The 115,343-nt window shown below is 62.3% G+C and carries 100 protein-coding genes and 2 pseudogenes (1 of these 102 only partly in view); 50 read left to right on the top strand and 52 right to left on the bottom strand.

The window, feature by feature from the left end; genetic code table 11:
* Together BRAGE_RS0104060 and BRAGE_RS0104055 are read right to left on the bottom strand one after the other, a co-directional pair.
* Positions 1 to 680: the 5' portion of an SDR family NAD(P)-dependent oxidoreductase gene (locus BRAGE_RS0104060; protein ID WP_027564624.1), read on the bottom strand. 82 nt of this gene lie to the left of the window's left edge; only the first 680 of its 762 coding nucleotides appear in the window; the start codon lies at positions 678 to 680; the stop codon falls past the left edge of the window.
* The gene (locus tag BRAGE_RS0104055) at positions 677 to 2,335 is read right to left on the bottom strand and encodes an AMP-binding protein (protein ID WP_035729360.1); all 1,659 of its coding nucleotides are present in this window, start codon (positions 2,333 to 2,335) and stop codon (positions 677 to 679) included. The genes BRAGE_RS0104060 and BRAGE_RS0104055 overlap by 4 nt, the downstream gene beginning before the upstream one ends.
* A 183-nt stretch (positions 2,336 to 2,518) precedes the next feature.
* Here BRAGE_RS0104055 and BRAGE_RS0104050 point away from each other — a divergent pair, with 183 nt between their 5' ends.
* Positions 2,519 to 3,538: a zinc-binding dehydrogenase gene (locus BRAGE_RS0104050; RefSeq protein ID WP_027564626.1), complete on the top strand. Its 1,020-nt coding sequence runs from the start codon at positions 2,519 to 2,521 to the stop codon at positions 3,536 to 3,538.
* Between the two features lie 42 nt (positions 3,539 to 3,580).
* Here BRAGE_RS0104050 and BRAGE_RS0104045 read toward each other — a convergent pair whose 3' ends face one another.
* From BRAGE_RS0104045 to BRAGE_RS0104025, 5 genes are read right to left on the bottom strand one after another with little or no spacing between them, the layout of a single operon-like run.
* Entirely contained in the window at positions 3,581 to 4,798 is a 1,218-nt protein-coding gene (locus BRAGE_RS0104045; RefSeq protein ID WP_084335036.1) for an ABC transporter substrate-binding protein, read from the bottom strand.
* Positions 4,799 to 4,830: 32 nt separating this feature from the next.
* Entirely contained in the window at positions 4,831 to 5,526 is a 696-nt protein-coding gene (locus tag BRAGE_RS47735) for an ABC transporter ATP-binding protein (protein WP_027564628.1), read from the bottom strand.
* Complete coding sequence (locus BRAGE_RS0104035; RefSeq protein WP_035729357.1) at positions 5,523 to 6,221, bottom strand: ABC transporter ATP-binding protein; 699 nt, start codon at positions 6,219 to 6,221, stop codon at positions 5,523 to 5,525. Before BRAGE_RS0104035 ends, BRAGE_RS47735 begins: the two co-directional genes overlap by 4 nt.
* 1 nt (position 6,222) lies before the next feature.
* On the bottom strand, positions 6,223 to 7,257 hold the full coding sequence (locus tag BRAGE_RS0104030) for a branched-chain amino acid ABC transporter permease (protein ID WP_027564630.1): 1,035 nt from the start codon (positions 7,255 to 7,257) through the stop codon (positions 6,223 to 6,225).
* Complete coding sequence (locus BRAGE_RS0104025) at positions 7,254 to 8,150, bottom strand: branched-chain amino acid ABC transporter permease (protein WP_051395273.1); 897 nt, start codon at positions 8,148 to 8,150, stop codon at positions 7,254 to 7,256. The genes BRAGE_RS0104030 and BRAGE_RS0104025 overlap by 4 nt, the downstream gene beginning before the upstream one ends.
* A 173-nt stretch (positions 8,151 to 8,323) precedes the next feature.
* Between BRAGE_RS0104025 and BRAGE_RS0104020 the strand changes: the two genes are divergently transcribed.
* Positions 8,324 to 9,280: a MaoC/PaaZ C-terminal domain-containing protein gene (locus tag BRAGE_RS0104020; protein ID WP_159073979.1), complete on the top strand. Its 957-nt coding sequence runs from the start codon at positions 8,324 to 8,326 to the stop codon at positions 9,278 to 9,280.
* A gap of 16 nt (positions 9,281 to 9,296) precedes the next feature.
* Here BRAGE_RS0104020 and BRAGE_RS0104015 read toward each other — a convergent pair whose 3' ends face one another.
* On the bottom strand, positions 9,297 to 10,469 hold the full coding sequence (locus BRAGE_RS0104015) for an aminoglycoside phosphotransferase family protein (RefSeq protein WP_051377683.1): 1,173 nt from the start codon (positions 10,467 to 10,469) through the stop codon (positions 9,297 to 9,299).
* A gap of 267 nt (positions 10,470 to 10,736) precedes the next feature.
* On the opposite strand from BRAGE_RS0104015, the gene BRAGE_RS0104010 reads away from it, so the two are divergent.
* From BRAGE_RS0104010 to BRAGE_RS0104000, 3 genes are all read left to right on the top strand, one after another.
* A complete protein-coding gene (locus BRAGE_RS0104010; protein ID WP_027564634.1) occupies positions 10,737 to 11,933 on the top strand; it encodes an ABC transporter substrate-binding protein in 1,197 nt (398 codons plus the stop codon).
* Positions 11,934 to 11,994: 61 nt separating this feature from the next.
* A complete protein-coding gene (locus tag BRAGE_RS0104005; RefSeq protein WP_028146199.1) occupies positions 11,995 to 13,143 on the top strand; it encodes a thiolase domain-containing protein in 1,149 nt (382 codons plus the stop codon).
* Positions 13,143 to 13,532: a Zn-ribbon domain-containing OB-fold protein gene (locus tag BRAGE_RS0104000; RefSeq protein ID WP_027564442.1), complete on the top strand. Its 390-nt coding sequence runs from the start codon at positions 13,143 to 13,145 to the stop codon at positions 13,530 to 13,532. Before BRAGE_RS0104005 ends, BRAGE_RS0104000 begins: the two co-directional genes overlap by 1 nt.
* A gap of 46 nt (positions 13,533 to 13,578) precedes the next feature.
* Here BRAGE_RS0104000 and BRAGE_RS0103995 read toward each other — a convergent pair whose 3' ends face one another.
* Together BRAGE_RS0103995 and BRAGE_RS47730 are read right to left on the bottom strand one after the other, a co-directional pair.
* Complete coding sequence (locus tag BRAGE_RS0103995; RefSeq protein ID WP_027564443.1) at positions 13,579 to 14,769, bottom strand: CaiB/BaiF CoA transferase family protein; 1,191 nt, start codon at positions 14,767 to 14,769, stop codon at positions 13,579 to 13,581.
* 24 nt (positions 14,770 to 14,793) lie between these two features.
* The gene (locus tag BRAGE_RS47730) at positions 14,794 to 16,092 is read right to left on the bottom strand and encodes an enoyl-CoA hydratase-related protein (RefSeq protein ID WP_051377681.1); all 1,299 of its coding nucleotides are present in this window, start codon (positions 16,090 to 16,092) and stop codon (positions 14,794 to 14,796) included.
* A gap of 129 nt (positions 16,093 to 16,221) precedes the next feature.
* On the opposite strand from BRAGE_RS47730, the gene BRAGE_RS0103985 reads away from it, so the two are divergent.
* The 5 genes from BRAGE_RS0103985 to BRAGE_RS0103965 all read left to right on the top strand — a co-directional run bounded on the left by BRAGE_RS0103985 (position 16,222) and on the right by BRAGE_RS0103965 (position 21,163).
* The gene (locus tag BRAGE_RS0103985; RefSeq protein WP_028146198.1) at positions 16,222 to 17,403 is read left to right on the top strand and encodes an acyl-CoA dehydrogenase family protein; all 1,182 of its coding nucleotides are present in this window, start codon (positions 16,222 to 16,224) and stop codon (positions 17,401 to 17,403) included.
* Positions 17,404 to 17,466: 63 nt separating this feature from the next.
* Complete coding sequence (locus BRAGE_RS0103980) at positions 17,467 to 18,225, top strand: SDR family oxidoreductase (RefSeq protein WP_027564444.1); 759 nt, start codon at positions 17,467 to 17,469, stop codon at positions 18,223 to 18,225.
* A gap of 18 nt (positions 18,226 to 18,243) precedes the next feature.
* On the top strand, positions 18,244 to 19,038 hold the full coding sequence (locus BRAGE_RS0103975) for an enoyl-CoA hydratase-related protein (RefSeq protein WP_027564445.1): 795 nt from the start codon (positions 18,244 to 18,246) through the stop codon (positions 19,036 to 19,038).
* Between the two features lie 9 nt (positions 19,039 to 19,047).
* Positions 19,048 to 19,977: a 3-keto-5-aminohexanoate cleavage protein gene (locus tag BRAGE_RS0103970; protein ID WP_027564446.1), complete on the top strand. Its 930-nt coding sequence runs from the start codon at positions 19,048 to 19,050 to the stop codon at positions 19,975 to 19,977.
* A gap of 40 nt (positions 19,978 to 20,017) precedes the next feature.
* Positions 20,018 to 21,163 (top strand): acyl-CoA dehydrogenase family protein, encoded by a 1,146-nt coding sequence (locus BRAGE_RS0103965; RefSeq protein WP_027564447.1) that lies wholly within the window; start codon positions 20,018 to 20,020, stop codon positions 21,161 to 21,163.
* 9 nt (positions 21,164 to 21,172) lie between these two features.
* Here BRAGE_RS0103965 and BRAGE_RS0103960 read toward each other — a convergent pair whose 3' ends face one another.
* Genes BRAGE_RS0103960 through BRAGE_RS0103950 form a run of 3 tightly spaced genes read right to left on the bottom strand, consistent with a single transcriptional unit; the run spans position 21,173 to position 23,683 of the window.
* A complete protein-coding gene (locus tag BRAGE_RS0103960; RefSeq protein WP_051377680.1) occupies positions 21,173 to 22,360 on the bottom strand; it encodes an acyl-CoA dehydrogenase family protein in 1,188 nt (395 codons plus the stop codon).
* Positions 22,353 to 23,234 carry an HpcH/HpaI aldolase/citrate lyase family protein gene (locus tag BRAGE_RS0103955; RefSeq protein WP_027564449.1) on the bottom strand — a complete coding sequence of 294 codons (882 nt, stop codon included), beginning with the start codon at positions 23,232 to 23,234 and terminating at the stop codon, positions 22,353 to 22,355. The genes BRAGE_RS0103960 and BRAGE_RS0103955 overlap by 8 nt, the downstream gene beginning before the upstream one ends.
* Positions 23,231 to 23,683 (bottom strand): MaoC family dehydratase, encoded by a 453-nt coding sequence (locus BRAGE_RS0103950; protein WP_027564450.1) that lies wholly within the window; start codon positions 23,681 to 23,683, stop codon positions 23,231 to 23,233. The genes BRAGE_RS0103955 and BRAGE_RS0103950 overlap by 4 nt, the downstream gene beginning before the upstream one ends.
* A 126-nt stretch (positions 23,684 to 23,809) precedes the next feature.
* Here BRAGE_RS0103950 and BRAGE_RS0103945 point away from each other — a divergent pair, with 126 nt between their 5' ends.
* Positions 23,810 to 24,823: an NADP-dependent oxidoreductase gene (locus tag BRAGE_RS0103945; protein ID WP_027564451.1), complete on the top strand. Its 1,014-nt coding sequence runs from the start codon at positions 23,810 to 23,812 to the stop codon at positions 24,821 to 24,823.
* Positions 24,824 to 24,935: 112 nt separating this feature from the next.
* Here the strand turns inward: BRAGE_RS0103945 and BRAGE_RS0103940 are convergent, their stop codons facing one another.
* Positions 24,936 to 25,811, bottom strand: coding sequence for an SDR family oxidoreductase (locus BRAGE_RS0103940; RefSeq protein WP_027564452.1), 876 nt, complete (start codon positions 25,809 to 25,811; stop codon positions 24,936 to 24,938).
* A gap of 123 nt (positions 25,812 to 25,934) precedes the next feature.
* Here BRAGE_RS0103940 and BRAGE_RS0103935 point away from each other — a divergent pair, with 123 nt between their 5' ends.
* The gene (locus BRAGE_RS0103935; RefSeq protein ID WP_027564453.1) at positions 25,935 to 26,738 is read left to right on the top strand and encodes an enoyl-CoA hydratase/isomerase family protein; all 804 of its coding nucleotides are present in this window, start codon (positions 25,935 to 25,937) and stop codon (positions 26,736 to 26,738) included.
* A gap of 1 nt (position 26,739) precedes the next feature.
* Here the strand turns inward: BRAGE_RS0103935 and BRAGE_RS0103930 are convergent, their stop codons facing one another.
* The 3 genes from BRAGE_RS0103930 to BRAGE_RS0103920 all read right to left on the bottom strand — a co-directional run bounded on the left by BRAGE_RS0103930 (position 26,740) and on the right by BRAGE_RS0103920 (position 30,205).
* Positions 26,740 to 28,365 (bottom strand): AMP-binding protein, encoded by a 1,626-nt coding sequence (locus BRAGE_RS0103930; protein ID WP_027564454.1) that lies wholly within the window; start codon positions 28,363 to 28,365, stop codon positions 26,740 to 26,742.
* A 114-nt stretch (positions 28,366 to 28,479) separates the two neighbouring features.
* Positions 28,480 to 29,280, bottom strand: coding sequence for an enoyl-CoA hydratase/isomerase family protein (locus tag BRAGE_RS0103925; RefSeq protein ID WP_027564455.1), 801 nt, complete (start codon positions 29,278 to 29,280; stop codon positions 28,480 to 28,482).
* 43 nt (positions 29,281 to 29,323) lie between these two features.
* Entirely contained in the window at positions 29,324 to 30,205 is an 882-nt protein-coding gene (locus BRAGE_RS0103920) for an SDR family oxidoreductase (protein ID WP_027564456.1), read from the bottom strand.
* A 225-nt stretch (positions 30,206 to 30,430) separates the two neighbouring features.
* On the opposite strand from BRAGE_RS0103920, the gene BRAGE_RS47725 reads away from it, so the two are divergent.
* Positions 30,431 to 30,955 (top strand): MarR family winged helix-turn-helix transcriptional regulator, encoded by a 525-nt coding sequence (locus BRAGE_RS47725; RefSeq protein WP_063617235.1) that lies wholly within the window; start codon positions 30,431 to 30,433, stop codon positions 30,953 to 30,955.
* A 46-nt stretch (positions 30,956 to 31,001) separates the two neighbouring features.
* Here BRAGE_RS47725 and BRAGE_RS0103910 read toward each other — a convergent pair whose 3' ends face one another.
* Together BRAGE_RS0103910 and BRAGE_RS0103905 are read right to left on the bottom strand one after the other, a co-directional pair.
* Positions 31,002 to 31,904: an SDR family oxidoreductase gene (locus tag BRAGE_RS0103910; protein WP_027564457.1), complete on the bottom strand. Its 903-nt coding sequence runs from the start codon at positions 31,902 to 31,904 to the stop codon at positions 31,002 to 31,004.
* A gap of 15 nt (positions 31,905 to 31,919) precedes the next feature.
* Positions 31,920 to 33,110, bottom strand: coding sequence for an ABC transporter substrate-binding protein (locus BRAGE_RS0103905; protein WP_027564458.1), 1,191 nt, complete (start codon positions 33,108 to 33,110; stop codon positions 31,920 to 31,922).
* A 242-nt stretch (positions 33,111 to 33,352) separates the two neighbouring features.
* On the opposite strand from BRAGE_RS0103905, the gene BRAGE_RS0103900 reads away from it, so the two are divergent.
* Complete coding sequence (locus BRAGE_RS0103900) at positions 33,353 to 34,207, top strand: MaoC/PaaZ C-terminal domain-containing protein (RefSeq protein WP_027564459.1); 855 nt, start codon at positions 33,353 to 33,355, stop codon at positions 34,205 to 34,207.
* A 1-nt stretch (position 34,208) separates the two neighbouring features.
* Here the strand turns inward: BRAGE_RS0103900 and BRAGE_RS47720 are convergent, their stop codons facing one another.
* The 3 genes from BRAGE_RS47720 to BRAGE_RS47715 form a co-directional block, all read right to left on the bottom strand.
* Positions 34,209 to 35,039 (bottom strand): Bug family tripartite tricarboxylate transporter substrate binding protein, encoded by an 831-nt coding sequence (locus BRAGE_RS47720; RefSeq protein ID WP_283808079.1) that lies wholly within the window; start codon positions 35,037 to 35,039, stop codon positions 34,209 to 34,211.
* Positions 35,040 to 35,337: 298 nt separating this feature from the next.
* Positions 35,338 to 35,817 carry a hypothetical protein gene (locus BRAGE_RS0103890; RefSeq protein WP_027564460.1) on the bottom strand — a complete coding sequence of 160 codons (480 nt, stop codon included), beginning with the start codon at positions 35,815 to 35,817 and terminating at the stop codon, positions 35,338 to 35,340.
* A 10-nt stretch (positions 35,818 to 35,827) separates the two neighbouring features.
* Positions 35,828 to 36,805: an amidohydrolase family protein gene (locus BRAGE_RS47715; protein WP_051377677.1), complete on the bottom strand. Its 978-nt coding sequence runs from the start codon at positions 36,803 to 36,805 to the stop codon at positions 35,828 to 35,830.
* A 179-nt stretch (positions 36,806 to 36,984) separates the two neighbouring features.
* On the opposite strand from BRAGE_RS47715, the gene BRAGE_RS0103880 reads away from it, so the two are divergent.
* From BRAGE_RS0103880 to qhpG, 14 genes are all read left to right on the top strand, one after another.
* The gene (locus tag BRAGE_RS0103880) at positions 36,985 to 38,202 is read left to right on the top strand and encodes an NAD(P)/FAD-dependent oxidoreductase (protein ID WP_141263370.1); all 1,218 of its coding nucleotides are present in this window, start codon (positions 36,985 to 36,987) and stop codon (positions 38,200 to 38,202) included.
* A gap of 22 nt (positions 38,203 to 38,224) precedes the next feature.
* Positions 38,225 to 39,496 carry an aromatic ring-hydroxylating oxygenase subunit alpha gene (locus tag BRAGE_RS0103875; protein ID WP_035729352.1) on the top strand — a complete coding sequence of 424 codons (1,272 nt, stop codon included), beginning with the start codon at positions 38,225 to 38,227 and terminating at the stop codon, positions 39,494 to 39,496.
* Between the two features lie 14 nt (positions 39,497 to 39,510).
* Positions 39,511 to 39,996 (top strand): aromatic-ring-hydroxylating dioxygenase subunit beta, encoded by a 486-nt coding sequence (locus BRAGE_RS0103870; RefSeq protein WP_051377676.1) that lies wholly within the window; start codon positions 39,511 to 39,513, stop codon positions 39,994 to 39,996.
* 12 nt (positions 39,997 to 40,008) lie between these two features.
* The gene (locus tag BRAGE_RS0103865) at positions 40,009 to 40,770 is read left to right on the top strand and encodes an SDR family oxidoreductase (protein WP_027564463.1); all 762 of its coding nucleotides are present in this window, start codon (positions 40,009 to 40,011) and stop codon (positions 40,768 to 40,770) included.
* 9 nt (positions 40,771 to 40,779) lie between these two features.
* Positions 40,780 to 41,094, top strand: coding sequence for a non-heme iron oxygenase ferredoxin subunit (locus BRAGE_RS0103860; protein WP_027564464.1), 315 nt, complete (start codon positions 40,780 to 40,782; stop codon positions 41,092 to 41,094).
* A gap of 1 nt (position 41,095) precedes the next feature.
* A complete protein-coding gene (locus BRAGE_RS47710) occupies positions 41,096 to 41,779 on the top strand; it encodes a TetR/AcrR family transcriptional regulator (RefSeq protein WP_051377675.1) in 684 nt (227 codons plus the stop codon).
* A complete protein-coding gene (locus tag BRAGE_RS47705) occupies positions 41,776 to 42,660 on the top strand; it encodes a VOC family protein (protein ID WP_051377674.1) in 885 nt (294 codons plus the stop codon). The genes BRAGE_RS47710 and BRAGE_RS47705 overlap by 4 nt, the downstream gene beginning before the upstream one ends.
* A 14-nt stretch (positions 42,661 to 42,674) precedes the next feature.
* On the top strand, positions 42,675 to 43,535 hold the full coding sequence (locus BRAGE_RS0103845; protein ID WP_027564466.1) for a VOC family protein: 861 nt from the start codon (positions 42,675 to 42,677) through the stop codon (positions 43,533 to 43,535).
* Between the two features lie 40 nt (positions 43,536 to 43,575).
* Positions 43,576 to 44,355 carry an SDR family oxidoreductase gene (locus tag BRAGE_RS0103840; RefSeq protein ID WP_027564467.1) on the top strand — a complete coding sequence of 260 codons (780 nt, stop codon included), beginning with the start codon at positions 43,576 to 43,578 and terminating at the stop codon, positions 44,353 to 44,355.
* Between the two features lie 623 nt (positions 44,356 to 44,978).
* Positions 44,979 to 46,577 (top strand): FAD-dependent oxidoreductase, encoded by a 1,599-nt coding sequence (locus tag BRAGE_RS47700; protein ID WP_051377673.1) that lies wholly within the window; start codon positions 44,979 to 44,981, stop codon positions 46,575 to 46,577.
* 38 nt (positions 46,578 to 46,615) lie between these two features.
* Positions 46,616 to 48,289 carry a hypothetical protein gene (locus BRAGE_RS47695; protein WP_051377672.1) on the top strand — a complete coding sequence of 558 codons (1,674 nt, stop codon included), beginning with the start codon at positions 46,616 to 46,618 and terminating at the stop codon, positions 48,287 to 48,289.
* Positions 48,290 to 48,299: 10 nt separating this feature from the next.
* Complete coding sequence (locus BRAGE_RS0103825; protein WP_027564468.1) at positions 48,300 to 50,051, top strand: ferritin-like domain-containing protein; 1,752 nt, start codon at positions 48,300 to 48,302, stop codon at positions 50,049 to 50,051.
* Complete coding sequence (locus tag BRAGE_RS0103820; RefSeq protein ID WP_027564469.1) at positions 50,044 to 51,360, top strand: radical SAM/SPASM domain-containing protein; 1,317 nt, start codon at positions 50,044 to 50,046, stop codon at positions 51,358 to 51,360. Before BRAGE_RS0103825 ends, BRAGE_RS0103820 begins: the two co-directional genes overlap by 8 nt.
* A gap of 23 nt (positions 51,361 to 51,383) precedes the next feature.
* Entirely contained in the window at positions 51,384 to 52,742 is a 1,359-nt protein-coding gene (gene qhpG, locus BRAGE_RS0103815) for a flavin-dependent monooxygenase QhpG (RefSeq protein WP_159073975.1), read from the top strand.
* Here qhpG and BRAGE_RS0103810 read toward each other — a convergent pair.
* The 9 genes from BRAGE_RS0103810 to BRAGE_RS47685 form a co-directional block, all read right to left on the bottom strand.
* Positions 52,728 to 56,045 carry an AAA family ATPase gene (locus BRAGE_RS0103810; protein WP_027564471.1) on the bottom strand — a complete coding sequence of 1,106 codons (3,318 nt, stop codon included), beginning with the start codon at positions 56,043 to 56,045 and terminating at the stop codon, positions 52,728 to 52,730. The genes qhpG and BRAGE_RS0103810 overlap by 15 nt on opposite strands.
* A gap of 253 nt (positions 56,046 to 56,298) precedes the next feature.
* On the bottom strand, positions 56,299 to 57,708 hold the full coding sequence (locus BRAGE_RS0103805; protein ID WP_028146196.1) for an FAD-binding oxidoreductase: 1,410 nt from the start codon (positions 57,706 to 57,708) through the stop codon (positions 56,299 to 56,301).
* Positions 57,709 to 57,755: 47 nt separating this feature from the next.
* Positions 57,756 to 58,361, bottom strand: a complete 606-nt coding sequence (locus BRAGE_RS0103800) for a DAK2 domain-containing protein (RefSeq protein ID WP_027564473.1) — start codon at positions 58,359 to 58,361, stop codon at positions 57,756 to 57,758.
* Position 58,362: 1 nt separating this feature from the next.
* Entirely contained in the window at positions 58,363 to 59,349 is a 987-nt protein-coding gene (locus tag BRAGE_RS0103795; protein WP_027564474.1) for a dihydroxyacetone kinase subunit DhaK, read from the bottom strand.
* Positions 59,350 to 59,440: 91 nt separating this feature from the next.
* On the bottom strand, positions 59,441 to 60,937 hold the full coding sequence (locus tag BRAGE_RS52390; RefSeq protein WP_027564475.1) for an ATP-binding cassette domain-containing protein: 1,497 nt from the start codon (positions 60,935 to 60,937) through the stop codon (positions 59,441 to 59,443).
* Complete coding sequence (locus tag BRAGE_RS52385; RefSeq protein ID WP_027564476.1) at positions 60,921 to 61,919, bottom strand: branched-chain amino acid ABC transporter permease; 999 nt, start codon at positions 61,917 to 61,919, stop codon at positions 60,921 to 60,923. The genes BRAGE_RS52390 and BRAGE_RS52385 overlap by 17 nt, the downstream gene beginning before the upstream one ends.
* The gene (locus BRAGE_RS0103780) at positions 61,919 to 62,800 is read right to left on the bottom strand and encodes a branched-chain amino acid ABC transporter permease (protein WP_027564477.1); all 882 of its coding nucleotides are present in this window, start codon (positions 62,798 to 62,800) and stop codon (positions 61,919 to 61,921) included. Before BRAGE_RS0103780 ends, BRAGE_RS52385 begins: the two co-directional genes overlap by 1 nt.
* A gap of 52 nt (positions 62,801 to 62,852) precedes the next feature.
* A complete protein-coding gene (locus BRAGE_RS0103775) occupies positions 62,853 to 64,010 on the bottom strand; it encodes an ABC transporter substrate-binding protein (protein ID WP_027564478.1) in 1,158 nt (385 codons plus the stop codon).
* A 71-nt stretch (positions 64,011 to 64,081) separates the two neighbouring features.
* The gene (locus BRAGE_RS47685) at positions 64,082 to 65,419 is read right to left on the bottom strand and encodes an MFS transporter (RefSeq protein WP_063617236.1); all 1,338 of its coding nucleotides are present in this window, start codon (positions 65,417 to 65,419) and stop codon (positions 64,082 to 64,084) included.
* Positions 65,420 to 65,649: 230 nt separating this feature from the next.
* On the opposite strand from BRAGE_RS47685, the gene BRAGE_RS0103765 reads away from it, so the two are divergent.
* The 7 genes from BRAGE_RS0103765 to BRAGE_RS47680 all read left to right on the top strand — a co-directional run bounded on the left by BRAGE_RS0103765 (position 65,650) and on the right by BRAGE_RS47680 (position 71,590).
* Positions 65,650 to 66,564, top strand: coding sequence for a dihydrodipicolinate synthase family protein (locus BRAGE_RS0103765; protein ID WP_027564479.1), 915 nt, complete (start codon positions 65,650 to 65,652; stop codon positions 66,562 to 66,564).
* A gap of 110 nt (positions 66,565 to 66,674) precedes the next feature.
* Positions 66,675 to 67,544, top strand: coding sequence for an IclR family transcriptional regulator (locus tag BRAGE_RS0103760; protein ID WP_028146195.1), 870 nt, complete (start codon positions 66,675 to 66,677; stop codon positions 67,542 to 67,544).
* A gap of 800 nt (positions 67,545 to 68,344) precedes the next feature.
* On the top strand, positions 68,345 to 69,379 hold the full coding sequence (locus BRAGE_RS0103755; RefSeq protein ID WP_027564480.1) for a Cj0069 family protein: 1,035 nt from the start codon (positions 68,345 to 68,347) through the stop codon (positions 69,377 to 69,379).
* 3 nt (positions 69,380 to 69,382) lie between these two features.
* Positions 69,383 to 69,979 carry an ABC transporter ATP-binding protein gene (locus BRAGE_RS0103750; protein ID WP_027564481.1) on the top strand — a complete coding sequence of 199 codons (597 nt, stop codon included), beginning with the start codon at positions 69,383 to 69,385 and terminating at the stop codon, positions 69,977 to 69,979.
* A complete protein-coding gene (locus BRAGE_RS0103745) occupies positions 69,976 to 70,770 on the top strand; it encodes an ABC transporter permease (RefSeq protein ID WP_027564482.1) in 795 nt (264 codons plus the stop codon). Before BRAGE_RS0103750 ends, BRAGE_RS0103745 begins: the two co-directional genes overlap by 4 nt.
* A 256-nt stretch (positions 70,771 to 71,026) precedes the next feature.
* Positions 71,027 to 71,200: a hypothetical protein gene (locus tag BRAGE_RS55685; RefSeq protein ID WP_167336480.1), complete on the top strand. Its 174-nt coding sequence runs from the start codon at positions 71,027 to 71,029 to the stop codon at positions 71,198 to 71,200.
* A gap of 9 nt (positions 71,201 to 71,209) precedes the next feature.
* Positions 71,210 to 71,590, top strand: coding sequence for a hypothetical protein (locus BRAGE_RS47680; protein ID WP_231164099.1), 381 nt, complete (start codon positions 71,210 to 71,212; stop codon positions 71,588 to 71,590).
* A gap of 280 nt (positions 71,591 to 71,870) precedes the next feature.
* Here the strand turns inward: BRAGE_RS47680 and BRAGE_RS0103740 are convergent, their stop codons facing one another.
* From BRAGE_RS0103740 to BRAGE_RS0103690, 11 genes are all read right to left on the bottom strand, one after another.
* The gene (locus BRAGE_RS0103740; RefSeq protein WP_027564483.1) at positions 71,871 to 72,572 is read right to left on the bottom strand and encodes an SDR family NAD(P)-dependent oxidoreductase; all 702 of its coding nucleotides are present in this window, start codon (positions 72,570 to 72,572) and stop codon (positions 71,871 to 71,873) included.
* A gap of 30 nt (positions 72,573 to 72,602) precedes the next feature.
* Positions 72,603 to 73,409, bottom strand: coding sequence for a glutathione S-transferase (locus tag BRAGE_RS0103735; protein ID WP_027564484.1), 807 nt, complete (start codon positions 73,407 to 73,409; stop codon positions 72,603 to 72,605).
* Positions 73,410 to 73,484: 75 nt separating this feature from the next.
* A complete protein-coding gene (locus BRAGE_RS0103730; RefSeq protein ID WP_027564485.1) occupies positions 73,485 to 74,684 on the bottom strand; it encodes an ABC transporter substrate-binding protein in 1,200 nt (399 codons plus the stop codon).
* Positions 74,685 to 74,757: 73 nt separating this feature from the next.
* Complete coding sequence (locus BRAGE_RS0103725) at positions 74,758 to 75,918, bottom strand: iron-containing alcohol dehydrogenase (protein ID WP_027564486.1); 1,161 nt, start codon at positions 75,916 to 75,918, stop codon at positions 74,758 to 74,760.
* Between the two features lie 78 nt (positions 75,919 to 75,996).
* Positions 75,997 to 77,007, bottom strand: coding sequence for an NAD(P)H-dependent flavin oxidoreductase (locus BRAGE_RS0103720; RefSeq protein WP_027564487.1), 1,011 nt, complete (start codon positions 77,005 to 77,007; stop codon positions 75,997 to 75,999).
* Between the two features lie 19 nt (positions 77,008 to 77,026).
* Positions 77,027 to 78,214, bottom strand: coding sequence for an acetyl-CoA C-acyltransferase (locus BRAGE_RS0103715; protein WP_027564488.1), 1,188 nt, complete (start codon positions 78,212 to 78,214; stop codon positions 77,027 to 77,029).
* A gap of 13 nt (positions 78,215 to 78,227) precedes the next feature.
* A complete protein-coding gene (locus BRAGE_RS0103710; RefSeq protein ID WP_027564489.1) occupies positions 78,228 to 79,358 on the bottom strand; it encodes an acyl-CoA dehydrogenase family protein in 1,131 nt (376 codons plus the stop codon).
* 23 nt (positions 79,359 to 79,381) lie between these two features.
* Complete coding sequence (locus BRAGE_RS0103705; protein ID WP_028146194.1) at positions 79,382 to 80,563, bottom strand: acyl-CoA dehydrogenase family protein; 1,182 nt, start codon at positions 80,561 to 80,563, stop codon at positions 79,382 to 79,384.
* Positions 80,564 to 80,574: 11 nt separating this feature from the next.
* Positions 80,575 to 81,312 carry an SDR family oxidoreductase gene (locus BRAGE_RS0103700; RefSeq protein ID WP_027564491.1) on the bottom strand — a complete coding sequence of 246 codons (738 nt, stop codon included), beginning with the start codon at positions 81,310 to 81,312 and terminating at the stop codon, positions 80,575 to 80,577.
* A 44-nt stretch (positions 81,313 to 81,356) separates the two neighbouring features.
* Positions 81,357 to 82,910, bottom strand: a complete 1,554-nt coding sequence (locus BRAGE_RS0103695; protein ID WP_027564492.1) for a class I adenylate-forming enzyme family protein — start codon at positions 82,908 to 82,910, stop codon at positions 81,357 to 81,359.
* 55 nt (positions 82,911 to 82,965) lie between these two features.
* Complete coding sequence (locus tag BRAGE_RS0103690; protein WP_027564493.1) at positions 82,966 to 83,604, bottom strand: 2-hydroxychromene-2-carboxylate isomerase; 639 nt, start codon at positions 83,602 to 83,604, stop codon at positions 82,966 to 82,968.
* 202 nt (positions 83,605 to 83,806) lie between these two features.
* On the opposite strand from BRAGE_RS0103690, the gene BRAGE_RS0103685 reads away from it, so the two are divergent.
* On the top strand, positions 83,807 to 84,304 hold the full coding sequence (locus BRAGE_RS0103685) for a winged helix-turn-helix transcriptional regulator (protein ID WP_027564494.1): 498 nt from the start codon (positions 83,807 to 83,809) through the stop codon (positions 84,302 to 84,304).
* 326 nt (positions 84,305 to 84,630) lie between these two features.
* Here BRAGE_RS0103685 and BRAGE_RS0103680 read toward each other — a convergent pair whose 3' ends face one another.
* Positions 84,631 to 85,095: a HEAT repeat domain-containing protein gene (locus tag BRAGE_RS0103680; RefSeq protein WP_027564495.1), complete on the bottom strand. Its 465-nt coding sequence runs from the start codon at positions 85,093 to 85,095 to the stop codon at positions 84,631 to 84,633.
* A gap of 14 nt (positions 85,096 to 85,109) precedes the next feature.
* On the bottom strand, positions 85,110 to 86,930 hold the full coding sequence (locus tag BRAGE_RS0103675; RefSeq protein ID WP_027564496.1) for a glycoside hydrolase family 15 protein: 1,821 nt from the start codon (positions 86,928 to 86,930) through the stop codon (positions 85,110 to 85,112).
* Between the two features lie 327 nt (positions 86,931 to 87,257).
* Here BRAGE_RS0103675 and BRAGE_RS0103670 point away from each other — a divergent pair, with 327 nt between their 5' ends.
* The 11 genes and pseudogenes from BRAGE_RS0103670 to BRAGE_RS56615 all read left to right on the top strand — a co-directional run.
* Positions 87,258 to 87,878 carry a histidine phosphatase family protein gene (locus BRAGE_RS0103670; protein WP_027564497.1) on the top strand — a complete coding sequence of 207 codons (621 nt, stop codon included), beginning with the start codon at positions 87,258 to 87,260 and terminating at the stop codon, positions 87,876 to 87,878.
* A 92-nt stretch (positions 87,879 to 87,970) separates the two neighbouring features.
* Positions 87,971 to 88,669, top strand: a complete 699-nt coding sequence (locus tag BRAGE_RS0103665) for an HAD family hydrolase (protein ID WP_035729342.1) — start codon at positions 87,971 to 87,973, stop codon at positions 88,667 to 88,669.
* The gene (gene tal, locus BRAGE_RS0103660; protein WP_027564498.1) at positions 88,666 to 89,751 is read left to right on the top strand and encodes a transaldolase; all 1,086 of its coding nucleotides are present in this window, start codon (positions 88,666 to 88,668) and stop codon (positions 89,749 to 89,751) included. Before BRAGE_RS0103665 ends, tal begins: the two co-directional genes overlap by 4 nt.
* A 25-nt stretch (positions 89,752 to 89,776) precedes the next feature.
* Positions 89,777 to 90,496, top strand: a complete 720-nt coding sequence (locus tag BRAGE_RS47675; RefSeq protein ID WP_051377669.1) for an ROK family protein — start codon at positions 89,777 to 89,779, stop codon at positions 90,494 to 90,496.
* On the top strand, positions 90,496 to 92,142 hold the full coding sequence (gene pgi / locus BRAGE_RS0103650; protein WP_027564499.1) for a glucose-6-phosphate isomerase: 1,647 nt from the start codon (positions 90,496 to 90,498) through the stop codon (positions 92,140 to 92,142). Before BRAGE_RS47675 ends, pgi begins: the two co-directional genes overlap by 1 nt.
* Before the next feature lie 75 nt (positions 92,143 to 92,217).
* The gene (gene gnd, locus BRAGE_RS0103645; protein WP_027564500.1) at positions 92,218 to 93,237 is read left to right on the top strand and encodes a phosphogluconate dehydrogenase (NAD(+)-dependent, decarboxylating); all 1,020 of its coding nucleotides are present in this window, start codon (positions 92,218 to 92,220) and stop codon (positions 93,235 to 93,237) included.
* 15 nt (positions 93,238 to 93,252) lie between these two features.
* Positions 93,253 to 94,626 carry a glucose-6-phosphate dehydrogenase gene (zwf, locus tag BRAGE_RS0103640; RefSeq protein WP_027564501.1) on the top strand — a complete coding sequence of 458 codons (1,374 nt, stop codon included), beginning with the start codon at positions 93,253 to 93,255 and terminating at the stop codon, positions 94,624 to 94,626.
* Between the two features lie 143 nt (positions 94,627 to 94,769).
* Positions 94,770 to 96,836, top strand: coding sequence for a transketolase (tkt, locus tag BRAGE_RS0103635; RefSeq protein WP_027564502.1), 2,067 nt, complete (start codon positions 94,770 to 94,772; stop codon positions 96,834 to 96,836).
* A gap of 1 nt (position 96,837) precedes the next feature.
* A complete protein-coding gene (locus BRAGE_RS0103630) occupies positions 96,838 to 99,495 on the top strand; it encodes an MGH1-like glycoside hydrolase domain-containing protein (RefSeq protein ID WP_027564503.1) in 2,658 nt (885 codons plus the stop codon).
* A 327-nt stretch (positions 99,496 to 99,822) separates the two neighbouring features.
* Entirely contained in the window at positions 99,823 to 101,268 is a 1,446-nt protein-coding gene (locus BRAGE_RS47670; protein WP_084334980.1) for a tyrosine-type recombinase/integrase, read from the top strand.
* Positions 101,269 to 101,434: 166 nt separating this feature from the next.
* Positions 101,435 to 101,516 (top strand): annotated as a pseudogene (locus tag BRAGE_RS56615) (ABC transporter permease); the annotation flags it as partial.
* Between the two features lie 67 nt (positions 101,517 to 101,583).
* Here the strand turns inward: BRAGE_RS56615 and BRAGE_RS0103620 are convergent.
* The 4 genes from BRAGE_RS0103620 to BRAGE_RS0103605 all read right to left on the bottom strand — a co-directional run bounded on the left by BRAGE_RS0103620 (position 101,584) and on the right by BRAGE_RS0103605 (position 106,116).
* Entirely contained in the window at positions 101,584 to 102,600 is a 1,017-nt protein-coding gene (locus BRAGE_RS0103620; RefSeq protein ID WP_027564504.1) for a patatin-like phospholipase family protein, read from the bottom strand.
* 566 nt (positions 102,601 to 103,166) lie between these two features.
* Positions 103,167 to 103,364: a hypothetical protein gene (locus BRAGE_RS0103615; RefSeq protein ID WP_028146192.1), complete on the bottom strand. Its 198-nt coding sequence runs from the start codon at positions 103,362 to 103,364 to the stop codon at positions 103,167 to 103,169.
* A 1,380-nt stretch (positions 103,365 to 104,744) separates the two neighbouring features.
* A complete protein-coding gene (locus BRAGE_RS0103610; RefSeq protein WP_027564505.1) occupies positions 104,745 to 105,221 on the bottom strand; it encodes a Crp/Fnr family transcriptional regulator in 477 nt (158 codons plus the stop codon).
* Between the two features lie 367 nt (positions 105,222 to 105,588).
* Positions 105,589 to 106,116 (bottom strand): hypothetical protein, encoded by a 528-nt coding sequence (locus BRAGE_RS0103605; RefSeq protein WP_027564506.1) that lies wholly within the window; start codon positions 106,114 to 106,116, stop codon positions 105,589 to 105,591.
* 149 nt (positions 106,117 to 106,265) lie between these two features.
* Between BRAGE_RS0103605 and BRAGE_RS0103600 the strand changes: the two genes are divergently transcribed.
* Genes BRAGE_RS0103600 through BRAGE_RS0103590 form a run of 3 tightly spaced genes read left to right on the top strand, consistent with a single transcriptional unit; the run spans position 106,266 to position 112,649 of the window.
* Positions 106,266 to 107,534, top strand: coding sequence for an NHLP bacteriocin system secretion protein (locus tag BRAGE_RS0103600; RefSeq protein ID WP_027564507.1), 1,269 nt, complete (start codon positions 106,266 to 106,268; stop codon positions 107,532 to 107,534).
* Positions 107,527 to 109,749, top strand: coding sequence for an NHLP family bacteriocin export ABC transporter peptidase/permease/ATPase subunit (locus BRAGE_RS0103595; RefSeq protein WP_051377668.1), 2,223 nt, complete (start codon positions 107,527 to 107,529; stop codon positions 109,747 to 109,749). The genes BRAGE_RS0103600 and BRAGE_RS0103595 overlap by 8 nt, the downstream gene beginning before the upstream one ends.
* Positions 109,746 to 112,649 (top strand): NHLP bacteriocin export ABC transporter permease/ATPase subunit, encoded by a 2,904-nt coding sequence (locus BRAGE_RS0103590; protein WP_027564509.1) that lies wholly within the window; start codon positions 109,746 to 109,748, stop codon positions 112,647 to 112,649. Before BRAGE_RS0103595 ends, BRAGE_RS0103590 begins: the two co-directional genes overlap by 4 nt.
* 214 nt (positions 112,650 to 112,863) lie before the next feature.
* Here the strand turns inward: BRAGE_RS0103590 and BRAGE_RS0103585 are convergent, their stop codons facing one another.
* The 4 genes and pseudogenes from BRAGE_RS0103585 to BRAGE_RS0103575 all read right to left on the bottom strand — a co-directional run bounded on the left by BRAGE_RS0103585 (position 112,864) and on the right by BRAGE_RS0103575 (position 115,202).
* The gene (locus tag BRAGE_RS0103585) at positions 112,864 to 113,076 is read right to left on the bottom strand and encodes a hypothetical protein (protein WP_028146191.1); all 213 of its coding nucleotides are present in this window, start codon (positions 113,074 to 113,076) and stop codon (positions 112,864 to 112,866) included.
* A gap of 26 nt (positions 113,077 to 113,102) precedes the next feature.
* On the bottom strand, positions 113,103 to 113,315 hold the full coding sequence (locus tag BRAGE_RS0103580; RefSeq protein ID WP_028146191.1) for a hypothetical protein: 213 nt from the start codon (positions 113,313 to 113,315) through the stop codon (positions 113,103 to 113,105).
* Between the two features lie 215 nt (positions 113,316 to 113,530).
* Positions 113,531 to 113,650 (bottom strand): annotated as a pseudogene (locus BRAGE_RS57865) (IS5/IS1182 family transposase); the annotation flags it as partial.
* A 1,339-nt stretch (positions 113,651 to 114,989) separates the two neighbouring features.
* Positions 114,990 to 115,202: a hypothetical protein gene (locus tag BRAGE_RS0103575; protein ID WP_156950831.1), complete on the bottom strand. Its 213-nt coding sequence runs from the start codon at positions 115,200 to 115,202 to the stop codon at positions 114,990 to 114,992.
* Positions 115,203 to 115,343: the final 141 nt, after the last annotated feature.

Raw genomic sequence — 115,343 nt, 5'->3', positions numbered from 1 at the left:
GCGGCGAGCGAAGCGATCTCCTCGGGCTGGCCGAAACGCCCTGCCGGCATCTCGGCCTGACGTGCCGCGATCGTTGCCTCGTCGAACTGCGCGATCGAGGCCGGCGTTCCGATCATCCCTGGCGCGATCACGTTGACGCGGATCTTCCTGGCGGAAAGCTCGATAGCGGAAGCCCGCGAGAGGCCGACGACGCCGGCCTTCAGCGCGGAATAGGCGATCGAATCCTTGGCCGGATGAAACGCCGACACCGAGCTGAGATTCACGATCGCACCGCCGCCGCGCCGCTCCATCTGCGGCACCACCGCCTGCGTAGCCCAGATCAGGCCATGCACACCGACGGCAAACATCCGCTCCACCGTATCGACAGTGATCTCCGCCAGCGGCTCGAAGCGCGCGAACACGGCGTTGTTGACGAGCACCGCGACCGGCGCATCGAATTCGCGCTCGACGCGGGCAAACAGCGCATGAACGTCATCGCGACGGCCGACATCGACCTCGTATCCCCTGGTCTCGAACCCCATGTCCGTCAGCCGGCTGACCGCGGGCTCCAGCCGCTTTGCGCTGATATCGACACAGGCGAGGCGGCCACCCTCGCGGCCGAAGCGCTCCGCAATGGAAAAGCCGATGCCGCGCGCCGCGCCCGTGACGACGCAGACCCGATCCTTGAGACGGGCACTCATGCGCTGGCCTTGCGAGACGGCTCGGCGAACGCCTTGGCAATCTCGCGGAGCTGATATTTCTGCACCTTGCCGGCCGGCGTCTTCGGCAGGTCGGCAACGATTTCAAGACGCTCGGGCCAATATTGCTTGGCGACCTTGTGCTCGGCCATGTGGGCCTGCACCGCGGCGAGATCGAGCGTCGTGCCGGGACGCAGTACGACGAAGGCGCAAGCCCGCTCTCCCAGCCGCGGGTCCGGATAGCCGACGATCGCCACGGACAGCACGGCGGGAAGCTTGAACATCAGGTTTTCGATGTCGAAGACGGGGACGTTTTCCCCGCCGCGAATGATGATGTCCTTGATGCGGCCGTCGATGCGGATGTAGCCCTCGTCGTCCATATAGGCCATGTCGCCGGTATCGAACCAACCCTCGGCATCGAACGGCTCTATGTCCTCGCGCTTGTAGTAGCCGAGGAACATCTGCGCGCCGCGGACCTTGAGCAGACCGCGCTCGCCGGCCGCGGCCGGAGAGCCGTCCATGCGCAAGACCTTCACCGCGACGCCCTCGACCGGACGTCCGTCGGTCTTGGAGGATTTTTCCAGCGCACGCTCCGGCTCGGTCAACGTGCTCGCGAGCGACTCGGTCATGCCCCAGAGCGAGCAGACCTTGAGATCGAGCTCCCGATAGGCGCGATCGATCAGCGCAGGCGGGATCGGGGCGCCCGCGCAAAGGAACTTGCGCAGCTCGGCTGGCTTCGCCGCGCCGGCTGCAACGGCCTCGCACATGTCGGCCAGGAACGTCGCCGCGCCGGCGGAATAGGTGACGCCCTCCTTGGCCATGATCGAGACACCGCGTTTCGGCTCCCAGACGTCCTGGAAGATCACGGTCGCACCGATCTTCAAGCCTAGCAGCATGCCGGCGGCAAAGCCGGTCATGTGGCCGAGCGGCGAGCAGACCAGCATGGTATCGCCGGCGTCGAGGCCGAAGCGCCCGGCAAGTCCGATGCAGCAGCCCATCAGCGTGTTGAGGCAGTGCATGACGCCCTTCGGCGAGCCGGTCGTTCCCGACGTGAACATCAGCACGGCCATCCGGTCCGCCGGCAGCGCGCCGATCTCACCGACCGGCGGCGGCCCAAGGCGCTCGCTGCCGGACAACAAGGCCTGCTCGAAGCCATTGGGCCCCTCGCCGTCGACGACGATGACATGCGCAAGCTTGGGCAAGGCCGGCTGCAGCGAGCGCGCCATCGCTTCATGATCGAACCCGCGGAACAGCCTGGGCACGACCAGCAGCTTTGTCTCGGCAAAGCCCAGCATGTAGCTGAGCTCGTGCTCGCGAAAGATCGGCATCAGGGGATTGACCACGGCGCCGACGCGGAACGCCGCCAGCGCGATCACCGCGAATTCCCACCAGTTCGGCAACTGGACCGACACGACATTCCCCGGGCCGATGCCAAGACGACGTAGCGCCGCCGCCGCACGCGAGATCATGTCACCCAGCTCAGCGTAAGTCAGACGCTTCGGCGCGTCGCGATCGGCGCGATCCGCCATCAACGCGAGCTTGCTGGGCGTGGCGGCGATCGCTTGCTGCAGGAACTCGTCAAAGCTCTTGTCGACCCAGAAACCGCTGACACGCATCGCGCGCGCATGCGCCACGGGATCGAAACGGCTTTCGCTCATGACGTTGCCTCCATGACGATTGATCGATGCACTTGACGGCATATTAGTTCGCTAGTGTATTATATTTAAAGTGAACTGCAACATCAAATTCGGCCGCACAATCATCGGCAGCGGGCACGGCGCTCGATTTTTCGTGAGCTAGTGCATTAGTTCGGCGACGCGACCGGAAGCAGGGAGGCGGCCATGAAGGCGGCAGTGCTGGAACGACGCGGACTGGACGGCGTGACCTGGCGCGATTTCCCCGACCCGACACCGGCTGCGGGCGAGTCGATGCTCAAGGTGGCCGCATCCTCGGTCAATCGCGTCGATCTCTACATGCGCGACAATGGCGGCGGCATCACCCACACATTGCCGCAGGTGATGGGGGTCGAGGCCGCCGGGGAGATCGTCGAGGCCGCGCCCGGCAGCGGCTTGAAGCCGGGCATGAAGGCGGTGCTCTTCTCCGAGGCGTTTTGCGGCAGGTGCCGATACTGCCTGGCCGGCGACCAGCCGCTTTGCCAGAACGTCAAGATCATGGGCGAGCATCGCAACGGCGGCTTCGCCGACTACATTGCGATGCCCAGCGCTTGCTTCTTTCCCCTGCCCGATGATGCTGATCTGGTGGCGGCAGGTGCCCTGATGACGGGCCATCTCACGGCCTGGCGGATGCTGTTCGGCAAGCGCGCCTTGCAGCCCGGCGAAAGCGTCATGATCGTCGGCATCGGCGGCGGCGTCGCGGTGGCTTGCCTTCAACTTGCAAAGCTCGTGGGCGCCCGCGTCTTCGTCACCTCCTCCAGCGACGCCAAGATCGCCAGGGCCCTCGCGATGGGCGCGGATGGCGGCGTCAACTATCGGAACGACAAGGTGTCGGCCGCCGTCCAGCAGATGAGCGGCGGCGGTGTCGACATGGTGATCGACAGCGTCGGCGAAGCGAGCTGGGGTGAATCGCTGCGTTCCTTGCGTCGTGGCGGCCGGCTGGTCACCTGCGGTGCCACGACTGGCTCGAACCCACCGGCCGATCTGCAGCGAGTCTTCATCCGCCAGCTCGAGATCTATGGCTCGACGGGCGGCAGCATCGCGGAGTTCCGCCAGTTGCTCGATGTGTTCAATCGCGGCCTGGTCCGGCCGGTGATCGACTCGTCGTTCCGGATGGCAGACGCTCCTGCGGCGCTTGCCCATCTCGCCTCCGGGGCGCAGTTTGGCAAAGTGTCGCTCGTGGCCTAGGTCTCGGCTCACGAGCAACATGGGATCGACAGCGTCGGTGCATCACATCTTGCAGGCGGGATCGACGGGCGGGATGATGTCCTGTCCCGGCTCGATTTTCTTGATCTGGTACATCGGCTTGCCCTCCGGACCCATCACGATCTGGCTGATCGCCATCCGCCGCGCAACCTGATGGTCAGCTGCACGTATCTCGACATCGCCGAGGACCGTTTCGGCTTTGAGGCCGGACAGCGCGGCGCGAACCGCGTTGATGTCGGTCGAGTTCGCCTTCTGAAGCCCAGCGGCAATCAGCTGAATGGCCGCGTATTGATCGGCGCTGGTGTAGGGCGGGAGCTCGCCGTTGTATTTTTCCTTATATGCCTTCACGAAGGCTTCGGCCTGCGCGCCGGGGAAGCCGGCCACGAACCCGATATTCTGATAGACGCCGAGCACGGTCTCGCCCTGCGCCGGCAGTGTCTGCGGGATCACGAAGGAGTTGCCCAGCACCATCTTGTACTTCTTGAACAACCCGAACTGCTGCTGCTGCTTGGCGAGATTGATCGCGTCACTGCCGAAGATCGTCACGAACAGCCCGTCGGCCGGTTCGGCTCCCAGCTCCGAAATCTTGGCGCCGAAATCCGGCGTCCCGTTTGGCGAGAACAGGGTTTTTCCGATCGTTCCGCCCTGCGAGGTCACCAGCGCCTTGAACTTGTCCGCGGAGTCGCGTCCGGCGGCATAGTCGACCGCGATGATGTCCCATTTCTTGATGCCCTGATCTTTCAGGAATTCCCTGAACGTCCCCATGATCATGGAGTCGTTGGCATTGACCCGAAAGTAGTTCGGCGAGCAGTTCTTTCCGGTCAGTCCGTCGGCATTGGCCATCACCTCCAGCATCAAGGCCTTCAGCGCCGGAAGCTTGGCCTGAAGCGCAGGCGTGACAGCGGAGGTATCCATGCCGGTGATGAACATTGCCCCCTCCTTCTGGACGGCGCGGGTGGCACCGTCCACCGCGGTATCGGGCGTGCCGGGATAGGAGATGAAGGTCGCCTCCAGCTTCTTGCCCGCCGCGCCGCCGGCGCCGTTGATCTGCTCGATCGCGAGGTTGACGGCCTTGACCTGGGTGTCCTTCAGGCCGGCGAGCGGTCCGCTATCGATCAGGAGAACGCCGATCTTCACCGTGTCCTCGGCCGAGGCTGCGGTCGCGACGGCAACGGCCATCGTTGCGCCAATGGTCGCCGCGCGCAGCATGCCGAAAGCCAGCCGCATGGATGATTTTTTCATGTTCCTCCCTCCTCCGTTATCTCGACGTTGCGCTAGAGCGCCATGAGCGCCTGGTTCTCCGGCTTGCCGATGGCGCCGATCGTGCCCGAACCGACAACCTCGCCCTTTGCCAGGATGACGAACCGATCGGTGGCGCGCTTGACGAGGCTGAGGTGCTGTTCGACGACCAGCACGCCGGTGCCGGCGCCGCGGATCTTGTTGAGCGTGTCGACCAGTCCATCGATCAGAACGGGCGAAAGGCCTTCAGAGGGCTCATCGAGCAGAATGAGGCTCGGATTGGCCATCAAGGCACGACCGATCGCCAGCATTTGCTGCTGGCCGCCGCTCAACATCGTGCCCAGCCGGTCGGCGCGCTCCTCGAGCACCGGAAACAGCTCGTAGATGGTCTTCAGCGTCCAGTGCCCTGCCCTGCCGGTCGATCGACCCAGCAGCAGGTTCTCCTTCACGGTCAGGTTCGGAAGGACGCGCCGTCCTTGCGGTGCGATCGCCACACCGAGCTTGGCAGCCGTATAGCCTGGCAGCGCATCGATCCGGCGGTCGCGAACCCAGATCTCGCCCGACAAGATATTCGTTTCGCGAAAGACCGACAGCAGCAGCGTCGACTTGCCGGCGCCGTTGCGGCCGACCAACGCCACCGACTCGCCCTCTTCGACCGTCAGGTCGATGCCGCGCAGCACGGTCGAGGCGCCATAGCCGGCGAACAGCGAGTGGATCCGCAGCGCGCTCATGCCGCGGTCCCCAGATACGCCGCGATGACGCGATGGTCGGCGCGGATAGCTTCAGGCGTTCCCGTGGCAAGGTGCCGTCCGAGATCGAGCACGGTGACCATGCCGCAGCAGGCGAACACCGCGTCGACATCGTGCTCGACCACGACGGCCGCGATCCTTCGCTCGCGAACGAGATCGCGCACATGCTCGAACAGGCGCAACGTCTCCGTGGCCGAGAGACCGGCTCCCGGCTCGTCCATCAGGAGAAGGCGCGGACGCCCGATCAGGGCCAGCGCGACGTCGACCCGCCGCTGCACCCCATAGGCAATGCGCCCGGCCTTCTGGTCGAGATAGCCGCCGAGATCCATGACCTCGATGACGTCATCCACCCTGTCGTCGCCGAGATGTTGCGCAACGAGTTGCAGCTGCTCGTGCACGGTCAGGTCCTGGAAGATACTGGTGCGCTGGAACGATCGCGCCATGCCTTGCCGGCGGCGCCAGCTGATCGAACGCCGCGTGATGTCTTCGCCACAATAGCGAACTCGGCCGGAGGTCGGACGCCGTCGGCCGCAGATCGCATCAAGCAAGGTGGACTTGCCGGCGCCATTCGGACCAATGATGCCGTGAAGCAGGCCATCGCCACGGATATCGAGATCGACATCGGTCAAAGCCCGCACCGAGCCATAGCTCACCGACAGCTTTTCGATCGCGAGCATGTCAGGATGCCTCCCGCCGCCAGCCGAGCCGCTTCAACAGGCCCGACAGCCCGCCGACGACACCACGCGGGAACACGACAATGAACACGACGATCGCAACACCGGTCAGAAGCTGCGTGAGCCCGCGCGCGCCAAACTCGTCCTGCGCAAAGGAGAAGATCAGCCCGCCGAGAATCGGGCCGAGCGAACCGGAGATGCCGCCGATCAGCGCGGCCACCAGCGTATTGGTGCTGACGAACAGCCCCAGGCTCTCCGGCGAGACGAAACCGGCATTGAGCACATGCAGGAATCCAGCGATCGCAGCCGCGATGTTGACGACCACATACCCGATCAGCCTTGGCAGGAAGGTATTGAAGCCCGAGAAGCGCATGCGCTCCTCGTTCTCCCTGATGGCGCGAAGCACCGCGCCGAGACGGGAACGTGCGATGGCCCAGAATGCCAGTCCGACTAGGACGGTGACGACCCAGGCCAGCGACCAGAATTGCGCGGGATCGGCAAAGCGAACCGCGTCGATGCCGAGGACGGTTCCGGTGGTCCGCACAACCAGTCCGTCTGCGCCGCCGGTATAATCGCGCAGTCCCTCGAGCAGAACGGCATGACTGATCATTTCGCCGGCGGCGAGCGTCAACATCATGAAGGCGAGCGGATTGGTCCTGACGATCAATGCGCCGAGCATGGCGGAATAGGCAAGAAGGATCAGGAACGCGACGCATAGCGCGGCAGTCGGCGTCAAGCCCCAATCGCTCATGCCGATCGCAAATAGATATCCGGCGCCGCCATAGATACTGGCCGCGCCGAGCGCAACGAGGCCGGCCTGGTTCATCAGGAAAGCGACGCTGAGCGCGAGCAAGCCCAGCAGGAGGCCTTCGCTGCCAAGTCGAAGCATGAAATCGCTGGCGAAATAGGTCGGGACGACGGCACCGGCGCCAAGCCCGATCAGGCCGACCACAATGCCGAGCGAAACCCGCGGCAACGCGCCGCCGCCCGTCGCCGTCGCAGATGCATGCAGGTCGTCGGTCATCGTGCCGTTGCTCAACTCAGCACCCTCCCGCGTCCGATCCCGCCCGGCGCGATCAGCAGCACGACCATCAGCAGGATGTAGGGCACCAGCGCCGCAAGGTTTGGCAGAAACACCGACCCCGCGACCTGAACGAAGCCGAACAGCAGAGCTGCAATGATTGCACCGCCGATGCTGCCGGTGCCGCCGATCACGACAATGATCAGGCAGTTCACGATCATCACGACGTCCATTCCCGGATCGACCGACAAATAGGGTCCGGCCAGCACACCCGCGATGCCGGCGAACGCCGTGCTGAGGCTGGTCACAAGCAGGCTCAGGCGGTCGGCGTTGATGCCCATCATGCGCGCGACCGACGGATCCTGACTGACTGCGCGGACATACAGCCCCGACGCCGTCCATCGCAGCCACAAGGCGAGCAGCGCGCAGGACCCGAGCCCCGTCACGATCAGGAAGAGACGATAGACCGGATAGGACAGGTGCAGGATGGTCACGGAGCCGGACAGGATTTTCGGCGCATCGACGCTGCGCGCCTCTCCGCCGTAGAAGTAGATGATGATCTGGCCGAGGATGATGCCCAGGCCCAAGGTGACCAGCGCGACTTCGATATGCGAGCGTCGCTGCAGCGGCCGCAGCGCCAGATACTCGAAGGCTATTCCGACAATCGCCAGCAGGATTGGAACGAGCAGCAGCGCCAGCCAGAATCCGCCGACGAGGGCAATCGTGTAGCCGAGATAGGCGCCGAGCATGTAGATCGCGCCGTGGCCGAAATTGATGACGTCGCGCAGGCCGTAGATCAAGGCGAGCCCGCTCGACAGCATGATCAGCAGTGACGCAAGCGCCAGCGAATTCGCGATCAGCAGCGCGATCATGGCCGCGGTCTCCTGCCCGGGTGCATTCCGCGACGGCATGCGGCCGTCCGATGCGCCAGTCTGCGCGCTTGACCTCGCAAAGGGCCCTCCTGCCATTGCGCGGCGCCGCAGCGGGTTTCAATCGCGCTCCGTGCCGGCCTTCAGCATTTCCCCGTCCTGTCGGACGATCTCGAGTTCAATGCTCGATTAGTACACTGGTTTATCATATACTAGTGTTCACCGCAAACCCAAATCGAGACCTGCGCTGCGGCATCTCGTGCACAGCGGCGTCTGGTCAGAAGCGCGAGCATTACCGGAATCCTTCCATGGACCTTGATCATGTCGTCGCTCGGCGCTTCGCGCCGATCTGCCAATCTTACGACTGGCGCGATTGCGCCCTTTATGCGCTCGGCCTTGGCATGGGCGACGATCCGCTCGATGAGGACGAACTGCCCTACGTGTACGAAGGCCGCGATCAACGCGCCGTGCCCAGCATGAGCGTGACGCTGGGCTGGCCGCCGCTCTGGATCGCCGAGCCCGAGACGGGGATTGCCTGGACCAAGGCCCTGCATGGCGAGCAGCGCCTCACGCTGCATCGCCCAATTCCGGTCAGCGCATCCATCCGCGCCGAACACCGTGTCAGCGCGGTCGAAGACAAAGGGCCGACCCGCGGCGCCCTCCTCTATTTCGATACCGAGCTGTTCGACGCCGCCAGCGGTGAGCGGCTGGCCACTCTTCGGGCGACGGAGTTCCTGCGCGGCGATGGCGGCTGCGGCAACTACGGTTTGCCGCCCGCCGCAATCGCACGGATTGGTAGCGACAGACCCAGCGCCAGCATCGTCTATCGAACGCCGCAGCAGGCGGCCTTGCTCTATCGGCTTGTCAGCCGCGACTATATGCCGATCCACGCCGACCCGGCGATTGCCCGCGATGCCGGCTTCGACCGCCCGATCTCGCACGGCCTGAACACGCTGGGCCTCGCCTGCCGCGCCATCCTGAAACGTTACGCGCCGGGACGTCCCGAGTTGGTCGAGGCGATGGCAGCGCGATTTGTCGCGCCAGCCTTTCCCGGCGACACCATCCGGATCGACATGTTCGAGGAAGACAACGTCATCAGGTTCAGGGCCTGGGCGGCGGAGCGCCACACCATGGTGATCGATCGCGGCGAATGCCGGCTGACGGCGGCCTGACAGGCTGCCGCTCCCCTCAACTGCGCAAGGAATCCAGATCCGCCATCGCCGTCGAGATTCGCTCGATCATCGCGAGCGTCGTCGCCTCCGACTGCATGGCCGGCAACAAGGGCGAATGGCACAAGGTGATCGTCCACATCAGCAGCGCATGCACCATCTGCTGCCGATAGTTGAGGAAACTCCGGTCGAAGTTCGGCCTGGTCTCCGTCAATCCGGCGAACCGATCGAGATAGCGACGGAGCAGATCCTTCTCCCAGTTGCGGCGATCCTCCGGCGTCAGCGCCGCCGTCACGGCATAGGAAAAGTCCCGCGACCAGTGACCGCGGGCAAGACATTGCCAATCGCACAAGCCCATCTTCCCCGCGCCGGTGCGATACCAGTTGCCGATATGCACGTCGGAATGGATCAGTCCCTGCGGCTCGTTGTCGTGGACGGCAAGCGCCCGCACGGCGGCCGGCCAGACCGCGTCTCGCTGCGCGAGCACGCTGTTCGGAATGACGTGGGCGGCAGCGTCGAACGCCTTCCGGGTGTAGTGCTCGAGGCTCATCTTCTCCGCACCGATGGTGAACCAGCGCGGATAGCTGGCCACCCACGGATAACGTGCCGAAAGCTCGCCATCGCCGTAGAAGCGCGCATGCAGCGCGGCCAGAACGTCGACCATGTCTTCCGCCATCTCGCGGTCAACATAGGTCTTGTAGTTGCAAAAGGTCGCCGACTTGGTTGCGACCATGTCCTCCAGGAGAAGGATCGAGGCGTAGGTCTGGCGATCGAACGCCGCATGATAGCCGACCGGCGCCTCGATCTCGAGCTGCGGTCGCAGCTGCATGTAGAAGCGTCCCTCGACCCGCGCGGTGCCGTTGAAGCCGCCGATCATGCGTGTGACGACGCTCGGCAGCGACTTCGTGAACATCGACTGCGGCAAGCCTGCGCGCTGACCCGCGTCATTGTAGCTGACGATCAATTGGTGACGTTCGTGCGTCCCGGCGCTCGCAGGCTTCACCACGACGTCGGTGACGACAGCACCGGGACTTTCCTGGCAGAGCACGGCGGTCAGCCACTCCGGCGTGACGGCCCCCGGCGAGCACGGAACATCCTCCGCGCGGCGGGCTTTCGGCCGCACCAGGCGTTCGAAGGCGACGCGTCCGCCAATCCTGAGCGCAGCCAGTGCCGTTGCACCCGATGCAGCCATGGTCCCTCCCTTCCGGTGAGCGGCCGCAGCGCTTGCGACGCGCGCCCGATATTTCGTACGCTTACGTACTATCTGAACCACAATCGCGTTGACGTCAAGGCGGCGCCAGCGCCGAGATGCGGATCAACGGCCAGCAGCCTCCTGGTTGCAGCGCGACACATTTCGAGGCCTCCGGCGCCGGCACATTCCGCATTTTTCGACTTCCAAGATATCGTACTATAGTGTACTTCTTTAATTCATAAAACAAGAAGCGATATGGGAGCCAGCATGAGAACTTCGATTTTGGTGAGCGCCTCGGTCCTGTTCCTATCCAGCGCAGCCGTGGAGGCGGGAGCCGCCGACAAGCAATATGGTCCGGGCGTTACCGACACCGAGATCAAGATCGGCCAGACCGTTCCATATAGCGGGCCGGCGTCGACATTCTCGAGCTACGGTCGCGTGATGACCGGCTACTTCCAGATGCTGAACGAGCAAGGCGGGATCAACGGCAGGAAGGTCAACCTGATCTCGCTTGACAACGCATTCAGCCCGCCAAAGGCCATCGAACAGACCCGCAAGCTGATCGACGACGACGGCGTTCTGGCTGAGGTCGGCACCGTGGGCACTGTTCCCAACGTCGCCGTTCAAAAGTATCTCAACCAGAACAAGGTACCCCAGGTCTTCATCTCGGCAGGCGGCCGCCGCTTCAACGATCCCAAGAGTTTTCCGTGGACCGTCCCCTTCTATCCGCCCTTCGAGATGGAGGGAGCCACGTTCGGCAAGTTCATCCTCAAGAAGCTGCCGAACGCCAAGATCGCCGTGCTCTACCAGAACGACGACTATGGGAAGGACTACCTCACGGGCCTCAAGGCCGGCTTGGGCTCCGACGGCCAGGCGAAGATCGTCGCGGAGGCTTCCTACGAGCTCAGCTATCCCACGATCGACTCCGAGATCCTCAAGCTCAAGGCAGCCGGCGCCGATACGCTGGTCTATTTCACGACGCCGAAATTTGCCGCCCAGGGCATCAAGAAGGCCAATGAGCTGAACTGGAAGCCGGTCCAGTTCCTCGCCAGTCCGGTCAACTCGATCCAGGGCGTGCTGACGCCTGCCGGGCTCGACAACGTCCAGGGCGCCTATACGACCCAATTCGCCAAGCAGGCCAACGATCCCGCTTGGGCCGAGGATGCCGAGGTAAAGGACTATGTCGCCTTCATGAAAAAATGGGCGCCGAACGACGGCCCGAACGACTTCATTGCGCTGTCCGGCTACATCAATGCGCAAGCGATTGCGAAGGGCCTGCAGCGATGCGGCGACAATCTGACCCGCGAAAATCTGCTCGCTCAGGCCACGAGCTTCGACAAGGAGCGGGTCGGCATGCTGCTCCCGGGGATCGAGCTCACCAACTCCAAGGAGAACTACGCCCCCTACCGCTCCTTGCGCATGGCCATCTTCGACAAGACGTCCTGGAGGCTGCTCGAGGACTAGCGATGGCACTGCCCTGCCGCGTAACACGCGGCAAGGCAGACAACCCCAACGGAGACTTTCTTTGACCATCAAGGGCAAGGCCTACATTGCCGGGATCTATGAGCACCCGACCCGGCATGCGCCGGACAAATCCACCGCGCAGCTTCACGCCGAGGTTGCCAAGGGCGCGATCGAGGATGCGGGGCTGACCAAGGACGACATCGACGGCTACTTTCTCTCCGGCGACGCGCCGGGCGGCGCCTGGCCGATGGTCGATTATCTCGGGCTGAAGGTGCGCCATGTCGACAGCACCGACACTGGCGGCTGCTCCTACATCATCCATCTCGGTCACGCCGCGGAAGCCATTGCCGCAGGCAAGTGCTCGATCGCGCTGATCACGCTCGCGGGCAAGCCGCGCACCGGTCCGGCGCAGGTGCGCGCTCCGGGCGCCGAAGCCGATTTCGAGACCGCCTATGGCGCAACGACCCACAATGCCTATGGCATGTGCGCCATGCGCCACATGCACGACTATGGCACTACGAGCGAGCAGCTCGCCTGGATCAAGGTCGCGGCCTCCCATCACGCCCAATACAATCCGCACGCAATGCTGAAGGAGGTCGTCACCGTCGAGGATGTCGTGAACTCGCCGATGATCTCCGATCCGCTGCACAGGCTCGACTGCTGCGTCGTCACCGACGGCGGCGGCGCGCTGATCGTGACCACGCCCGAGATCGCCAAGAGCCTGAAGAAGCCGCTGGTCCGCCTGATCGGCCATGGCGAGGCCATGAAGGGCCCGCGCGGCGGCAAGGATCTCGATCTCACTTACTCCGCCGGCGTCTGGTCCGGCCCGCGCGCGTTCGAGGAAGCCGGCATTACGCCGAAGGACATCAAATACGCCTCGATCTATGACAGCTTCACCATCACCGTCTTGATGCAGCTCGAGGACCTCGGCTTCTGCAAGAAGGGCGACGGCGGCAAGTTCGTCGCCGACGGCAATCTGATCTCGGGTGTCGGCAAGCTGCCGTTCAACACCGATGGCGGCGGCCTCTGCAGCAACCATCCCGTCAATCGCGGCGGCATGACCAAGATCATTGAGGCCGCCAGGCAGCTGCGCGGCGAGGCGCATCCGAAGGTGCAGGTGAAAAATTGCGATCTCGCCATCGCCCACGGCACCGGCGGCCTTCTGGGTGTTCGCCACGCCGCCTCGACGGCCATTCTGGAGCGCGTGTGATGAGCGAAGCGAAAAAGTATCCGGCCCCGGTGACGAACCCCGAGACCGCAGCGTTCTGGGATGCGGCCAAGCAGGGCAAGTTCATGATCAAGCGCTGTACTGCCTGCGGCGACGCGCATTACTTCCCGCGTTCGATCTGCCCGTTCTGCTACTCCGACAAGACGGTGTGGGAGGAGGCATCGGGCGAGGGCACGATCTACACCTACAGCCTGATGCGGAAGTCGCCGACCGGTCCTTACGCGATCGGCTACGTCACGCTGAAGGAGGGCCCGTCGGTGCAGACCAATTTCGTCGACTGCGATCTCGAGAAGCTGAGGATCGGCCAGAAGGTGAAGGTGGTATTCAAGCCGACCGACGGGGCGCCACTGCCGTTCTTTACACCGGTGTAGATGCGACGGACCATTCTATCTTCGGACGCAGTCGCACGTGCGCCGGTCAACTGACGATCTCCTCACGGCGCAATTCGGCGATGCTCGCGGCGGAAAGACCCAAGTCCTTCAGCACGTCGTCCGTGTGCTGCCCAAGGGTCGGCGGCGGCAGGCCGGGGTTGCGCTCTTCTCCGACAAACGTCACGGGATGTCCGACGCAATTCAGCCGCCCTACGTTGGGATGATCGTACTGCATGATCAGCTTGTCTGCCTTTGTATGCGGATGGTCGAGAAGCTGCGCCAGCGTATTGATCGGCGAGCAGGGAATGCCGACCTCGTTCAGCGCTGCATTCCAATGCTCGACTGTCCTGGTCGAGATCACCGCCTGGACGTGGCGCAATGTTTCATTGCGCTGCTTGACTCGATCCGCATTGGTGCGGAATTTCGGGTCATCCACGATCGCGTTCAAGCCCGCGACGGCGCAGAACTTGCGCCAGAGATTGTCGTTGGCCACCCCGATCATGATCGGTCCGTCCGCGGCCTCGAAGGCCTGATAAGGACATAGGGACTCATGGCTCGAGCCACATTTGGCCGGCTGCGTTCCCCGCTCCCAGAACGTCTGGAGATTGTAGCCGAGAAGCCCCAGAGCCGTGTCGAACAGCGACACCTGGATCGCCGCTCCCCTGCCCGACTTCTCTCGCGCAAACAGGCTCGCAAGGATACCGCTGAAAGCATGCACGCCGGTCATCTGATCGATCGGCGAGATCGGGCTGCGGATATAGCCGCCGCCCTCGTCGCCAGTCATGGACATGATGCCGCTGAAGGCCTGCAGGATCACATCGTAGCCGGGCGAGCTCCTGAGCGGGCCCGTCCGGCCGAAGCCCGAGATGCTGCAATGGACCAGGCGGTCATTCAGCGCGCACAGGCTCGCGGCATCGATTCCCAAGCGCTCGGCGACGCCCGTGCCGAAGCTTTCGATCGCGACGTCGGCCGACTTCGCGAGCTCGTGCACGAGCTTGCGCCCCTTGTCGGACTTCATGTTGATCGCGATGCTGCGCTTGTTGCGATTGGCACTTAGAAACACAGTGCCGAGCCCGGGCGCCGGAAACGGCGGCCAGCCGCGTGTCTCATCCCCCTGCCCCACCGCCTCGACCTTGATCACCTCGGCGCCGAGATCACCAAGGTATTGCGCGCAGAGCGGACCTGCGAGCACCTTCGACAGATCGAGAACCTTGATCCCTTCAAGAGGTCTGGACACGACGTCTCTCCTTCGAAAAACCCACTAGCTCAGCCCGGCTGCAAACAGGCCGCCGAGATAGGCTGGAAAGCCCGCCTGCGTGACCAGGACATAGTCCGCAGCGCGACGCTCGGACTCGTCAAGCTGGGATCGCCAGCCTGCGGCGGCGGCCTCGGCATCCGCCAGCCGCGCGCGCAGCAGCTCCTTGCCCCAGGTCCTCGGCTCATCGTCATGCCAATAGACGGCGCCCGCGACACCCCCATCGAACTCGACCTTGTGCGTCTGCTCGCCCCGGAAGCCTGCCCGCGCAAACGCCTCCGCCAGCTCCTTGCCACGCTCCGACTGGACGCCGAGCACCTCCGAGACCGCGGCCACGGCTTCCGTGATCCTGGGATTTGCGCCCTTCTTCTTCATCCGTTCATAGTCGAGCCGGCCGAGAAACAATGTCCTGATCATGTTGCGTGGCTCCCGCCGCTGGATCAGCTTTGCGAAGATCTGCATCTCAGTGCGGATGGCCATATCGAAGTCCTGCGGGAGCCCCTGCTCGACGCAGTCGAGAATGGCGGAAAGCGCCGGATAATGGCCGAGCGTCTCGGCCAGCATCTTGCTTCGTTTCGCTTCGATCGTCGTCCCGACCTGCTGCGCGTCCGTCGCATGCCAATTCGGCCGATCCCAAGGCTGCGCGGACTGCGGTCGCGACAGCACCCAACGCTCGGCCGCGGCGACTTCTTCGCCTGGCGCTACCAATTCCTGCGCAAGTCCCGCCGCGATCGCCGCCTGTCCGCCGATCCGCGCGCCATCGAGCAACACGGGCAGCGCCGCCTCGATCCCGATCAGGCGAGGCAAACGCTGAGTTCCACCGCCGCCCGGCAGCAATCCGACAAGTGATTCCGGCAGGCCGAACGTCGCCTGCGGATGATCGGCGATGACCCTGTGATGCGCCGCAAGGGCAAATTCGCAGCCGCCGCCCAAGGCAAGCCCGGCGATCGCAACCGCGACCGGCTTCCCAGCCGTCTCGAGCCTGCGCAGACCGTGGCTCAATCGGAAGAAATGATCGAAGGCAAGCCGATCGCGCTCGCCTGCTGGCGCGGCCATGATCATGTCATAGGCCGTTTCCAGCTCGGCCAGATCGGCGCCTGCGCAGAAGGCGGATGATTTGCCGGAACGGATGACGACGCCCACCACATCGCTTTGCCTGAGCCAGTCCGCAAACAGGCCAAGCTCCTCGATTGCCGCATTCGAGAACACGTTCATCGACCGTCCCGGCATGTCGAAGATGAGGTGCAGGACGCGCTGGTCCGACAATTCGATGCGAAACTGCTTCAGCTCCGGCCCGACCGTCATTGCTTCCTCTCCCTTCCCGTTACCGTTCGTTGGTGTACGATCGTACTTGCACGCCTGTCTTTTCGAGTTGTACGACACGATCAAATACTGTACACTAGCAAACTAAATCAGACAGGAAGCGCTTTGACAATGATCGAACGCACGATCTTTCGCGAGGAACACGAGATTTTCCGGCAGACGGTCCGCCGCTTTGTCGAGCGCGAAATCGTGCCCTTTCACGCCCAATGGGAAGAGGACGGCATCGTCCCGCGGGATTTGTGGCTGAAGGCCGGCGCGGCCGGCCTGCTCTGCTGCACTGTCCCTGAGGAATATGGTGGCATGGGCCTCGACTACCTCTTCGATGTCGTCGTGTTCGAGGAGCTATGGCGGGCCGGCGCCAGCGGTCCCGGCTTTCTCATCCACACCGACCTGGTCGCGACTTATCTTCTGTCCTTCGGGAGCGAGGCGCAAAAGCGCAAATGGCTGCCGAAGATGGTATCCGGCGAAGCCATCGGCTCTCTGGGTATGACGGAACCTCACGCCGGCAGCGACCTCAAGGCGATCCGCACCCGCGCTGCGCGCGACGGCGACGAGTTCGTCATCAACGGCCAGAAGGTCTTCATCTCAAACGGCCAGCTGTGCGACTTCATCGTGCTCGCGACCAAGACCGACGGCCAGGCCGGCGCCAAGGGCGTGACCCTGTTCATCGTCGAAAGCAATCGGCCCGGCTTCAGGCGCGGCCGCAATCTGGAAAAGCTCGGCATGAGGGCGCAAGATACCTCCGAGCTGTTCTTCGACAATGTCCGCATTCCCGCCACAAACATGCTCGGCGCGGAAGGCCGGGGCTTTGCGCAGATGATGACAAAACTATCGCAGGAGCGTCTGGCGCAAGCCATCCGGTCGGCGACCGTTGCCGAGACCGTGATCGACTGGACGCTGCAATACACCTCGGAAAGAAGCGCCTTCGGGCAGAAGCTCGCCGATTTCCAGAATACGCAATTCAAGCTGGCCGAGCTCAGGACCAAGGCCGCCGTCGCGCGCGTCTTCACCGACAAGTGCATCGCCCTTTTCATGGAAGGAAAGCTCGATCCCGTCGACGCCGCCATGGCCAAGATGTTCACGTCAGAGCTGCACTGCGAGACGGTCGACGAGTGTCTGCAGCTGTTCGGTGGCTGGGGCTATATGTGGGAGTATCCGATCGCGAGGGCCTATGCCGACGCACGCGTCGTCAAGATCGCCGGCGGCTCGATCGAGATCATGAAGACGATCATCGCGCGACAAATGTACTCGCAGCGCGGATACGACATTCAGAAGAACGGGTCCGCCTCATAGGGCCGACGCCTTCGGCCCATCGAAGGCCGCCAAAGAAACGACAAACGACAAGGGAGATCGACGTTGAAGGGCCTATCGGGAAAAGTTGCCGTCGTGACCGGCGGCGGACAGGGCATCGGACGAGGATTAACGCTGCGGCTGGCCGAAGAGGGCTGCAAGATCGCGATCTTCGACATCAACCCGCAAGGCGGCGAAGAGACCGCAAAGCTCGCACCGCAGGCCGTCATCAAGACCTATGCCGTCGATGTGGGCGATGCGGAGTCTGTCAACGCCGCGGTCGCCAAGGTCGAGGCCGAGCTCGGGCCGATCTGGCTCCTGGTCAACAATGCCGGGTGGGACCGGCCGATGCCGTTCCTGAAGACCGATCGTGAGCTGTGGGACAAGATCATCCGCATCAACCTCTATGGGCCGCTCAATACCCACAAGGCGATTGCACCGTTGATGGCCGAGCGCGGCGGCGGCCGGATCGTCAATATCGCATCCGATGCGGCGCGCGTTGGTACCAGCGATGAGGCCGTCTACTCCGCCTGCAAGGGCGGACTCATTTCTTTTACCAAGTCGCTGGCGCGCGAGCTGGCGCGGAAGAACGTCCTGCTCAATGCCGTCTGCCCCGGCCCCACCAACACGCCGATGATGGCCGCGGTGCTGGGCGAAGGCGAGCACGCGGTGAAATGGAAGGATGCCATGCTCAGAGGCATCCCGCTGCGTCGCATGGGCGAGCCCGAGGACTACGGCGGAATCGTCGCGATGCTTGCCTCCGATGACGGCAAATTCATCACCGGGCAAACCATCTCCGTCTCCGGCGGAATGAACATGATCTAACCTGCGCGAGGAAATCCCATGACCGATCCCAAAGAATTCACCGACGTCATCTACGAAATCCGCGATCGCGCCGCGTGGATCATCATCAACCGTCCGAAGGTCTACAACGCATTCCGCGCGCGGACGCTGGACGAGCTCATCCAGGCTTTCCAGCTCGCCGGCAACGACCGCAACGTCGCCAGCATCGTGCTCACCGGCGCCGGCGAGAAGGCGTTCTGCACCGGCGGCGATCAATCGGCCCATGAAGGCCAATACGACGGCCGCGGCGTGGTCGGCCTGCCGATCGACGAGATCCAGGGCCTGATCCGCGACGTACCGAAACCGGTGATCGCCCGGGTAAATGGCTTTGCCATCGGCGGCGGCAACGTGCTCGCAACCCTTTGCGATCTCACCATCGCCGCAGAGCACGCCCAGTTCGGCCAGGTCGGCCCCAAGGTCGGCTCAGTCGATGCAGGCTGGGGAACGGCCTTCCTCGCCCGTCATGTCGGCGACAAGAAAGCGCGTGAGATCTGGTACTTGAATGAGCGCTATACCGCCGAACAGGCGCGCGAGATGGGTCTCGTCAACAAGGTCGTCCCCATGGCGCAGCTCGATGCCGCCGTGAAGGACTGGACCGACAAGCTCGCGCAGCGCTCGCCGACCGCGCTTGCGCTGGCGAAGCGATCCTTCAACGCAGATTCCGACAATATCCGCGGCATCAGCAACTTCGCGCTCCACGCCGTAAAGCTGTTCTACGACACGGCGGAATCGAAGGAAGGCGTCGCGGCCTTCAACGAGAAGCGCGACCCGGACTTCCACAAATTTGCGCGCTAAAGGCCGCTCATGGCGCCCCACAAGGTCATCATCTCCTGCGCGGTCACGGGATCGATCCATACGCCGACGATGTCACCGCATCTGCCGGTGACCGCGGCTGAGATCGCCGAGGCCGCGCTCGGCGCTGCGGCGGCTGGGGCCGCGATCGTGCACCTGCACGCGCGCAATCCGGCCGATGGACGGCCGGATCAGTCGCCGGAGGCGTTCGAGCCGTTCCTGCGCGTGATCAAGCAGAGCTCCAACGTCGTCGTAAACCTGACGACGGGCGGCTCGCCGTACATGACGGTCGAGGAGCGTGTGCGTCCGGCTGCGACCTGGAAGCCGGAGGTCGCGAGCCTCAACATGGGGTCGATGAACTTCGGCCTGTTTCCGATGCTGAAGCGGTACAAGTCGTTCAAATATGAGTGGGAGCCGCAGATGCTGGAGGGCTCTCACGACCTCGTCTTCCGCAACTCGTTCAAGGATATCCGCTACGCCTTGGAGACGCTAAACAGCTCCGGCGCGCGCTACGAGTTCGAATGTTACGACACGAGCCATCTCTACAATCTGCACTATTTCTGGACGGAGGGGCTGGTGAAGGCGCCGCTCTTCATCCAGACGTGCTTCGGACTGCTCGGCGGCATCGGCTCGCATCCGGACGACGTCATGCACATGAAACGAACGGCGGATCGGTTATTCGGCGACAACTACCGCTGGTCGGTCCTTGGCGCCGGGCGCGCGCAGATGCCGGTTGCGGCCGTGGCAGCGGCGATGGGCGGCAACGTTCGCGTCGGGCTCGAGGACAGCCTATGGCTCGGCGCAGGCCGCCTCGCCGAGACCAATGCCGCGCAGGTGACGCAGGTGCGCAAGATCATCGAAGGACTCGGGCTCGAGATCGCTAGTGCCGACGAAGCGCGTGAAATCCTTCAGCTCAAGGGCGGCGACAAGGTCGCCTTCTAAACTCTCAACGCTTCCAACCCTCAAATCGTGGCCGACGGACATGCTGCCCAATCGCCCCGTATTCGACGAAGAGCACACCCTTCTGCGCGAAAGCGTCCGGCGATTCGCCGCCGCGAAGATCGCGCCGCACTTCCAGGATTGGGAGAAGGCCGGGATCATCGATCGCGCATTGTGGCCGGCGGCAGGCCAAGCCGGCCTGCTCTGCCCCCAGGTGCCCGAGCAGTACGGCGGCATCGGCGGCGATTTCCGGCACAATGCCGTTGTCATCGAAGAACTCGCCTATTCGGGCTTTGCGGGTCCGGCGACCGACTTCTCCGTCCACAACGACGTCTGCTGCGGGTATCTCCTGAGCTACGGCACGGAAGAGCAGAAGAAGAAATGGCTGCCGCGCATGGTCTCGGGAGAGATCGTCTGCGCCATCGCCATGACCGAGCCCGGGACCGGCAGCGATCTCCAGGGCATTCGCACGCGTGCCGTGCGCGACGGCGATGAGTATGTCATCTCCGGTCAGAAGACCTTCATTTCGAACGGCCAGATGTGCGATCTCGTCATCGCCGTGACGCGCACCAATCCGGACGTCGGATCGCGCGGCATGAGCCTGATCCTCGTCGAAACCGATCGGCCCGGATTTCGCCACGGTCGCAACCTCGACAAGCTCGGTCATCTCTCTTCCGATACATCGGAGCTTTTCTTCGATCAGGTCCGCGTTCCCGTAACCAATTTGCTCGGTTCGGAGGGTGGCGCGATGGCTGCGCTGATGAGCGAGCTGCCGCAGGAGCGCCTGACGATCGCCCTTCACTCGATCGCATCAGCGCAGAAGGCTTTCGACATCACCAGGGCCTACGTCCTTGAGCGCAAGGCGTTTGGACAGGCGATCGGCTCCTATCAGAACACGCGCTTCAAGCTCGCGGACCTCAAATCCGACCTTCAGGTCGGCTGGGCCTATGTCGATCAGTGCCTCGCCCAGCATGTTCGTGGAGAGTTGACGACCTACGCCGCCTCGACCGCAAAACTGTGGGTCACCGAAATGCACGGGCGACTGGTGGACCAGTGCCTGCAATTCTTCGGCGGCTATGGCTTCATGCGCGAATACGAGATCTGCCGCCTGTTTGCGGACGCACGCGTGCTGCGGATCTATGGCGGCACGTCCGAGATCATGCGGGAGTTGATCTCCCGCAGTCTCTGATGCGCGCGTTCAGTAGCTCTTCGGCAGGTCGAGCACCTTTTCGGCGATGAAGCTCAGCATGAGCTGCTCGGTGATCGGTGCAAGGCGGGTGATCGAGACTTCGCGGAACAGCCGCTCGACGTGATACTCCTTGGCATAACCGAAGCCGCCATGCGTCATGATCGCCTGCCAGGCGGCATCATGCCCCGCACGCGCACCGAGGAATTTGGCGCTGTTGGCCTCGGCGCCACACGGCTTTCCGGCATCGTAGAGCCAGGCGGCGCGCATCGCCATCAGCCAAGCCGACTCGAGGTACATCCATTTCTCGGCCAGCGGGTGCTGGATGCCCTGGTTCTGGCCGATCGGACGGTCGAACACGACCCGCTCTTTGGCATAGCGAGTTGCGCGTCGCAGCGCATCCTGCCCGATTCCGATCGCCTCGACCGCGATCAGGATGCGCTCGGGATTGAGACTGTGCAGGATATAGGAGAAGCCCTTGCCTTCCTCGCCAATGCGATCCGCGTCGGGGATGAAGAGGCCATCGATGAAGATGGCGTTGGAATCGACGGCCCTGCGGCCCATCTTGGGAATACGCCGCACCTCGATCTTGGAACGATCGAGATCGGTATAGAAGATGGTGATGCCATCGGTCGGCCGCTGGCAGTCCTCGAACTTCGTCGTCCGCGTCAGCAGCATGATCTTGTTCGCGATCTGTGCCGTGGACGTCCAGACCTTCTGTCCGTGCACGCGATAACCACCGGGGACCTTCTCGGCGAAGGTCTTGATACGGGTAGTGTTCAGTCCGGCATCCGGCTCGGTGAAGCCGAAGCAGCATTGGTCCTCGCCCGACACCAGGCGCGGCACCCAGCGGCGCTTCTGCTCGTCAGTCCCCTTCACCACGATCGGATGCGGCCCGAACAGGTTGATATGCACGGCCGACGCCGACGTCATCCCGCCGCCATGGCTCGCGACCTCATGCATCATGATGGCGGCCTCGGTGACGCCGAGCCCTGCACCGCCATACTCCTCGGGCATGGTGATGCCGAGCCAGCCGGCGTCCGCCATGGCGCGATGGAACTCGCGGGGAAACTCGCCGTCGTCGTCGCGGGCCAGCCAGTACTCGTCATCGAACCGCGTGACGACCGCGCGCACGCCTTCGCGGATTGCGGCGTGATCTTCCGGAACGTCGAGCTGGTTGGAAAATGACCTGCTATCCATTCGAATGTCCCTCCCCGACCGACGCCAGGGTGCGCCGCGCTGCGACCAGATGCGGAATGTCGTACATCTTCCCGTCGATCCCGACCGTGCCGACATCAGGCGCCGCGGCAAACGCCGCGACGACGCGACGTGCATGCGCGAGATCGGCATCCGAGGGCGTGAAACAGGTATTGATGGTCGCGACTTGAGCCGGGTGGATCGCGACGCGGCCGACGAAACCGTCGCGGCGCGCCAGCCGGCAGCTTTCGGCGAGGCCATCCTGATCCCTGAAGTCCGCATAGAGCGTATCCAGCGCGGCGACGCCGGCTGCACCCGCGGCGAACAGGCATTGCGCGCGCGCCACCTGGTAGGGGAAGGTCCAGTTGCCGTCCGCCTCCTTGTTCGTGAGCGCGCCCAGGGCCGCGCTCAGGTCTTCCGCCCCCCAGGTCATGGCAACCAGCCGCTCGTTCTTGCGCGCGTAGCCGTTGAACCCGATCATGGCGGCCGGTGTTTCGGTCGCAACAACCAACAGCTTGACGTGCCCCGGCGGAATACCGGTCGCGACCTCCAGCACATCGACATAGTGCGAGACGAGGTCGACGTCCTCGATGCCGTTGACCTTCGGGATGAGGAGACCATCGAGACCCGGACGAACCACCGCCGCCAGGTCTTCCAGCGTGAGCCCCGTCCCGAACGGATTGATGCGGACCAGGAACGACCAGTTGCGCGGCCCGCCGCCCAACAGATCCTTCACGGCACCTCGCGCAAAAGCCTTGCGTCCCGGGGCCACGGAGTCCTCGAGGTCGAGGATCAGCGCATCGGCGCCGATGCCGTCCGCCTTGGCGAACTTGCGTTCACTATCGGCAGGCACAAAGAGCAGCGAGCGGAGCTTCATGCGGGCCTCCGCATCATCAACCCGCTCCTGCGGCAGTAAACCACTTCCTCGTCGCGCTGATTGAAGCCGCGATGCTCGAACGTCACGATGCCCTGCGTCGGACGCGACTTGCTTTCCCTGACGGCAACGACTTTGGTTTCGGCTCGCAGCGTGTCACCGGCGAACACCGGCCGCGGAAATTTGGTGTCCTCCATTCCGAGATTGCCGACGGTGGTTCCCAGCGTCGTGTCCTGAACCGATAGTCCGATGATCAGGCCGAGCGTGAAGATCGAATTCATCAAGGGCTTCCCGAACTCGGTGCCCTTGGCGTAGTCGTGATCGATATGGACCGCCGCCGGATTGTAGGTCAGCGACGAGAACAGGATGTTGTCCATGTCCGTCACGGTGCGCCGGATTTCATGAACGAAGGTCTGTCCGACCGAGAACTGCTCGAAATAGAGCCCCGCCATTGCTTGCCTCTTGTCATCTATTTGGAGGGTGAGGCGGCCCGCAGCCGCCGCGATGTCCTTGTCTCCCGACCAAGTTCTACCGTATACTCATATCGTACACAAGCGTACTAATTATGAGGATCGCTCATGTCCGCCCGCGAAAATCGACAGGTTCGGCTGACGGCCCGGCCACGTGGGATACCGCAAGCCGAGCATTTTTCACTCATGACGGAGCCCGTGGCCGGACCCGGCAAAGGCGAGATCCTGGTCGAAAACCGCTATCTCTCGGTCGATCCGGCGCAGCGCGGGTGGGCCAATGATGAGGGGAACTATAGCGCCCCCGTGCCACTCGACACGCCGATGCGCGCGCTGGCCGTGGGGGAAATTATCGAAAGCAATGTGCCGGAGCTTCGCGCAGGCGAGTTCGTCTATGGATGGTTTGGCTGGCAGCGCTATTGCGTCGCCACACCCGACGCCGTTCTGCGGCGCGTCGTTCCGTCCGCCCTCCCGCTCAGCGCCAATCTCAGCGTACTCGGCATGAACGGCCTGACCGCCTATCTTGCCTTTCACGGCCTCGGCGATCCCAAGCCCGGCGAGCACGTCTTGGTGTCGACTGCTGCCGGCAGCGTCGGAAGCTTTGTCGGCCAGCTCGCACGCATTGCCGGATGCCGCGCCGTCGGGCTCACCAGCTCCGCCGACAAGATGGCACAAGCCAAGGCCCGCTACGGCTATCAGGACATGATCAACTACCGCGAGGCTGGCGACCTCGGCGCGGCCATTCGCGCGGCGTGCCCTGATGGCAATGACATCTTCTTCGACAACACCGGCGGCGCAATCGCCGATGCCGCCATCCGGACCATGCGGCTGCGTGGACGCATTATCCAGTGCGGCACGGCCGCGAACGCGTCCTGGACTCCCGTCCCGACCGGCCCGCGCCCCGAACGTGAGATCCTCACGCGCAGGCTGCGCTGGTCAGGCTTCATCATCTTCGATCATCTCGCGGAATTCGACGCCGCCGCGGCGCGCCTTGCCGAGCTCGCGCTTGCCGGCCAGATCGTCCACGATGAGGAGGTCCTCCCGGGACTGGAGCACGCCCCCGGCGCGATCGCACGGCTTTACCGCGGTGAGAACCAGGGCAAGCTGATCATCGCGGTGGACTAAAGCATGATCCGGAAAAGTGCGAAGCGGTTTTCCGGAAAGATCATGCTCAAACAACAACCTAAAGCGCGATGACGATTCACCCCAATCTCATCGCGCTTTCGGCGGCGGGCCGCTACGCGCTGGCCTTCCGCTTCATCACCTCGGGCAGTTTCGCGCGATGGAAGCCTTCGAACGGCAGGCTGCGGCTGTGCGGTTCGAGCTTCCATGTCGTGCGGGCATTCGGCGTGCCGCCATCAACGCGGACGCAGGATCCGGTGATATAGGCGGCCGCCGGCGACAGCAGGTAGGTGATTGCGGCCGATATCTCGGCTTCCGTGCCGAAGCGCTGAAGCGGCACGCCTGCAGTGAAGTCATGCAGCTTCTTCTGCATCTCCGGCGTGTAGGTATCGAACCCGCTGGAGACGATGCCACCGGGGGCGACCGCATTGACGCGGACGCCTGAGGATGACCATTCGCACGCGGCCGTCTCGGTCAAGGTGAGCATGCCGCCGCGGGCGGCCGCGGAGTGGCCGAACTCGGGCCAGCCATGCCAGATATCGGCGATGATGTTCACAATCGACCCGCCATTGGCCTCCATCCAGCGATTATAGACTTCGCGCATGAAGATGAAGCCGCCGGTCAGGTTGTTGCGCACGACAGCCTCGAACCCTTTGGTCGAGATCGTCTTCAAAGGCGCACGAAATTGCCCACCGGCATTGTTGACGAGGCCATCAATACGTCCATAACGCGCGAGCACGGCATCGATCGCGCCAACCACCATGGCCTCATCGCGGATGTCGCAGGCATGGCTCATCGCCTGTCCGCCATCGTCCTCGATCTCGCGCTGGACCTCGACCAACTTTTCCATGGTACGGCCGAGAATTGCGACGTTCGCGCCAAGGGCCGCGAGCTCGTGAGCGGTGCAGCGCCCGATCCCGCTGCCACCACCGGTCACGATGATGGTTTGCCCCTCGAACAGGTCCGGCCTGAACACGGACTGGTATGGCATCTCCTGTCTCCCTTGAAGGTCGTATCGTTGGCCGTTCTCGCTGCGAGGACGGCATTGCACTCCATGATCGTACACTTTATTACTATCTGCCATCAAAGACAATCAACGATGGAGAGCGAGCCCATGACGCAGCCGAGCACCATCACCGTCGAGAGCCGCGGCGCGATCGATATCCTGACGTTGAACCGGCCGGCCCAGCTCAACGCCGTCTCCCCCGACATGATCGCGGAACTGACCGCCTATTTCTCCGGCCTGCACGACCGGCCGACGACGCGCGTCGTGCTATTTCGCGGCAACGGGCCTCAATTCTCCGCCGGCGCCGAGCTCGGATCGGATGCGTTTGCCGCACCCGGCACGGGCCGCCCTCAACGTCAGCTCAAGATGCAGCAGAACTATTCCGGCGTGATCCGCTTGATGCGGTCGTGTCCGCAGCCGATCATCGGGCTCGTCCACGGCGCAGCATGCGGCGCCGGATTCTCCTTCGTGCTCGCCTGCGACGTCCGCTTTGCGACGCCGGACGCGCGGATGAACGCCGCCTATATCCGCATCGGCGTCGGAGGCTGCGACATGGGCTCGGGCTATCTGCTGCCGCGCCTGGTCGGCCTGTCGGTGGCCTCCGAGTTTCTTCTTACTGGCCGCTTCCTCAAGGCTGAACGGGCGAAAGCGATCGGGCTGGTGAGCGACGTCGTTCCTGCCGAAGATCTTCTCACCAAGGGCCTCGCGCTCGCCGAGGATATGTTGCGCGTGTCGCCGATGGGGCTGCGCATGACCAAGCAGGCCCTCAACACGCTGATCGACGCGCCGAGCCTCGATGCGGCGCTGATGATGGAGGACCGGCAGCAGGTCATCCTCCTCGAAACCGATGATCATGCGGAAGCAGTCGCCGCGTTTCGCGAGCGACGGACTCCGACCTACTCCGACCAATAGCCTACTTTGCTTCGGCAAACGCCGCTGCAAGCTCGCGCAGTCTAAATTTCTGGATCTTGCCGCTGGCCGTGCGCGGAAGCTCGGCCACAAGCTCAATACGTTCCGGCCAGAATTGCTTCGCCATCCTCGCTTCGCCGAGATAGGCCTGTACCGCCGTCAGGTCGATCGTGCTGCCGCTGCGAGGCACGATGAATGCACAGCCACGTTCGCCGAGCCGGGCATCCGGAAAACCAACGACCGCGACGGCGGAAACCGCGGGATGCTTGTAGAGCAGGTTTTCGATCTCGACGACCGGCACATTCTCGCCGCCACGGATCAGGATGTCCTTCACGCGTCCGGAGATCCGGATGTATCCGTCCTTGTCCATATAGGCGAGGTCGCCGGAATCGAACCAGCCGTCGCCGTCGAAGGTCGGCAGTTCCGGCCGCTTGTAATAGCCCTTGAACATCTGGGCGCCTCGGACCAGCAATCGACCCGGCTCGCCCGCAGGCACCGGATTGCCTTCGGTGTCGACGATCCTGACTTCCATTCCCTCCAGCGATCGGCCATCCGTGCTCGCCGACTTGTCGGCCGCGCGTGACGGTTCTGTCAGCGTCCCCGACAACACTTCCGTCATGCCCCAGAGCGAGCAGACCTTGAGACCGAGTTCACCGGCCGCACGCTCGATCAGAGCCGACGGAATCGGCGCCCCGCCGCACAGGAAGGAGCGCAGGCTCTTCGGCTGCGGCGAACCACCTTTCACGGCCTCGCAGATGTCGCTCAGGAACGGCGTCGACGCCGCGGTATAGGTGACCCCTTCCCGAGCCATCAGGCCGACGCCACGCTTGGCTTCCCAGATGTCCTGAAGGATCATCGTGCCGCCGAGATAGACCGACAACAGGACGATCGCAGCATAGCCAGTCATGTGGCCGACCGGAGAGGCCACCAGCAGCACGTCGCTGGAATCAAGACCGAACCGGCCCGACAATGCCTTGCAGCATGCAATCAGTGAGTTCGACGTGTGCATGACGCCCTTGGGCTCGCCGGTCGTGCCCGACGTGAACATCAGCACGGCCATGTCGTCCGGGCGCAAGCCGGGCGGGAGCTCGCCCGCGTCGGCTGATAGCAGCATCCTCTCAAAACCAGTCTCGCCCTCGCCGTCGGCAACGATCACGTGCTTCAGATGCGGCAGCTCGGCGCGCATGCCCTGCGCCATCGCCGCGTAGTCGAAGCCGCGATAGCGTTTCGGTACGATGAAAACCTTCGCCTGGCAGAAGTTCAGGATGTAGACCAGCTCGCGCTCGCGCAGGATCGGCATCACCGGATTCATGACCGCGCCGATCTTGCTGCATGCGAACGCTGTGACGACGAACTCCCACCAATTGGGCAATTGCACGGTGACGACATCGCCACGCCCGACGCCGAGCCGCAGCAGCGAACTCGCGGCCCGATTGGCGAGATCATCCAGCTCCCTATAGGTGAAGCGCGGGGCCTGGTCGCGATCGGCGCGGTCGGCGACCATCGCGACCTTGTCGGGAGCTCTCGCAACGGCTTCCGTCAGAAGCTGATCGACGGTTTTGTCCAGCCAGTAGCCGGCTTGCCGAAAGTTCGCATGAGACGTGTCTCGTAGGGCCGCGACCACGATCATTTCTCCCTCTACTGGTGTCCTTTCCGGCTCATTGCCGGACTATTCATTCGTTATGATACGTTACTGTAGCGTACGATTTGGTGCCAATGGTCGAATTGTCGCTTCCGGCGGTATTCATCGTCCGGAAAACACCGGCTTTCGCTTCTCGACGAAGGCCCTGACGCCTTCCTGCGCATCGGCCGTTCGCGACATCGCGGCGAGCGTCTGCGCCTCCTCCTCGAGCTGGCTCTCGAACGACCGATCGGCCGTTTGCGAAAACAGACGCTTGATCGCGCCAAACGCCTCGGTCGGGCCTGCCGCAAATTCCTTTGCGAGCTGCGCAGCCTCGGTCCGCACCGCAGCATCCGGAACGACGAAATCAACCAATCCGAGCGACAGCGCCGTCGCAGCATCGAGCGTCTCGCCGAGCAGGAAAAACCGCCTTGCGCGCGCGACGCCGATGCGCCGCGTAACGGTCGTGGTCGACCCACTGTCCGGGCTGAAGCCAATCCTGGAGAAGGCAGCCGAGATCTTCGCCGATTCCGCCATCACCACGAGGTCCGCGGCCGCCATCAGCGATACGCTGCCGCCCGCGACGTTGCCATGAACTGCTGCGACAACGGGGGACCGCATGCGCACCATCCTTGCGAGCGCGACGTGAAGATCGGCGGTCCAGGCCTTGATCGTTGCAGGCAGCGCGTCGCCCTGCTTCACCAGCGCCATCAGGTCGCCGCCCACACTGAACAATCGCCCACGGGCGGATAGCAGCACGGCCCGCACGTCGGCACGCTCGCTCAGCTCAGCAATCGCCAGGCCGAATTCGCGGCAGAAGTCACCATCGATCGGGTTGCCACGGGCGGGCTGATCCAGAGCGATATGGGCAAGACCACCGTCGATGGTGCATTCAAAGCTCTTGGTCGATATGGCCAGTCCCATCGGCTCTTCCCTTCGATGCATTCAAATCCCGCCCGCCAGAAGCTCAGATCGAGCGCGCCTGTTTCTCCTTCTGGACCGACGCTTGAATGGCTTCGCGCGCACGCTGCCAGTCGGTCGCCGAGAGTTTTGAAAGCCCCGCAAAAGTGCTCGGCGCGGCCAAATGATGCCCGCCATCGATGCTGATCGTGTCCCCCGTGATGTAGCTTGAGCCATCCGACATCAGGAAGATCAGGAGATTGCGCAGCTCATCCATCTTGCCGAAACGGCGCAGCGGCACCTCCTCGGCCTGGGTCGCGCCGACGCCCGTCTCGGCGAGCGGATTGAGCTTGTCCCACGCCCCCTCAGTCGGGAACGGGCCAGGCGCGATGGCATTGACGCGGATCCCCTTGGGTCCCCACTCGACCGCGAGCGACATGGTCATGGCGTGCACGGCGGCCTTCGCCATCGCCGAGGGCACTACATAGGCCGATCCGGTCCACACCCAGGTGACCAGATTGCTGATGATGCTGCCTGGGAGGCCCGCGGCGATCCACCGCTTGCCGCAGGCAAGCGAGGCATAGAACGAGCCATCCATCACCGTGGAGCGGACCGCCTCGTAGCCGCGCGGCGAGAGGCTTTCAGTGGGGGCGAGGAAGTTGGCCGCGGCATTGTTGACGAGCCCGGTGAGCGGCCCCTCCGCCCAGATGCTGGACATCATAGCCTCTATGCTGTCGGGATCACGCACGTTGGCAAGCAGCGCGGAGACCGTTCCCCCTGACCGTTCGGCGATGTCGCGCACGGCCTGATCGAGAACCTCTTTCCTCCGCCCGCAGATGTAGACGTGAGCGCCGTGGGCGGCGAAACCGACTGACATCTCTTTGCCGAGGCCAGTCCCTCCGCCCGTAACCAGGATGCGCTTTCCCTTGAGCACAGCAGCATCGAACATGGGCACTTCCTTCCTGCGATCGGCTTCCCGTCAGGCGGGCGCTTCTACGTCCAAAGGACCGGCACCCTGCAAAAACTAATACACTAGCGTACTTCTTTTGTAAATCCTCGCTCCGCCAAGTAAATCGGGGGATTTCCGCCCGATCCAGCGACCTTTCCTTTAAAATACGCTGGTGTATGGTATTAGTTGAACCTCTGCCTCCGGCTCGCCTCAAGGGAAACATCGATGGTTGAACAGCCCGATTGGGATCTTCGGCTTGGATATCTCATCCATGACGTATCGCGGCTCAGGAGGATGATGTTCGATCGCGCGCTCGCGCCGCTCGGGATCACACGCTCGCAATGGTGGGTCCTGGCGTTCATTTCGCGCAAGGACGGCCTTCCCCAGGTGCAGCTCGCCAACGAGCTCGACGTCGGCAAGGTCGCCGTCGGGGCCTTGATTGACCGGTTGGAGACATCGGGCTTCGTGATACGGCAGGCCGATCCGGTCGACCGGCGGATCAAGCGCGTCTATGTCACCAAGCAGGCCCGCGGGTTCCTCGAAAAGCTCCGGAAGGAAACCGACAAGTTCAATGCAAGGATCGTCAACGGCATCGACCGCAAGCAGCTGGAAGCCGCTTCGGAGGCCCTCCTTGCGATGAAGCACAACCTTCTGGCCATGTCGGATGGCACGGAGACCGAGAGCGGCGAGGACGAGGAGGAAGAGGCGCCGCGGTCCAAAACCCGGAAAAAACGGCGGGCGGCGGCCTGAGGCCAGCCACCCGCCCGAGGTGCTCCGGGAGGAGTCCTTGGGAAGCTCATGAGACGATGTCGCGCCCCCAGATATCGGCGTTGGGCCGCGCTTCCTGCATCAGTTTCGCCACCTGAGGGCCGAGTTCGTTGGGATCCTCGACCGGGTCAATTCCCGGGCCCGCGTGCCAGCCCTCTGCGACCTTGAGAATCCCATCGCCGGCCTCGAATACGCGACCAGTCACGTCTTTTGACTCTTCGCTCGCGAGCCAGACCACGATCGGCGCGACCCAACGCGGATTCCGTCGCTTGATCTCCTCCTCGGTGCGCTCACGCAATCCTTCGGTCATGCGGGTCTGCGCGCGCGGCGCGATCGCATTCACCGTGATGCCGTATTGGCGGAGCTCCATCGCGCTGATGATGGTGAAGGCGGCGATACCGGCCTTCGCAGCCCCATAGTTGCTCTGGCCGACATTGCCGAACAATCCGGAGGCCGACGAGGTATTGATCAGGCGGGCGCTGACCGGCGCTCCCTGCTTCTTGGTTTCCTGGCGCCAGTACTGCGCGGCGTGGTGAGACGGGGCGAAGGTACCTTTGAGATGCACCTTGATCACCGCGTCCCATTCCGCCTCGGTCATGTTGACCATCATGCGATCCCGCAGAATACCCGCGTTGTTGATGAGAACGTCGAGCCGGCCGAAAGCGTCGATGGCGGCATCGATCAGCGCCTTGGCGCCGGCCCAGTTGCTGACGTCGCTGCCGTTCATGATGGCTTCGCCGCCGGCGCGCCTGATCTCATCGACAACCTCTTGAGCGGGCGAGAGATCGGCGCCCTCACCTGCTGCCGTGCTGCCGAGATCGTTGACGACAACCTTGGCGCCCTGCTCCGCCAGCATCAGCGCGTATTGGCGACCGAGCCCGCGGCCGGCACCCGTCACGATCGCAACTCGCCCGGCACATAGTCGTCCCATTTGTCGTCTCCCTGCCTAATTCTTCGTTTCGCCGCTCATGACGTCGCCGAACAGATGCCAGTTGGCTCCATCGAAGCGCATCAACTGCCATTGCTTCACCGGGGCAAAATCGCCCGGTGACGTATTCAAGCGGATGCCGGGAAGCAGCATGCCCAGTTCGACCTCTTTCAGCTGGGCCGCCTGCCGCATCACGTTCTCGCGCGTGAGATCGTCGCCACACTGCTTCAGCAAATGGACGAGCGCCTGCGCCGTGTTGTAGCCGTTCACGATCAGCGTATCGCTGCGATCAGCGCCGGGAAAATAGCCGTCCAGAAATCGGTTGAGCTCCTTGAGGCCGGAATCGTCCGCCCAAGCAGGGTCGTTCGGATCCTTGAAATAGGCTGCCGAGATCAGGCCTTGCGCATGCTCGAACCCTGCTGGCTTGATCACGCTGCCGATCGATGCCGAGACATAGCTGAGAAGATGCAGCGGCTTCCAGCCGAGTTCCGACACCTTCTTGATCGCCTGGGCCGCAAATTTCGGCGTTGCGATATCGAACAACACGTCCGCGCCGGTCGCCTTCAGCTTGACGAGGTGCGAATCGATCGTCGGCTCCGACACGTCGAAGGCTTCCTCCGCCACGATCATTGACGCGGCCTTGTCGCCAAGCGCCTTCCTGATCCCCCTGAGGTAGTCCTTTCCGAAGTCGTCGTTCTGAAAGAGGATCGCGATCTTCGCCGTCGGCCGTTCCCGCAGCACATATCTTGCGCAGATGTAGCCCTCGGTCTCGTAGCTTGGGGTAAATCCCATCGTCCAGGGGAAGTTCTGAGGATCGTTCCACTTGGCCGCTCCGCTCGACACGAACAATTGCGGCACCTTCCTGACGTTCAGATATTTTTGCACGGCCGAGTTGGCCGCGGTGCCGAGCGCGTTGAAGACCAGCAGAACCTCGTCGCTCTCGACCAGCCGCCTCGTCCGCTCGACCGTCTTCGGCGGCGAGTAGGCGTCGTCGTATGACAGGAAGACAATGCGCCGGCCGTTGATGCCACCCTCTGCGTTGACCTTGCGGAAGTAGGCCTCCTCGGTCTTGGCGACCATGCTGAAGGCGGACGCCGGGCCGCTATAGGGCGACGTGTTGCCGATCTTGATCTCGGTGTCGGTGACACCCGGTCCATATCGCTTCTCTCCAGCCGCGGCCTGACTTGCGTGCAGACCAACCAGGATCACCGCCGCGGCCCGGACGGCGTCGCGACCTCCGGGGCCGCCAAAAAGCCGCCTGCAAAGGCTCGCGACACGGGCCGCCCGACTTGAATGGCCAGCATCCCACTTCACGGCGCTCTCCCTTTCCGCTCCCATTGCGTCGCCATTCGCGAATTAGTACGCTTGTGTACTATGTGATGGAGCATGATTGCAACTGCCATTCGAACCGCACGCCGATGAATCGGGACTCGCCAGCATGGGAGGACATCTTGAACCTCGAAGCCGTACGAAATTTCCGTTTTGAGCCAGTCACGCAGAGCTATACCCGTCGCGACACCATGCTATACGCGCTCGGCCTCGGCTTTGGTTCCGATCCACTCGACCCGGCGCAGCTCGATTTCGTCTATGAGGCAAATCTCAAGGCCGTGCCGTCGATCTGCTGTGTCCTCGCTCATCCCGGGTTCTGGGCGAAACGGCCCGAGCTCGGCATCGATTGGCTAAAGCTCCTGCACGGTGAGCAGCACTTCGAAATTCACGCTCCGATGCCGGCCGAAGGCACGGTGAGAGCCAGCTATGAGATTGTCAGCGTGGCGGATAAGGGTGCAGGAAAAGGCGCGATCCTTCACCTCGTCAAGACACTCGACGACGCCGTCAGCGGACTGAAATTGGCGACGGTTCACAGCGTGCTGTTTCTGCGCGGCGACGGTGGCTGCGGCAGCTTTGGCAATGTCCCGGCCGAGCCTACCGCCCTTCCGGAACAGGCCCCCTCGCGGACCCAGGACATTGCGACGCTGCCCCAAAGTGCACTGATCTATCGGCTGAGCGGCGACTACAATCCGATACACGCCGATCCCGACGCCGCCGCAAGGGCCGGCTTTGACCGCCCGATCCTCCACGGCCTGTGCACGCTAGGAATCGCAACGCGCGCGGTCGTCGCCACCCTCGCCGATGGCCGCCCCGAACGTCTTCTCTCGCTATCGGCCCGTTTCAGTCGTCCGGTCTTTCCAGGAGAGACTATCCGAACGGAATTCCTCTCCGTCGGTGGCCAAATCCGCTTTCGCTCACGCGTCATCGAGCGCGACGTCGTGGTGCTCGACCGGGGAACGGCGGTGCTCCGCGATTGACCTACTTCTTCTCGATCTTCGCGATCGCGACGATCTCTGCCCAGCGTCGTGTGTCGGCTTCCTCGAACGCTTTCAGCCGGTCGGCTCCGGCCGGAAACGGTTTGGCCCCCACGGATTCGAGATAGTCCGCCGTCTCCTTGTTGTTGACGAAGGCCAGCACGACCTGACTGAGCTTCGCCACGATGTCGGACGCGGTGCCTGTCCGCACGAACACGCCGACCCAGGCGGTCAGCTCGGCACCAGATAGGCCGGCCTGCGCGAGCGTTGGGACGTCGGGCATCCCCGCCAGCCGATCGCTGCTCGTCACGGCAAGGACGCGCAACCGACCATCCTGGATCAAGCCCTGCGCACTCGCCGGATCGGCGAAGACGCAATCGATCTCGCCCGCCAGCACATCCGTCAGAGCCTGTGGCATCCCGCGATACGGAACATGCTGCATGTTGATTCCGGCCCTGGCCCGAAACAACTCCGCAGCACCCCGACTCGACGTGTTGCCGCTTCCGAATGAGAGTGGCTTCTCGCGCGTCTTCGCCATGGCGATGAACTCCGCGACGCTCTGTGCCGGAAACTCCGGCTTGACGGCCAGCATCATCGGAATGGTCATGATCCCCGCCACGGGCGCAAAGTCCGCCGCGGGATCATAGGGCATCGCGTTGAACAGGTTGATATTGGCCGCTTGCGTCGAGTTCGTGGTGACGAACACGGTGTAACCGTCCGCCTCAGCCTTCAGAACCGCAAGCGCCGCCAGATTGCCATCGGCTCCCGGCTTGTTCTCGATCAGCACGGTCGCACCGGTCTCGATGCGAATGCTTTCGGCAAGACGCCGCGTCACGGCATCGGTTGCACTGCCTGCCGGAAACGGCACGATGAGATTGATGCGTCGCGACGGGTATGATTCCGCTGCGGCCTGCCGCCATCCGGACCGCCGCGATCGACACGGTGATCAGGCACAGAACGATCGCATCCCGAACTCGCATGGATTCTCCTTGGGCCTGAAGCGCTTGACGTTCCCACGCTGCGGCACAGCAGTGGCCGCAGTCCCCGATTTGTTCTGATCGTACTCTACTTTACGATCTGGAGGAACGTTCGTCCATCGGCCGGACATCCGCCTGCGTCCGATGCATGTCTCGCTAGCTGCACGGCGCCGACTCGCCGCTCGTCCTGCTCAGTTCGACACGATCGAGTCTCGGAAAGAGCGCGTCGTCGAGGCCGATATCGGCCGCAAAGTGCATGGGATCCGCGTGGCCGCAGATCACGTCGGGAAAGTGCCAGCTCGTGGTCCCCAGAACGGTCTCGCCAGCGAGCACCGCAATCTTCAGCGGATGGCTCGTCCCCACCCCGCGCGCGCTCTGATAGCCGTCGGCGATGCAGTAGAGTTCGAGCCGCAGTCTGTTCTCAGCCACGCGCTGGACCGACAGCTCGATCTCGCAGAAGCCGAAGGCGGGGTCATCCTTCGAGCCCTCGGCGTAAAAGTAGAACGCGCCGATCTTGCCGTGCGCGCACGGACCGAGCTTGTAGTCCTTCGGCACCTGCGGATCCGGCCGCGCCGGCGTGCGCGGCGGCAACGGGCCGAGCGAGCAGAATTGGCGATAGGAATAGCACTGTCCCAATCTCTCCTCCCTACCGGAGCGCAAACAGCCGCTTCGCATTGGCGGATAGCTCCGCACGCGCAACAGACAGGACTTGTTCGGCGAATTGCGCAGGCTTGTCCTGCTTGATCGTGAACGGATAATCCGATCCCACAACGAGCTGATTCGTGCCGACCTTGTCGGCCAGGTATTGCAACGCCGCACCGTCGTAGAGAATCGTGTCGTAGTAGAAGGATCGAGCGATCTCTGTCGGATTCCTTGCAAACAGGCTCTCCAGCGGTGGTCCCATCCCAAAAGCGTGGCCCAATCTCGGCAATAGCCAGGACAGCGCGCCGCCACCATGGCTGAGCAGGATTCGCAAGGAGGGAAAGCGCTCGAGCACACCGCCGGTCATCAATGACACGGCGGCGAAAGCCGTCTCCAATGGAAATGCGGCCACAGCCGCAAGCTCTGGGCGACCGCCCATTCGATCAAGCCCGAGAGGATGCAGCGGATGGATCATCACGATCAACCCGCCCTGCTCCGCCGCGGCATAGACGTCATCGAGGCGCACGTCGCCGAGCGGCACGCCGTTGATGTGCGTGCCGATCTCGATGCCGCGCAGACCAAGCAATCTGATGTCGTCCATGTGCCGCACGGCAAGCGCGACATCCTGCATGGGAACCATTCCAATGCCGACGAAATGCCGCGGATGGTCCGCGCATAGCGCGGCAATCCCCTCGTTGACATGGCGGCACAACGCGTCCGCGTCGGCAGGTGGAAACCAGTGTGACAGCAATTCCGGCATGGGCGAGAGGACCTGAATCTGGACGTCGTCGATCGCCATATCGTCGAGCCGGCGGCGCGCGTCCCAACTTCGGGAATCGATCACCCGAAACACCTTACCGCCGACCATGACGGCGGCCGATGCGTCCCGCAGCTCAACCGAGGGCCAGAGCGGATTGCGGGCGGAGTCCGCCGGAATGTGCCGCGGGACGAAATGAGTATGGGTGTCGATCGCTTCGACCAAGACGTTTCCCCGACAGATTTGAATGCTGCGCCCGCGACCAGACAGCTCGGAACATGCAGGGCCGGCCACTTACAAGCAGGTTGGACTGTTTTTATTATCTATGCAATCCAATATTCGTATGCTAGTGCACAATCTAACGAACAGTGCGGTCGGCGATCGCATCAGGGAGCGAAGCGAGCGTGGCGCGAACGATGAACGACATCGTGATCGCTGGAGCCGGCCAGGCCGGGGCGCGGGCAGCTGAAGCGCTGCGGGCGCGCGGCTTCACGGGCTCGATCACCATGATTGGCGAAGAGCCTCATCCACCCTACGAACGGCCGCAGCTCTCAAAGAGCCTGCTGCAATCTTCTGATGCGCCTGTCGCTTACATCAAGCAGGCCGCAGACTGGACCAAGACACTTGATATCCGCATCGAGACCGGCGCTGCGGCCATCGAGTGCGATGCCGATCGCCGCATCGTGTCGACTGCGGACGGCCGCAACTTCCGTTTCGACGGCCTGCTGCTTGCGACCGGAACGCGGCCGCGGCGGCTCTCCGCGCTGGAAGATGCGCAGATCGAGGTGCAGTATCTGCGCAGCGTCGAGGACGCGCTCCGATTTCGTCGTCATATCCAGGCAAAGTCGCGCATTGCGATCGTCGGAGGCGGCGTCATCGGCCTCGAAGCCGCTTGCGCCGCTGCCAGGAGCGGCTGCCATGTCACCGTGATCGAGAATGAGGAGCGCCTCCTCGCACGCGCGTTTCCGCCTCTGGTTAGCAGCCTCGTTGCCGACAGGCACCGCGGTCACGGTGTCACGTTTGTCTTCGGCGCGACGGTGACCGGAAGCACGTCACGTTCGGTCGATTTGAGCAACGGCGCGGAGATCGCCGCCGATCTGGTTTTGGTCGGTGTCGGCGTCACCCCTTCGGCCGAACTCGCCGTCCGGCTCGGTCTGCCCGCGGCCGAAGGCATTGCCGTCGATGCCTGCGGCCGCACCGCTGCTCCCGACATCTTCTGCGCGGGTGATGCCGCCTTGCAATGGAGCCGATGCCACGGCCGCGCGATCCGCGTCGAGACCTGGGCGAACGCCCAGAACCAGGCGATCTCGGTCGCCGCCAACATGATTGGCGAGACCGTGGAATACAATGATCCTCCGTGGTTCTGGACCGACCAATACGACCTGAACATCCAGGTCACAGGAGATATGCGCGATGCGGAGCATGTCGCCCGCGGCGATCCGAACGGCGATCGGTTTTCAATCATAGCCATGCGTGGCGCCGAGCTTGTGGGTGCGCTCTCGGTGAACGCGGCGAAGGACATGGCGATGCTGCGGCGGGTCATCGCCGCCAACGCAAGGCCGCGGCGCGCCGATCTGGAGGCTCCGGGCTACGACCTCAGATCCGCGCTGAAATCACATTGAGATATTCGAGGGAGGGACTGCAATGAATGCGTTCCAGCGAATGAACACGGCGCTGATGGTCGACGAGGCCAGGCAGATCTTCAAGGTCTCCCGCCAGGCTTTCGTCGACCCCGACATTCTCGAGGCCGAGCGCGCGCGCATCTTCGACAAATGCTGGCTCTATCTCGGCCATGCCTCCGAGCTTCCCAAGTCCGGCGATTTCGTCACCCGCCAGGTCGGCGGGCGCAGCATTCTGTTTGCGCGCGACGCCAAGGGAGGCTTGCGCGCCATGTTCAACACCTGTCCGCATCGCGGCGCGCAGGTCTGCCGCGAGAAGCACGGCAACGCAAAGTCCTTCCAGTGCTTCTATCACGGCTGGGTCTTTGGGCTCGACGGCGCGTTGCGCAGTCAGCCCGGCGAGGCTTCCTATGCGCCTGATTTCAAGGAGCGCAGCACGTCCAACATGCAGCCGGTGCCGCGGTTCGAAACCTACCGCGATTTCTGTTTCGTATGCTTCGACCGGAACGCCGAGACGCTCGACACTTATCTCGGCCCGGTCAAGGAATATCTCGACATCATCGGCGACCAGGCCGAAACCAGCATGACCATCGTCGGCGGCACGCAAGAATACTCGATGCGCGCCAACTGGAAGCTGCTCACCGAAAACTCGATCGACGGCTATCACGCACTCACCACCCACGCGACTTATTTCGATTACCTCAAAGCCACCAATGGCGGCCTCGTGCCGGTGCCGCTGGAGGGTGCCGCGCGCGATCTCGGCAATGGACATGCAGTGCTGGAGTACAAGGCGCCGTGGGGACGTCCGGTCGCACAATGGGTTCCGATGTGGGGCGACGATGGCAAGCGCGAGATCGACCGGCTCTACCAGGGACTTGTGACCCGCTTCGGCGAGGAGCGCGCCAAGCGCATCGCGCTCTACAATCGCAATCTGTTCGTGTTCCCCAACCTCGTCGTCAACGACATCATGGCCGTGACGATCCGCACCTATTATCCGCAGGCGCCTGATTTCATGACCGTCAGCGCATGGGCGCTGGCACCACGGGAAGAGACCGACTGGGCGCGCAAGTACCGCCTGTTCAATTTCCTTGAATTCCTGGGCCCCGGCGGCTTCGCGACGCCCGACGACGTCGAGGCGCTGGAGCAGTGCCAGCGCGGCTTCCGCAACGCCACGGAGGCGCAGTGGAACGACATTTCAAAAGGCATGGGCAAGGAGACGCCCGCTTATGACGACGAGTTGCAGATGCGCGCGTTCTGGTCGAACTGGAACAAGCACGTCTTCGCGGCATCGGCGTGAGTCAGGAGAGGCACATGCAGAATATCACCCGAGACGACGTCGAGGATTTCCTGTTCGCCGAGGCCGAACTGCTTGACGAATGGCGGTTGCCGGAATGGCTCGAACTGTTCACGGACGACGCCATCTATTACGTACCATCCACCGACGTTCCCGCGGACTCCTCGCCCGACAAGAACCTGTTTTACGTGGCCGATGACCGCTTTCGCCTCAGCGAACGCGTCAAGCGCCTGATGAAGCGTACCGCGCACGCCGAATTTCCCCGTTCGCGGACGCGGCACCTGGTCAGCAATGTGCGGATCCGGAGCCGCGGTGACAGCGAGATGGAGGTCGCCGCCGCCTTCATCACCTATCGCACCAAGGATGGCGTCACCGATACCTATTTCGGCAGCAACCGGTATCGGCTGGTTACCGACAATGGGCGCCTCCGCATCAAGGAGAAGCGCTGCCTGCTCGACAGCGAAGGGCTGCGCACGCAAGGGCGCGTCAGCATCATCCTCTAGGGACGTTCGATCGTGGACAGGAAGCTCAAGAACAATGTTGCCGTGGTCACGGGGGCCGCAAAGGGCATCGGCCTTGCGATCGCGGAGCGGCTTGCCAGGGACGGCGCGAGCTTGATCCTCGCCGACCTCGATGAGGCCGGGCTGAAGGAGGCGTCGGCTCGTCTCATCCATGAGTTCGACGTGGAGGTCGCGAGCGGAGCCGGTGATCTCGCGGAGCAAGGCACCGCCGAGAGGACCATCCGGCTTGCTTGCGAACGCTTCGGCCGCCTCGACATCCTCGTCAACAATGCCGGCGGCGGCATCATCAAGCCGTTCGCGGAACATACGCCGGAGACGCTGAAAACGACGATCGATCGCAATCTCTGGACCGTGCTGTGGTGCTCCTGGTACGCGGTGCCGGTGATGCGTAAGCAGGCCTATGGCCGCATCATCAATCTCGGTGCCGATTCCGTGCGCAACGGCCTCTGGGATCATGCCGCCTACAACGCGGCCAAGGGCGGCGTGCACGGCCTCACAACCGGCATGGCGCGCGAGTTCGCCCGGGACGGCATCACCGTGAACACGGTTGCTCCCTGCGCGGTGAATACGCCGCAGATGGTCGCCATCACCAAAAGCAACCCGGCACTCGCTGCCAAATTCGTCAGCGTCATCCCGATGGGGCGGCCAGCCGAAATGGAGGAAGTCGCCTCGATGGTCTCCTATCTCGCGTCCGCCGAAGCGTCGTTCGTGACCGGCCAGGTCATCAGCGTCAATGGCGGCAGCACCATGCTCTAGGTTCTCGCCATGGCCGAAACAGTCATTCTCTGCGCTGCCGACGAGGTCGTCGAAGGCGAAATCAAGCAGGCTCCCCTGCCCGACGGCACCAACGTCGCCCTGTATCGCGTGGCCGGCACGATCTACGCCACGGCCGATATGTGCACCCATGGCGAGGCTTCGCTGTCGGAGGAAGGTCTCATCAACGGCAAGATCGTGGAATGCACCTTCCACTTCGGAACCTTCGACGTCACCACGGGCGAGCCCACCGGCATGCCCTGCGAGATTCCCTTGAAGACCTATCCCGTCACGGTCGCGGACGGGAAAGTCCAGATCGAGGTTTGACATGCCGTCCCGACCCAATCGCGCTCCTGCCCCGCTCAAGACGGCACGGCGATCGCTGGCGCCGCCGCGCCGCCGGACCCAGGCCGAGCGGACCGCTGAGACGCGGCTGCGGATCCTGAAGGCAGCGGCCAACCTGATCCGGCGTCGTGGCTATGCGCGATTTCGCACTGCCGAGGTCGCCGCCGAAGCCGGCGTCTCCCGTGGCGCCCAGCTCCATCACTTCCCGACCAAGGATTCCCTCGTCGTCGCAACGCTCGAATATGTGTTCGAGCAAGCACAGATCCTCAGCCGCCGCCGCGCCGCCGCGGTGAACCGGCCACGCGACCTGATCGAGGCCGTCATCGCCGACGCCAGGGAATTCTTCTTCAGCGAGCACTTCATGGTGGCGATCGATATCGTGCTCTCAACCTCCACCGACCAGGCGGTCCGCAAACAGATCCTCGACATCTCACGCAAGGCGCGCCGTCCGGTCGAAGCGGCCTGGGCCGAGGCGCTGGTGGCGGGCGGTGTTCCCGCAGCCGTCGCGGCCGATATCGTCGCACTCACCCTCGGTGTCGTCCGCGGCATGGCATTGCGAACGCTCTGGGACAACGATCCCAAATGGTTCGACCATCTGTTCGGGCTCTGGCGCCAGATGATCAGGATCTTCATCGAAGCCGAGCAAAAGCGAGGTCGGCTGCGATGATCGCCGCGTTGAACGGCACGAAGCCATTGATCACGTCGGTCTGCTACGTCCGCTACGCGGTCAAGGAGCCGCAGGCCTGCGCGCGCTTTGTCTCCGAGATCTTCGGCCTGCAGCAAGTCGCGAGTCAGGACGGCGAGGTCGCCTTCCGCTCGGACGACCGGTTTCGCACCGTGAGCCTCAGCCGCGATCAAGCCGATGGCGCCAGCATCGGCATCGAGGCCTGGGACGATGCAGCGCTCCAGGAGATCGGGGAACGGCTGCGTGCACAGGGCTTTGCCGTGAGACCGGCAAGCCCGGACGAATGCCAGCAGCGATATGTGCAATCAGCCCTGCTTGCCGACGATGCCTCCGGAAATCGCATTGATCTTGTGACCCGCCCGACACGGAGCGGCCGTCGCTATTTTCCGCCGCGCGATGCCGGCATCGTGCAATTCCAGGGCGTCGGCCTGCGCAGCATCGACCACGCGCGCGATCTCGCCTTCTGGCGTCTGCTCGGCGCCGAGGTGGCCGATTGGGTCGGCGACATCGCCTATTTGCGTATCGACCATCTTCACCATCGCATCGCGCTCTATCCCTCGCAGCGGCCCGGGCTGCTCTACGCCGCCTTCGAGGTCGAGGCGCTCGATCAGATCATGCAGAACAGCTACTACATGCAGGAAAACCAGGTGAAGATCGTACAAGGCCCCGGTCGGCAGCCGGCCTCGCAACAGATCTTCCTTCATGTCGAAGGGCCCGATGGCCTGATCCTGTCTTACGTCACCGGCACAGCCGAGGCCGGCGGCAGGCCGCGCCCTCCCCGGCAATTCCCGCCCACAGCAAGCTCACTCTGCAATTGGGGCAGCGAAAGCAAGGGCGTTTCCGAACTAGGCGCGCAGAGCTAACCGAGGAGAGAGGCATGATCCAGCTGAAGGATGTGAGCTATGTCCGCTTGGGATCACCGGATCTCGAGCAGGCCGAGCAATTCGCCACCGCTTGCCTCGGCCTGCAAATCGCCGAACGCGGCAAGGCCGATCTCTACCTTCGATCCGACGACCGCTCGCACACGCTGTGTTACTCGGAAGGCAATCCGAAGGACCAGACGGTCGGCTTCGAGGTCGATGACGAGGCAAGTCTCCAGAACGCGGCGGCCACGCTCGAAGCGCTCGGCCACGGCGTCCACGCGGGAACCGCGGAGGAGGCAGACCGGCGCAAGGTAAAAGCGTTCATCGGCTTCCGTGACCCCAGCGGCAACCACATCGAGCTGGTGGTGCGGCCGGAGCGCAGCGGTCGTCGTTACTTCGCAAGCCGCGACGCGGGTATCACAGGCTTCAGCCACGTCGGCCTCAACTCGACCGATCCGGCGCGCGACGAGCGATTCTGGACCCAGATCTGCAACGCCCGCGTCAGCGATCGAATCGGCGACATCCCGCTGATGCGCGTCAACGCCATCCATCACACCATCGCGCTGGTCCGCGCCCCGCAAGCCGGCATCCAGCACATCAATCACCAGGTCGAGAGCAGCGACGACGTGCTGCGCTCCTACCACTTCCTCAACGAACGGCGCGTGCCGATCGTGTTCGGCCCGGGGCGCCATCCGACGTCGGGGGCCCGCTTCCTCTATTTCAAAGGACCAGACGGGATGATTTTCGAATATTCGGTAGGCGTCGATGAAATCGAGGATGAGGCAACGCACCGCCCACGCCAGTTCGGGTTCGAGCCGACGAGCTTTTGCATGTGGGGCTCCAAGCCCGCCGGCATGACACTTCCCAACAAGTAGCAAATCACGCTGCGGTCGCAGCAACATCCGACGAGGACACATGGATCTGGGATTGCGGGGCCGCAAGGCCATCGTCTGCGCGGCGAGCCAGGGCCTTGGAAAAGCCAGCGCCATGGCGCTGGCCCGCGAGGGTGTCGATGTCGTGATCGTCGCCCGGCGACGCGAGGTCCTCGACAGTGCTGCGCGAGAGATCGAGCTGGCCACCGGCAACCGGCCTCAAACAGTCCTTGCGGACGTCACGAGCCGCGAGGGACGCGATGCCATCCTGTCGAGCTGCCCTGGGCCCGATATTCTCATCAACAATGCCGGTGGACCGCCGCCGGGCGATTTCAGGAGCTTCGAGCGTGACGATTGGATCAGGGCGCTTGACGGCAACATGCTGGCGCCCATCGCGCTGATCAAGTCCACCATCGATGGGATGGTCGCGCGCAAATTCGGCCGCATCGTCAACATCACGTCGCACGCAGTCAAAGCGCCGGTCGCGATGCTCGCGCTATCGAACGGCGCGCGAAGTGGACTGTCGGGCTTCATCGCAGGCCTCGCACGGTCCGTCGCCGAGCACAACGTGACCGTCAACAACCTGTTGCCGGGGACGTTCGACACGGACCGGCTGAGATCCAATCTCACGGCACTCGCCCGAAACTCGTCAAGGAGCGTCGCAGAGGTCACCGAGGAAGTCCGTGCCAGCAACCCGAGCAAGCGGTTCGGCCATCCGGACGAGTTCGGGGCGACTTGCGCCTTCCTGTGTTCAGCTCAGGCGAGCTACATCACTGGACAGAATATTCTGATCGACGGCGGGGCCTATCCCGGCACATTTTGAAGCCGATATGCCCTCGGCGGCTTCCAGCCAAACGGTCCGTTCTGACACGAACCGCGGTAAGCCTTGCAGGAAATGGTGGGCGCACCAGGGCTCGAACCTCGGACCCGCTGATTAGAGAGTCAGCCACGGGCTGAGGACAATCAATGACTTACAGATCGCATCACCGGAGTTTTCCGGCCGAAATGGGTGTTCGTCGCACGCTCATAATGCGTCGTTGACTGCCTGTTGACGGCGACTTAGCCGGCCAAACGTCGCCGTCCCAAACACAAATCCATTCCATGTTGTTGATCCTCCGACGCGGACCAAGGGCTAAACCGGATGATTAATTAGGCTTTATGTGAAGTACTTCACAACTTCAAGAATGCCGCGTGCAATATGGTTCTAGCCGAAAAATGCCCGCCGATCCGAGGCCGCGAGCAATGCACCTGACCATTTGGACCGTTGGGATCTGTTCGAGTCCACAAGCCCATCAAAATTTGCAATGGACCCGCGGCCGCTCCACAATGAGCGAACGGGGCCTTACGAAATCAATCCATAAAGTGTGTCCGGCCTGTACCGTCATGGCCTTGCGCCTTCGCTGTTAGGGCGCGCTCATCATTTTGGCGCAGTGCAGAGGGGGCGGGATGAAGTGGAAAAGCAAGAAGCGCAAGGATGCAGAACTCAGGGTAGCTGGCTGGGATGCGCTGCCCTCGGTCGACCTTCTCTTCAGCGACAAGGATGCTCACACGCTGCGGGCCTTGCGCGCGCAGAAGCCGATTCCTCTCGATCAGCGCTTCAGCGTCGATGACGTAAAGGACCTTCAAAAGGCGATCCACGGAACGGTCGTGCTGCCGACCGATCTGACCTATCACCGAGATCGCCAGATGACGCTCCTTGCGGTTCAGGAGTTTCCGCAGCTGATCGTCTTTTGCGAGATATTCGAAGATGCGAGACGATGCCTCGAATTTGCGCAGAAGTACGATCTTCGGGTGACCATCCGCTCCGGAGGACACAGCACGGCCGGATTTTCCGTCAACAGCGGTATGCTCATCGACACAAGCCGGATCAAACATGTCGTGGTCGACCCGAAGGAGAGGCGTGGCATCGTCGGTGCCGGAGCCACGATCGGCGACCTCAACGCCGCGCTCAAGATGTACAACCTGCATGTGCCGAGCGGCGGCTGCGGCGATGTTTGCATCGCAGGCTACATGCAGGGCGGAGGCTATGGCTTCACCGCACGCAAATTCGGCATGAATTGCGACAATGTGCACGAGATCGTGGTGATGCTCGCCGACAGAACGATCGTCGTCGCCAACAGCGAAAAGAATGCCGATCTGTTCTGGGCGGTTCGTGGCGGCACCGGCGGCAATTTCGGTATTCTGCTGCAGGTGACCTATAACCTGCATGAGCTCGGCGACGTATGGGGTTTTGGGCTGCGATGGTCGATCGATAGCAGGGACGGCATCAAGAATGCCGCCGCCGCCCTCGCTGAAATGCAGGCCAATTACATGCAGACCGGGGCACCTCCCGAGCTCGGATTCATGACGTTCCTGGCCTGGCAAGACGAGACGCCTTGTGTGGTGATGCGCGGCATGTACCTGGGACCGCAGCGGGACGGCGAATTTGCGATCGACTCGCTGCGGCGTCTTGGTCCTGTCTACACGGACTTCGGCGTCGGCCGATATGCCGACCTCGACCTGAAGTTGATCGAGAGTCCGCCCGGTCTGCCGCAGGTCCCCGATCTCGCCCGGGAGGAAAAGCAGTGCGGCTACATCGACAAAAAACTGGACGCCGAGGATTGGGCGCACATCATCGGCGTGTTCCTGACGAGCCCAAACCGTTCGAGCCTTGTCTGTATCGAGCCCTATGGCGGCCGCATCAACGAGATACCGGCAACCTCGAACGCATTCATTCACCGCAAGGTCGACATGAATCTGTTTCTCGATGTCTTTTGGATGTCGGAGGACCAGCAGCGGAAAGACGCGATCGCCTTCCTTGATCGATTCATGGCGATGATGGCGCCGTATTTCAACGACCATTCTTATCAAAATTATCCGCGTCGTACGCAGCAGGATTTTCGCAGGCGCTATTGGGGCAGCTCGTTCGAGCGGCTGCTCGCGGTGAAGCTGAAATACGACAAGAACAGTTTCTTCCAATATGCTCAGAGCGTCTCGCGGGAGACCCCTGAGACGCATTACGATCTGCCGCAACTTCCTGAGGGCATCGAAACCGAACCATACTAGCGGGGGGTCCTGCAGCAGGAGGACGCAAAGGGGGGAAAATGCACAAGCTGCTCGAGATGTTCTTTCTGCCGCCGATGGCGATCGCGCGGCTCGGCAGCAGTCCGACGCCGCTGGACAGCTTTCGCTGGACGGAAAGCCACTCGCCACATGCGCAAGCCGATACGGTCATCGAGCCGGCGGTCTCGCTCAAGGTTGAAGCCGACGGCAGCGTCACGCCGTACATCCCCCGTTCGATCATCTTCAAGGACGATGACGGCGCGATCCGGCCGGTCGCGCCTTTCTTCGAGCTCTGGGCAAAGCTGCAGTCCGTCGAGGACGGAAGCACGCTTGAGCAGCCGCTGACGCCGACGCTGCTGGCCGAACTCGGCGCCTCGCTCAAGGACATTCAGTATGAGATCGTCGCCGCAAATCGCAAGGCCGCGCGCCGGACCGACTACGCGCCCTGCGGTTTCACCGCTCGGGAAGTGGTGAATGGCGATGATTTCGAACGACGCGAGCTGCTGGCGTTCAGCCCGCACACCTCCGGACAGGAGCCGCTGGTCTCGCCCGACAAGCCGATTCCCATCGGCCACTTTCAGGTGCTGCGCCCGGTCGAAGGACGGGTCGATTTGCGCGATGACGAACCGGAGGTCGATCGCAGCATATTGCGCGTCCGCTTCACCCCTCCCAAAGGCATCATCTACGGACCCGCGGAGGCCACCTCCGCCCCGGCTCCGCAGGTTCAGCCCGGGCAGTTCGAAGCGCCGAGTGCCGAATACGGCCGTATCCACGAGATCGTCGCGCCGCAGCATCGAATCGTGAGCAGCAAGACGCCCTGGTCGACGGCATACATCATGCTGAACGGGCAATTCGAAGATCCACAGCCTCAGGACGGCTACGACGGCGCCAACGTCGGCAATCATCGCTCATGGGGCTGCGTCGACGACATCAGCGACTCCGTCATCGTGGCCACCATGGCCTTTGGAGGCCGGTGCTACCAAGCGGCCGCACGCGTCTTCACCAGTCCACCGGATTTTTCTCCGGATCGTCGCCCGGTCTTCAGCATCGCCGACGACATTGCCGATCGCGACGACCTGCCGATCGATCTCGGCGATGGCGCCATGGAAGAAACAAAGATGGAGGTGCTCGACCTGTTTCAGCGCGCGTTCGAGACGGCGAGCCTGTTCAATCTCGACGCGTTGCGGGCGCGAGCGCTGCTGGAGAACAAGATTCGTTTTGCGTTGCACGCCGGCACCCCCGGCATCGACCAGCCGAAAGCGGGCCCGGAGAGCATGACGGCCAAGGACCGGCCCTATAGCGACAAATTACCGACACTCGCACCGCAAGACCCCTCCTATTTCACCAAGGGGTCGCCGAACGATACGCTTCCGTACACGACCGCCCTGCCGTTGATCCATGCACGGCTGCAGGACCGCGCGGCTCTCATGGACCTGCTGAGCACCCGCGGCGATTTCGTGGAGCAGCTTGTCCGGCCGCCTTTCGGCAAGGTTGCACAATTGCCGGAGGATCCGCCGGAAAATGCCAACGCGAAGTATCGCGATCCGCGGGTGTTCCGCGACCAGCTCCACGATATGCGAATGCCTCCGTATATGCGCGATGCCGCCCAGCAGCCGCTTTCGCTCAGCCATCGCCAACATCGGACCCTCCTCGCCTTGATCAAATATCTGCAAACCCATCCGGATGACGGCTCGAACGGATCAGGAAGCACGTGAGCGAATCCTCATGAGTGACAACGAGATCTCCGCCAGGAACAAGATCTTTCCGCGCAATCTGACCGCGCGGAGCAACAGTGCGCTGGAGCGAGTGGTTGGCAATCCCGCCAATACCCGCCTCGAGTCAGGTGTCGCCAATTGCTTTCCGGGCCTCGAGTTTGACGTTCGAACACTCGACAACCGTTTCTTTCCCGGACTTCTGTTCAGGTTCGTGACGAAACCGCTCTATCCGGAGGAGGGCACGATCCCCAATCAACAGGGCGTGCGCCTGCTCTACATCGACTACCTCAACGACCCGATGCTACCCGAGACCAGCGAGTTGTCTTGGGTCAAGAAGCTTCTCACCGACTACGATGCCAATGGCAAACTGGCCCGGGCGGTTTCGAAGGGACGCTGGTATCTCGACTGGATCGAGCAGGACGGCAAGCGTTTATCGATGACCGACCCGCAGGGCAATTATTACTCGTGCGAGATCGCGTGGCGGTTCATTCGAGGTCTCAGCCCCGAGGGGGAGTTGCGCATCGGCCTCATCAGGCGGGATGCGCCGGACCCCAAGCCCTACTACGAGCTGGTCGGCGAGCGCCGCCGATATGTCAATGCGGCCGGACTGTACGACCTAGCCTATCGCCCGGGTGAGCTCACGGAGTCGATGTGCAATCCGTGGTCGCATGATTTCCGCGATTGTGCCTGTCATTACTGGGCATCGAACCACCCGGACGTGGTGATCCGCGACGTTCCCGGCTCGGTCGAGCAGGCCGGGGCGGCCACGGTGTATGTCGACTGGTTATCCGTGGTCGACCGGACCTCGACCATTCCTGCTGCCGGGACGATCGCCCAGAACCGGCTGTTCCAGATCGATCATTACGAGATCAACCAGAAATGGGAAAAGCTTCCGTTCGTTCTGGAAGGTCGCGAGATCGGGCGGGAGTATCGCCCGCGACAGGAGGAGCCAGGCCAGCCCTACGGCTCGGATCAAGAGCTCATCGACGAATTGAGCGAGCTGGCGAGGATGGAGCTGACGCTGGCGCTCGAATACCTCTATGCCCTGCTCTCGCTGCGTGATCCCAAGTCGGCCGAGGTCCGTAACGCCAAGTGGCCGGGTCTTGCAGCAGATCTCAAGGTGGTACGGGATTTCATTCTGCTGGTCGCAGTCGGGGAGATGGCACATCTTCGATGGGCCAACGAGATGCTGTGGGAGCTCGATCGGGCCAACATCCGCCCAAATGGCTGGCGCTACTCGCCCATCGTCGAGCTGGCAAAGAACTATCCAACGCTCCGCCTCGAGCGCAGGCTGGAGCCGCTCAATCCAAAGACGCTCGATCGTTTCATCGACCTCGAGAGACCGAGCGGCGAGATTACCCGGGCTTACAGCCGCTGCGTCGCCACCCTGCGAAACACGAAATACCCGGTCGCAGCTTACGAACTGGCGCTGCGCATAGACGGCGAGGGCACGGATCACTACGAGCGTTTCCTCGGCATAAAGCGAATCCTGCAGGCCTATGGTGGCGGCTCCGGCAGTTTCCCCTATTTGCGCAAGGTGATACGCGGTCGACGCGACCAAACCGAATGCGAACGCGCGCTCGAACTGTTCGAAGAACTACGAGGCCACCTCGGCAAGGCATACGCGAACGCGGCCGAACGGAACTCCAAGCTCGAGCGGTCCTGTATCGACGCGGCGCGCAGAACCATGTTGATGTTCCGCGACGAGGCTGAGGACCTTGCAGAAGTGAGGGGCATTGGAGTGCCGTTCTGGGATGACTGAGGCGGCGCATTCCAGCTTGGTGCACGCCTTCGACAGTCAGCGCGGGCGACACATTCTTGTGCCCGACGGGTCACGCATCTACGATCTCGCCTCCGAGCTTGCGCTTGAGGTCGATACGGCCGTCTCGGCGGGAGAGGACGCGGTGGCGCGCCTTCTTGAACGCTATGGGCTCGCGTCAAGCCCTTACATCGACGATGTCCCGTTGCAGGATCCGCCGATCCGCGCATTGTCGCTTGCTGTCGCGCAAAAGTGCAATCTTGGATGCGCCTATTGCTACGCGCAGGGCGGCGACTTTGGTGGCGTCCCGAGGAACATGTCATGGCCCATCGCGCGCGCCGCCATCGAGCGACTCATCGATGCTGCAGAACCTGGGCAACGCGTAAATCTAGCCTTTCTCGGCGGCGAACCGCTCGTTAACCGCGCGCTCGTTCGTGATGCCACCGCCTTCGCCGCAGATCAGGCCAAGGCAAGGGATATCCGCGTCGGATTCTCGATCACCACCAACGGAACGCTGCTGAGCGCGGAGGACGCGTCCTTTTTTGAGGAATACGGCTTCGCGGTAACGGTGAGCCTTGACGGCGTCGGTGACACCCATGACCGTTTACGGCCGTTCCGGGGAGGAGACGGCAGCTATGCCAGGATCATGGCCCGAGTGAAGCCGTTGCTCGACCGACAGCAACGCATGCAGGTTTCGGCCCGTGTGACCGTGACGCCGCTCAACATCCAGCTGCAAGACATGCTCGATGAATTCGTTGCGACGGGTTTTCACAGTGTCGGCTTTTCCCCGATGCTGAGCGCGCCGACGGGACGATTGGAATTGAACCAGCCAGATCTCATGACGATGCTGGAAGAGATGATTGGCTGCGCTCGCAAATTCGAGAGTGAGACGGTTGCCGGTCGACGCTACCCGTTCTCGAACATGACCGAGGCGCTTCGCCAGATCCACCGCGGCATACACCGCCCCTATTCCTGCGGCGCCGGTGCCGGGTATTTTGGCGTATCCGCGGAGGGCGGTCTCTTTGCGTGTCACCGCTTCGTTGACGACGAGAATGGACGTCTCGGCGACGTCAAGGACGGCCTGCAACGCGACAAGCGAAACGCCTGGCTCGCAGAACGCCACGTGCATCGCCAGGAGCCGTGCAGCAAGTGCTGGGCCCGCTATCTGTGCGGCGGTGGTTGCCACCACGAGGTCATTTACCGCGGCCGACCGGCATGTGATTTCATCCGCGGATGGCTGCACCATTGCCTGGTCACGTATGTCAACGTGATGGAGCGGCGACCTGATTTCTTTTCCGCCGAGAGGAGCTGAGCCTGCATCGCTCGATCCAAGACGTGTGTGTTGTGGGCGGGGGGCCCGCGGGGGCGACCGTCTCGCGCCGCCTGGTCCAGCTCGGGTATCGAGTTTGCCTCATCGAGCGTCAGGATGGGTCACGGCAACCCGCGGCCGAGGCGCTTCCATCGTCGATCCGTGGTCCGCTTGAGCAACTCGACCTCTGGGAAGGACTCGAGCAGGTTGGCTATTTGCGCTGCGATCGAATGCGCGCGAGATGGCGTGACGAGGCTGCATCGCAGCAGGATAACGCCGCGATCATCGTGGACCGCACGCTCTTTGACCGCTTCCTGATCGAAGCAGCGAGAAAGGCTGGCGTGACCGTCCTGTGTCCGGCGCGGGCGCGCCGGCCCGCTTTCGTCGACGAGCGCTGGGTTATTCCGATCGACGCGCGGGACGCGAGGGCCCTTGTCGTCGAGGCTCAATTCCTTGTCGATGCGATGGGACGGCGCGGCGGCTGCCGGCCGGCCGGCGCGCCGACCATCGCACTCTGCGGTCGCTGGCAGGGCAAGGTTTCCTCATCGCCGGCGGAAATGTGCATCGATGCTGGCGAGCATGCCTGGTTCTGGGCAGCTCCGCTTTCACATGACAGCGCGACTGCGCAGGTGTTCATACACCCGCAATCGTATACGCGCCGCGGCGCGGCGGATTGCGCTACCCTCTACCGCACCCTGCTCGATCAGTCGCGCCTGGCTCGAGAATTTCTGCGCGGTTTGTCGCTTGCCGATATCCGGATCCGCGACGCCACCTTTCGGGTGGACAACGAAACGGTGACGCCGAATTCCATCAAGGTTGGGGATCGGGCATTCGCAATGGATCCGCTGTCCTCTCAGGGAGTTCAGGCCGCCATTCGTTCCGGCCTGCAGGCGAGCGCCGTCATTCACACAATCCTGCGCCGCGCGGACCTGGAGGCGGCCCTGGAGTTCTATCGCGCGACGCTGCAGGGAGCGGTCAAGGTCCACGATCGCCATGCGTCCGAAGTCTATGCCTCTCAGGCCCTGTATACGTCGTCATTCTGGCAATCGCGTTCGAGCACGCGATCCCTCGACGAAAAGAAGCCTGCCGCCTCGATCAGGATTTCCGACAATCCCGAGCTGATGCTCTCGCAGAACGCCAGGCTGATCGCGCTGCCTGTCATCGAAGGCGATGAGATCCGCCGTCGCACGGCTCTGACGCACCCCGGACTGGAGCGCCCAGTTGCGTGGCTTGGCGGTGTACCCCTTGGTACCGTCCTGTCCGCAATCGGATCGAAGCGGCCCGCCGCTTCGATCCTCGCCGAATGGTCCGGACAGACGACGCCGGCGCAGGCCCACGCCTTGTTGGACTGGATGATTGCGCGTGAGATCCTAGTGAACGCTTGAGCTCAGGCTTCGCAGGATTTTCTGCGCTTTTTTCATATCGGCGCCATCTCGGCCCTCGGTAAAACCATCGTAAACAGGCCTGAGGATTGCATTGGCTTCGACCGCGCGGCCGATCGCCTGCAACAGAGATGCAAGGCTGGTCGCAGCCCGCAGCTCCCACACACGTGCGGATTGTCGTGCGGCGATTTCGATTGCCTTGCGGAAACTGCTTTCGGCTTCATCGAGGCGCGGTTTGTCGACCAGCGTTTTCAATTCGCCGACCAGGCGGTGCAGTTCGGCTTCCATCCAGCGCTCGTCCGTTGCCTCGACGATCGCGTGAGCCTCCTCGAGCGCCTTCAGCCCCTGCAGCGGGTCACCAGCCGCCGCATGTGCGTCGGCAATGAGGGCCAGATGCATGGGGCGGTAATTCAATGCGCCGGTCGACCACCAATCTGCCGCCGTATCCTGCAATTCCTCGAGCCGCCGCTGAAGCCGGCCGCGCGCAGGCCGACAAGCGGCGACACAAAAGGCGCTGGCAGCCACAGCCATGCGAAAGGAGTGTCCTTTGGTCAGCTCGAGCATTTCACGGGCTACCGATGCGCCCGCTTTCCACTCCCCCAAGGCTACCCGGAGGACACCACGAAACATATGCGTCTGAACGAGGCTGTACGTGTGGCCGACCTTCTTTGCGTGCGCGAGCGTCCATTCCTCGCGATCATTGGCTTGGTCGGGAAGACCCATCAGCCGCAGCGCAAACGCGAGAAAACTCGACGCCGTTTGCCCATGGTCGGTGCCGTAGAGAAACGCCAGCGGCCCGTCTTCGACCGGGTCATACAAGGCAAGCGAACGTTCAAGGTGTTGGCGCGCCTCCGCGAAGTGCCCCCTATGAAACAACACTGCGCCGACGGCCCTGTGGCCAATCATTCGATAAAGCCGATCGGCGCGGGTTTCCGCGAGCTCCAGCAGTTCGCGCGCGGCGTCGCCAGCGGCGGCATTTTCCGCCCGCACCAGGTGATATCCGTACAGACCCGCCAGACAAGGTGCGAGCAAGGTCTTGTCACCGGTCTGCCAGCAGAGGTCCTTTGCGCGACGAAACGCCTTTCCGGTCTCGGTCCCGGCCGGCCCCTCGACTGCCCGCAGCACGCCACCGAGCCGCGCGCAAATTTCGAGCTCGAGGGCGTCGCGTTCCGGGCCGGTGGGGAGCGTCTCGACAAGACGCAAAGCCTGGCGGAGATGCGCGTCGGCTTCGGCAGGCGCCGAACGCTCGGCTGCCCACTTGCCGGCGCGTACCCAATAGTGAATCGATTTCCGGATGTCGCTGTCGCGTTGCCAATGCTGGGCGAGCAACTCCGGTTGGGATTGCGTGAGGGCAGGAAAATGGACCTCCAGGGTCTGCGCGACGCGCCTGTGGATGTCGCGACGACGCGAATGGAGGATGCTCTCATAGGCCGCATCTCGCACCAAAGCGTGCTTGTAGACATAGATGGTGCCGGACCGCGGCGATTGACGATAAAGCAAGTCTCCCCTGATGAGTTCGTCGAGTTTGCTCCGGAGATCGACCCGGCTCATGGCCGTAACGGCTGCGATCAGATCCTCGCGGAACTCGCGTCCGATCGCGGCACCAATTTGCAGAATGTCTTTGGCCCCCTGCAGCCGGTCGAGTTTTGCGATCAGTGAGTCCTGGAGCGTTTCGGGGATTTCGGCTGCCAGAGCTCCGCCGGTGGCGCCACTCAGCTTTGCAGCCAACACTGACTTGGTGAGCTCTTCAATGAACAAGGGATTGCCGTCCGACCGAGCGACAATCTGGTCCAGCACTCCCGAGGGTACGGTTTTGCCTTGTATGATCTTGTCGACCATGACGACGCCCGCATTGCGGTCAAGTCGCTCGAGCGGAAGCGACATGATATGCTGGCCTTGCCAGGATGAAGCAAACTCCGGTCGGAACGTCAAAATCATCAGGACGGGAAGCGTCTTGATGCGATCGATCAGGATGCCAAGTAATTCAAGCGTTGTCGGGTCGAACCAGTGCAGTTCCTCGCACACCACCAGAATTGGCTCGGCCGTGGCTCGTTCGGCCATGAGATTGACGATGATTTCGAACGTTCGTCGCTTGCGAACTTCCAAATCCCGATGAGCAGGAGGATCTGCAGCGGCGGGCGGCAATGAAATGAGGGACGCAAGAACGGCTGCCGCGTTGCCGTCGCGGGATTCCGGCGTCGGTGCGAGTGAAGCCTCGAGTTTCTCGCGCCGCTGCAGCGCAGGATCATCTTGACTGATCCCGGCATCGCGCTCGATCTGTGCGATGACCGGACTGAGCGGGCTGTTCCGCAAGTACTCCGAACCGAAATAGTCAGTTCGCAGATGCGACTGCTGGATCTGATCGGCAAACTCCTGCACGAGACGGGATTTGCCGATGCCGGGCTCGCCGCTAACCAATACCACTTGCCCCGATCCGCCGGATGCCGAATGCCAGCGGCTCGTGAGCATGGCAATCTCGGTTTTGCGCCCGACATAAGGCGTCAATCCAACCTTGCGACGCGCCTCGAAACGGCCGGCAAAGGGTCGCTCGCGGATGACGGTCCATGCCTTGATGGGTGTCGCGAAACCTGCCAGCGACAGCGGCTCCAATTCGATACACTCAAACACGTGACCGGCGAGATTGTACGTGGAGTCCGCGACCACGAGGCCATTTGGTTCTGCGATGGACTGAAGGCGTGCAGCCAGATTGGGCGTTTGGCCGACGACCCCGTGGCGCTCCATGAGCATTCCGTCGTTATCGTCTCCCACGATCACCGGACCGGTCGCGATGCCGACACGAACCTGGACGCGCAGGTTCGGAATCGCCTCGAGCGCGCTGACGTCCTCGACAATCGCGAGCGCGGCGCGTATCGCCCGTTCGGCGTCATCCTCGTGAGCCTGCGGATATCCGAAGTAGACGATGATCCCGTCGCCCACATAACGCGCGATAAATCCGTCATATCGGGCGATCACCGCCGCGCAACAGCGTTGATACGCGCCGATCACGGACGCCAGATCTTCAGGATCCAGCTGCGTCGCCAGAACCGTCGACCCCTTCAGGTCGCAAAACATCACTGTAAGCTGCCGGCGTTCCCATTGTTTGGGGCCGAGCAGCTCGCGGTTCGACCGCAGGTCCGCTATGGCCTGAAGCAGACGCTTGCGGTCGCCAAGTGCGCGGACACCGAGATCCTTCAGATCGGCGTTAGACAGCTGAGTAGCGACTTCAAGATCGATCCTATTCGCCTCGAACGCCGTCTCGTACATCCCAAGTCCGAGACGGTTGAGCCATACGCCAATGGTCTCCACAGGACCCCTCCTGTGCTGCCTTTGCACGGCTTTTTCCCGAAGAAGACCCGGTATAGTCGGCTATTTGGCAGCGCCCCTTATGCAATTGACACACTATACTATACGGAGGGATTTGGCCAAGTTCGCCGGAGCCGGAGTCCTGCTCGACCAAATTCGGAATAACCAAAGTTCTCGATTTCCCCCTTTCACCTTGCGCGCGTCGCTCATGACGGTGGGGTTGCACCTTCGAGTCCTGCCGTGCTCGCCAGCAAGATCAGTCGATCAACGGGTAGATCTTCCCCGGATTCATGATCCCGTTCGGATCGAGCGCCCGCTTGATCGCTTTCATTAACGCGACGCCTTCGCCGTGCTCGGTCTGCATGTGCACGATCTTGTGGACCCCGACGCCGTGCTCGCCCGAGCAGGTGCCGCCCATGCTGATCGCCCGCCGGGAGGTGCGGAAGGCGAGCGCCTCGGCACGCTCGGTCTCATCTGCGTCGTTGGGATCGAACAGGATGCCGAGATGGAAATTGCCGTCACCGACATGGCCGACGATCGGCGCGGTCAGTCCAGAGGCGACGATATCCGCCTTGGTTTCCAGGAGGCAGGCCGGCAGGGCCGAGATCGGGACGCAGGCGTCGGTGCCCATATTGTTCTTGCCCGGGCTCAGCGCCATCACCGCCTGGTAGGAATTGTGGCGCGCCTTCCAGAGGCGGTTGCGATCCTCGGGACGCTCGGCAAACCGGAATTCGCCGCCGCCATGATCCGCCGTGATCGCCTGCATCATCTCGACCTCCTCCTGCACGCCAGCCGGCGTGCCGTGGAATTCGAGGAACAGCGTCGGCGTCTCGACATAGTCGAGCTTCGAATAGCGGATCGCGGCGCGCATCTGCACCTCGTCGAGCAGCTCGATGCGCGCCATCCTCAGGTTGGACTGGAGCGCCGCGACGACAGCGGCGACCGCACCCTCCAGCGAATTGAACTGGCAGACCGCGGCGACGATCGTCTCCGGCAGGCCGTAAAGCTTGAGCTGGATTTCCGTGATGACGCCGAGCGTGCCTTCGCTGCCGACATAGAGATGCGTGAGATCGAGCCCGGCGGAGGATTTTCGCGCCCGGCTGCCGGTGCGCACGATGCGGCCGTCGGGCGTGACCACGGTCAGGCCGAGAATGTTCTCGCGCATGGTGCCGTAGCGCACCGCATTGGTGCCGGAAGCGCGGGTCGAGGCCATGCCGCCGATCGAGGCGTTGGCGCCGGGATCGACCGGGAAGAGCAGCCCGGTATCGCGGACCTGCGCGTTGAGGGCCTCGCGGGTGACGCCGGCCTGAACCCGGCAGTCGAGCGCGTCGGGCGAGACGTCCAGGATCTTGTCGAAGCGGCCCATGTCCAACGATATGCCGCCGGCGAGCGCGGCGAGTTGGCCCTCGAGCGATGACCCCGCACCGAACGGCGTCACCGGCACGCGACGTTCGTTGCAGAGGGTGAGGATGAAGGCGACCTCTTCATTGGTCTCAGGGAAGACCACGAGATCGGGCACGCCGATCGCCGGCAGGCCCTCGCCATGGCTGTGCTGATCGAGCACTGCCTGCGCGGCCGAGACCCGCGCGCCCAAGCGCTCGGCGAGCCTTGTCTTGACCTCGGCAATTGTCCCGAGTGCCGGGCGCAGCAGGGCATGGGCATTCATGTCGGCCTCCTTTTTCTCCCCCCATCTGCACGAGCGCCCTTCGCGTATCAAGCCGCGACGGCGACCAGCAGGAGCGAAAAGGCGAGCATGCCGGGATCGTCGAGCCCGATGGTGCGCTCGCCGAACATGCGGGCGCGGCCGAGCCGGTTCGGACGGTTACGAAACGCATCGAGCGTTTCGCGGACGGCTTTTCGCGCGGCTTCAGCGGCCTCCTTGCGCGTCCTGACGTCGACGAGCGCCACGGCGACTGCATCGACCATGTCGACAACGGTCTTGTCACCGAGCATCGCCCCGCCGCGCGCCATCATCTGATCGCGGACCGATGCCAGCAATGGGCCGAGCTCGATCCAGCCGACTTCACCGCGCCCCTTCGTCGCCTTGGCCAGCGTCATCATCGCGACGGTGACCAGCGTTCCCAGGCTCGACCCGGTGCCGCTGGCACAGGCTTTCGCGCAGGCCTGGAAGACGCTGCCGATATCCGTCTCCTGATCGGGGATGGCGGCGGCGATGGCCTCGAACAGGCGGCGCAGCATCACGCCGGTGTCGCCGTCGCCCATCTTTCCGTCGGCGGCGTTGAGATCGTCCTGCGCAAGCGCAGCGGCCTCCCTGGCGCGGTCAGCGGCGTGGCGGACTTCGTTCGCCGTGATCGCCACGTCAACCCCTCCAGAAGGGGCAGGCGCAGGGCGCAGCGAGCAGCTTTTCGCGTTCAGCATCGAGGTGGATGATGCTGATCGACAATCCCGCCATCTCCATCGAGGTCACGTAGTGTCCGACCAAGGGGCGCACGATGGCGAGGCCCTCCTTCTTCAGCAGCGCGGCGGCGCGGCGATAGATGATGAACAACTCCTCCAGTGGCGTCGCGCCGAGGCTGTTGACCAGCACGGACACGCGGTCCGACCCGTGCGCGACGGGATCGGCCAGCAGGCGCCGCACCATCTCGTCGGCGATCTCGTCCGCCGGCCGCAGCTTGTCGCGCCAAATGCCGGGCTCGCCATGGATGCCCATGCCCATCTCGATTTCGTCGGCCCCCAGCTCGAACGTCGGCTTCGCCGCGCCGGGGATCTGGCAGGGCGAGAGCGCAACCCCGATGGTGCGGCAGGCATTGACGGCGGCCTGCGCCGTGGCTGTCACCTCAGCGAGGCCGTCGCCGGCGTCGGCCTTCGCGCCCGCAATCTTGTAGGCATAGATGATGCCGGCGACACCGCGCCGCTTGGCGCTGTCCTCCGGCGCGGCCGAGGCGATGTCATCGGTGCCAAGCACGGTCGTCGTCTGGATGCCGTCCATCTCGACCATTTCGCCGGCAAGATCGAAATTCATGCGGTCGCCGCCGTAATTGCCGTAGAGCCGCAGCACGCCGGCGCCACCGTCGGCAGCGCGGATCGCCTGGATGCAGGAATCGACCGAGGGACCCGCGAACACGTCGCCGATAGCGCAGGCATCGAGCAGGCCGTCGCCGACATAGCCGGTGAACAGCGGCAGATGACCGGAGCCGCCGCCGGAGACGATGCCGACCTTGCCCTTCTTCGTTCCACCCGTACGGCGAATGACGCGGCCCTCCTGCGCCAGCGACGGATGGGCAGCGACGAGGCCCGCGAGCATCTCGTCGACGAAGGCGTCGGGGGAATTCATCAATTTCTTCATCGGACAACTCCAGCGACCACAATGCGCACGGCCATGCCGTGCCTGCCCGCGACGTCGCCTGCGATCGTGAGCACTGATTTGATCCCGAGGCCTATTCCGCAGCCTCGCCGTGGCCGAGATAGGCGCCCATCAGGCGCGGGTCGCGCGCAACTTCGGCGGCGCTTCCCTCCGCGACGATGCGGCCCGAACTCAGCACGTAGCCGCGATGCGCGACCGACAGCGCCATGCGCGCGTTCTGCTCCACCAGCAGAATCGCGGTCCCCTGCCGGTTGACCTCGACAAGTTTGCCGAAGACCTGCTCGACCAGCAGCGGCGCCAGCCCCAACGAAGGTTCGTCGAGCAGCAGCAGGCGCGGACGGCTCATCAAGGCGCGCGCGATCGCCAGCATTTGCTGCTCGCCGCCGGAGAGCGAGAAGGCGAGCGAGGCCGACAGGCGCTTGAGATTGGGGAACAGCTCCAGCATCTCCTCGATCAACCGGGCCAGCTCGGCATGTGGACGGCCATAGGCGCCGATCTTGAGGTTCTCGATCACGGTCAGGCCGCCGAACAGGCGGCGGCGTTCCGGCACGAGCGCCAACCCCATGCCGACGAGCCGCTCGGTCGGCTCCTTTGTCAGTTCGTGGCCGGCGAAACGCACCGAGCCGGACGCGTGCGCAAGCCGCGCGATCGCCTTCAACGTCGAGGATTTTCCGGCGCCGTTGTTGCCGAGCAGCGTCACGAACTCGCCGGTGCCGACATTGAGGGAGACTTTCCGCACCGCCTCGATGTCGCCGTAGCGGACGGTGAGATCGGCGACTTCCAGCAGCGGCGCGCCGGTGCCCTCACTGGCGCGGCCGACTTGCGCGTGAAGCTCGGCTTCGCGGTCGGCGCGGCCGAGATAGGCCTCGATGACGACGTCGTTCTTCTGGATCTCCGCCGGCGTCCCCTCGGCCAGAACCTTGCCGAAATTGAGCACGGTGATGCGGTCGGCGAGCGTCATCACCACCTCCATCTCGTGCTCGATCAGCAGGATGGTCATGCCGCGCGCATGCATCTGGCGGATCACCTCGATCAGGCGCGCGGTTTCGGCGTGATTGAGACCACCATGCGGCTCGTCGAGCAGCACGAGGCGCGGCTCCAGCGCCAGCGCCTTGGCGATCTCGAGCAGGCGCCGCTGCCCCTGTGGCAGCGAGGCCGCGCTGGAATCGGCAACGTCGGCGAGGCCGACGAACTGAATTATCTCCTCGACCCGGCGCGCGTTCTCCTGGTCGAACCGCCAGGGATGCGCCCGCCCGTGCCGCGCCGCGAGCACATTCTGGCGCACGGTCATCGAGGCGAACAGGCGGGTGTTCTGAAACGTACGCGCCAGCCCCATCGCGGCGAGCTGATGCAGCGGTTTCGACGTCACTGCCGCACCGGCAAAGCGCACCTCGCCTTCAGTCGGGGTGTAGATGCCGCTGATGATGTTGAACAGCGTGGTCTTGCCGGAGCCGTTGGGCCCGATCACCGCATGGATGGTACCTTGTCCGACCGAGAGCGAGACGCCTTCGAGCGCGGTCAGGCCGCCAAAGCGCTTGGTGACGCCGGTGAGTTCAAGCAGCGCGTTCATGATGCGTCACATCCGATCGTGCAAAGGATTTCTCGCGGCGACGCAGGCTGCGGACCACGGAGATGACCATGCCGGAGAGGCCTGCGGGGAAGAAGGTGATGACGAGGATCACCATCACGCCGAACACAGCGAAGTAATATTCCTGCATGAAGCGCAGCAGCTCCGGCACGAAGGTGTAGAGGATCGCGCCGAGCGCCGCACCGAGCGGGCTGCCGAGACCGCCGACGACCGCCATCGCGAGGTACGAGAAGGTCGACTGCCAGGAGAACACGTCGGGGCTGATATAGCCGCGCAGCAGCACGTAGCAGATGCCGGCGAGACCGCCATAGGCCGCCGAGATCACGAACAGCATGATCTTCAGCCGCGAGATGTCGACGCCGACGGCTTGCGCGGCGAGCGGATCGTCGCGCAGCGCACGGATGCGCAGGCCAAGCGGGCCGTTCGCGATCCAAACCTGGAGTAGATAGGCGATCGCCACGATGGCGAGCAGAACCCACAGCATCTTGTCGTTCTCGCCGGCAAGACCGATGCCGGGGATCGCGGTGATGCCGTTGGCACCATTGGTGAGGCCTTCCCAGTTCACCAGCAGGCGCTCGACGATCAGCGCGAAAGCGAGCGTGCACAGCGCGAGATAATGGCCCTTCAGACGAAGCGTCGGCCAGCCCAGCGCCATCCCGACCGCAGCGGAGAGCGCGATCGCGCCGACCGCGGCGACCGGCACCGGCATGCCCGCGGCCTGGAGTAAGGTGAAGGTGTAGGCGCCGATGCCGAAGAAGGCGCATTGCGCCAGCGACATCTGACCGCCGAATCCCAGGATGAAGTTGAGGCCGAGCACCAGGAGGATGTTGATCAGGGTCACGTCGGCGACCTGAAGATAGTACACCGACAGGAACCGGGGCAGCAGCAGGCCGCAGAGGATCGCAGTCGCGATCACCAGGACGGCGAGCGCGCGCATCGTCAAGGCGTTTGCATCGGCGGACATCAGGGACGCTCCAGTTCGAGTTCGCCAAAAATGCCCTGCGGGCGGAACATCAGCACCGCGATCAGCACGCCGAACGCAATGACGTCGATATATTCGGAGGAGATGTAGAAAGATCCCGCCGATTCGATCACGCCGAAGGCGAGGCCGCCGACGAGCGCGCCGGGAATCGAGCCGAAGCCGCCGAGAATGGTCGCCGCGAAAGCGCGCAGCGACAGGTTCACGCCCATGTCGGACGAGACGTAGGAGAGCGGCGCGATCAGCCAGCCGGCCAGTGCCGCCAGCATGGTGGCATAGGCGAAGATGAAGGCGATGATACGCGCGGTCGGGATACCCATCAGGCGCGCGGCCTCGGCATCCTGCGCGGTGGCGCGCATGGCGCGGCCGAGCGCGGTGTGCTGGAACAGCACGTGCTGGATCGCCATCATCGCTGCGAGCGCGGCCAGGATGACGAGATATTGCGCATAGATCGTCGAGCCGAACAGGTGGACGGAGGTCGTGCCGAGCGGGCCGGCAAAGTTGAGCGGTTGCGGTCCCCAGATGATCACGGCGATGTTCTGGAGCGCCATGGACAGGCCGAGCGTTGCCACGATGGCCGACAATTGCGGCGCGTTGCGCAAGGGATGATAGATGCCCCAGGCGAGCGCGGCGCCGAAGATGCCGAGGATCACCAGCATGGTGACGAGGTTCAGCCACAGCGGCATGCCGAGACGGTTGGCGAGCCAGCCGACGGAGACGAAGGCGCCCAGCATCACGAGGTCACCTTGCGCGAAGTTGACCAGTGAGACCGCGTTCCAGATCAGCGTGTAGCCGAGCGCCACCAGCGCATAGGCTGCTCCGACCGCCAATCCCACCAGCACGATTTGAATGAATGTCTGCAACATCGCATGATCCCATCGCGGGCGTCGGCCGCCTGATCTTCGGCGGCCACGCGCATCAGCTCGTGATGACCTTGACGATCTCCGGCTTGCCGCCGGCGACCCTGGTGATGATGCCGGAATGGGTCATGTCGCCGTTGTCGGTCCAGCCGTAGCGGGTGACGATGCCCTGGAAGTCGCGGATTTCGGTGAGCGCCTTCTGGATCGCCTCGCCCGAGATGGCGTTGGCGCGCTCCATCGCGGTGATGATCAGCCTGGCGGCGTCGTGATAGACGGTGGCATAGAGCTCCGGCTCATCGCCTGGATAGGCCGCGGCGTAGAGCTTCTTCCAGGCCTGCACGCGCTGATCGGGATTGTCCTTGACGAACTCGCCGATCGCCATGCAGCCGTCGGCGCCCTCGCCGGCAAGGCCGAGGAAGATCGGCTGCGAGAACGCGGTATTGCCGGCAATGCCGAACTTCACGCCGAGCGTCTTGCTCTGCTTGGCGATGAGGCCGGCCGGCTGGTCGTCGGTCCAGACGATGATGCCGTCGACGCCCGCCTGCTGGAAGGCAAGGATCTGCGAGGTGTAGTCCTTGGTCGCATCGGTATGGGCCTGCACCAGCACCGGCTCGACATTGCGCTTGGCGAGCGAGGCCTTCACCACGGCGATGCCGGATTGGCCGAATGCGGTGTTGACGTAGCCGAGGCCGATCTTCTTCCATTGCAGATCTTCGGTGACGTATTTCACCAGCAGATCCGCGCCGATCGCGTCGTTGAGGCGGACGCGAAACACCCAGGGGCTGCCCTGCTGGGTCACGACCGGCCCGGTCGCGCCGGTCAGAGCCGGGATCTTGTATTTTCCGAGCAGCGGCACGTTCGGCAGAATGCCGGGCGTGTAGTGCGGGCCGACCAGCGCCACCACCTCGTCCTGCGTCGCGAGTTTGGTGACGGCGTTGGCCGCAGCCGTCGGGTTCGGGCCAAGATCGTCGGCGATCCGCACGTCGATCATGCGGCCCTTGATACCGCCCTTGTCGTTGACCTGCTTCACGGCGATCGCGACGCCATTCTTCATCCATTGGCCATTCTGGGCGAACTGGCCGGTCATCGGGCCTGAGATGCCGATGCGGATGGGATCGGCGGCATGGGCACGGCCGATGATGGCCGGGGCGGCAAGCGGCGCAAGCGCGAGCGCCTGGATCAGACTGCGTCGAGAGACGTGCACGGGAGACACCATGGAATTTCCTCCGATGTTTTGACGAGCCCCGCCTCGATCGGGCGGGTGATTCAAAAGCAGGACGTCGGACCTCAAGCGCCCGCGCGCAGTGGGCGCAGGCCGAAGGTGCAGGCGGCCGAGAGCAGCGCCATGGCAGCCATGTAGCCGGCGACCCAGGCGGGGGAGCCGTATTCGGCCAGCAGGGCGGTTGCGACCAGCGGCGACAGGCCGCCGCCGAGGATCGGGCCGAGCTGCTGCACCAGCGACAGGCCGCTGTAGCGGATACGCGCCGGGAACAGCTCCGAGAAATAGGCGCCCTGCACGCCGTAGACCGAGCCATGGCCAAGCGCGAGACCGAGTGCGATCGCGAGCCAGATCATGCCGGTGTGGCCGGTGTTGAGCATCTGAAAGAACACGAGCGCGAGCACGACCTGGAACAGCATGCCGCCGACATAGACGGTGCGGCGCCCGATCCGGTCCGACAGCGCGCCGAACACCGGCAGCGCCACGCATTCCAGCGCGCAGCCGACCAGGACGCCGTTCAGGATGGTCTGGCTCGGAAGACCCAGTCTGGTCTTGCAATAGGTAATCGCGAACACCGCGTAGATGTTGAACAGACCGCTCTCGGCGATCTTCGCGCCGATGCCGAACAGGATGTTGCCGGCGTGGTTGCGCACAGCCTCGACGACAGGCACACTGGCAGCCCCCTCCTCGTTCAGCACGTGCTTGAACGCCGGCGTCTCGGCGATGCGGAAGCGGATGAAGACGCCGATTCCAACGAGGACGATGGAGAACAGGAACGGAATCCGCCAGCCCCAGGCCAGGAAGTCGGACTCGCTCATCGAGGTCGAGAGAATTCCGAGCAGCGCGATCGGGATCAGGAAGCCGCCGGGCACGCCGATATGGACGAGTGAGGAGAAGAAGCCGCGCCGGTCGGCCGGCGCATGCTCGACCGTCATCACCATGCCGCCGCCATACTCGCCGCCGATGCCGATGCCCTGCAGCAGGCGCAGGCCGATCAGGCAGATCGGCGCGGCAACGCCGACCTGCTCATAGGTCGGCATCAGTCCGATCAGGAACGTGCCGAGCCCCATGATCAGGATGGTGAGGAGCAGCGCGGTCTTGCGGCCCACGCGATCGCCGAAATGGCCGAACAGCACGCCGCCGAGCGGACGCGCGCAATAGCCGACGAAGAAGGTAGCGAAGGCAAGCAGCGAGCCAACCAGCGGATCGGTGCTCGGGAAGAAGATCTTGTTGAACACGAGCGCAGTCGCGGTCGCGTAAAGTGTGAAGTCGTAATACTCGATCATGTTGCCGATGGCGCTTGCCACCGCAACCTTGCGGATGTCGCTCGACTCCCGCGCCTTGATCGCAGCGGACGACTGATCCGCAACAGCGCCGGCCCCGATCGATCCAACCATCTCGCTCATGACGTCATCTCCCGACTTCGGCAGGGCACGGCCCCGCGGACATTTTGTCCGTATTGCGGACATCATGAGCAGCGACTTATCCCACATGTCAAGGAGATTTTTCGACAAGGCTTGCCATTCGTTCTAATTCATAGCGCTAGAAATCCAGCGCATAACTAACCATGCTTGACGCCATGCGATCATTTGTCGTATTCGAATGTTCACATTCCGGACAATCAAAGGAGGAAAAAATGCCAGCGAAGATCACCGGGATCATTCCGCCCCTCACCACGCCGTTCGACCAGAACGGCGACATCGACGAGAAGGCGTTTCGCCGCCAGGTAAAGTTCCTGCTCGACAAGGGCGTGCATGGCCTCTGTGTCGGCGGTAGCACCGGCGAGGGTCACACGCTCACTGCTGATGAATTCCGCCGCCTGATCGAGGCCTGCGCGGAAGAGCTGAACGGCAAGGTGCCGCTCGTCGCCGGCATCATCGCGAACTCGACCCGCGAAGCCATCGCCCGCGCCCGTGCTGTGGAGCACGTCAACGTCGCCGCGCTCCAGATCACGCCGGTGCACTATCTGTTCAAGCCGGACGAGGATGCCACCGTCGGCCACTTCAAGACGCTGTCGGAATCGGTCAAGCAGCCGGTCATCATCTACAACGTCGTGCCCTGGAACTATCTCAGCCCTGCGCTGCTCCTGCGCATCATGAAGGAGCTGCCGGGCGTGATCGGCGTCAAGCAGAGCGCCGGCGACCTCAAGCTGATGGCCGACCTGCTGCTCGACGTACCTGCCGGCAAGGTGGTGCTGACCGCGGTCGACGCGCTGCTCTACCCGTCCTTCGCGCTCGGCGCGCACGGCACGATCGCGGCCAACCCGGCCGCCGTGCCCGGCGCCTGCGTCGCGCTGTGGAACGCTGTCCAGCGCGGCGACCACGCCACTGCGATCGAGATCCACAAGCGTCTGCTGCGGTTCTGGAACACCATCGTCGGCGACAACCTGCCGGCCTGCGTGAAGCATGCCCTCACTCTCCAGGGTTCGCCGAGCGGCCTGCCGCGGCAACCGATGCCGGCGCCGACCAGCCGGCAGAAGGAGGCGATCGCCGCCGCGCTCAAGCCGCTGATGGAGGTCGAAGGCAGCGTGAGGCTGGTCGCGGCCGAGTGAGGATTCGACAACGGGCGCGGCCGCATTGCCGCCGCGCCCGATTCCGTCTAAGCCGGGGTCCTGATCGCGGCCTGCGCTTCGCAAGGCCACGTCGCCCGGAAGGTCCCGACATGACGAGCGCCGACAGCAGTCGACAAAGCGTGAAGTCGCTCTTCAAGATGCTGGAAGTGCTCGAGGCGTTCTCCTCGAGCGACCCGGAGCTCAGCGTCGTCGAGATCGCGCGGCGCACCAGCCTGCCCCGTACGACCGTGCATCGTATCGTCGACAGCCTGCGCAGCGTCGGCTTCCTGGAGCAGGACGCCAGCCGGGATCGCTACCGGCTTGGCCTGAAGCTGTTCGAGCTCGGCGGCAACGCGCTGACGAACCTGCCGCTCTATCGCGAGGCGCCGCCCTTCGTCGACACGCTCGCCAAGCTCACCGGCGAGGACGTGCATCTGTGCATCTTCGACGGTGCGCAGATGGTCTTCGTCAGCCGCCGCAACCAGGTTGCCCGGCCCCATAACACCGTCATCACGATGGAGGCCTCGCCCTGCCACTCGACCGGCGTCGGCAAGGCCGCGCTCGCCTTCCAGAGCGAAGCCGTGATCGAGCGCGTCATCCGCGCCGGGCTCGCCCGTTTCACGCCGAACACCATCGTCGAGCCGAAACGGCTGAAGGCCGAGCTCGCGGCAATCAGGGCGCGCGGCTATTCGGTCGACGATTGCGAGCACGAGCCTGAGCTCCGCTGCGTCGGCGCGCCGATCCGCAACAGCGCCGGCCGCGTCTTCGCCGCAATCAGCGCGAGCGGCCCTAGCCGACGTGTCACGCCCGAACGTGTGCCCGAGCTGGCACGTGCAGTGATGACCCATGCCGAGCTGCTGTCGATCCGACTGGGGTATCAGCCAGCCCCGCACAATCCGCCCACGAGCCCTGCTCCCGAGCGTACCACCAAGCGTCGTCAACGCAGCGCGGCAGGCACGGCACAAAGCGAACGAGCTTGAATCGCACGCTGGCGGCGTGAGGAATGTCTGCGGAGATCCTTACGGACGAAAAACACCGTTTGAAAAACCGTTTTAGGTGGCCTTCTCAAACGGTTTCTCTCGCTAAGGTCTTGATTAATATGGTGGGCGCACCAGGGCTCGAACCTGGGACCCGCCGATTAAGAGACATGCTACGGGCCGTTGATTTTTCGAGAGAATTTTTCCAACTAAGCCAAAATCCGATCATTAGAGATCAATGGCTTACAGCGAAACATCCAACTGCAAGAGCGCGTCGGGATTAGCGCAGATCGATATCGGAAACGTCGGGGGTTCGAGTCACTGGGGCGCTACCGCCTTTCCCCACACGACCAAACCTACGATATCTCATCCGATCCTTCCGAGGCAGGCACTTTGTGGGTGCCTCAACCAGGCTCATCCCGCGAGCTGTTCGGGGAAACCGCGCCCTCCGCCGATCGAGCAATCCCCCCCTTTCCGGCCGGACGCGCCTGGCTTTCGCGGCGCGAAAGCAATGCCGCCGGCAAGACCTGGATCGAGCGGATTGCCACGTATTCACCCGCCGAGTTCGTCCAGCAGCGTCTTGCTTTCCTTCAAGTCGCGCACGTCGAAGCCCTAATTGAACCAGCCGTGGATCGGCCCAGAAGTCGGTCTCGGCGCGCGAACCCGACTTTGCATCCCGAAGGACGAATGGTCACTTGATGGGGCCAAGCGACCTCACGTAGACTGCCCGGGCGGGATCAAGCAGACTCCCGGCGAGACTTCGGTCCAAGTTCTGCGCAGCACGCAACACGTGGAGCTTGCGCATGGATACCGAACGACAACCCTCTCCCCGACGTACCGTCGCCATCCTCTCGCGAGGAGACGCCATCGCGCGTCGAGACGCGACCTCGAAAAACGGCCGCTTCGTCGACGTCTTCGAGGCGCTTGCCGCCGTCGGCGTGGAAGGGCGCCCCGCGATCTACGACGAAAGCTTCGCCGACGCGGTCCGCGAACAACTGCTCGCAGTGGACGGCGTGCTCGTCTGGGTCAACCCGATTCAAGACGGCCGAAACCGCGCCGGTCTCGACGCCCTGCTGCGCGACGTCGCAGCGCAGGGCGCATGGGTGAGCGCCCATCCCGATGTCATCCTCAAGATAGGTACCAAGGAAGTCCTCTATCGTACCCGTTCGATGGGCTGGGGATCAGACACGGCGCTGTATCAAACCGCCGCGGCGATGCGCGCCGAGTTGCCGACCCGGCTCGCGAGCGGACCGCGCGTGATCAAACGCAACCGCGGCAACGGCGGCCAAGGCGTCTGGAAGGTCGAGAAGCTGCCGACCTCCTCCATGATAAAGGTGCTGGACGCGACCAAGGACGCACCCGAGGAACTGACGCTGGATGATTTTGTCCGTCGCTGCGCGGAGTATTTCGAGAACGGCAGCGTGATCGACCAGGCGTTCCAGCCTCGCCTGAGCGAGGGCGTGGTCCGCTGCTACATGGCGGGCGATCGCTGCGCCGGCTTCGGTCACCACAAAGTCAAAGCCTTGGTCGACTCGCCGGTCGCGCGTTCCGAAGCTGGACCGCGGCTCTACACGTCAAACGCAGACCCGCGCTTCCAGCGGCTGCGTCGGTTGATGGAGGACGAGTGGACGCCACAGTTAACCTCGCTGCTGGACATCGCGCGAGATGACCTCCCCGCGATCTGGGACGCCGACTTTATGCTCGGCCCCGTCCAGGCGGATGGGAGCGACAGCTACGTGCTCGGCGAGATCAACGTCAGTTCGGTCCATCCCTACCCGGGCGAGGCGCCGGCGGAGATCGCCAGGCGGGTTGCCGATCGGCTGCAGCTTAAGCTTTGACGCATGCTGACGGTCAGCGGGCTCAAGCGCCTGCACATCTCGGTATCATTCGACCTGCAGGACGGTGAGTGCGTCGCCCTGCAGGGACCTTCAGGGGTCGGAAAGACCTTGCTGCTTCGCTCCATCGCGGATCTCGATCCCAACGAAGGAACGGTCAAGCTTGACGGAACGCTCAGAGAAGCGATGCCCGCCCCCGCGTGGCGAAGACAAGTGACCTATCTCGCCGCCGAGCCTGGCTGGTGGTCCGACATCGTGCAGGAACACTTCACGGCATGGGATGACGCCCTGCTGCTGGTCACACGCGTGGGGCTGCCAGATGACTGCGGACCTTGGCCGATCCAGAGACTTTCGACCGGCGAGAGACAGCGATTGGGGCTCGTGCGGGCGCTCATGCTGCGATCGCGGGTGCTTCTGCTGGACGAGCCAACCTCGGCCCTCGACCCAGCATCCGCTGCGGCCGTGGAAGCGCTGATTGCCGAACGCGTCTCGGATGGAACGAGCGTCCTCTGGAGTACCCACGACGATGCCCAAGCCCGCCGCGTCGGGTCAAGGATATTTGCGATGAGCCCCGATGGTGGCATCGAGGAAAACCGGCCGTGACGTACATCCAGCTTTCGTATGGTGATCTAGTCCTGCCCGCCCTCCTCGTCGTCATGGACGGCGTTCTTTCGCTTGTTCTCCGCCTCAAGCTTGAGAGGCAACTGGCCATCGCGACCGTGCGCATGGTGCTTCAACTCGTCCTGGTGGGATACGTGCTGACGTTCCTGTTTGCCACGGTATCGCCGCTCTGGACCGCCCTCGCCGCCTCCATCATGGTTCTCTTCGCCTCGCGGGAGATCGTCGCGCGGCAGAACCGGCGCCTACCCGGCATTTGGAGCTACGGCTTGGGCGCCGGCTGCACGCTGCTCGCCGCCGGTACCGTCACGATGTTCGCGCTCTTGACGGAGCTACGCCCGGATCCCTGGTATCATCCGCGCTATGCGCTGCCTTTGCTGGGCATGATCCTGGGCAACACCATGACCGGCATAAGCCTGGGCCTGGACGTGCTGACAAATAGTCTGGTGCGCGAACGAGCCGCCATAGAAGCTTGTCTTGCGCTCGGCGGCACCCGACACCAAGCCCTGCTACCAGTCATACGGGATGCGTTGAGAAGCGGCTTCATGCCGATCATGAACAGCATGGCGGCGATCGGCCTTGTTTCCCTCCCGGGGATGATGACTGGCCAGATACTGGCCGGCGTCGAGCCGGTCGATGCGGTGAAATATCAATTGCTGATCATGTTCTTGATTGCCGGCGGGACCGGGCTAGGAACGCTGGCCGCGGTCCTCGGCGGCGCACACCTGCTGACCGATCATCGCCACCGGCTACGTCTCGATCGAATTTCCCGCTGAAGAGTTCCCTTTCAAGATCACCGCTGGCGGCGCCCGCGTCCTCGGCGCGCACCTCACACTGCGGCAACTTTCAAATTCCGACGCGCGGGGATGGAGAAGGCAGATCTTGCAGGGCCGAGACGACACCGCGACGCACGACGAGGCGGCGAGAATTTGAAATAAAAAGTGAAGAGAAGAGCGGGGATCTTCCTCAAAGCTGACTTGATCTGTTCCTTCGCTGCTACCCTAGGCGCCAATAATTGATGAGTAAGCAGCAATGACTGATCAGCAATTAGCCTTGGAAGCGATTAACGACGCGCAACTCATACTGGAAGAATACCTTCAGCCCTGTCCCAAGGATAATGCGCGTATCCTTGAAAAGTTGGTGGAAGTTCTCGAACGGCCTGCATTGATCGTTGCTTTAAGTCGATTGCAGCAACACGGCAGTTGAGCGCGGCCCATGAGCAAACCCCTTCGATCGTTTGCTTTAACAGTTGGCATTGCCGCGCTCTCATCGCTCGAAATGACTAGTGGACACGCTAAGCAACAATGCAGCGCCACGATGCCGCCAAATCCACACGGGCAATGGTGGTCCTATCGTCTCATCGACGGACGAAAATGCTGGTACGCAGGCAAGCCGATGCTATCGAAAGCATTGCTGGAATGGCCCACAGAGCGGCTTCCCGAATTCGGGTCTCGCGGAGAAGCTCCAGGCATTGTCATTGCTGACAAGCCCGGCAATCCCTTAGATGCCCAAGCATTGGCACTGAAAGAGGACTTTGACACTTTTGAAGGGCGATGGCGTGCTAGGATCTCCAGCTCCAACACTGGGCACGACTGACCGATACGAGCGACGAACGGATGTTCCGGAGGGCGCGGAACGATTGCGGCGGTGATATGCGGCCACGACAGGGCAAACGTTCAGCAAGGCATCTCCGCGGGCTTCAACCAGCGGGAAGCAAACCCGGACAAGAGAGGCCGGCGACGGTGGTGGGGGGAAAACCGCCCCCGAGGCGATCACTTGCGCAACCCTCCTCCATGATCTCTCGGCATAGCGCCGGAATACGAGACGAAAGAGTGCCTCGAGTCGGCGCGATGCCATCGGCAACGACTCCTCCCGGCTACCAGCTTTCTCCAAACGGCCGCAATTCAACATTGAACGACCATGCGCTTCGATCCTGGTGGGCGACGTGCCAGATCTCGTCCGCGATGGCGCGCGGTTTGATGAAGAAATCGTCTGGCCGATCTGGCCAGCGTTTCCGTGTCCACTCGAGGTCGATCACGGCATCGACCACGACGTAAGCGACGTGAACGCCCTGTGGCCCGAGATCGCGCGCCATCGCTTCGGCGAGGATTCGCTGCGCCGCCTTGGTCGGCGCGAAGCCGGCGAAACCGGCCTTGCCGCGCAGGGCCGAGGTGTTGCCGGTGGCAACGATCGCACCCTTTCCGGCCGTCACCATCGCGGGGACGAACCGCCGCGCCAGATACAGCAGTCCCATGGTATTGACCTGGAAATTGCGATTCAGGATCGATGGATCGATCTCGCGAAATGTGCCGAACGCACCACCGACGGCGTTGTGGATGACCACGGCGGGATAGCCGAGATCGCGCTCCACGGCCGACCCTACCGCGTCGATCTGCTCGGGATCGGAAACATCGCAGCGGAATCCTTTCGCGCCCGGCAGTTCCTTCTCAAGGGCAGCGAGACGCTCCTCGTTCCTGGCGAGCAGAGCGAGGCGATAGCCACCCTCGGCAAACCGTCTGGCGAGAGCGGAACCTGTGCCAGGGCCGACGCCGGATATCAGGCAGACAGGCGCGGTCATGCGATAAGTCCTCCACGTTCGGCCGGCAGGTCAGTTGCCAGCCTTCGCCAACAGCTTTTCGACGTATGACTTCAGATCAGGCTGGAAATGCACGTGCTCGACGAGACGAGCGAAATGAGCAAAGGTCCGCGGATATTCATCCTGCACTGCCGGATGCAGTATCCTGTCCAGCCCGAGCTTGTGCAATTGCTTGGCCCGCGCATGCTCATTCAGGAACAGCGCAAACTCTGCGGCAAAGCAGATATCGGCCAGCGATAATCCCGTACCCACCAGTGCCTCGCGCCGCGGGGACAACGCCTGCTCGATCCCCGATGCATAGATCGCAAACGCTTCCCTTGCTCGCGCGTGAACGGCCGCATCGACCGTGCCGCCCGACAGCGCCAGGAGATAGATCTGCGAATCCCGGGCAAACACCAGGCTGACGTCGAGAAAGCTGTCGATCCTGGACGCCTCATAGGCATCGTGCCCGTAGAGCGTGGACTTCGACTCGCCGAGCCGTGCCACCGCCCGCATGATGCTGTTCGATTCGAAGATCCCGATTTTGCCATTACGCCCGAAAGCGGCAGGCACATTGCCGAACGGCTGCGCTTCCATAAACGCATCGGTCTTGAAGAGTTGCGAACCGGTCAACCCAACCCGGCCGGTTCGCGCCAGCGAAGATAGCGAGACGCGTTCATGCTCCGCCAATGGGCGGGCGTCATAGTCCCATAACCAGTCCCGCAGCTCCTTGGGGGAAGCTCCTCTGACCTCGACCTCCACGCCGCAGAACCGCGCTGCGATGGTCGCCTTCCAGACCCGGGGGTTCGGCAAGTAGGAGAATATCCGCAGGTCAGCCATGGTGGATTCATCCTGATCGTTTCCGGCCCTCGTTGGACCGCACCTCGAGGCCTGGAACGTCATGCGACAGATGGGTTACTCTGAGGTCGCGTCAAGAATCCCGCCGAACGGTTCCCAGCGGCTCCCGGTCCAGCGCTGAAGCTGCAGTTGCGTCCAGACCATGTTGTTGGTTTCGCTGGTGTTGATCCGGATGCCCGGCAGTGCTGTCGACAACGTGAAGTTCTTCAGCGACTTCGCCTGCTTGATGACGTTCTCGCGCGAGAGGTCATCGCCGCATTGCTTGAGGATCTGCTCCAGCAGCATGCCCTGCTGATAACCGGTCAGATAACTCGTATTGGTGATATCGGAGCCTGCTAGATACCGATCGAAGAAGGCGCGATAGGCCTTGATGGCCTCGTCGTCCTTCCAGCTCTCGTCGTTTGGATCCTTGTTGAAGGTGCCGACGATGACGCCCACTGAATTCTCTAGCCCCGCCGGCTTGATCGTTCCGGCAATCGACGACGACGGGAAATTGATCAGGATCGTCGGCTTCCACGCCGTCTCGGCCGCCCGGCGGATCGCCTGTGCGGCGAACTTGGGCGTGCCCGCGATGAACAGCGCCTGTGCGCCGGAGCTCTTCAGCGCCACGACCTGCGAGTCGATCGTCGGCTCGGTGACCTCGTAGCTGGCGGTGACCACGCGCTTGTCGAAATCGGCGCCGAGAACTGCCTTGAACGCGCTGACGTAGTCGCGGCCGAGATCGTCATTCTGGTAGAGAATGGCGTATTTCGCCGAGGGCAACGCGCGCATCAGATATTTGGCGTAGATCTTCCCTTCGGTGTCATAGCTGACGAGCCCGGTGGTGGTCAGCGGATAGTCCTTGACACTGGTGAACTTGCTCGCGCCAGTGACGATCGCAATCGTCGGCACGCGCTTGGCAGCCAGATATTTCGCCACCGCAGTGTTGCCTGCGGTACCGAGCTGGCTGAACATGAACGCGACTTCGTCGCCCTCGACGAGTTTTCGTGCATGCTCCACCGACTTCGGCGGGCTGTAGGCGTCGTCGAGCATCAGATAGTCGATCTTGCGTCCATTAATGCCGCCACGCTCGTTGACCGATCGCATATACGCCAGCACGCCATGTCCGACCTGGCCGATCGAGGAAGCAGGCCCGCTCAGCGGAAAGATGCCGCCAATCTTGATGCTTGTTGCGGTGACGCCGACCGGATCGCCCGCCCAGCAGGGTGCGGCTGCGGCAATCAAGAGTGCACAGGCCAGTCGGATGCTCCTAAACATCACGTGTTTCTCCAATGTTGCTTTTGCGCGCGGCCTTCCGTGCGGCAGGCCGTGATGGACACTTGGCGCTTCTTCAGGCGGCTAATTTGAGAATCTTGACGATGTCGGCGGGCTCACGGATCGGCTGAGGATTGGCCCGCGTGAAGATCGAGAGCATTGCGTTCTTGCCGATCAGCTCGAAGCGGTCCTCGGCAACGCCGACATCCGCGAGCCTCCGCGGCAAGCCGAGCTCCGCGATGAATGTCGCGAAAGCGTCGCCGGCATCCCGTTGCGGTGCGCCAAGCGCCGCTGCGACCAACCTCTGTGCGGCTTCCGTGGCGGGGCGATTGTATCGGAGCACGCTTGGCATCATCACGGCCGTGCAGAAATAATGCGGCACATCGCAGGTCCCACCGAGGACATGGCCGATGGCATGGCTGGCCCCCATCGGAACGCGCGACTGCAACCCGAAGGCCGACATCCAGGACCCCAACTGACAGTTCAGCCGCGCCGCTTCATCGTTCGGATTGTCCTTGGTGCGCCGGAGTCCGTCGTACAGATAGCGCAGGCCCTGCTGGCACACGGCGTCGACGAGCACATTGGGACGGCTGGAGCAGATCGCCTCGATGCCGTGGTCCATCGCGCGCGTGCCGGACCCCAGCCAGAGCTTCTCGGGCGTGTATTTCGTGATCGCTGCATCGAGGATGATGGTTCGCGGCATCATCATCGGATGATTGAAAATCTGCTTCAGCTTGCGGCCGGTGTCTGTGACCAGCGCACCGGAATTGTATTCGCCGCCGGAGAGCGTGCTCGGGATGGCGATCATGCGCACTTTCGGGGTTCGGAATGGCCCGAAGCGGCGGTCCGGCGTGGTCTCGAACCCATCGAGCCCCATCGGTTTGAAGATTTCGTGCTCCATGCACATCAGCACGATCTTGGCCGCATCGACCACCGAACCGCCGCCGATCGCAACGACGAGGTCGGCTTGGGCATCCCGGGCCTGCCGCGCGATCTGCGTCACCACGTCCCGGGTCGTGTGCTGGGGCACGCCATCAAAGGTCGCGGCATGGCGCGCACCGAGCGCCGCCCGGATCTTCTCGATTTCGTCGGTCGTGGTGTTGAGCGTGCGGCTCGCGATCAGATAGACACGCTTGGCGCCCAGCCGCTCCGCCTCCTCCCGCAGTGCCTCTGCCGCGGGCTTGCCGTAGATCACGGATTCCATGGTGGGGTACTGATGGCTACCGACGACGGGCATGCTCTTCCTCCCTGATGTTCTTTTCTCCGCACCGCTGAGGCGTCGGTGTCGCGACGCCGTCAGCTATCCCGGCCTACGTCAGGCGACCGCACGCGCTCGCTGCGTCTCGACCTCGCCGTCAAGGAAGCCGGTCAACCGCTGGCGGATGATCGCTTCCGCTTCCGCCATGATGCGATCGATCAGCTCCTTGACCGTCGGGATGTCGTGGATCAGCCCGACCACCATGCCGCAGCTCCAGGCCCCGGCATCCATCTGGCCGTCGACCATCACCCTAGGATAGACGCCGGCCACCTGATCGAGGATGTCGTCGATCTTCAGATTTGCGCCCTTCTCGCGCTCGATCTCGAGCAATTCGCTGACGCCCTTGTTCTTCAGCACGCGCTCGGTGTTGCGAAGCGCGCGCATCACGAGGACCGTGTCGAGCTCGGTCGCCTTGACCAGCGCCTGCTTCACGTTGTCGTGGACCGGAGCTTCCTTGGTGGCGACGAATCGCGTGCCCATGTTCATGCCGGAGGCGCCCATTGCGAGCGCACCGACTAGGCTGCGCCCGTCCGCCATGCCGCCGGAAGCCACGAACGGGATCTTGAGCTCATCCGCAGCCCGCGGCAACAGGATCATGTTCGGGATGTCATCCTCGCCGGGATGACCGCCGCATTCGAAGCCGTCGACACTGACGGCGTCGCAGCCGATCTTCTCGGCCTTGAGCGAATGCCGCACCGAAGTGCATTTGTGGATCACCTTGATGCCGGCCGCCTTCAGCGCGGGCATATAGGCCTCCGGGCTGCGGCCTGCGGTCTCGACCGCCTTGATGCCGCCTTCGCGGATCGCGGCGATGTATTCCGGATAGGGCGGGGCCGACAGCGTCGGCAGGAAGGTCAGGTTCACGCCGAACGGCTTGTCGGTCATGTCGCGGCAGCGCGCGATCTCCTTGGCGAGGAGCTCCGGCGTTTTCTGGGTCAGCCCCGTGATGATGCCGAGACCGCCGGCATTCGATACGGCCGCGGCCATCTCGGCGAAGCCGACATAATGCATGCCGCCCTGGATGATCGGATGCTGGATGCCGAACAGTTCGGTGATTGCTGTCTTCACGTGAAAACTCCGTTTCCGATCAATGGACGATTTCGAACAGGCCGGCCGCACCCATGCCGCCGCCGATGCACATGGTCACCACGCCGTATTTCGCCTTGCGCCGCCGGCCCTCGAGCAGGAGGTGGCCGGTCAACCGCGACCCCGTCATGCCATAGGGATGACCGATCGCGATCGAGCCGCCGTTGACGTTGAGCTTGTTCGGATCAATGCCAAGCTTGTCGCGGCAGTAGATCACCTGCACCGCATAGGCCTCGTTGAGCTCCCAGAGATCGATGTCATCGATCTTGAGGTTGTGGCGCTTGAGCAGCCTCGGGATTGCCGCAACCGGGCCGACGCCCATCTCATCCGGCTCGACGCCTGCGGCGACGAAGCCGCGGAAGATGCCGAGTGGCTTCAGGCCCTTCTGCGCCGCGATCTTGTCGCTCATGATCACGCAGGCCGATGCACCATCGGAGAGCTGGCTGGCATTGCCTGCGCTGATGGTCTTGCCTTCGAACACCGGCTTGATCTTGGCGAGGCCTTCCGCGGTCGTGTCCGCACGCGGGCCCTCGTCCTTTGACAAGGTCACCTGCTGATACGTCACTTCCTTGGTGTCCTTGTCGACCACGGCCATCTTGGTCGTGATCGGCACGATCTCGTCGTTGAAGCGGCCGCCCTGAAGCGCGGCACCGACACGGCGCTGGCATTCGAGCGAATATTCGTCCTGCTGATCGCGGCCGATCTTGTAGCGATCGGCGACCACTTCGGCCGTCTCCAGCATCGACATGTACATTTCGGGCTTCATCGCCATCAGCTCGTCGTCGACGGCGTGGAAGCGGTTCATGTGGTCGTTCTGCACCAGGCTGATCGACTCGATGCCGCCGCCGATCGCGATCTCGACACCGTCGAGCATCACAGAACGGGCGGCCACTGCGATCGCCTGCAGGCCAGAGGCACACTGGCGGTCGATCGTGGTGCCGGCCACGGTGACCGGCAGGCCGGCGCGGATCGCACCCTTGCGGGCGACGTTCATCACCATGGTGCCCTGCTGCATGGCGCAGCCCATCACCACGTCCTCGACCTCGCCGGGCGCTATGCCGGCACGCTTCACGGCCTCGGCCATCACGTGGCCTGCCAGGGTCGGACCATCGGTGTTGTTGAGCGCGCCTCGGTAGGCCTTGCCGACGCCGGTGCGCGCGGTGGAAACGATGACTGCTTCAGTCGTCATGTCTGCCTCTCTGCTAGGCGGCCGCATCGAGCTGCGCGTAGCGCAGCAGGTGAAAGGCGGGATCGCCGAACTGGATGTTGATGGAGGAAATCCGCTTGAAATAATGTCCGACGTTCAATTCGTCAGTCATGCCCATGCCGCCATGCAGTTGCACCGCCTGGTCGGCGATGAACTTGCCGGCATAGCCAATCTTCGACTTGGCGCCCGACGCGAGACGCGACACGCCAGCCTCGCCTGCATCAAGGCTGAGCGTGAGATGCTGCATCAATGAAAGCGCTTCCTGATGCGCGATGAACATGTCGACCATCCGATGCTGCAGCACCTGGAAAGAGCCGATTGTCGTGCCGAACTGCTTGCGGGTCTTGGAATAGTCCAGCGTCGCGGCATTCAATTCAGCCAGCGCACCGACCGCCTCGGCGCAGAGCGCGCCGATGGCACGGTCGCGGCAGGCCTCCAGCGCGGCCACACCCTCGCCCTCTTCGCCCAGCAACTGACCGGCAACACCGCGCAGGCTGATCTCGGCCGCGCGTCGGCCGTCGATCGTCCTGAAGCTCTGCAGAGTGAGGTTGGCGGCGCGGCGATCGACCACGAACAGGCTGACGCCGCCGCGATCGCGCTGCTGGCCGGACGTGCGCGCCGAGACGATCAGATAATCCGCCCAGGGCGCGGCGACGACCGCGGTCTTTTGGCCGGTCAGCACATAGCCGTTACCCTCGCGCCGAGCAGTGGTTGTGACGTTGGCGAGATCGAAGCGCGAGTTCTTCTCGGTCCAGGCGAGCGCCCAGGTCGTGGTGCCAGCAATGATGTCCGGAATGAAGCCGTGTTTCTGCTCGGCGGAACCGGTACGCTCGAGCAGACCGCCGGCGAGGACCACCGTCTCGACAAAGGGCTCGACCACGAGATGACGGCCGAACTCCTGCATGATGATCATCGTCGACATTGGACCGCCCCCGAGACCGCCAACTTCCTCGGAGAACGGCGCACCCAGCAGGCCGAGCTCAGCGAAGGCACGCCATTGCTCGCGGCTATACCCCTCCTCGCTCGCGAGGATCCTGCGGCGCGCATCGAAATCGTACTGATCGCGCAGCAGACGCTGAACGCTTGATCGCAGTAGCTCTTGCTCTTCCGTGAACTGGATATCCATCCGATTCCCCTGTCCGTCGATCGCTAGAGGCCGAGCACCGCTTTTGCGATGATGTTGCGTTGGATCTCGTTCGATCCGCCGTAGATGGAGAGCTTGCGCGAGTTGAGATACTTCTCCGATGCGGTGTGGCCGTAGTCCGGTCCCGGCATGTAATGATTGGCACTGGCCGGATGTTCGCGAATGGCCAGCCCGTAATTGCCGATCGCACGATGGGTCAGCTCGGTGATGTCCTGGAAGATCTCGGTGCCACGGATCTTGAACAGCGAGGCCGCCGGCCCCGGATCGATGCCGCGTGCCATTTGGGCGACGACGCGCAGCTCGGTTGCCTCCAGCGCCAGCACGTCGAGCTCGACCCGCGCGATGTCTTTGATGAATTCGAGATGCGCCGGATCGTCTTCCGGAATTTCCGCCTTCACGATCCTCTTCAATTTCTCGATATAGCGCGTCGAGCGGCCGATGCCGGCCATGCTGGTACGTTCATTGCCGAGCAGGAATTTGGCGTAGGTCCAGCCCTTGTTCTCTTCGCCGATCAGGTTCTCGACGGGAACGCGGACGTTTTCGAGGAAGACGTCGTTGACCTCATGGGAGCCATCGATGGTGATGATCGGACGCACGGTGACGCCCGGCGACTTCATGTCGATCAGCAGGAAGGAGATGCCGGACTGCGGCTTTGCCGCCGGATCGGTCCGTACCAGGCAGAAGATCCAGTCGGCGTGCTGCGCCAGCGTGGTCCAGGTCTTGTGGCCGTTGACGATGTAGTGGTCGCCGTCGCGTACCGCCTTGGTGCGGACGGTGGCGAGGTCGGAGCCCGAGCCGGGCTCGGAATAGCCCTGGCACCACCAATCCTCGCCCGAGAGGATGCGGGGAAGAAACTTCTTCTTCTGCGCCTCATTGCCGAACGTATAGATGACGGGACCGACCATGGTGACACTGAACGCCAAAGGCGGCATCGTGCCCGCGCGCGTGGTCTCCTGCTCGAAGATGAAACGGCGGGTGATGGACCAGCCGGCCCCGCCATATTCCTTGGGCCAGAGCGGCGCGATCCAGCCCTTCTTGTGCAGGATGCGATGCCACAGCAGCATCTGCTCCTTGGAAAGGTCGGTCTCCGGATTGGGAACGCGCATCTCGGTCGGATAATTGTCCTTGATGAACGCGCGCACTTCGTCGCGAAACGCCGCATCTTCCGGGGATAGCGCGAGCTCCATGGGGCGCGCTCCTACCACTTCTCGCCGAAGGGACGGATCTCGAGCTCAAACGTCCACGCGCTCTTGGGCTGTTGGTAGAGCTGCCAATAGGACGCCGCCACCGACGCAGGCGGCATTAGCAGGTCTGGATCGTCGAGCGCATTGGAGCCGAGCGCTTCGAGCCGGCGCTGGCGCACCCATTCGGTATCGACGCCAGAGTCAATGATAAGATGCGCGACGTGGATGTTCTTCGGCCCGAGTTCGCGCGCCATCGCCTGTGCGACGGCTCGCAGGCCGAACTTGGCGCTGGCGAAGGCGGCATAGCCGGAACCGCCGCGCAAGCTCGCGGTCGCGCCAGTAAAGAAGATGTTGCCGCCGCCACGCGGCAGCATCAGCCGTGCGGCCTCGCGCCCCGCAAGGAACCCGGAATAGCAGGCCATTTCCCAGACCTTTCGGAACACCCGTTCGGTGGTCTCCAGGATCGGGAAATTGACATTGGCGCCGATGTTGAAGATGCAGACCTCGAGCGGCGCATGCTTGTCCGCGTCATTGAGGAAGGAGATGATCTCCTCCTCCTTGCGCGCGTCGAGCGAGCGGGCGTGGATCTCACCGCCGACCGCCTCGATCTCCTTGACCAGCGGCGCGAGCTTGTCGCCATTGCGGCGGCCAGCGAAGATGGTGAAGCCTTCCGAGGCGAATTTCTTGGCAATCTCGCCGCCGATAAAGTCACCGGCGCCGATGACCGCAACCGTCCTGTTTCTCTTCTGCATGGGACTTCTCCAGCCTTGTGAGATTTTGAGCGATCTCGCGCGCGTCAGTTGCGCAGCGATTCCGCCAGCTTGTGTTTCAGGAGCTTGCCTGTCGACGTGGCCGGCAGCGCGTCCATGAGGATGATCTCGGATGGCCGCTTGTAGGACGTGAGCTCCGGCGCGACATGCGACATCAAATCCTGCGCGGTTGCCGAGGAGCCCTTGAGGAGCTGGACGAACGCCACAATCTCTTCGTTGCCCGGGACCGATCGTCCGACCACGGCGCATTGCACCACGTCTGGATGCGTGCTCAGCACCGCCTCGATCTCGGCCGGATAGACGTTGAAGCCGGAGCGAATGATCATCTCCTTGGTGCGACCAACGATGAACATCGCATCGCCCTCGAAGCGCGCGAGGTCGCCGGTGTTGAACCACCCTTCCGGGTCGATCGCTTTCGCCGTGAGGTCGGGCGCGCGATAGTAACCGCGCATGACGTTCGGCCCACGGACATGCAATTCGCCGATGTCACCGTTCGTCACGATGGCGCCGTCCCGCGCAACGATCCGGGCCTCGATACCCGGCACGAGCACTCCGACCGAATTGTCGCGACGCGGCGCCTCGGGCCGCACGCCGGAAATTCCGGGCGAGCATTCGGTGATGCCAAAGGCGTTGCCGAGCGGCAGACCGAGCTCCTTCTCGACCCTTGCCTTGAGCTCGAGGTCGAGCGGCGCGCCGGCGACGCTCATCAGGCGCAGCGCGCCGCGCTTGAGCTTGGGCAAGCCGGCCGTCTGCTTGTATTCCAGCAGGCGCTGGTAGGTGGCGGGCACGCCGTTCAAGAGCGTGATGCCTTCCTCGGCCAGCGCCTTGGCAAGCGCAGCGGGATTGTATTTGGTGACCAGCCGGGTCACACCACCGACCATCAGCGTCATCGTCAGCAGCGAGATGCCGACGATATGCGAGATCGGCAGCACGCAATACTGCACGTCCTCCGCCGTCATGCTCCGCAAGTTCGCGGTGGTCCTTGCGGAAAACAGCAGGTTCCGATGCGTGAGCATGACCCCCTTCGGCGTTCCGGTCGTACCGGACGTATAGATGAGCACCGCCACCTGACGTGCGCCGTCGGCCTCGACCGGCTCGGCATGCGTGTTCTGGTTCAGGGCAGACACGCCGATGCCGTGGAGCGGACCAACATCCTGCACCGGAGCGTTGTAACGCGTCGCGTGCGAGGCCGCCTCTTCGGAAACCTCCGCCGTGAAGAACATGCGACGGGCGCCGCTGTGATCTCTGATCTGATCGAGCTCACGCGGCGACAGCCGCGGGTTGGCCACGATCGCCCAGGCATCGAGGCGACTGGCCGCGAACAGGAGGCAGGCGAGCGCAATCGCGTTTTCGCTCACGATCATCATCCGATCGCCGGCGCGGATGCCGAGCGTGGATAGCGCCTCCGCCGTGGCGCCGACCGCGCGGTCGAGCTCGCGATAGGTCAGCGTGGCATTGTCTTCGATGAGCGCCGTCCGGTCGGGTGTGGTGGCAACATAGGGGTCCATCACCTCATGAATGCGCTGCGGCAACATCTCGGTGATTTCCGCTGCAGCCTGCTGCCAGTTCGCCAATGACACCTCCCGTTGAAAGGCCCTTTGCGGGCTCGACTCGTTCCGGATATCCCCCGCCCGGTCAGGCGCTCTTGCGCCGCGCTGCGGCCGATTGCGCCAGGATTTCTTCCTCGACGTCGCGCAGGCTGTCCTTGCCGAAGTAGATCTCGTCACCGACGAAGAACGTCGGCGAGCCGAACGTGCCGCGCGCCACGGCGCGGCTGGTGTTCTCGATCAACCTCTTCTTGACGTCGTCCTGCTGGGCGCGGGCGCTGATGCGATCGATGTCCAGCCCTGATGACAGAAACGCATCGCGGAAGACCTGCGGATCGTCCATCTTCTTGGGCTCGACCCACATGTGGTGATAGGCAGCGCGGAAGTAGGGCTCGAACGCCCCCTCGAACTCCGCGGCAACAGCGCCGCGCATCAGCGCAAGGGTGTTCACCGGGAAGAACGGGTTCACCGTGAACTTCGTGATGTTGTGCCGGCGCAGGAAGCGTTGGGTCTCGAGCGCATTGTATTCCGGCTTGTTCTTGATCCCGCGCAGCGACTCGGCAGGCGACAGGTTGCCGGTCGCCTTGTAGACGCCGCCGAGCAGCACCGGCACGTAGTCGAACTTGACGCCGGTTCGCTGCTCGATGCCGGGCAGCGCGAGCTCGGCGAGGTAAGCGTTGGGACTGCCGAAATCGAAATGAAACTCGACCTTGAGCGGAGCAGCCATGAAACGCCCTTCCCTTACGGCGGTGGTTGTTCGCCACCCGATTGATCGTACTGCACCGATAAGGTTCTATTTTAGAACTGTCAATATGATGTTTATCATACAATACGCATAACGATGCGCGAATAAGGGCATCCCATTGATTTCCTGTTAGTTCTTATTTAGAATTTATTTGTGATGCGCCACGGATTCGCTGGAGACGACAATGAAATGGGATACCCTTGAGGAGGAGCCATGCTCTCTCGCCCGTACCGTGGCGGTGATCGGTGACCGCTGGAGCCTCCTCATCCTGCGCGAATGTTTCTTGCGCATTCGCAGATTTGATGACTTCCAGACGTCGCTCGGAATCACCCGCCATCTGCTCGCCGATCGGCTGAAGAAATTTGTCCGCTTTGGCGTACTGCGCAAGATTCCGTATCAGGAAGCGCCGAAGCGCTACGAGTATATCCTGACGCAAAAGGGTCTCGATCTCTATCCGATCATCATGTCGATTGTGCACTGGGGCAACGTCCACATGGTCGACTCGCGCGGACGACCGCTGCTGCATGAACACAAGAACTGCCACAAGATGTTTGATCCTGTCATGATCTGCTCCGAATGCGGTGAGCCGCTGACGGCGAAGGCAGTCCACGTTCATCCGGGCCCCGGCGCGAGACGGTCTTCGCCGACAAGCAACGGCGTTTCGGCGAAGAACGCTGGTTGACCTCCAACGTCTCAACAGCTCGATCCAGGAAGGCAGGTCCGCCGGAACGTTGTGGACGACTTCAACCAGCCAATACATCCGCAGATGGCCTTGCCGAGGCCGAGCACCTGGCGGCTTGGCGTTTCGCAATTGGCAAACAGGATGGCAGGGTAGCTTAGGGTAGAAATTCTTCGCCGGGCGAGAAATGGCCCCGGAGTAGGTGGTCAAAATGAGCGACCGCTATCGGCGACGAGAGCCTTCGACTTCGGAGAGAGGCTCGGTGACTGACGCCGAGATCGTATTGCTAGAGATCGAACGAATCCGTGCAAGGCGATGCCGCCGGAGGCTCAAGTGCACAAGGACTTCAGCTCCGGCGGCGGGGCGCCCTTCCCCTCGAGCATCCCCAGCGCTAGCGCGGCCTCCACTCGCACGCTCGGATCCTCATCACCCGCTAGCTGTCGGAGGGGGCGGAGGGCTTGTTCGATCCCCGGGAAGGCCGGACCGAGGCGACCGAGGTGCCAGGCCGCCAGGCTGCGGACGAAGGCAAGCTCGTTGCCCAACTCCGCGACGAGGACGGTGATCGACTCTCCACCTGACGGCACCACCCGGGCCAAGGCCGCCGCCGCCCAGACGCGCACGAACGCAACCGGGTCCTGGAGGGTAGCGGCGAGGTCGGACATAGCCTCGGTTGCCGCCGGGCCGATCTCGCCCAGCGCATATGCACCGAGGCGACGCTGGAGTGGATCGCTGCTCGAAAGCTCCCTCACCCAGCCTGGAACGGAAGTCCCTAGATAAGCGATCTGCGCGCTCATGGCCCGCCCCCCACTCAAGGTCCAACGCCTAGCCGGCGGTCCAGGTTGAACGCGGCGCTTATCAAACCGATGTGAGTGAATGCCTGCGGGAAGTTGCCCAGCGCTTCGCCACGCGGACCCGTCTCCTCGGCGTACAGGCCGAGGTGGTTGGCGTAGGTCAGCATCTTCTCGAAGATGAAGCGGGCCTCCTCGGCGCGGCCCGCCCGGGCCAGTGCTTCCACCAGCCAGAACGTACACATATTGAACGTCCCCTCGCTCCCGGTCAGGCCGTCGCCAGCTCCTCTGCCGATCTCGTAGCGGTGCACCAAGCTGTCGGAAACCAGCTCCGCCATGATCCGATCCAGCGTCCCGCGCATGCGTGGGTCGGTCGGCGACAGGAAGAAGACGAGCGGCATGATCAGATTGGACGCATCCACCGCGTCAGTGGCGAAGTGCTGCACGAACGTCTGCCGCTCGGTGTTCCAGCCGTGCGTCATGATGGTCTCGTAGATGCGGTCCCGCTCCGTAGCCAGGCGGGCGCGATCCAGCGGCAGACTCCGCTTCTGCGCAAGGCGGATCGCTCGGTCCAACGCCACCCAGCACTGCACCTTGGAGTACACGAACTGCTGTTGTCCACCGCGCACCTCCCAGATGCCATCGTCGGCTCGGTCCCAGTTGCTCGCCACCCAGTCCAGCATCTTGCGCACGTGACGCCAGGAGTCATAGGCGATCGGCGTCCCGTACTTGTCGTACAGGTAGACCGCATCCATCAGCTCGCCATAGATGTCCAGCTGCAGCTGGTCGGCAGCGGCGTTGCCGACTCGCACGGGACGCGACCCGCGGTAGCCATCGAGGTGGTCGAGGACCTCCTCTGGCAGCTCGCGGCCACCGTCGATGCGATACATAGTCTGCAACGGGTCGCCCCGGGCGCCCTCGACGGCCCGCTGCTCCAACCAGGCCATGAACTGCTCCGCCTCCGACGTCAGCCCCAGACGCAGGAAGGCGTAATTGGTGAAAGCGGCGTCGCGCACCCAAGTATAGCGATAGTCCCAGTTGCGTACCCCGCCGATCTCTTCCGGCAGCCCGCAGGTCGGCGCCGCCACGATCGCGCCGGTCGGCGCGAACGTCAGCAGCTTCAACACCAGCGCCGAGCGGTGGACCATCTCGCGCCAGCGACCTGAATAGTTGCACTTCCTCAGCCACTGCCGCCAAAAGGCCAGGGTCTGCGTCAGGGCCTCCGTGCCGACCAGCCGCGCCTCAAGCAGGACCCCATCATGAACGCTGTCTTGGCAAGTCTCCTCCACCTGGCGGAGGATGAACGTGGTCGTCTCGCCGGGGTTGAGGACGAACTCGGCAGCGACGCCGTCGCCTTGCCGACCAAGCGGGAAGCGGCTGACGAGCGAGACTTTCATGCCGCGTGCCTCGAAGATCGCTCCCCGGCCCTCCAGGACGACCTGGTGGGGCCGGCGGGCGAAGTCGAAGGCCGGCCGGCAGTCGAGGCGGAAGCGGACCGACCCGCGCACCGCCCGCACTACCCGGACGATCTGGTGGATCTTTCTACTCTCGCGCGCGCCTTGGATCGGCATGAAGTCCACGACCTCACCGACGCCCTGGTCGCTAAGAAAGCGCGTCACCAGGACGTTGCTGTCAGGCATGTACATCTGTTTGCACTGCGCCTCGTAGAGGCTGGCGATGCGGAATGAGCCCCCTTTCTGGTCGTCGAGAATTGCCGCGAAGACGCTCGGCGAGTCAAAGTGCGGCAGGCAACACCAGTCGATGGACCCGTCAATGCCAACCAAGGCAACGGTGTGCAGGTCGCCGATGACGCCGTAGGATTCGATCGGCTTGTAGCCCATGATCTCGTCTCCTCCGCTCGGCGCTGATCGAGCCCCAAGATGGGCGTATCGTCAATGCAACCTTTTGGTTCGCAACCTCGCTCATCTCGCCGGCGGCCGGGTCATTTACACCAAGCAACACGTCAACACCGCTGTCGCACACGTGGTCGGCGTGAAATTTCCCACCGCTACAGTGCTTGCCGTTGCTTGGTTGAAGAAGTCGGACTACGCTTTCGATCCCACTAGAGCGCGGCGTGCTGCGAGGCCCGCGAGAGATATCGCTTAACACGAAGTGTTCCGAGTTCGTCGACGCTTTGCACCGAAAGCCTCGACTGAAGGGGCGAGACCATGAACGCCGTCCTTCCGATCATTTGCCTTGCAAGGCATGGCGAGACGGCGTGGAGCCTCTCGGGCCAGCATACTGGCCTCACAGATTTGCCTCTCACCGAGCGCGGCGAACTCAATGCGCAAAGTTTGCGCTCGCGGTTGCTGGGTTTCACTTTCGCAAAAGTGTTCACGAGCCCCTTGAAGCGAGCGGTCCAGACATCGGAGTTGGCCGGCTTCGGCGTCGAAGCGGAACTCGACCGCGATCTGCTGGAATGGAATTACGGCCAATACGAGGGGCGTCGCACAAAGGAGATCCATGAAGAGCGTCCGGGCTGGCAATTGTTTCGCGACGGCTGTCCAGGAGGAGAAACACCGAATCAAGTTGGCGCCCGGGCCGATCGCATTGTGGAGCGCGTTCGCAACGTCCCAGGTAACGTGTTATTGTTTTCGAGCGGACATTTTCTCCGAGTTCTGGCGGCACGCTGGTTAGGCCTCGATGCGGAGGCCGGACGACTCTTCACACTCGACACTGCAAGCCTGAGCATACTCGGGTACGAACACGATCAGTTAGAACCAGCGATCCGGCTGTGGAATGACACCGGGCACGTCGAAGGTCGGTTCGCACGAAGCTTCGCTCACTAAGCGCTAGTCGGAGTAACATAGTCTTGAAATGTCCGTGCGTGTTACGCGCGTACGATGAGCATATCGCAGAGAGTTGCGTAAGGGTAAGGCCGATGAACCAGGTCGTCTTTCTGGTCGATGTCGACAATACGCTCCTCGATAACGACCGCATCCAGGCCGACATCAAGGCCTACCTCGAGCGCCGGTACGGTGCCCCTTGTCGCGATCGGTACTGGGCAATTCTGGAGGAGCTGTTCCAAGAACTGGGGTATCGAGACTATCTCGGTGCACTCCAGCGGTACCGTGTCGAACACCCGCAGGACATGCATCTATTGTCCATGTCGTCATTCCTGGTCGATTACCCGTTCGCCAACCGTTTGTATCCGGGATCCCTGGATGTGCTCGAACGACTACGTCAGTGGGGCCCAACCGTCCTTCTCACCGATGGCGACGTCGTCTTTCAACCCCGCAAGGTTGAGCGCTCGGGACTTTCGGAGGCAGTCAACTCACACGTGCTGATCTACATCCACAAGGAACTCGCGCTCGATGATGTCGAGGCCCGCTATCCGGCGCTGCACTACGTTCTAGTTGATGACAAGCCGCGTATCCTTGCCGCAGTCAAGGAGGCCTGGGGCAACCGCGTCACCACCGTCCTTCCCCGACAAGGACAATATGCACACAACGTGAACGCCCTGGCCTCCTTCGCCACACCCGACGTGACTGTGGACCGGATCGGAGACCTACTCGACTACGATCTGGGTCGCCTGCTTGCGGCCGCCCCACTGTTCGAAGCTGCGAAGGTGAAAAGATGAAGGCAACGCAAAAGCTCCACGAACTCGGACAGAGCGTTTGGCTCGACAACATCACCCGCGAGCTGCTGACCAGCGGCACTTTGAGGCGCTACATCGCCGACTTCTCGCTGACGGGACTCACATCGAACCCGACAATCTTCGACCAAGCGATCAAGAACAGCTCTCACTATGATTCAGCGATCCGCAGCAAGCTCACCGAGGGAAAGTCGGGCGAGACGCTATTCTTCGAGCTCGCCATCGAAGATCTTGTCCAGGCAGCAGACCTGTTCCGCCCGATTTGGGAACGCACCAATGGTGTAGACGGGTGGGTCTCGCTCGAGGTCTCGCCCCTTCTCGCGCATGACACGGCCAGCACAATCGCGGCGGCCAAGGAACTGCATGCGCAAGCGAAACGCCTCAACCTCTTCATCAAGATACCCGGTACACGAGAAGGATTGCCCGCCATCGAAGAAACGATCTTTGCCGGCGTGCCCGTGAATGTGACGCTATTGTTCAGCCGGGAGCACTATCTCGCTGCCGCCGAGGCATATCTGCGCGGCATCGAGCGGCGCATCGCAGCCGGCCTGAATCCAGATGTTGGATCCGTCGCGTCGGTCTTCGTCAGCCGCTGGGATGCCGCCATAGCGAACGAGGTGCCTGCGCAATTGCGCAATCAGCTCGGTATCGCGGTCGCGAAACGAACCTACAAGTCGGCGTGCGAATTGCTCTCCTCAGCCCGTTTGCGGCGCATCTACAACGAGGGTGGACGGCCACAGCGCCTGTTATGGGCGAGCACAGGAACCAAAGACCCGGCAGCGTCCGACGTCTTATATGTCAAAGCGCTGGCCGCGCCGCTCACGGTGAACACCATGCCGGAAGGCACGGTTAAGGCCCTCGCCGATCACGGCGAGATTGGAGAGATGTTGCCCTCCAGTGGCGGCGATTCCGAAGAGGTACTCTCGCAATTCGCGAAGGCCGGCGTCGACATCGAAGCGCTAGCAGCGACATTGCAGGATGAGGGCGCCAAATCGTTTGTCAAATCCTGGAATGAGCTGATGAGTGTCATCTCCGCCAAGACCGAGGTGCTCAAGAAGGCAAGCTAAATTCCAATCGAGACAAAGGTCTTCCATGAACATACTGGTCGTTGACGTGGGCGGCACCCACGTCAAGATCCTTGCCTCCGGCGAAAAAGTTAAACGAGCAATTGACTCCGGGCCGACCCTGACGGCCCGGCAGATGGTATCGAGCGTGAAAAAGCTGGCCGATGGCTGGGAGTATGACCTCGTCTCGATTGGCTATCCGGGCCCGGTCGTGCATGACCGGCCTATGGCGGAACCTCACAATCTGGGAAAGGGCTGGATGGGCTTCAACTTCGCTGCGGCATTCAAACTGCCAACGAAAGTCATCAACGATGCGGCGATGCAGGCGCTCGGCAGCTACCGGAGCGGAAAAATGCTGTTTCTCGGGCTCGGGACGGGACTCGGCTCGGCGATGATCGTCGATGGCATCGTCGAGCCGATGGAGCTAGCGCACCTCGCCTACAAGAAGCGGACCTACGAAGATTATGTCGGCGCCCGCGCGCTGGAGGAATTTGGCAGGAAAGCATGGCGGAAGCACGTCGAAGATGTCGTTGAATCTTTGGTTGCGGCTCTCCAACCCGAGGACGTCGTGTTGGGCGGCGGCAACGCGACGAAGTTGAAAACACTGCCACCATTATGCCGTCTTGGAGATAATGCCAACGCGTTCAAGGGCGGCTTCAGGATGTGGGAAGGTCCGCCGAAGGAAAAGATCACTCGCTCGCGCAAACAGACTGCGCAAGCCGCCATGGCGCGTCAAAAGGAGCGATAATGGCAACTACGACGAAAACGGTCACCGAGCTTCCTGCCTGGAAGGCCTTGTCCGCCCATTTTCAAACGATCGATCGCTTGCATCTGCGCGAGCTCTTTGCTCAAGACCCCAAACGCGGCGAGCGCCTGACGGTCGAAGCAGCCGGACTCTACCTCGACTACTCGAAGAACCGCATTACCGACGAGACGCTGGCTCTGCTATTGGAACTGGCCGAACAGTCTGGGCTCCGCGCTCGGATCGATGCAATGTTCAGAGGCGAGAAGATCAACGTTTCGGAAAAGCGGGCGGTCCTGCATGTCGCGCTCCGCGCGCCGAAGGGGCAATCGATCCCGCTCGATGGCGAGGACGTCGTGCCCGAGGTCCATTCGGTGCTCGACCGCATGGCCGATTTTTCCAATCGCGTACGCGGCGGTGCGTGGCGCGGCCACACCGGAAAGCCAATCCGCAACATCGTCAACATCGGCATCGGCGGCTCCGATCTGGGGCCGGTGATGGCCTACGAGGCGCTCAAGCATTACAGCGATCGCGCCATGACGTTCCGGTTCGTCTCCAACGTGGACGGCACCGATTTTGTGGAAGCGACCCGCGATCTCGATCCTGCGGAGACGCTGTTCATCATCTCTTCCAAGACCTTCACAACCCTCGAGACCATGACCAACGCCGGGAGCGCGCGCAGCTGGTCGCTCGCGGGGCTTGCTGGCGACGAGGAGGCGATCGCGAAGCATTTCGTCGCGGTGTCGACAAATGCGAAGGAAGTGACGAAGTTCGGCATCGACACCGCCAACATGTTCGGCTTCTGGGACTGGGTTGGCGGTCGATACTCCATGGATTCGGCGATCGGACTTTCGACGATGCTCGCCATCGGTCCCGACAACTTTCGCGCCATGCTCGGCGGCTTCCATGAAATTGACGAGCATTTCCGCACCGCGCCGTTCGAGCGAAACCTGCCAGTACTGATGGGGCTGCTTGCCATCTGGAGTAATAATTTCTTCGGCGCCCAGACCGTAGCGGTGCTACCTTACGAGCAGTACCTGAAACGGTTTCCGGCTTATCTCCAGCAGTTGACGATGGAGAGCAACGGCAAGCACGTCACGATCGAGGGTCATCCTCTCAGCTACGACACCGGTCCGATCTATTGGGGTGAACCCGGGACCAACGGTCAACATTCGTTCTACCAACTCATTCACCAGGGCACCCGTCTCATTCCCTGCGACTTCATTGCCTTTCACAAGACACTCAACCGACTTGGACAGCAGCACGACATGTTGCTCGCGAACGTCTTCGCGCAGGGCGAGGCGCTAGCGTTTGGCAAGACACCTGACGAAGTAAGCGCAGAGGGATCGGCCGATTGGCTCGTTCCGCATCGCGTATTCGAGGGAAACCGACCGTCCAATACGATACTGATGGAACAGCTGACACCCGCAGCGCTGGGCAAGCTCATCGCACTGTACGAGCACAACGTCTTCACTCAGGGCGCGATCTGGCAAGTCGATTCATTCGACCAATGGGGCGTCGAACTCGGCAAGGTGCTGGCGCAACGCATCATCCCGGAACTCATCAACGAAGCCGAACCCAAATTCGTCCACGACAGCTCGACCAACGCCTTGATCCGCCGACATCGCAGGTTCAGGGACAAGTTGCACTAGACACTGATCTCGGCACGCCAGGTTGCCAGCGCACGGGGAGATAATAACGCCGCAGCATAAAAACAGGAGCCACTCATGCAACTCGGAATGATCGGCCTCGGCCGAATGGGCGCCAATATGGTGCGAAGACTTGTCCGGCATGGTCACCAATGTGTCGTCTTCGACATGTCGCCGAACGCCGTTGCGGAACTGGTGAAAGACAACGCCACAGGAAGCTCCTCGCTCTCGGATTTCGTGAAGAAGCTCGAAAAGCCGCGCGCGATCTGGTTGATGGTTCCTGCGGCCGTCGTGGATAAATCGATCCGCGATCTGCTTCCGCTGATTGAAGCCGGCGACACTCTGATCGATGGCGGCAACTCCTACTACATCGATGACATCAGACGTTCCAAGGAACTGGCGCAGAAGGGCATCAATTATGTCGATGTCGGGACCAGCGGCGGTGTGTGGGGTCTTGAACGCGGCTACTGCATGATGATCGGTGGCCCTGACGAGGCGGTGCAGCGGCTGGATCCGGTCTTCAAGACCCTCGCTCCGGGTGTCGGCGAAATCCCGCGCACGCCGGGACGAGAGCACGCCGCCGCCGGCACCTCCGAGCATGGCTACCTCCACTGCGGGCAAAACGGAGCCGGTCATTTCGTCAAGATGGTCCATAACGGTATCGAGTACGGGCTGATGGCGGCGTATGCCGAGGGACTTGGCATCCTGCGCGCCGCGAACATTGGCAAGCAGACGCACGCGGCGGACGCCGAGACAACGCCGCTTCGCGTTCCCGAGCACTACCAGTACGACCTGAATCTGCCCGAAATCGCAGAAGTGTGGCGGCGCGGCAGCGTGGTCGCATCGTGGCTTCTCGACTTGACAGCAACGGCATTGCTGGAAGATTCGGCGCTTGCCAAATTCGCTGGGCGCGTATCCGACTCCGGCGAAGGACGTTGGACCATCGCAGCAGCGATCGACGAGGCAGTGCCCGCCCCGGTGCTGACGACGGCGCTTTATGAACGCTTCAGTTCTCGCGGCGAGGCCGATTTCCAGAACAAGCTGCTTTCGGCGATGCGCTACGAGTTCGGTGGACACCTGGAAAAAGCCAGCCAGTGAGTGACCCAGATGGCCCTGAGCGAACCCAAATCCGACGCATTGGTGTTTTTCGGAGCAACCGGCGATCTCGCCTACAAGAAGATTTTTCCGTCCCTGCAAGCCATGCTGAGGCGGGGCCATCTCGATGTGCCCGTCGTCGGCGTCGCAAAGGCCGGCTGGACACTTGATCAGCTCAAGGCTCGAGTGCGAGATAGCCTCGAAAAGCACGGCGGCCTCGATGCCGCTGCGTTTGACAAGCTAGCCGGTCTTTTACGTTACGTAGACGGCGACTATGCGGACCCCACTACCTTCGACGCCCTTCGCAAGCAGCTCGGTTCGGCGCAGCGGCCGGCACATTATTTGGCGATCCCACCCGCATTGTTTGCAACCGTAGTGGAGCATCTCGACGCTGCCGATTGCACAAACGGCGCGCGTGTCATTGTGGAGAAGCCATTCGGGCATGATCTCGCCTCCGCACGCAATCTCAACAGGATCCTGCTCGCCAGGTTCGACGAAGATCACATCTTCCGCATCGACCACTATCTCGGAAAACGACCTGTTCACAACATGGTCTTCTTTCGCTTCGCAAACGCCTTCCTGGAGTCGTTCTGGGACCGCAAGTTCGTAAGCAGCGTGCAGATCACGATGGCGGAGAATTTCGGAGTGCGGGGTCGCGGCGCCTTCTATGACCAAACCGGCACAATTCGCGACGTTATCCAAAATCATCTGTTTCAGGTGTTGGCGAATCTCGCGATGGAGCCGCCGGCGCGATCGGATAGCGAATCGCTGCGTGACGAGAAAGCCAAGGTTCTAAGGTCGATTCCGCCGATCGCTGAAAACGAATTGGTGCGCGGACAGTTTCGCGGCTACCGGCAGGAGCCGGGCGTTGCTCCGGAGTCGCAGGTGGAGACGTTCGCCGCGCTCCGGCTGGAGATCGACTCCTGGCGCTGGCAGGGAGTGCCATTTTACATCCGAGCCGGAAAATTGCTTCCCGTCACTTGCACGGAGGTGATCGTGCGCCTCCGTGAGGCGCCGCGGATCTTCCCGCATAGCGCCGCGATACCCAATTATTTGCGGTTCCGCGTCAATCCCGACATGGCCATTGCTCTCGGCACGATGGTGATGGACGATGATGATCGCGAGGTCGGAAATCCAGTCGAATTGCTGGCCAGCCGTCGCCCTGGCCCAGAGGAGATGGATGCATATGAACGCGTGCTCGGCGACGCGATGAACGGCGATCGGACGCTGTTTGCACGACAGGACTACGTCGAAGAAGCCTGGCGGATTGTCGACCCGGTCTTGAAGATGACGACACCGGTCTACGAATACCATGCCGGAAGCTGGGGGCCTCACGAAGTGGACAAGAATGTCACGCCGCCGGGCGGTTGGCACAACCCGACGGTCCTGTAACGCAGGGAACGAGGAATTTAGATCGAAGTGCTCCTCGATCCCGGCTCTGTTGGCTGATGGCGGCAACCTATTACTAACGATGCACGCACACCGGTTGGCGCGCGAGCGGCCATGTACTCGACACCCGCGGGAGGGAATCAGCCATGACGGACGCCGAACTCGACCAACTCGCGATCAACACCATCCGCACACTGTCGATTGACGCAGTTCAGGCCGCGAACTCCGGCCATCCGGGCACGCCGATGGCGCTTGCGCCACTTGTCTATACGCTCTGGAATCGAGTCATGCAGTTCGATCCGCAAGATCCGATCTGGCCCGGTCGCGACCGCTTCGTGCTGTCGAACGGCCACGCGTCGATGCTGCTGTGGTCCGTGCTTTACCTTACCCGCACGCAGGCCGTGAATGCCGAGTACGAGACGTTGGGAAGGCCTGCTGTTACCCTCGACGATATCCGCCGCTTTCGCCAGCTTGGGAGTCACGCGCCAGGACATCCTGAATACCATCTGGTATCCGGCGTCGAGACCACCACCGGCCCGCTCGGACAAGGTATCGCGACCAGCGTCGGTATGGCGATCGCTCAGCGCTGGCTCGCTGTGCGGTACAACAAGCCGGACTTTGCCATCTTCGACTACGACATTTACAGCGTATGCGGCGACGGCTGCCTGATGGAAGGCATCGGCTCCGAGGCGGCATCGCTGGCCGGCCACCTCGGCCTCGATAACCTGTGCTGGATCTACGACAACAATCATATCACGATAGAAGGCAGCACCCGGCTAGCCTTCACGGAAGATGTAGCCGTCCGTTTCACCGGCTACGGCTGGAACATCCTGTACGTTAGTGATGCCAACGATATCGCGGGCATCGAACGGGCCTTGACGACGTTCCGGGATACGAAAGGCCGACCGACGCTGGTGATACTCAGTAGTCACATCGGATATGGCTCCCCACACCGCCACGATACTGCTGCGGCACATGGCGAGCCGCTCGGTGTTGAAGAAGTCGAGCTCACCAAGCGCGCCTACGGTTGGCCGGAAAACTCGGATTTCCTCGTGCCAGACGGCGTTCGCGAACATTTTGCCGCCGGCGTTGGCGTGCGAGGCGCTGAGGCTCGTCGTAGATGGGAGGACCTATTCGCTGGTTACCGTGCGAAGTATGCGGCGCTGGCAACCGAGATCGACCAGATGCAACAACGCATACTTCCGGAAGGTTGGGACCGCAACCTGCCGATATTCCAAGCGGATTCGAAGGGCGTCGCGGGTCGTGAAGCTTCGGGAAAGGTCCTGAACGTTCTGGCGCAGAACGTTCCCTGGTTAATCGGCGGTTCGGCCGATCTGGGTCCATCGACCAAGACGCTTTTGACCTATGAAGGCGCAGGAGATGTTCAGGCCGCCACACCGGGTGGCAAGAATTTGCATTTCGGCATCCGCGAGCATGCGATGGCAGCAATCCTGAACGGTCTCGCACTGTCGAAACTGCGGCCGTTCGGCGCGACATTCCTGATCTTCAGCGATTACGCTCGGCCCGCGATGCGACTCGCTGCGCTGATGGAATTACCGGTGGTGTTTGTTTTTACCCATGATGCTATGGGCGATGGCGAAGATGGCCCAACGCACCAGCCGATCGAGCAGCTCGCCTCAATGCGAGCAATGCCAGGTCTGACGCTGTTCCGGCCGGGTGATGCCAACGAAGTGGTCGAGGCCTATCGCTACGTCATGCAGCTTCGTCATCGGCCAGCCCTGTTGGCGCTGTCTCGCCAACCGTTACCGGTCCTCGATCGCAGCAAATATGCATCGGCATCCGGGGTGGCGCGAGGCGCCTACGTGCTTGCCGACCCCCCTCAGGGCAAGCCGGACATCATCTTGATTGCCACCGGCAGCGAGTTGAGTCTCGCGGCCGACGCTCATGAGAGACTTAGCTTGGATGGCATCCGCTCGCGCGTGGTCTCGATGCCGTCCTGGGATGTCTTCGAACGCGAGACCCAGGAATACCGCGATGACGTCTTGCCACCTGAGATCACGGCCCGCGTTGCGATCGAGCAGGCGTCCACATTCGGCTGGGAGCGGTACGTGGGGAGAACTGGCCGAATCATTGGCATGCACACATTTGGCGCTTCCGCTCCGTTGAAGGCGTTGCAGCAGGAGTTCGGATTCACCGTCGATCATATCGTCGCGACGGCTAAGGCGCTGTTGCAACCCTCGAAAGCCGCATAGCATGGACGATGTCGGGCAACGTCGCCCCCGTTCGGCTGAGCATGCAAGGCTTGCCGACTCCTCGCCCGATACTCCCGGCGACTGGAAAGCGATCGGGCCCTACGTTAGTGAGCGCGCTTGGGGCACCGTGCGCGAAGACTACAGTGCCGATGGCAAAGTCTGGCAATACTTCCCATACGAACACGCGCGCTCGCGCGCCTATCGGTGGAACGAGGACGGTCTTGCCGGGCTTTGCGATCAATCGCAGCGCCTGTGTTTTGCTCTCTCCTTTTGGAATGGACGTGACCCCTTCCTGAAGGAACGCATCTTCGGTCTCGGTGGTCCAGAAGGAAATCACGGCGAGGACGCCAAGGAATACTGGTGGTATATCGACGCAACACCGACCAGCTCGTGGCTTCGTTGGCGCTACCACTACCCCCATACGGAGTTTCCCCACGCCTTGCTTCGGCAGGAGAACGCAAGGCGCAACAGGGACGAGCCCGAATTTGAACTCCTGGATACCGGTGTTTTCGAAGGGGATCGTTACTGGCAGATCACGGCGGATTACGCCAAAGCATCACCCGATGACGTATGCGTGCGCATCAGCGTTCGAAACGCCGGACCCGAAGCGGCTGAGCTTCAGGTGCTTCCAACACTGTGGTTCCGCAACCGCTGGTCCTGGGAGGCTGGCATCGCGCGGCCGATTATCCAGGCGACGACTGAGACCGGCAACGTCGGCGCGATCGCTGAAGAAGAACTGCTGGGCCGCTGGCGCTTCACTGCCGGGGCGGACCCGGCCGGAAGGCCGCCGCCCTTGCTGTTCTGTGAAAACGAAACCAATGCCCGATACCTGTATGGCGCCACCACCGAGCAGACGCCCTATCCGAAGGACGGCATCAACGACCATGTCGTTCATGGTGCGGCGACCGTAAATCCTGCGAGGCGGGGTACAAAAATGGCCTGCTGGTATCGCCTCAAAGTCGCGGCCGGCGAAACGGTCGAGCTCAGGCTTCGCCTGGCACGTGATGGACGCGACCAGGCTGCGAACCTCGGAGCAGACTTCGAGCGAATCCATGCCGAGCGTAGGCGCGAAGCAGACGAGTACTATGCAGCGCTGACCCCTGACGGTACGAGCGACGATGAGGCCGCAGTGATGCGACAGGCGTTCGCCGGCATGCTGTGGAGCCAGCAGTTCTATCACTACGACGTCGCGCGCTGGCTCGACGGCGATACCGTACGTCCGCCCGAGGCTCGCGCGTCTGGTCGCAACGCTGACTGGCGCCATCTCAACAACCACGACATCATCGCCATGCCCGACAAATGGGAGTACCCATGGTATGCCTCCTGGGACCTCGCCTTCCATTGCGTGGTGCTGGCGCACATCGACCCCTCAGCAGCGAAGCATCAAATGCTGCTGCTGGCGCGCGAATGGTACATGCACCCGAACGGCCAGTTGCCGGCATATGAATGGAATTTCGGAGACGTGAATCCGCCAGTTCAGGCGTGGGCCACGCTTGCGGTGTTCCGGATCGATGGCGGTACCGACTTCGACTTTCTTGCTCGCGCGTTTCAAAAACTCCTGATCAACTTCACCTGGTGGGTAAATCGAGAAGACACGTATGGCGACAACGTGTTCGAGGGCGGCTTTCTCGGGCTCGACAACATCGGCCCGTTCGACCGCTCGCAAATGCACCCTGACGGCGATGTACTGGAACAGTCGGATGGCACCGCCTGGATGGCTAAGTACTGTCTCAACATGCTGGAGATGGCACTCCTGCTTGCCAACCATCAGCCTAGCTACGAGGACGTCGCGGTAAAGTTCTTCGAGCATTTCGCCCTAATCGCAGCCGCTATGAACAAGCTGTGGGACGACCAAGACGGCTTTTTCTACGATCGGCTTCGCAAGCGCGACGGCTCGACTTTCATGGTGCGCGCGCGTTCTATGGTGGGACTGTTGCCAATCTTTGCGGCCGTAGAGCTCGATGCGGCGCTGTGGGACCGACTGCCGATGTTCCGCAAGCGCGCGCGCTGGTACATCGAGAACAAGCCTGGCCTTGCAGAATTCCTGCACACGCCTGCAACCAATGAACGCCCTCGGCTGATCTCGCTGGTGGGCAAGTCGCGCATGAAGCGGATTCTCGCGTGTATGCTCGACGAATCAGAATTTTTGTCGTCTTACGGGCTGCGATCCTTGTCGCGTTACCACCGCGAACATCCACTTATCGTCAACACGGATGGACATGTTGCCCGTCTTGACTATGAGCCTGGCGAATCTCGAACAGGGCTGTTCGGCGGCAATTCAAACTGGCGCGGACCGATTTGGCTTCCGCTCAATTTTCTCGCGATCGAGTCGCTACGACATCTTCATACCAACCTTGGCGAAGACTTTACGGTTGAATTGCCTACAGGATCGCGTAGGCAGGCAAGTCTCGAGCAAGTGGCCGAAGAACTCGAACGCCGATTGCTCAGATTATTCCTCCGAGACTCAGACGGCCGGCGACCAGCACTGGGATCGAATTCGCGCTTCCAGCGCGATGGGGCATGGCGCGATTCTTTGCTCTTCTACGAATACTTTCACGGCGATACCGGCGAAGGACTTGGCGCCTCGCATCAGACCGGATGGACGGCACTGGCCGGCGCACTGGTGGCAAATCGGCGGTTCCGAAGTGCTCAGAAGTAATGAACGCCCGTGCGGCGTCCGATCATAAGAAAAAGTCGCACGAGACCCATTTCGTTCTCGGCAGTTCTTCCTGTAACTTATTGAAGAACAACGCTTTCGGGATGGTGGGCGCACCAGGGCTCGAACCTGGGACCCGCTGATTAAGAGTTCAACACCATCGCTTCTCCGCAGTTTCCGAATGCACGCCGCGCTGCGACGAGTACTCGAGAAGCCCTTTGTTCATAGATGTTTCTCGCATAGCTTCGCGCTCCGTCGAACTCAAGCCTTCCAACTGCTCAATCCGCCAACACCGTTTGAAAACCGTTTTGGCGGCCGTGGACTCTCGTCATGACCGATATTCGAATCTCTCTCACCGACAAGACAATCGCTCAATTACCCGCTCCGAAGGAAGGCTGGTACCTGGCGCGCGATACAGAATTGAAGGGCTTTTTCGTGGTCATCGGAAAGCGAAGGAGGACCTTTACCGTCCAGGGTGACCTCAGGCGGGGCGGCAAGCGGGCTTCATCCATTAGGGTTTCCATTGGCGACGCTAGTGAGATGTCGACCCGAGCTGCGCGCGCAACCGCCAAGGAGTATTTGGCGCAGATTAGCCGGGGACGGCATCCGAAGGACAACAAGCAAACCGAAGTGACGAGTCCGGCTCCGGCTATGGAAAGTGGCGGTACAACCGCGAGCATCACTCTCAGGCAGGCCTGGGAGCGGTACCTCGAGGCGCATCTGGTCCGGAAGAACCGCAGCGAAAAGACTATCGAAGGCTACCGCGATCACGTGGAACGAATTTTTGCGGTATGGCTCGACGCCACCCTCTATGAGCTCGCAACCGATCCGGCTAGCGTGGCCAAGAAGCCCGATAAAGTCACAAGCGAGAACGGGCCGTACATGGCCAATGGCAGCATGCGCACCCTGCGGGCCATCTACAATCATGCTCGGAAGACGAACAGGTCGCTGCCGTCAGACAATCCAGCCGATGCGGTTGACTGGAATGAGGAGGAGCGCCGCAACACCGGGATGGGGTCTGCCGACCTTAAGGGCTGGTTCGTGGAGCTCGCCGCCCTCGACAACCCCGTGCGTAGAGAGTTCCACCTTTTTACTCTCCTTTGCGGTTCTCGGCCCAGTGCGCTGCAGGAAGCTAAGCCAGAGCATATCGATTTTCGGCAGCGGACGCTGCACATTCCCAAACCAAAGGGCGGCAAGAAGAAAGCTTTCGATATTCCATTGTCCCGTCAGATGGTCCTCTGCCTCGCCCGCGCAATCCGGTTCGGAAGGCAAATGTATCCTGTGCAGGCACAAGACTGGGTATTTCCGGCCGATAGCGCGTCGGGGCATTTGGCCGAGACAAAGGAGGACCGGGAAATGCTATCGAAGTGGGGTAACGACCTCCGCCAAACCTTCCGTACGATTGCGACAGCAGCAGGTGTCTCGGAGGTCGACGCCAAGCTCCTGATGAACCATGCTATTCCCGGCGTAAACGCGGGCTACATTACGCGGCATAAGCTTCTCAAGGATCATCTGCGCAGCCAGCAGCAGGCGATCAGCAGCGCCGTATTTGCCGCAGTGGGCACGGCGATTACCCGGGAGAGCTCGTTGCAGGATTGGTTCGGAAGAGGTGGTAGCCGAGAGCAGCAACCCAACGGGCTGCTTCAAATAGACAAGGTGCAGTCCCGCCCGTTGTTCAAATTCGGCAAGGATCAATCGGGGGCTCGGTGCGTTGAAACCTCGACGCTATCCGAGCTCACGAATCGGTCCAATCCATCATGGGCCAATTTGAGCTAACGTAAGGAAGCGTCGTCGGAGGAAGTCAAATAAGCGCACGCGCTCGAGCGGCGGGAGAAAACGGTAAACTGGTTCGGTTCGGGGAGGCACAACCACCAATGCCGACATTCGCTGCAAATCAACATTTGAGACGTGACGGGCACAAGCGGACGCCATCTCGTGCATAACCCGCAGCTTCCTCGGCGTCGGCGCAGCCGCCTGCATCGGAATGGGGGCTGATGGTGGCCGATGCGCGGCAGTACATGTATCTTCCTCTCGGGTCGCCGTCTTGGCCTCGTTAAGGCATTGCTGTATTGCTGCACCAATTTAAACGCGCTACAAGTATCTGCCGTGAATGTCGATGGTCGAACGCACACCGATATGGCAATAATTTGCGGCTAACCACTCCTCAGCGCAGGTACGGCCCACGTCGCGCAGATAGGTGAGAAACTCCCAGTCTGCATTAAACTTGGAGGCGACGCCGAGGCCTTTCATGAACGATTCCGCCTCTATGGCATGAATCAGCATCGTCTTTATCTCGTCGTGCAGCGCGCCTCTGCTGACGAGCTTGTTGGCGAAGGCAATTGCTCGCATCTCGCGCATCAGCGACGAATTGAAGCTAATTTCGTTCAATCGGTTTAATATATCGCTCGCCGTGCGAGGAATTTCCCCACGCACAATTGGATTGATGTGAATAACAATGATGTCGGTGGATTGGCAGCCATAGATCAGCGGGAAGATTGCTGGGTTGCCCATGTAGCCGCCATCCCAATAGGCTTCGCCATCGATTTCAACAGCCTGAAAGAGCTGCGGAAGGCACCCGGAAGCGAGAACGGCGGAAACGGTGAGCTCATGGTTCTCAAAGATCTTCACCTTTCCAGTGCGGACGTTTGTCGCACAAAGGAACAGCTTGACGACACTCTCCCTGCGCAGTCGGTCGAAATCGATGGTCTTCTCGAGCACGTCACGCAACGGGTTATAGTTCAATGGGTTAAACTGATAAGGTGACAACAGTCGTGTCATCATGTCGAAGAACATGAAGGCTGGCGATTTCTCGATCGAATGATTTTGCGACAGACGATCGAAAATGGACGGCTGCAGCGGTCCCCAGACTGCAGCTTCGCTGATGCGGCGCCAATATTCGGCGAGAGTGAGTTTTGCGCCTTCGCGGCCGCCTATCGTCAGGCCGTACGCCATGACCGTGCCGTTCATGGCGCCAGCGCTGGTAGCGCAGATCCCCTCAAACGACATCCGCTCATCTTCGAGCAGGCGATCCAAAACGCCCCAGGTGAAGGCGCCATGCGCACCGCCACCCTGTAAAGCAAGGTTGACCGTCTTGCTTGCTGTACCCATCAGCGCTTACCGACCACGCTGTGCGCCACCGCTGCGCCGCCTAGCAACCTAATGAACTCGCGGCGTTTCACTGTGCAGTCCCTCCACTTCTTGCGACTGAAAGGATATCACACGGCGATACGGCAGGAGACGGCCCGGTGCGAGATTTCAGGCCGGGCTATGACCGCTCTGGGTCACAGCCCGAAGAACTCGCTTTGAGCATATCGAGCCCGCTTCACCCCACGTGAGCGGACAGGCAGCTGACATGCCGGGTCGGCAGCTTCGGGCCAATACCGGAAGTCAGCTTGCCACGATCAGGCTCAGAATTGCTTTCGCGGTAGCAAGTAGCGGGCAGTGGTTCACCTTTTTGGACTGTCCAGCCGCCATTCGAAATGGTTCCATCCCTCGCTGTTAGCGAACCTGATCAGTCCGCATTCCCGACAGGTGTAGCGCTCAGTGCCATCCATGTGGGTCTGGGGCAGACCGTGAGCGGTACCCGGTCGAAGCCCAGACAGGCCGGCCACACCTATAGGTGTGGTGTCCGTGTCCGCTCGGTGTCCGTGGTGAAAGAGGTCGTCGGGGACGGGTTACGGTCTCCCAGATGTGCCGGGTGGATAGTATACGACGGTTGTGCTTTTATCGGACATGTGAACAAGAAAATTCCCTATCGGGGCCGCTTGAATGTATGCGACGTCCTTTCCGCCTGTGACGATGTCGAGGTCGTCATCCGTTAGTGCTCTCGCGACATCGAACTCTGCGGTCGTCAGTTCTTTGATCGTAGTCATGTCGCTCTCCTATGAAAGTGTTTCAGGCGAGGACCATTCCTCGCCTTGATGGGGAGCGATATAGATGTTTTTGGCGAGGTGATGTGATCTTGATCGCGCATCGTGATGGTGGACGTGTTCTGGCATGTCTTCGTATTGTCGGCACGGTTGGTTGGGTTCATCGGGCTAGTTTCCGGCCCGGGCCATGAAGCCGTTTTGCAGATCGATGCCGATGTGCGTCGTGCGGCGCGGTCTCAAACGGTCAAACACCGCGACGCCACCACGGGCGGAGGATCAGGCGCTCTCGCACTTCGTCGAAGATACCCAACCGATGCACGGGTTCACCTTTGCTAATGATAGGCTCCGCTGCCCCAACATTCTGGAGAGAGCTTCGGCCAAGGTCAACGTCCGCTTGGGGTCACAAGCGGCGGTGAAGGCTTGCGGCAGCTATGCATGGACAGCTGCACAAAGCGGACCCCGTCTGAATGGCCTGCGCGGTAGTAGCGTCGGGTCGGAACGAGATCTCCGACGTCTCAGCATCGGATCGTGCAACTGACGAGCGCGAGAACGCGGCCCATCTGCGGCCCATCTCAATGTTCATCGAGCTCACGTTATCAAGCAACGCCTAACGCGAGCTTGGATCAGCCAGCCCGATCCATCATGGCGCCCCGGAAAATTCACAACTTAAGCCATTCATTCCGTTTATCTATTTAGCCCTAAACTGATCCTTCGTGTGATTGGGACCGACTGAGAAATCCGGTGTGACGAAGCCACTGCAGCTTGGCTCTTCTTGGGCCATATAGGCATGATTTGGAAGCGGAAATCGCGTCTTTGGATTCTCAGTGCACACGCCAGATCGGCTTGAGGATCGCGGCGACAAGAGAGAGCAATGCCGATCAGAAATGCTGCAACTGGAAGAAGCTTCAGCCCGCCGCGCCACAGTTCATCCAAACACATCAACAGAAGTGAGCAGTCGGCTCACATCCAACAGGCCTTCAATTGGGCTGCTCGACAAAATCGTGCAACGCGTTTTCAAAAGCGGCATCCCAGCCTTATGCGCATCTCGCCAAACCGAGCATAAACTCCTCGTTGGCCTACAGCCTTCGCTGCCGGCCAACACGGACTCATCTTGGCGCCACAACGCCTTGCCTGTGGCGAGTCTCAGCAGGAAACGGCAGATTCTCTGACCTACAAGCCGCAGCGACATCGATACCGCCGCAATCTCAGCCAGCGCGGCCTGACAGGTTGAAGATGAGCACGGCTCGACCAACGCTCAGAAGATCCTGTTAGTGTGCGCCTACCTCTCCTGGCTGGCCTTTATCGACCCGACATAGTTGGCGCTCAATGATGACGAGCCGCTCCTGATTACTGCTCCCGCCGGACATAAACATCACTTCGTCCCTAACTCGCATGAAGCCTCTGCAGCTCCGCAATGCGATTGTCGGCACGGCGAAGCCGCCGACAAAGCTCGCGGTTGATATTCTGCATCACCATCACATACGCGTAGATGTCGGCCTTGTAGTACGCGTAGAGTTGTCGAGCCGCCAGCTCGTACAGCAGGGTTGGGCTCTGCGCAACGATAGTCGCTGATCGGTTCTGCATCTCGATAAGCGTCATTTCGCCAAAAAAGTCGCCAGGCCCAAGGCTCGCCATGCGAACTATGCGCCCCGAGCCCCCGAGCTTGCTCACCACGAGATGGCCGGAGTGAACAACGAACATTGAGCGGCCCGGCTCTCCTTCCGCCACGACAATGTCGCCGACGTCGAAGCGGCGCTCGACCAGCATAGAGACCAAGAGATCGCAACTCGTGTCTGAGAGACCACCGAAGAATGGTGTGGCAAGCAAAAACGCTTTCAGATCGAGCGAGCTGACAGCCATCGAGAAACTATACTCCCGCGACCAGCGGTGGCAAGCCGCCGAGACGTCGACGCTGCTGCCACAGGCAGCAGGGAGGGCGCGGTGATCAAACTTCGGGAACTTGTCATGATCCTGGATTTGCATCGCCAAGATCTGTCGGATCGCCGCCCTCGCCCAGCAACTTGGGGCCGATCGAAGACAGTCAGGCCTACACCGCCGGACGCTTGCCGCCGGTTTACAAAAAGTGGCACCAAGGTGTTCTCGATGGTGCTCGGCTCCTCACCGGTCGACCTGGGCGCGCTTTTCTCGATTAGGATCTGCAAGGGGTCCTTGGCTGTCACCTCCGCACGTGGAGATCGCTTACCGCGCGGGCCCTTCTTTCGCACGGTCAAAGGCGAGCTCGAATGGAAGCCAATATGCCTGTCGTCGTGTCGATGATGGTTAGGGCCTGCTCAATCTTTCCTTGCCCTAACGGATATTTGGTACACCGCTCGGATATTTGAACCAACCGCTTTCTTTCGCTCATCAGGATCGCGCTGCTCTTGTCGACGGCAAACTTGACGATATCACGCATTGGATTTTTGTCGCCAAAATCGATCAGATCTTTCTCCATCGTAATCAAATACTCATAGCTTGCCAGTTCGTCGGAGATCTGAAGAAGTTCCCGAATAGCCGAGTTGACACAGTCGGCGTCCCCGCTCGAAACATCGGGACGCTTTGCGGTTGCGACAAGGTCGTTCATGAGGTTGGCAAAAAGCGGCCTAAGGCTCTCCGCTTGCCTGAAATCGCCCTCGGACAGGACGCCCGCACAGCACATACCCGGTAGGAAAAGCCCAAGCCCCAAGCTTGCCGCCAGCATCTTTCGGTGCGTTCGCGCAGGGAACGAAAATCTCGTGGTGCCGATCAGCCCGTACATCCCAATTGGTCCTTCCCCTGCCACCCCTTATTGATTGTTAGATGGTTGCTTCTGTGCAAAGATCGGGGATCGTCGGCTTCAGTTCACACTTGCTTTTGAGTGCAGACATGTCGGCGTCTGAACCGCTCCCAAACCCGGAGCATAAGAGCATGACCGGTGGGCCGCAACGGGCGTTTCGCGCCGCGGCCCTTGACCGGGCTGCGTCTCCCGAGCAGCTCGATCATCTCGTTGTTATCACCAAGCCTGCTGACTGGATTCTTACCCTTGTACTGTGCATTGCGCTTGGGGCGGCCGTGCTGTGGAGCATTTTCGGGCGCGTGCCCACTCGCGTCTCCGGTGAGGGAATCCTGATCGGCAGTGGCGGTAAGGTCGTCGAGGCCGTATCCGCCGCGGCCGGACGGCTGCAGTCGGTCGCAGTCACGGTGGGCGAGCACGTCAACAAGGACCAACCCATCGCCCAGATCGTTCAAACCGAGATCCAGCAAAAGCACAACGCAGCCACCGAGGTCTTTCATGAACGCCAGCGAGAGCACGCCGATCGGGTGTCGAAAGCTGCAAGCGAACTCGCCGCTAAGAGCCAGAACTTTGCAAAACTTGAAATGGCTCTGCAACAGGTAATCAAGGCAACGAGCCAGCGTATCGAATATCTCACCGTCGATGTCAAAAACCTCGAGGATTTGCTGGCCAAGGGATACACGACGCGGCGCAATTTGGAAGAGCGACGCCAGGAGCTGGCCGATGCGCAACAGCGCCGTACTGACGCCCAAAACGAGATTTTGAAGCTGCGGTCGCAGAAGACAGATCTGGAAACGGAGCGTGGTCGCGAAATTCAGCAATCCGAGTTTTCCCTCAACGAGGCCCGGCGGCAGATGAATGCCGCCGCCGAACAGCTGAGCCAGAACACCCAAGTGATCAGCCCGATGGACGGGCGTGTTTTGGAAGTGAAGATTTCGCCCGGTTCGGTGCTAGCCATCGGCACACCGGTGATTGCGATCGAAAGCGAAGGCGCCAAGCTCCAAGCCCTCGTCTATGTTCCCGCCGAACGGGGCAAACAGATCAAGCCTGGCATGCAGGTGCAGCTCGAGCCAAGCACGGTCAAGCGCGAGGAATTCGGCATGATGCTCGGCAACGTAATCAGCATCTCTGATTTCCCGATGACGCCGCAAGGCATGGCCGCGCTGCTGCATAACGAAAGCCTGGTTTCACGCTTCTCGCGCGACGGTGCACCTTACGCCGCGATGGTTGCGCTCGATGAAGACGCCTCCACTCCAACCGGATATCGATGGGCCGTGGGCGAGGGGCCGAACATTCATCTCACGAGCGGAACGTTGGCTCGGGCCGAGATCACAACACGCCGGCAGCGCCCCCTCGATCTGGTGATACCCCTGCTCAAGCACCTCACGGGCATTGATGGATAGGCGCTCTCCAAACCAGCCAACCAGCGGGCGCGGCCGGCCCAAATCCTACGTCGGCCGCATGGCGAGCTGGTTGCCGCAGCGACGCAGCCAGCGGACACCCATCATACTGCAGATGGAAGCCGTCGAATGCGGTGCGGCAGCGCTTGGCATCATTCTCGGTTATTACGGTGCGTGGATTCCGTTGGAGGAGCTTCGCGTCGCATGCGGCGTATCGCGCGACGGCAGCAAGGCGAGCAACATCATCAGAGCGGCGCGCCGATACGGACTGACGGCGAAGGGGTACAGCGTCGAGCCTCCGGCACTTGCCGAGATTCCAACGCCTTGCATCATTCACTGGAACTTCAACCACTTCGTGGTTCTGGAAGGAATTAATAGAAAGCGGGCCTACATAAATGACCCCGCGAGCGGGCGTCGGCAGATCGATCTGGTCGAGCTTGACCACGCCTTCACCGGCGTTGTCCTGGTGTTCGAACGGGGCGAAAGGTTCGAGAAGGTCGGCAGCAAACCGAAGGGCATAGGCCTGCTCATACGGGAGCTGCGCCACTCAAAGCAGGCGGTGGCCCTGCTAGTTGTTGTCAGCATCGCCGCGGTCCTGCCCAATATTGTTGCCGCGGGATTTTCAAAAATCTTTGTTGATGAGATTTTGATCCAGCACACGCGCAGCTGGCTTGTGCCGCTCCTGATCGGCATGGCGCTGACGGCGGCTCTCCGGGCCGTTCTGACCACCATACGCCAATCGCTGCTATTGCGGCTGCAGACCAAGCTCGCCGTCGTGATGACCAGCCGTTTTCTGTGGCGCCTCATGGCGCTGCCGATGGAATTTTTCACCCAACGTCACGCCGGCGACATTGCGGGCCGTATTGCAGCCAACGAACAGATCGCCCGGCTGCTTTCAAGTGGCATTGCCGCCAATGCGCTCAGCCTGATGTCGGTGGTCTTGTTCGCCGCGGCCATGGCCGTCTACGACGTCAGCCTAACCGCGCTTTGCGTCACAATCTCATTGATAAATGTTCTTCTCCTGCGGCTTGTCGCTTCACGCCGCCAGGAACTGAGCTATCGGCTGGCGCTCGATCAGGGAAGGCTACTCGGGGCGACCGTGAGCATGGTGCGGACTATCGAAACCATCAAAGCAAGTGGATTGGAAGACGACGCCTTCGGCCGGTGGGCCGGTCTTCAAGCCAAAAACCTCAACGCCGAACAGAGGATCGGCGCCTCCGCCATCATATTGGACATGGTCCCGACCTTGCTTACGGGTCTCATGATCGCAGCGATTCTTGGTGTCGGAGGCTTGCGGGTCATTCAGGGCTCGTTGACGCTGGGAAGCCTCGTGGCCTTCCAATCCTTAGCATTGAGTTTCTCCGAGCCTTTCGTCAACCTCGTGAACTATTTCGGTGGCCTGCAAACCATCAAGGGAGCGCTCGAACGACTCGAGGATGTCTACCGATACCCGCTAGCGCCGCAACCTCCGACACATGCGGGTGCCTTGCCGCCGAAGCTTACCGGCCGACTCGAACTTCACAATATCAGCTTCGGCTATTCGGTGCTCGAACCGCCGCTTTTGGCGGATCTTTCGCTGGTGATCCCTGCCGGTTCGCGCGTGGCACTCGTTGGCATGTCGGGCAGTGGAAAATCAACCCTCGGCAAACTGATCTGCGGACTGTACAAACCCTGGTCCGGCGAGATTCGTTTTGATGGATGTAAGCTGACGGATGTCCCTGCGGACATTTTTGCGAACTCCGTCGCCTATGTCGACCAGGACGTCTTTCTGTTCGAGGGAACGGCGCGGGACAATTTAACGCTCTGGGATTCAACAACCGATGAGCGCCACCTCCTGACGGCGGCCAAGGACGCGCTCATTCATCAAGACCTTGCGACTAGACCAGGCAATTATGACTGCCACGTCAATGAGGGCGGTACGAACTTCAGCGGTGGTCAGCGTCAGCGCATCGAAATCGCCCGCGCCCTGGTTTGCAATCCCTCGATCCTTGTCTTGGATGAAGCGACGGCTGCACTTGATCCGATCACAGAAAAATCCATCGACGACAACCTGCGGCGCCGCGGCTGCAGCTGCATCATCATCGCCCACCGCTTGAGTACTATACGCGATTGCGACGAAATCATCGTGCTCGAGCGCGGTCGCATCGTTGAACGCGGCACGCATGAAGAGCTTCTTGCGCTTCAGGCTTCCTATGCCAAACTGGTGGCGCGCGAATGACGGATCGATTTGTCAGCGAGAATTTCGTCGGACAACAACGCGAGGCGCCGATCGGTCTGTCGCACCGGACTTCGCTCGATGCGCGTCGCCCAATGCTTCTCAGCGACCACGAACACGTTCTTCAAGTGGCAGCCGGTCACGTCGATTTATTTGCAGTTCAGCCGACGGGCACGCGCCAGCATTTATTTCGTGTCGAAAACGGCGGATGCATTCTGGACCTGCACAATGCCTGCGAAACCTCGGGCAGCCGGCTGCAAATCATCGCTGTCGGCCCGCCTGGGAATGCGCTTTTGGAGATACCGCGCAGTGCAGCGTCCTTTGTCCCTGTGTCTGGCTGGATTGCCCAATTGGCGGTGTTCATGGTCCGCTCGGCGGCAAACGAAGCGATTTCCGAGTTGGTGAGCGGTGAGGAGATTGAACTACACCCGGGCGAGCGACGTCGCGGTCCGATGCGGGACCTCCTGTGGGCACACCTCGACACCGGGACAGCAAAGGTCATGAACCTCGGCTCGAGCTTCGCTCCCGGGCAGCCTCCCTTCCCTTTGACCGCTGGGGTGTGGGTGGAAGCCGGCGAGCGCGGGTGCAAATTGCGTCTCGACCCAAACCCGCCAGGTACCCAGGTTCTGTGGTCCGCGATTGATCGATTCCAGGTAACAGTTATCGCTCATCTTGAGCGCAGCCTGGCAGAGGGCGTCATTCGAGAGCGGGAACGCCTGGTCCGCCGCGACGAACTCACTGCGTCGCAAACCCTCGACTCGTTTGAGCGGCTCGCTGATGTCGTGGTCAAGAAAGCCGATCGTGCGCAATCCGAATGGGACCCGACAGACCCACTGCTTTGCAGTTGCCGGGTTGTCGGAGAAGAACTGGGAATACCGGTTACACTTTCGCAGCGCGCTCAACCCACAAGACAGGCCTTCAGCGACATTCTGGAGATCGCTCGCACAGCCCAGTTGCGGATCCGCCGTGTACTCCTGCGCGATGTCTGGTGGAAGACCGATGCCGGACCGCTCCTCGGTTGGCACGGAGACCAACGCAGTCCAGTGGCTCTGGTGCGCGAGCGGGCGAACACCTACACGATGTTCGACCCAAAGGGTGGAAGTCGTCGCCCGGTCGATCGCTCCGTTGCTGGCGAACTCAAATCAGAGGCCATCACTTTCTATCCGGCGCTGCCGTCCCGCCCGCTCCAATATCGCGATCTGCTTACCTTTGCGATGCGAGGCGTTTCCGGCAGCATCGCGCGCATCGCGTTGGCTGTTATAGCAATCGGGCTACTGTCGCTGATGCCGCCACTGATCACCAATGTCCTTGTCAATTCGGTTATCCCGCGCACCGAGATCGATCAGCTCCTTGTTTGTGCGCTTGCGCTGACGGTCACCGCTTTGGCGATGGCCGGTCTACAGGCGATGCAAGGACGGGTCACGTTAAGGCTCGAAGGTCTGCTCGACTATAAGCTGCAGGCCGCGCTGATCGACCGACTGCTCCGCCTGCCCACCTCTCTATTTCGCGAATATACAAGCGGCGATTTGGTCGATCGCGCCATGGGCATCGACGCCACTCGCCGGATCTTCACCGGGCGTGTGCTGGGCGGCTTTACGGCCTCGTTCTTTTGTCTCTTCAGCATTGGACTGATGCTCTACTATGACCTCCGACTGGGCGGCATTGCACTGCTGCTTACCATGATTAGAGCAGCTGCAATTCTTGGCACGAGCGCCGTGCGACTCTACTACGAAACCAAGCAGTTCAACCTGCAAGGCAAGGCCAGTGGCTTTGTGCTGCAATTGATTGCGGGAGTCGGCAAGCTGCGCGTGGCAGGCGCAACGGCGCGCGCGTTAGCGCGATGGTCGCAACAATTTGCCGTACAGAGGCGCTATTTTATTACCTCGCAGCAAGCGGCCAACGCGCTGAGTACCTTTGATACCGCCTTTCCGATGCTGGCGACATTGGTCATCTTTGCGCTCGCCTCCTACACAAACAGTCACGTCCTGCTCGATCTCGGCGCGTTTCTCGGCTTTCTGGCAGCGTTCGGACAGGCCACGGCCGCGATCGGCAGTTGGGCCTCGAGCGTCAGTGAATCACTGGTGGCGATTCCTCACCTCAGCCGCTTGAAGCCCGTGATTTCCACTCCAGCCGAGATCTCTGAGGAACGGCGATCACCCGGAGAGCTATCTGGAGAGCTCGAACTTTCCGGCATCGTGTTCCGCTATATGAAAGGCGGGCCGAAGGTCCTGGATGATATCAGCTTGAGCATTGCGACGGGTGACTACGTCGCGATCGTCGGTCCCTCAGGTAGCGGGAAATCGTCGCTCTTTCGTTTGCTGCTCGGTTTTGAGCGGGCGGAAGCTGGCACGGTGTTTTACGACGGCAAGGCTCTCAACACGCTCGACATCAGCGCCGTGCGCCGGCAGCTTGGCGTAGTTCTGCAAGATACCAAGCTCGCAACCGGAAGCCTTTACGACAACATTTGCGGCGGCGTTGATCTGCCGCTGGAGAAGGCCTGGGAGGCCGCCCGACTGGCGGCGCTGGATGCCGACATCGCGCAGATGCCGATGGGCATGCATACGCTGGTTGCGGAAGGCGTGACTACGCTGTCAGGCGGTCAGCGGCAGCGACTATTGATCGCCCGCGCTCTTGCGCGCTCACCACGGATTCTTCTGTTTGATGAGGCAACCAGCGCACTCGACAACCAAACCCAAAGCATCGTCGGCACCTCGCTGGAACGATTGAGCATTACGAGGATTGTGATTGCGCATCGCCTCAGCACCGTGCGCAATGCGGATCGTATTGTCATGCTCTCGCGCGGCAAGGTCGTGCAAGCGGGAAGCTACGCGGAGCTCATGAACGAGCCGGGGCCGTTTGCGGATTTTGCCAAGCGGCAGCTGCTTGAATCGGCTCATCACTAGCCTAACGGCGGACGCATCGCTAGGCCGGGCCATTCCCTGTGGATGAGGATCTCTCGGCAGGTGGGCACGAGTACGCTCGTTGGGCATCGACACCGTGTCAAGACCTCTGCCCCAGTTCATTGCGCGAGGATGCCTGTGTCCATGAGAGTTCTCGATTGAAATGAGTACCCGCACACCCCCGGAAGTAGCCAAGGAGTGTGCGGGCATTGGTAACTTAGCCGATCGAGCTGGTGTTCGACTGCGCGAGCAGCTGCGTGACGGCAGCGGCACCACCGGCACCGAAGACGCTGGAGCCGCCCTGAGCCACACCGACCTGCGTGGCAGAGTTCGCCTGCGCGACGATGTTGTTGGACAGATTGCTCAGGTCGAAGAACCCGCCAGACACGGCGTCGAGTTCCATGTCGATCAGTTCACACGCTTCAATCATGATTTCTCTCCTCTGGTCTCTGTGACTTAGCCGATCGAGCTGGTGTTCGACTGCGCGAGCAGCTGCGTGACGGCAGCGGCACCACCGGCACCGAAGACGCTGGAGCCGCCCTGAGCCACACCGACCTGCGTGGCAGAGTTCGCCTGCGCGACGATGTTGTTGGACAGATTGCTCAGGTCGAAGAACCCGCCAGACACGGCGTCGAGTTCCATATCGATCAATTCACACGCTTCAATCATGTCTTCCCTCTTGTTGCTGTGATCGACATCTGGCTCAAAGCAAACCAGCGCCTCACTGCCCGTGTTCTTACCGGATGGTTGCCTTTCTATCTGTGAGAAGAATCACGCACGCTCCACAGTGGCAGCCTTGGCTGCGATATCGCTCGAACGAACCTGACTGTCTCAGACACCTTCATAACCCGGGGGCCTGGTCTCATAGCGCAGAGCGAGAACTCTGACGCGAGCTGAACGTATGCGAGGCAGTTGACCGCAAGGCTGTCGAAGCGCGTTGCGATCCGACGACATTGCTCGATCCTGTTGAAGACGCGTTCATCGATATTGCGGGCTCGGTAGACGCATGAGCGATGCACCCCGACCGTGAGCATACGCACTCGAGAAGCAACCGTCAGCTAGGTCGGGATGTTTCCTGCCGCGTGCGGCGCGCTGGACGCGATCGCCGATGCGCCGCGCATGTGCTACTTGAGCTGTAAGCGTGGAGCGGGCGTTAACGCAGTCATGATTGCGAGCCTCCGGAGCCTGGTGCTGTTGGCTTTTAGGCACTCTCCTTTCAAAGCACGGCGAGAGCTCTCATAGGGGCGGTCACCGGCCAGCATCCGACTATTCGCGAATGGGAACATCGCGGAAGTGTAACGCCACGAGAAAAAGCATCTTCCTGCTGAATCGAGCCGCTCATTTCAGAGGGCGGACGATCACATCGCAGCTCCGTGGCGGTATGTCAGCGAATGCAAGGCTCGGATAACGAGCGCGGGCGTGTTTCCCGCTCGGAACCGCTCGCCAGGCCGATGTCTATAGGTCTGGCTCGTCAGTTCATGCCTCGGAGAGTTCGTCATGCTCCACGCCGGCCCGCCAATGACGGCGACGTAGTGTTTCCTCGCACTAGGACGTTTGAGGTAGGCATAGGGCATGGAACGGAGCTGCTTTCTACAAGCAGCGATCAACCTGGATAAGCGCGGCGTATTTCATGCTCTTCCCGCCGCCGTTGCAGCGCGACTCCGCTGGCTTTTCTGCCTCGCCTCTAGACCAGGGGCGCAATAGAATCGGATACCCAAGCGCTCGACCGGCCAAGTACTCACCCGAGTGGTCTTGGGTTGTGAAAACTATCGCGACTTGAAGCCTCGGTCCCAATATTTCTTCCGCAGGGAGGCTGTGAACCTGCCCGTCTGGTCATGTACGCCACTCGCGTTCAGCACTGGTGGCCGATCGCGTAATTGCTCTGGCCGCACCAGCATGCGAGGCTTTCTCGGCTCGTCGCTCGTAGTCGTCGGCGAGAGCCTTGAGCTGGGCGGCAATCGCTCGGTCGGTCATGGTTTGGACAGCGCGGAGCAAGCTCTGTGCTATTTGTAAGTATTCCCTGCCTCGTTGTGAAATCTGGGAAGTCATCAAGCCCTCGCTCGGTTCTCTGGCGCCTGGTCTAAAGCGAGAAGCCAGGATAGCCAATTGCCATCACTCGCCCGACGAGCTCTGAAGCGATTGACGCACTTCTTGGAGCAGAGAGGGGTTCGCCACGAGTAGTGCCGGACGAGTCCAAACTTGCGATCACAAACTGCGCATCGTGTGGCTTTGCCAGATCCAGCGCTCTCGTTACCAGGGGTGCTTGTGTCCATGAGAGTTCTCGATTGAAATGAGTACCCGCACACCCCGAGGGCAGCCAAGGAGTGTGCGGGCATCGCTGACTTAGCCGATCGAGCTGGTGTTCGACTGCGCGAGCAGCTGCGTGACGGCAGCGGCACCACCGGCACCGAAGACGCTGGAGCCGCCCTGAGCCACACCGACCTGCGTGGCATTGTTCGCCTGCGCGACGATGTTGTTGGACAGATTGCTCAGGTCGAAGAACCCTCCAGCCACGGCGTCGAGTTCCATGTCGATTAGTTCACACGCTTCAATCATGACTTCCCTCCTCTGGTATCTGTGACTTAGCCGATCGAGCTGGTGTTCGACTGCGCGAGCAGCTGCGTGACGGCAGCGGCACCACCGGCACCGAAGACGCTGGAGCCGCCCTGAGCCACACCGACCTGCGTGGCAGAGTTC

Source organism: Bradyrhizobium genosp. SA-4 str. CB756, from assembly GCF_000473125.1.
Lineage (GTDB): Bacteria > Pseudomonadota > Alphaproteobacteria > Rhizobiales > Xanthobacteraceae > Bradyrhizobium > Bradyrhizobium arachidis.
The sequence above is the reverse complement of the archived record's forward strand: the minus strand, read 5'-3'. Positions and strand labels throughout refer to the sequence as shown.

Bases quoted from the DNA above. Each gene is read 5' to 3' on its own strand.
- BRAGE_RS0104055 (WP_035729360.1), bottom strand. From the start codon at position 2,335: ATGAGCGAAAGCCGTTTCGATCCCGTGGCGCATGCGCGCGCGATGCGT.
- BRAGE_RS0104050 (WP_027564626.1), top strand. From the start codon at position 2,519: ATGAAGGCGGCAGTGCTGGAACGACGCGGACTGGACGGCGTGACCTGG.
- BRAGE_RS0104045 (WP_084335036.1), bottom strand. From the start codon at position 4,798: ATGAAAAAATCATCCATGCGGCTGGCTTTCGGCATGCTGCGCGCGGCG.
- BRAGE_RS47735 (WP_027564628.1), bottom strand. From the start codon at position 5,526: ATGAGCGCGCTGCGGATCCACTCGCTGTTCGCCGGCTATGGCGCCTCG.
- BRAGE_RS0104035 (WP_035729357.1), bottom strand. From the start codon at position 6,221: ATGCTCGCGATCGAAAAGCTGTCGGTGAGCTATGGCTCGGTGCGGGCT.
- BRAGE_RS0104025 (WP_051395273.1), bottom strand. From the start codon at position 8,150: ATGCCGTCGCGGAATGCACCCGGGCAGGAGACCGCGGCCATGATCGCG.
- BRAGE_RS0104015 (WP_051377683.1), bottom strand. From the start codon at position 10,469: ATGGCTGCATCGGGTGCAACGGCACTGGCTGCGCTCAGGATTGGCGGA.
- BRAGE_RS0104010 (WP_027564634.1), top strand. From the start codon at position 10,737: ATGAGAACTTCGATTTTGGTGAGCGCCTCGGTCCTGTTCCTATCCAGC.
- BRAGE_RS0104000 (WP_027564442.1), top strand. From the start codon at position 13,143: ATGAGCGAAGCGAAAAAGTATCCGGCCCCGGTGACGAACCCCGAGACC.
- BRAGE_RS47730 (WP_051377681.1), bottom strand. From the start codon at position 16,092: ATGACGGTCGGGCCGGAGCTGAAGCAGTTTCGCATCGAATTGTCGGAC.
- BRAGE_RS0103985 (WP_028146198.1), top strand. From the start codon at position 16,222: ATGATCGAACGCACGATCTTTCGCGAGGAACACGAGATTTTCCGGCAG.
- BRAGE_RS0103975 (WP_027564445.1), top strand. From the start codon at position 18,244: ATGACCGATCCCAAAGAATTCACCGACGTCATCTACGAAATCCGCGAT.
- BRAGE_RS0103970 (WP_027564446.1), top strand. From the start codon at position 19,048: ATGGCGCCCCACAAGGTCATCATCTCCTGCGCGGTCACGGGATCGATC.
- BRAGE_RS0103965 (WP_027564447.1), top strand. From the start codon at position 20,018: ATGCTGCCCAATCGCCCCGTATTCGACGAAGAGCACACCCTTCTGCGC.
- BRAGE_RS0103960 (WP_051377680.1), bottom strand. From the start codon at position 22,360: ATGGATAGCAGGTCATTTTCCAACCAGCTCGACGTTCCGGAAGATCAC.
- BRAGE_RS0103955 (WP_027564449.1), bottom strand. From the start codon at position 23,234: ATGAAGCTCCGCTCGCTGCTCTTTGTGCCTGCCGATAGTGAACGCAAG.
- BRAGE_RS0103950 (WP_027564450.1), bottom strand. From the start codon at position 23,683: ATGGCGGGGCTCTATTTCGAGCAGTTCTCGGTCGGACAGACCTTCGTT.
- BRAGE_RS0103945 (WP_027564451.1), top strand. From the start codon at position 23,810: ATGTCCGCCCGCGAAAATCGACAGGTTCGGCTGACGGCCCGGCCACGT.
- BRAGE_RS0103940 (WP_027564452.1), bottom strand. From the start codon at position 25,811: ATGCCATACCAGTCCGTGTTCAGGCCGGACCTGTTCGAGGGGCAAACC.
- BRAGE_RS0103935 (WP_027564453.1), top strand. From the start codon at position 25,935: ATGACGCAGCCGAGCACCATCACCGTCGAGAGCCGCGGCGCGATCGAT.
- BRAGE_RS0103930 (WP_027564454.1), bottom strand. From the start codon at position 28,365: ATGATCGTGGTCGCGGCCCTACGAGACACGTCTCATGCGAACTTTCGG.
- BRAGE_RS0103925 (WP_027564455.1), bottom strand. From the start codon at position 29,280: ATGGGACTGGCCATATCGACCAAGAGCTTTGAATGCACCATCGACGGT.
- BRAGE_RS0103920 (WP_027564456.1), bottom strand. From the start codon at position 30,205: ATGTTCGATGCTGCTGTGCTCAAGGGAAAGCGCATCCTGGTTACGGGC.
- BRAGE_RS47725 (WP_063617235.1), top strand. From the start codon at position 30,431: ATGGTTGAACAGCCCGATTGGGATCTTCGGCTTGGATATCTCATCCAT.
- BRAGE_RS0103910 (WP_027564457.1), bottom strand. From the start codon at position 31,904: ATGGGACGACTATGTGCCGGGCGAGTTGCGATCGTGACGGGTGCCGGC.
- BRAGE_RS0103875 (WP_035729352.1), top strand. From the start codon at position 38,225: ATGAATGCGTTCCAGCGAATGAACACGGCGCTGATGGTCGACGAGGCC.
- BRAGE_RS0103870 (WP_051377676.1), top strand. From the start codon at position 39,511: ATGCAGAATATCACCCGAGACGACGTCGAGGATTTCCTGTTCGCCGAG.
- BRAGE_RS0103860 (WP_027564464.1), top strand. From the start codon at position 40,780: ATGGCCGAAACAGTCATTCTCTGCGCTGCCGACGAGGTCGTCGAAGGC.
- BRAGE_RS47710 (WP_051377675.1), top strand. From the start codon at position 41,096: ATGCCGTCCCGACCCAATCGCGCTCCTGCCCCGCTCAAGACGGCACGG.
- BRAGE_RS47705 (WP_051377674.1), top strand. From the start codon at position 41,776: ATGATCGCCGCGTTGAACGGCACGAAGCCATTGATCACGTCGGTCTGC.
- BRAGE_RS0103845 (WP_027564466.1), top strand. From the start codon at position 42,675: ATGATCCAGCTGAAGGATGTGAGCTATGTCCGCTTGGGATCACCGGAT.
- BRAGE_RS0103840 (WP_027564467.1), top strand. From the start codon at position 43,576: ATGGATCTGGGATTGCGGGGCCGCAAGGCCATCGTCTGCGCGGCGAGC.
- BRAGE_RS47700 (WP_051377673.1), top strand. From the start codon at position 44,979: ATGAAGTGGAAAAGCAAGAAGCGCAAGGATGCAGAACTCAGGGTAGCT.
- BRAGE_RS47695 (WP_051377672.1), top strand. From the start codon at position 46,616: ATGCACAAGCTGCTCGAGATGTTCTTTCTGCCGCCGATGGCGATCGCG.
- BRAGE_RS0103825 (WP_027564468.1), top strand. From the start codon at position 48,300: ATGAGTGACAACGAGATCTCCGCCAGGAACAAGATCTTTCCGCGCAAT.
- BRAGE_RS0103820 (WP_027564469.1), top strand. From the start codon at position 50,044: ATGACTGAGGCGGCGCATTCCAGCTTGGTGCACGCCTTCGACAGTCAG.
- BRAGE_RS0103805 (WP_028146196.1), bottom strand. From the start codon at position 57,708: ATGAATGCCCATGCCCTGCTGCGCCCGGCACTCGGGACAATTGCCGAG.
- BRAGE_RS0103795 (WP_027564474.1), bottom strand. From the start codon at position 59,349: ATGAAGAAATTGATGAATTCCCCCGACGCCTTCGTCGACGAGATGCTC.
- BRAGE_RS52390 (WP_027564475.1), bottom strand. From the start codon at position 60,937: ATGAACGCGCTGCTTGAACTCACCGGCGTCACCAAGCGCTTTGGCGGC.
- BRAGE_RS52385 (WP_027564476.1), bottom strand. From the start codon at position 61,919: ATGTCCGCCGATGCAAACGCCTTGACGATGCGCGCGCTCGCCGTCCTG.
- BRAGE_RS0103780 (WP_027564477.1), bottom strand. From the start codon at position 62,800: ATGTTGCAGACATTCATTCAAATCGTGCTGGTGGGATTGGCGGTCGGA.
- BRAGE_RS0103775 (WP_027564478.1), bottom strand. From the start codon at position 64,010: ATGGTGTCTCCCGTGCACGTCTCTCGACGCAGTCTGATCCAGGCGCTC.
- BRAGE_RS47685 (WP_063617236.1), bottom strand. From the start codon at position 65,419: ATGAGCGAGATGGTTGGATCGATCGGGGCCGGCGCTGTTGCGGATCAG.
- BRAGE_RS0103765 (WP_027564479.1), top strand. From the start codon at position 65,650: ATGCCAGCGAAGATCACCGGGATCATTCCGCCCCTCACCACGCCGTTC.
- BRAGE_RS0103760 (WP_028146195.1), top strand. From the start codon at position 66,675: ATGACGAGCGCCGACAGCAGTCGACAAAGCGTGAAGTCGCTCTTCAAG.
- BRAGE_RS0103755 (WP_027564480.1), top strand. From the start codon at position 68,345: ATGGATACCGAACGACAACCCTCTCCCCGACGTACCGTCGCCATCCTC.
- BRAGE_RS0103750 (WP_027564481.1), top strand. From the start codon at position 69,383: ATGCTGACGGTCAGCGGGCTCAAGCGCCTGCACATCTCGGTATCATTC.
- BRAGE_RS55685 (WP_167336480.1), top strand. From the start codon at position 71,027: ATGACTGATCAGCAATTAGCCTTGGAAGCGATTAACGACGCGCAACTC.
- BRAGE_RS47680 (WP_231164099.1), top strand. From the start codon at position 71,210: ATGAGCAAACCCCTTCGATCGTTTGCTTTAACAGTTGGCATTGCCGCG.
- BRAGE_RS0103740 (WP_027564483.1), bottom strand. From the start codon at position 72,572: ATGACCGCGCCTGTCTGCCTGATATCCGGCGTCGGCCCTGGCACAGGT.
- BRAGE_RS0103735 (WP_027564484.1), bottom strand. From the start codon at position 73,409: ATGGCTGACCTGCGGATATTCTCCTACTTGCCGAACCCCCGGGTCTGG.
- BRAGE_RS0103730 (WP_027564485.1), bottom strand. From the start codon at position 74,684: ATGTTTAGGAGCATCCGACTGGCCTGTGCACTCTTGATTGCCGCAGCC.
- BRAGE_RS0103725 (WP_027564486.1), bottom strand. From the start codon at position 75,918: ATGCCCGTCGTCGGTAGCCATCAGTACCCCACCATGGAATCCGTGATC.
- BRAGE_RS0103715 (WP_027564488.1), bottom strand. From the start codon at position 78,214: ATGACGACTGAAGCAGTCATCGTTTCCACCGCGCGCACCGGCGTCGGC.
- BRAGE_RS0103710 (WP_027564489.1), bottom strand. From the start codon at position 79,358: ATGGATATCCAGTTCACGGAAGAGCAAGAGCTACTGCGATCAAGCGTT.
- BRAGE_RS0103705 (WP_028146194.1), bottom strand. From the start codon at position 80,563: ATGGAGCTCGCGCTATCCCCGGAAGATGCGGCGTTTCGCGACGAAGTG.
- BRAGE_RS0103700 (WP_027564491.1), bottom strand. From the start codon at position 81,312: ATGCAGAAGAGAAACAGGACGGTTGCGGTCATCGGCGCCGGTGACTTT.
- BRAGE_RS0103690 (WP_027564493.1), bottom strand. From the start codon at position 83,604: ATGGCTGCTCCGCTCAAGGTCGAGTTTCATTTCGATTTCGGCAGTCCC.
- BRAGE_RS0103685 (WP_027564494.1), top strand. From the start codon at position 83,807: ATGAAATGGGATACCCTTGAGGAGGAGCCATGCTCTCTCGCCCGTACC.
- BRAGE_RS0103680 (WP_027564495.1), bottom strand. From the start codon at position 85,095: ATGAGCGCGCAGATCGCTTATCTAGGGACTTCCGTTCCAGGCTGGGTG.
- BRAGE_RS0103675 (WP_027564496.1), bottom strand. From the start codon at position 86,930: ATGGGCTACAAGCCGATCGAATCCTACGGCGTCATCGGCGACCTGCAC.
- BRAGE_RS0103670 (WP_027564497.1), top strand. From the start codon at position 87,258: ATGAACGCCGTCCTTCCGATCATTTGCCTTGCAAGGCATGGCGAGACG.
- BRAGE_RS0103665 (WP_035729342.1), top strand. From the start codon at position 87,971: ATGAACCAGGTCGTCTTTCTGGTCGATGTCGACAATACGCTCCTCGAT.
- tal (WP_027564498.1), top strand. From the start codon at position 88,666: ATGAAGGCAACGCAAAAGCTCCACGAACTCGGACAGAGCGTTTGGCTC.
- BRAGE_RS47675 (WP_051377669.1), top strand. From the start codon at position 89,777: ATGAACATACTGGTCGTTGACGTGGGCGGCACCCACGTCAAGATCCTT.
- pgi (WP_027564499.1), top strand. From the start codon at position 90,496: ATGGCAACTACGACGAAAACGGTCACCGAGCTTCCTGCCTGGAAGGCC.
- gnd (WP_027564500.1), top strand. From the start codon at position 92,218: ATGCAACTCGGAATGATCGGCCTCGGCCGAATGGGCGCCAATATGGTG.
- tkt (WP_027564502.1), top strand. From the start codon at position 94,770: ATGACGGACGCCGAACTCGACCAACTCGCGATCAACACCATCCGCACA.
- BRAGE_RS0103630 (WP_027564503.1), top strand. From the start codon at position 96,838: ATGGACGATGTCGGGCAACGTCGCCCCCGTTCGGCTGAGCATGCAAGG.
- BRAGE_RS47670 (WP_084334980.1), top strand. From the start codon at position 99,823: ATGACCGATATTCGAATCTCTCTCACCGACAAGACAATCGCTCAATTA.
- BRAGE_RS0103620 (WP_027564504.1), bottom strand. From the start codon at position 102,600: ATGGGTACAGCAAGCAAGACGGTCAACCTTGCTTTACAGGGTGGCGGT.
- BRAGE_RS0103615 (WP_028146192.1), bottom strand. From the start codon at position 103,364: ATGACTACGATCAAAGAACTGACGACCGCAGAGTTCGATGTCGCGAGA.
- BRAGE_RS0103610 (WP_027564505.1), bottom strand. From the start codon at position 105,221: ATGGCTGTCAGCTCGCTCGATCTGAAAGCGTTTTTGCTTGCCACACCA.
- BRAGE_RS0103605 (WP_027564506.1), bottom strand. From the start codon at position 106,116: ATGTACGGGCTGATCGGCACCACGAGATTTTCGTTCCCTGCGCGAACG.
- BRAGE_RS0103600 (WP_027564507.1), top strand. From the start codon at position 106,266: ATGACCGGTGGGCCGCAACGGGCGTTTCGCGCCGCGGCCCTTGACCGG.
- BRAGE_RS0103595 (WP_051377668.1), top strand. From the start codon at position 107,527: ATGGATAGGCGCTCTCCAAACCAGCCAACCAGCGGGCGCGGCCGGCCC.
- BRAGE_RS0103590 (WP_027564509.1), top strand. From the start codon at position 109,746: ATGACGGATCGATTTGTCAGCGAGAATTTCGTCGGACAACAACGCGAG.
- BRAGE_RS0103585 (WP_028146191.1), bottom strand. From the start codon at position 113,076: ATGATTGAAGCGTGTGAACTGATCGACATGGAACTCGACGCCGTGTCT.
- BRAGE_RS0103580 (WP_028146191.1), bottom strand. From the start codon at position 113,315: ATGATTGAAGCGTGTGAATTGATCGATATGGAACTCGACGCCGTGTCT.
- BRAGE_RS0103575 (WP_156950831.1), bottom strand. From the start codon at position 115,202: ATGATTGAAGCGTGTGAACTAATCGACATGGAACTCGACGCCGTGGCT.